At 68.5% G+C, this 115,343-nt stretch carries 94 protein-coding genes and 1 tRNA gene (1 of these 95 cut by a window edge); 49 read left to right on the top strand and 46 right to left on the bottom strand.

All coding sequences use genetic code 11. The features are described 5' to 3' along the window. Window positions 1-518, bottom strand: the beginning of a protein-coding gene (locus tag HQ325_RS02480) for a glycosyltransferase family 4 protein (RefSeq protein WP_222626566.1). 565 nt of this gene lie to the left of the window's left edge; 518 of the gene's 1,083 nt are visible here — the first part of the coding sequence; its start codon is at window positions 516-518; its stop codon lies beyond the left edge, outside the window. A 472-nt stretch (window positions 519-990) separates the two neighbouring features. On the opposite strand from HQ325_RS02480, the gene HQ325_RS02485 reads away from it, so the two are divergent. The 3 genes from HQ325_RS02485 to HQ325_RS02495 all read left to right on the top strand — a co-directional run bounded on the left by HQ325_RS02485 (window position 991) and on the right by HQ325_RS02495 (window position 5,539). After that, window positions 991-2,049: an Hsp70 family protein gene (locus HQ325_RS02485; RefSeq protein ID WP_222626567.1), complete on the top strand. Its 1,059-nt coding sequence runs from the start codon at window positions 991-993 to the stop codon at window positions 2,047-2,049. 80 nt (window positions 2,050-2,129) lie between these two features. Further along, window positions 2,130-3,134: a DUF1839 family protein gene (locus tag HQ325_RS02490; RefSeq protein ID WP_308014226.1), complete on the top strand. Its 1,005-nt coding sequence runs from the start codon at window positions 2,130-2,132 to the stop codon at window positions 3,132-3,134. Then, the gene (locus tag HQ325_RS02495; RefSeq protein ID WP_308014227.1) at window positions 3,131-5,539 is read left to right on the top strand and encodes a beta-mannosidase; all 2,409 of its coding nucleotides are present in this window, start codon (window positions 3,131-3,133) and stop codon (window positions 5,537-5,539) included. Before HQ325_RS02490 ends, HQ325_RS02495 begins: the two co-directional genes overlap by 4 nt. A 1-nt stretch (window position 5,540) precedes the next feature. On the opposite strand, the gene HQ325_RS02500 is transcribed toward HQ325_RS02495, so the two are convergent. From HQ325_RS02500 to HQ325_RS02550, 11 genes are all read right to left on the bottom strand, one after another. Next, window positions 5,541-6,485, bottom strand: a complete 945-nt coding sequence (locus HQ325_RS02500) for an amino acid--[acyl-carrier-protein] ligase (protein WP_222626568.1) — start codon at window positions 6,483-6,485, stop codon at window positions 5,541-5,543. Window positions 6,486-6,487: 2 nt separating this feature from the next. Beyond that, the gene (locus HQ325_RS02505) at window positions 6,488-7,684 is read right to left on the bottom strand and encodes an acyl-CoA dehydrogenase family protein (RefSeq protein WP_222626569.1); all 1,197 of its coding nucleotides are present in this window, start codon (window positions 7,682-7,684) and stop codon (window positions 6,488-6,490) included. A 5-nt stretch (window positions 7,685-7,689) separates the two neighbouring features. After that, complete coding sequence (locus HQ325_RS02510) at window positions 7,690-7,944, bottom strand: acyl carrier protein (RefSeq protein ID WP_027506958.1); 255 nt, start codon at window positions 7,942-7,944, stop codon at window positions 7,690-7,692. 155 nt (window positions 7,945-8,099) lie between these two features. After that, complete coding sequence (locus tag HQ325_RS02515; RefSeq protein WP_222644251.1) at window positions 8,100-9,353, bottom strand: YibE/F family protein; 1,254 nt, start codon at window positions 9,351-9,353, stop codon at window positions 8,100-8,102. A 375-nt stretch (window positions 9,354-9,728) separates the two neighbouring features. Further along, window positions 9,729-10,727 (bottom strand): adenosine deaminase, encoded by a 999-nt coding sequence (add, locus tag HQ325_RS02520; RefSeq protein ID WP_222626571.1) that lies wholly within the window; start codon window positions 10,725-10,727, stop codon window positions 9,729-9,731. Then, a complete protein-coding gene (locus HQ325_RS02525) occupies window positions 10,724-11,995 on the bottom strand; it encodes a pyridoxal phosphate-dependent aminotransferase (protein ID WP_027506955.1) in 1,272 nt (423 codons plus the stop codon). Before HQ325_RS02525 ends, add begins: the two co-directional genes overlap by 4 nt. A gap of 84 nt (window positions 11,996-12,079) precedes the next feature. Further along, complete coding sequence (locus HQ325_RS02530) at window positions 12,080-12,727, bottom strand: hypothetical protein (protein WP_222626572.1); 648 nt, start codon at window positions 12,725-12,727, stop codon at window positions 12,080-12,082. Next, window positions 12,724-13,302, bottom strand: coding sequence for a hypothetical protein (locus HQ325_RS02535; RefSeq protein ID WP_222626573.1), 579 nt, complete (start codon window positions 13,300-13,302; stop codon window positions 12,724-12,726). Before HQ325_RS02535 ends, HQ325_RS02530 begins: the two co-directional genes overlap by 4 nt. A 22-nt stretch (window positions 13,303-13,324) precedes the next feature. Beyond that, the gene (locus HQ325_RS02540; RefSeq protein ID WP_222626574.1) at window positions 13,325-13,597 is read right to left on the bottom strand and encodes a DUF4235 domain-containing protein; all 273 of its coding nucleotides are present in this window, start codon (window positions 13,595-13,597) and stop codon (window positions 13,325-13,327) included. Next, the gene (locus HQ325_RS02545; protein ID WP_222626575.1) at window positions 13,594-13,965 is read right to left on the bottom strand and encodes a DUF3618 domain-containing protein; all 372 of its coding nucleotides are present in this window, start codon (window positions 13,963-13,965) and stop codon (window positions 13,594-13,596) included. The genes HQ325_RS02540 and HQ325_RS02545 overlap by 4 nt, the downstream gene beginning before the upstream one ends. Continuing rightward, on the bottom strand, window positions 13,962-14,402 hold the full coding sequence (locus HQ325_RS02550) for a phage holin family protein (RefSeq protein WP_222626576.1): 441 nt from the start codon (window positions 14,400-14,402) through the stop codon (window positions 13,962-13,964). Before HQ325_RS02550 ends, HQ325_RS02545 begins: the two co-directional genes overlap by 4 nt. A gap of 147 nt (window positions 14,403-14,549) precedes the next feature. Here HQ325_RS02550 and HQ325_RS02555 point away from each other — a divergent pair, with 147 nt between their 5' ends. Together HQ325_RS02555 and HQ325_RS02560 are read left to right on the top strand one after the other, a co-directional pair. Continuing rightward, a complete protein-coding gene (locus tag HQ325_RS02555; RefSeq protein ID WP_222626577.1) occupies window positions 14,550-14,729 on the top strand; it encodes a DUF2613 domain-containing protein in 180 nt (59 codons plus the stop codon). Window positions 14,730-14,734: 5 nt separating this feature from the next. Continuing rightward, window positions 14,735-15,751, top strand: a complete 1,017-nt coding sequence (locus tag HQ325_RS02560) for a DUF3068 domain-containing protein (RefSeq protein ID WP_222626578.1) — start codon at window positions 14,735-14,737, stop codon at window positions 15,749-15,751. Here the strand turns inward: HQ325_RS02560 and galK are convergent. The 4 genes from galK to HQ325_RS02580 are packed head-to-tail and all read right to left on the bottom strand — an operon-like array spanning window position 15,742 to window position 20,405. Beyond that, window positions 15,742-16,899 carry a galactokinase gene (gene galK, locus HQ325_RS02565; protein WP_222626579.1) on the bottom strand — a complete coding sequence of 386 codons (1,158 nt, stop codon included), beginning with the start codon at window positions 16,897-16,899 and terminating at the stop codon, window positions 15,742-15,744. The two genes, HQ325_RS02560 and galK, sit on opposite strands and share 10 nt — an antisense overlap. Further along, window positions 16,896-18,041 (bottom strand): galactose-1-phosphate uridylyltransferase, encoded by a 1,146-nt coding sequence (gene galT / locus HQ325_RS02570; protein ID WP_222626580.1) that lies wholly within the window; start codon window positions 18,039-18,041, stop codon window positions 16,896-16,898. The genes galK and galT overlap by 4 nt, the downstream gene beginning before the upstream one ends. 55 nt (window positions 18,042-18,096) lie before the next feature. Further along, the gene (locus HQ325_RS02575; protein ID WP_222626581.1) at window positions 18,097-19,635 is read right to left on the bottom strand and encodes a hypothetical protein; all 1,539 of its coding nucleotides are present in this window, start codon (window positions 19,633-19,635) and stop codon (window positions 18,097-18,099) included. Continuing rightward, a complete protein-coding gene (locus HQ325_RS02580; protein ID WP_222626582.1) occupies window positions 19,632-20,405 on the bottom strand; it encodes an ABC transporter ATP-binding protein in 774 nt (257 codons plus the stop codon). Before HQ325_RS02580 ends, HQ325_RS02575 begins: the two co-directional genes overlap by 4 nt. An 85-nt stretch (window positions 20,406-20,490) precedes the next feature. On the opposite strand from HQ325_RS02580, the gene HQ325_RS02585 reads away from it, so the two are divergent. From HQ325_RS02585 to HQ325_RS02600, 4 genes are all read left to right on the top strand, one after another. Continuing rightward, a complete protein-coding gene (locus HQ325_RS02585) occupies window positions 20,491-21,177 on the top strand; it encodes an SOS response-associated peptidase (protein ID WP_222626583.1) in 687 nt (228 codons plus the stop codon). Window positions 21,178-21,247: 70 nt separating this feature from the next. Next, window positions 21,248-21,877: a nicotinamide riboside transporter PnuC gene (pnuC, locus tag HQ325_RS02590; protein ID WP_222626584.1), complete on the top strand. Its 630-nt coding sequence runs from the start codon at window positions 21,248-21,250 to the stop codon at window positions 21,875-21,877. Next, window positions 21,874-22,926, top strand: coding sequence for an AAA family ATPase (locus tag HQ325_RS02595; RefSeq protein ID WP_222626585.1), 1,053 nt, complete (start codon window positions 21,874-21,876; stop codon window positions 22,924-22,926). Before pnuC ends, HQ325_RS02595 begins: the two co-directional genes overlap by 4 nt. Further along, entirely contained in the window at window positions 22,923-23,390 is a 468-nt protein-coding gene (locus tag HQ325_RS02600; RefSeq protein WP_222626586.1) for an SRPBCC family protein, read from the top strand. Before HQ325_RS02595 ends, HQ325_RS02600 begins: the two co-directional genes overlap by 4 nt. A 155-nt stretch (window positions 23,391-23,545) precedes the next feature. Here the strand turns inward: HQ325_RS02600 and HQ325_RS02605 are convergent, their stop codons facing one another. Both HQ325_RS02605 and HQ325_RS02610 read right to left on the bottom strand, forming a co-directional pair. Beyond that, a complete protein-coding gene (locus HQ325_RS02605; RefSeq protein ID WP_222626587.1) occupies window positions 23,546-24,466 on the bottom strand; it encodes a type IV toxin-antitoxin system AbiEi family antitoxin domain-containing protein in 921 nt (306 codons plus the stop codon). Between the two features lie 284 nt (window positions 24,467-24,750). Next, entirely contained in the window at window positions 24,751-28,083 is a 3,333-nt protein-coding gene (locus HQ325_RS02610; RefSeq protein ID WP_222626588.1) for a heterodisulfide reductase-related iron-sulfur binding cluster, read from the bottom strand. 494 nt (window positions 28,084-28,577) lie between these two features. On the opposite strand from HQ325_RS02610, the gene HQ325_RS02615 reads away from it, so the two are divergent. Continuing rightward, window positions 28,578-29,288: an ammonium transporter gene (locus HQ325_RS02615; RefSeq protein WP_222626589.1), complete on the top strand. Its 711-nt coding sequence runs from the start codon at window positions 28,578-28,580 to the stop codon at window positions 29,286-29,288. 68 nt (window positions 29,289-29,356) lie between these two features. Here HQ325_RS02615 and HQ325_RS02620 read toward each other — a convergent pair whose 3' ends face one another. From HQ325_RS02620 to HQ325_RS02645, 6 genes are all read right to left on the bottom strand, one after another. After that, window positions 29,357-29,695: a hypothetical protein gene (locus HQ325_RS02620; RefSeq protein WP_308014229.1), complete on the bottom strand. Its 339-nt coding sequence runs from the start codon at window positions 29,693-29,695 to the stop codon at window positions 29,357-29,359. 468 nt (window positions 29,696-30,163) lie between these two features. After that, complete coding sequence (locus HQ325_RS02625) at window positions 30,164-31,435, bottom strand: S1 family peptidase (RefSeq protein ID WP_261777893.1); 1,272 nt, start codon at window positions 31,433-31,435, stop codon at window positions 30,164-30,166. Between the two features lie 199 nt (window positions 31,436-31,634). Further along, entirely contained in the window at window positions 31,635-32,735 is a 1,101-nt protein-coding gene (locus HQ325_RS02630; protein ID WP_222626590.1) for a hypothetical protein, read from the bottom strand. Between the two features lie 126 nt (window positions 32,736-32,861). Continuing rightward, on the bottom strand, window positions 32,862-33,983 hold the full coding sequence (locus HQ325_RS02635; RefSeq protein WP_222626591.1) for a hypothetical protein: 1,122 nt from the start codon (window positions 33,981-33,983) through the stop codon (window positions 32,862-32,864). Next, window positions 33,980-35,923 (bottom strand): LuxR C-terminal-related transcriptional regulator, encoded by a 1,944-nt coding sequence (locus tag HQ325_RS22740; RefSeq protein ID WP_222626592.1) that lies wholly within the window; start codon window positions 35,921-35,923, stop codon window positions 33,980-33,982. Before HQ325_RS22740 ends, HQ325_RS02635 begins: the two co-directional genes overlap by 4 nt. Continuing rightward, a complete protein-coding gene (locus HQ325_RS02645) occupies window positions 35,920-37,788 on the bottom strand; it encodes an Hsp70 family protein (protein ID WP_222626593.1) in 1,869 nt (622 codons plus the stop codon). Before HQ325_RS02645 ends, HQ325_RS22740 begins: the two co-directional genes overlap by 4 nt. A gap of 308 nt (window positions 37,789-38,096) precedes the next feature. Here HQ325_RS02645 and HQ325_RS02650 point away from each other — a divergent pair, with 308 nt between their 5' ends. The 3 genes from HQ325_RS02650 (at window position 38,097) to HQ325_RS02660 (ending at window position 47,275) form a co-directional block, all read left to right on the top strand. After that, a complete protein-coding gene (locus tag HQ325_RS02650) occupies window positions 38,097-43,766 on the top strand; it encodes an IniB N-terminal domain-containing protein (protein WP_222626594.1) in 5,670 nt (1,889 codons plus the stop codon). 147 nt (window positions 43,767-43,913) lie between these two features. Then, window positions 43,914-45,809, top strand: coding sequence for a dynamin family protein (locus HQ325_RS02655; protein WP_222626595.1), 1,896 nt, complete (start codon window positions 43,914-43,916; stop codon window positions 45,807-45,809). Then, window positions 45,806-47,275: a dynamin family protein gene (locus HQ325_RS02660; protein ID WP_222626596.1), complete on the top strand. Its 1,470-nt coding sequence runs from the start codon at window positions 45,806-45,808 to the stop codon at window positions 47,273-47,275. The genes HQ325_RS02655 and HQ325_RS02660 overlap by 4 nt, the downstream gene beginning before the upstream one ends. A gap of 2 nt (window positions 47,276-47,277) precedes the next feature. Here the strand turns inward: HQ325_RS02660 and HQ325_RS02665 are convergent, their stop codons facing one another. Then, complete coding sequence (locus tag HQ325_RS02665) at window positions 47,278-47,763, bottom strand: hypothetical protein (RefSeq protein ID WP_222626597.1); 486 nt, start codon at window positions 47,761-47,763, stop codon at window positions 47,278-47,280. 253 nt (window positions 47,764-48,016) lie between these two features. Here HQ325_RS02665 and HQ325_RS02670 point away from each other — a divergent pair, with 253 nt between their 5' ends. Further along, window positions 48,017-49,312, top strand: a complete 1,296-nt coding sequence (locus HQ325_RS02670; protein ID WP_261777628.1) for a lipase family protein — start codon at window positions 48,017-48,019, stop codon at window positions 49,310-49,312. A 24-nt stretch (window positions 49,313-49,336) separates the two neighbouring features. Here HQ325_RS02670 and HQ325_RS02675 read toward each other — a convergent pair whose 3' ends face one another. Then, window positions 49,337-50,170 carry a hypothetical protein gene (locus HQ325_RS02675; protein ID WP_222626598.1) on the bottom strand — a complete coding sequence of 278 codons (834 nt, stop codon included), beginning with the start codon at window positions 50,168-50,170 and terminating at the stop codon, window positions 49,337-49,339. A gap of 150 nt (window positions 50,171-50,320) precedes the next feature. Here HQ325_RS02675 and HQ325_RS02680 point away from each other — a divergent pair, with 150 nt between their 5' ends. After that, window positions 50,321-51,037 carry an SDR family oxidoreductase gene (locus tag HQ325_RS02680; protein WP_222626599.1) on the top strand — a complete coding sequence of 239 codons (717 nt, stop codon included), beginning with the start codon at window positions 50,321-50,323 and terminating at the stop codon, window positions 51,035-51,037. A 5-nt stretch (window positions 51,038-51,042) separates the two neighbouring features. Here the strand turns inward: HQ325_RS02680 and HQ325_RS02685 are convergent, their stop codons facing one another. Together HQ325_RS02685 and HQ325_RS02690 are read right to left on the bottom strand one after the other, a co-directional pair. Continuing rightward, the gene (locus tag HQ325_RS02685; RefSeq protein WP_308014230.1) at window positions 51,043-52,170 is read right to left on the bottom strand and encodes an ABC transporter permease subunit; all 1,128 of its coding nucleotides are present in this window, start codon (window positions 52,168-52,170) and stop codon (window positions 51,043-51,045) included. A 1-nt stretch (window position 52,171) separates the two neighbouring features. Continuing rightward, entirely contained in the window at window positions 52,172-53,029 is an 858-nt protein-coding gene (locus tag HQ325_RS02690; protein WP_222626600.1) for an ABC transporter ATP-binding protein, read from the bottom strand. Window positions 53,030-53,482: 453 nt separating this feature from the next. On the opposite strand from HQ325_RS02690, the gene dnaK reads away from it, so the two are divergent. Genes dnaK through HQ325_RS02710 form a run of 4 tightly spaced genes read left to right on the top strand, consistent with a single transcriptional unit; the run spans window position 53,483 to window position 57,607 of the window. Then, the gene (dnaK, locus tag HQ325_RS02695) at window positions 53,483-55,327 is read left to right on the top strand and encodes a molecular chaperone DnaK (protein WP_222626601.1); all 1,845 of its coding nucleotides are present in this window, start codon (window positions 53,483-53,485) and stop codon (window positions 55,325-55,327) included. After that, window positions 55,324-55,932: a nucleotide exchange factor GrpE gene (gene grpE / locus HQ325_RS02700; RefSeq protein WP_222626602.1), complete on the top strand. Its 609-nt coding sequence runs from the start codon at window positions 55,324-55,326 to the stop codon at window positions 55,930-55,932. The genes dnaK and grpE overlap by 4 nt, the downstream gene beginning before the upstream one ends. Window positions 55,933-55,975: 43 nt before the next feature. Next, complete coding sequence (gene dnaJ / locus HQ325_RS02705; RefSeq protein ID WP_222626603.1) at window positions 55,976-57,157, top strand: molecular chaperone DnaJ; 1,182 nt, start codon at window positions 55,976-55,978, stop codon at window positions 57,155-57,157. 27 nt (window positions 57,158-57,184) lie between these two features. Continuing rightward, window positions 57,185-57,607 carry a heat shock protein transcriptional repressor HspR gene (locus HQ325_RS02710; protein WP_027506925.1) on the top strand — a complete coding sequence of 141 codons (423 nt, stop codon included), beginning with the start codon at window positions 57,185-57,187 and terminating at the stop codon, window positions 57,605-57,607. Window positions 57,608-57,610: 3 nt separating this feature from the next. Here the strand turns inward: HQ325_RS02710 and HQ325_RS02715 are convergent, their stop codons facing one another. The 3 genes from HQ325_RS02715 to HQ325_RS02725 all read right to left on the bottom strand — a co-directional run bounded on the left by HQ325_RS02715 (window position 57,611) and on the right by HQ325_RS02725 (window position 60,142). Continuing rightward, on the bottom strand, window positions 57,611-58,360 hold the full coding sequence (locus tag HQ325_RS02715; protein ID WP_308014231.1) for an FAD-binding oxidoreductase: 750 nt from the start codon (window positions 58,358-58,360) through the stop codon (window positions 57,611-57,613). A gap of 19 nt (window positions 58,361-58,379) precedes the next feature. Next, the gene (locus tag HQ325_RS02720; RefSeq protein ID WP_027506923.1) at window positions 58,380-59,855 is read right to left on the bottom strand and encodes a trehalose-6-phosphate synthase; all 1,476 of its coding nucleotides are present in this window, start codon (window positions 59,853-59,855) and stop codon (window positions 58,380-58,382) included. A gap of 119 nt (window positions 59,856-59,974) precedes the next feature. Beyond that, complete coding sequence (locus HQ325_RS02725) at window positions 59,975-60,142, bottom strand: hypothetical protein (RefSeq protein WP_200933864.1); 168 nt, start codon at window positions 60,140-60,142, stop codon at window positions 59,975-59,977. A 164-nt stretch (window positions 60,143-60,306) separates the two neighbouring features. Here HQ325_RS02725 and HQ325_RS02730 point away from each other — a divergent pair, with 164 nt between their 5' ends. The 4 genes from HQ325_RS02730 (at window position 60,307) to HQ325_RS02745 (ending at window position 78,962) form a co-directional block, all read left to right on the top strand. Then, window positions 60,307-61,119, top strand: coding sequence for an alpha/beta fold hydrolase (locus tag HQ325_RS02730; protein WP_027506922.1), 813 nt, complete (start codon window positions 60,307-60,309; stop codon window positions 61,117-61,119). A gap of 31 nt (window positions 61,120-61,150) precedes the next feature. Then, window positions 61,151-77,257: a non-ribosomal peptide synthetase gene (locus tag HQ325_RS02735; protein ID WP_222626605.1), complete on the top strand. Its 16,107-nt coding sequence runs from the start codon at window positions 61,151-61,153 to the stop codon at window positions 77,255-77,257. A gap of 86 nt (window positions 77,258-77,343) precedes the next feature. Continuing rightward, on the top strand, window positions 77,344-78,717 hold the full coding sequence (locus tag HQ325_RS02740; protein WP_222626606.1) for a lysine N(6)-hydroxylase/L-ornithine N(5)-oxygenase family protein: 1,374 nt from the start codon (window positions 77,344-77,346) through the stop codon (window positions 78,715-78,717). After that, window positions 78,714-78,962: an MbtH family protein gene (locus HQ325_RS02745; protein ID WP_027506921.1), complete on the top strand. Its 249-nt coding sequence runs from the start codon at window positions 78,714-78,716 to the stop codon at window positions 78,960-78,962. Before HQ325_RS02740 ends, HQ325_RS02745 begins: the two co-directional genes overlap by 4 nt. A gap of 3 nt (window positions 78,963-78,965) precedes the next feature. Here HQ325_RS02745 and HQ325_RS02750 read toward each other — a convergent pair whose 3' ends face one another. Continuing rightward, window positions 78,966-80,435, bottom strand: a complete 1,470-nt coding sequence (locus HQ325_RS02750; RefSeq protein WP_374107205.1) for a threonine/serine exporter ThrE family protein — start codon at window positions 80,433-80,435, stop codon at window positions 78,966-78,968. A 248-nt stretch (window positions 80,436-80,683) separates the two neighbouring features. On the opposite strand from HQ325_RS02750, the gene HQ325_RS02755 reads away from it, so the two are divergent. Together HQ325_RS02755 and HQ325_RS02760 are read left to right on the top strand one after the other, a co-directional pair. Further along, the gene (locus HQ325_RS02755; RefSeq protein ID WP_222626608.1) at window positions 80,684-81,823 is read left to right on the top strand and encodes a diguanylate cyclase; all 1,140 of its coding nucleotides are present in this window, start codon (window positions 80,684-80,686) and stop codon (window positions 81,821-81,823) included. Between the two features lie 25 nt (window positions 81,824-81,848). Beyond that, a tRNA-Thr gene (locus tag HQ325_RS02760) sits at window positions 81,849-81,920 on the top strand. A 141-nt stretch (window positions 81,921-82,061) separates the two neighbouring features. Here HQ325_RS02760 and HQ325_RS22290 read toward each other — a convergent pair. Both HQ325_RS22290 and HQ325_RS02770 read right to left on the bottom strand, forming a co-directional pair. Beyond that, complete coding sequence (locus HQ325_RS22290) at window positions 82,062-82,838, bottom strand: site-specific integrase (RefSeq protein ID WP_261777630.1); 777 nt, start codon at window positions 82,836-82,838, stop codon at window positions 82,062-82,064. Window positions 82,839-83,359: 521 nt separating this feature from the next. After that, window positions 83,360-83,734, bottom strand: a complete 375-nt coding sequence (locus HQ325_RS02770) for a hypothetical protein (protein WP_222626610.1) — start codon at window positions 83,732-83,734, stop codon at window positions 83,360-83,362. Between the two features lie 396 nt (window positions 83,735-84,130). Here HQ325_RS02770 and HQ325_RS02775 point away from each other — a divergent pair, with 396 nt between their 5' ends. Both HQ325_RS02775 and HQ325_RS02780 read left to right on the top strand, forming a co-directional pair. Then, the gene (locus HQ325_RS02775) at window positions 84,131-84,328 is read left to right on the top strand and encodes an excisionase family DNA-binding protein (RefSeq protein WP_027506918.1); all 198 of its coding nucleotides are present in this window, start codon (window positions 84,131-84,133) and stop codon (window positions 84,326-84,328) included. 721 nt (window positions 84,329-85,049) lie between these two features. Next, a complete protein-coding gene (locus HQ325_RS02780) occupies window positions 85,050-85,976 on the top strand; it encodes a ParA family protein (RefSeq protein ID WP_261777631.1) in 927 nt (308 codons plus the stop codon). A gap of 740 nt (window positions 85,977-86,716) precedes the next feature. Here the strand turns inward: HQ325_RS02780 and HQ325_RS02785 are convergent. Continuing rightward, window positions 86,717-87,301, bottom strand: coding sequence for a hypothetical protein (locus HQ325_RS02785; RefSeq protein WP_222626611.1), 585 nt, complete (start codon window positions 87,299-87,301; stop codon window positions 86,717-86,719). A gap of 188 nt (window positions 87,302-87,489) precedes the next feature. On the opposite strand from HQ325_RS02785, the gene HQ325_RS22745 reads away from it, so the two are divergent. From HQ325_RS22745 to HQ325_RS02830, 9 genes are all read left to right on the top strand, one after another. After that, on the top strand, window positions 87,490-88,254 hold the full coding sequence (locus HQ325_RS22745; RefSeq protein ID WP_222626612.1) for a DUF4839 domain-containing protein: 765 nt from the start codon (window positions 87,490-87,492) through the stop codon (window positions 88,252-88,254). Window positions 88,255-88,476: 222 nt separating this feature from the next. Beyond that, window positions 88,477-90,150, top strand: coding sequence for a Mu transposase C-terminal domain-containing protein (locus HQ325_RS02795; RefSeq protein WP_374107179.1), 1,674 nt, complete (start codon window positions 88,477-88,479; stop codon window positions 90,148-90,150). A 4-nt stretch (window positions 90,151-90,154) separates the two neighbouring features. Continuing rightward, window positions 90,155-91,096 (top strand): TniB family NTP-binding protein, encoded by a 942-nt coding sequence (locus HQ325_RS02800; protein ID WP_222626613.1) that lies wholly within the window; start codon window positions 90,155-90,157, stop codon window positions 91,094-91,096. Further along, the gene (locus HQ325_RS02805; protein ID WP_308014232.1) at window positions 91,093-92,298 is read left to right on the top strand and encodes a TniQ family protein; all 1,206 of its coding nucleotides are present in this window, start codon (window positions 91,093-91,095) and stop codon (window positions 92,296-92,298) included. Before HQ325_RS02800 ends, HQ325_RS02805 begins: the two co-directional genes overlap by 4 nt. 214 nt (window positions 92,299-92,512) lie before the next feature. Then, window positions 92,513-93,685, top strand: a complete 1,173-nt coding sequence (locus tag HQ325_RS02810; RefSeq protein WP_032390136.1) for a site-specific integrase — start codon at window positions 92,513-92,515, stop codon at window positions 93,683-93,685. A gap of 107 nt (window positions 93,686-93,792) precedes the next feature. Further along, window positions 93,793-94,776, top strand: coding sequence for a recombinase (locus HQ325_RS02815; RefSeq protein WP_230074816.1), 984 nt, complete (start codon window positions 93,793-93,795; stop codon window positions 94,774-94,776). Between the two features lie 280 nt (window positions 94,777-95,056). Next, on the top strand, window positions 95,057-96,022 hold the full coding sequence (locus HQ325_RS02820; RefSeq protein ID WP_027494237.1) for a DUF302 domain-containing protein: 966 nt from the start codon (window positions 95,057-95,059) through the stop codon (window positions 96,020-96,022). Next, a complete protein-coding gene (locus HQ325_RS02825) occupies window positions 96,023-96,574 on the top strand; it encodes a sigma-70 family RNA polymerase sigma factor (RefSeq protein ID WP_027494238.1) in 552 nt (183 codons plus the stop codon). It abuts the gene before it with no gap. Then, window positions 96,571-97,248 carry a zf-HC2 domain-containing protein gene (locus HQ325_RS02830; RefSeq protein WP_027494239.1) on the top strand — a complete coding sequence of 226 codons (678 nt, stop codon included), beginning with the start codon at window positions 96,571-96,573 and terminating at the stop codon, window positions 97,246-97,248. The genes HQ325_RS02825 and HQ325_RS02830 overlap by 4 nt, the downstream gene beginning before the upstream one ends. 674 nt (window positions 97,249-97,922) lie before the next feature. Here HQ325_RS02830 and HQ325_RS02835 read toward each other — a convergent pair. Further along, window positions 97,923-98,762 (bottom strand): hypothetical protein, encoded by an 840-nt coding sequence (locus HQ325_RS02835; RefSeq protein ID WP_032370115.1) that lies wholly within the window; start codon window positions 98,760-98,762, stop codon window positions 97,923-97,925. A gap of 361 nt (window positions 98,763-99,123) precedes the next feature. Here HQ325_RS02835 and HQ325_RS02840 point away from each other — a divergent pair, with 361 nt between their 5' ends. Then, a complete protein-coding gene (locus HQ325_RS02840; protein WP_222626614.1) occupies window positions 99,124-99,687 on the top strand; it encodes a recombinase family protein in 564 nt (187 codons plus the stop codon). On the opposite strand, the gene HQ325_RS02845 is transcribed toward HQ325_RS02840, so the two are convergent. Further along, window positions 99,684-99,917, bottom strand: a complete 234-nt coding sequence (locus tag HQ325_RS02845; protein ID WP_261777632.1) for a MerR family transcriptional regulator — start codon at window positions 99,915-99,917, stop codon at window positions 99,684-99,686. The two genes, HQ325_RS02840 and HQ325_RS02845, sit on opposite strands and share 4 nt — an antisense overlap. Before the next feature lie 159 nt (window positions 99,918-100,076). Between HQ325_RS02845 and HQ325_RS02850 the strand changes: the two genes are divergently transcribed. The 5 genes from HQ325_RS02850 (at window position 100,077) to HQ325_RS02870 (ending at window position 102,833) form a co-directional block, all read left to right on the top strand. Next, entirely contained in the window at window positions 100,077-101,033 is a 957-nt protein-coding gene (locus HQ325_RS02850; RefSeq protein ID WP_222626615.1) for a hypothetical protein, read from the top strand. A 28-nt stretch (window positions 101,034-101,061) separates the two neighbouring features. Further along, on the top strand, window positions 101,062-101,475 hold the full coding sequence (locus tag HQ325_RS02855) for a hypothetical protein (protein WP_222626616.1): 414 nt from the start codon (window positions 101,062-101,064) through the stop codon (window positions 101,473-101,475). Window positions 101,476-101,539: 64 nt separating this feature from the next. After that, window positions 101,540-102,058 carry a hypothetical protein gene (locus HQ325_RS02860; RefSeq protein ID WP_222626617.1) on the top strand — a complete coding sequence of 173 codons (519 nt, stop codon included), beginning with the start codon at window positions 101,540-101,542 and terminating at the stop codon, window positions 102,056-102,058. A gap of 210 nt (window positions 102,059-102,268) precedes the next feature. After that, the gene (locus HQ325_RS02865; RefSeq protein ID WP_222626618.1) at window positions 102,269-102,667 is read left to right on the top strand and encodes a hypothetical protein; all 399 of its coding nucleotides are present in this window, start codon (window positions 102,269-102,271) and stop codon (window positions 102,665-102,667) included. Further along, window positions 102,660-102,833 (top strand): hypothetical protein, encoded by a 174-nt coding sequence (locus HQ325_RS02870; RefSeq protein WP_222626619.1) that lies wholly within the window; start codon window positions 102,660-102,662, stop codon window positions 102,831-102,833. The genes HQ325_RS02865 and HQ325_RS02870 overlap by 8 nt, the downstream gene beginning before the upstream one ends. A gap of 211 nt (window positions 102,834-103,044) precedes the next feature. On the opposite strand, the gene HQ325_RS02875 is transcribed toward HQ325_RS02870, so the two are convergent. Continuing rightward, entirely contained in the window at window positions 103,045-103,566 is a 522-nt protein-coding gene (locus tag HQ325_RS02875) for a hypothetical protein (RefSeq protein ID WP_222626620.1), read from the bottom strand. Between the two features lie 919 nt (window positions 103,567-104,485). On the opposite strand from HQ325_RS02875, the gene HQ325_RS02880 reads away from it, so the two are divergent. Next, a complete protein-coding gene (locus tag HQ325_RS02880; protein WP_222626621.1) occupies window positions 104,486-104,728 on the top strand; it encodes a hypothetical protein in 243 nt (80 codons plus the stop codon). Here the strand turns inward: HQ325_RS02880 and HQ325_RS02885 are convergent. From HQ325_RS02885 to HQ325_RS02905, 5 genes are all read right to left on the bottom strand, one after another. Next, window positions 104,704-105,978: a hypothetical protein gene (locus HQ325_RS02885; protein ID WP_141215153.1), complete on the bottom strand. Its 1,275-nt coding sequence runs from the start codon at window positions 105,976-105,978 to the stop codon at window positions 104,704-104,706. The genes HQ325_RS02880 and HQ325_RS02885 overlap by 25 nt on opposite strands. 125 nt (window positions 105,979-106,103) lie before the next feature. Further along, window positions 106,104-106,451 carry a helix-turn-helix transcriptional regulator gene (locus tag HQ325_RS02890; protein WP_032400201.1) on the bottom strand — a complete coding sequence of 116 codons (348 nt, stop codon included), beginning with the start codon at window positions 106,449-106,451 and terminating at the stop codon, window positions 106,104-106,106. Next, on the bottom strand, window positions 106,451-107,581 hold the full coding sequence (locus tag HQ325_RS02895) for a tyrosine-type recombinase/integrase (protein ID WP_241258386.1): 1,131 nt from the start codon (window positions 107,579-107,581) through the stop codon (window positions 106,451-106,453). Before HQ325_RS02895 ends, HQ325_RS02890 begins: the two co-directional genes overlap by 1 nt. Window positions 107,582-107,658: 77 nt before the next feature. After that, window positions 107,659-108,123, bottom strand: a complete 465-nt coding sequence (locus HQ325_RS02900) for a VOC family protein (RefSeq protein WP_052047650.1) — start codon at window positions 108,121-108,123, stop codon at window positions 107,659-107,661. 148 nt (window positions 108,124-108,271) lie between these two features. After that, a complete protein-coding gene (locus HQ325_RS02905; RefSeq protein ID WP_037190622.1) occupies window positions 108,272-108,595 on the bottom strand; it encodes a hypothetical protein in 324 nt (107 codons plus the stop codon). A gap of 127 nt (window positions 108,596-108,722) precedes the next feature. On the opposite strand from HQ325_RS02905, the gene HQ325_RS02910 reads away from it, so the two are divergent. Genes HQ325_RS02910 through HQ325_RS02920 form a run of 3 tightly spaced genes read left to right on the top strand, consistent with a single transcriptional unit; the run spans window position 108,723 to window position 110,008 of the window. Further along, the gene (locus HQ325_RS02910) at window positions 108,723-109,481 is read left to right on the top strand and encodes an ArdC-like ssDNA-binding domain-containing protein (protein ID WP_261777634.1); all 759 of its coding nucleotides are present in this window, start codon (window positions 108,723-108,725) and stop codon (window positions 109,479-109,481) included. Window positions 109,482-109,511: 30 nt separating this feature from the next. Beyond that, window positions 109,512-109,841: a hypothetical protein gene (locus tag HQ325_RS02915; protein WP_222626622.1), complete on the top strand. Its 330-nt coding sequence runs from the start codon at window positions 109,512-109,514 to the stop codon at window positions 109,839-109,841. Next, entirely contained in the window at window positions 109,838-110,008 is a 171-nt protein-coding gene (locus tag HQ325_RS02920; RefSeq protein WP_222626623.1) for a hypothetical protein, read from the top strand. Before HQ325_RS02915 ends, HQ325_RS02920 begins: the two co-directional genes overlap by 4 nt. Before the next feature lie 179 nt (window positions 110,009-110,187). Here the strand turns inward: HQ325_RS02920 and HQ325_RS02925 are convergent, their stop codons facing one another. Further along, a complete protein-coding gene (locus tag HQ325_RS02925) occupies window positions 110,188-110,523 on the bottom strand; it encodes a hypothetical protein (protein WP_222629220.1) in 336 nt (111 codons plus the stop codon). Between the two features lie 979 nt (window positions 110,524-111,502). Here HQ325_RS02925 and HQ325_RS02930 point away from each other — a divergent pair. The 3 genes from HQ325_RS02930 to HQ325_RS02940 all read left to right on the top strand — a co-directional run bounded on the left by HQ325_RS02930 (window position 111,503) and on the right by HQ325_RS02940 (window position 114,258). Continuing rightward, complete coding sequence (locus HQ325_RS02930; RefSeq protein ID WP_222626624.1) at window positions 111,503-111,760, top strand: hypothetical protein; 258 nt, start codon at window positions 111,503-111,505, stop codon at window positions 111,758-111,760. A 135-nt stretch (window positions 111,761-111,895) separates the two neighbouring features. Further along, window positions 111,896-113,620, top strand: coding sequence for a ParB/RepB/Spo0J family partition protein (locus HQ325_RS02935; protein ID WP_222626625.1), 1,725 nt, complete (start codon window positions 111,896-111,898; stop codon window positions 113,618-113,620). Window positions 113,621-113,970: 350 nt separating this feature from the next. Further along, window positions 113,971-114,258, top strand: a complete 288-nt coding sequence (locus tag HQ325_RS02940; protein ID WP_222626626.1) for a hypothetical protein — start codon at window positions 113,971-113,973, stop codon at window positions 114,256-114,258. Window positions 114,259-114,268: 10 nt separating this feature from the next. On the opposite strand, the gene HQ325_RS02945 is transcribed toward HQ325_RS02940, so the two are convergent. Both HQ325_RS02945 and HQ325_RS02950 read right to left on the bottom strand, forming a co-directional pair. Further along, complete coding sequence (locus HQ325_RS02945) at window positions 114,269-114,802, bottom strand: hypothetical protein (RefSeq protein ID WP_222626627.1); 534 nt, start codon at window positions 114,800-114,802, stop codon at window positions 114,269-114,271. A gap of 83 nt (window positions 114,803-114,885) precedes the next feature. Further along, the gene (locus HQ325_RS02950) at window positions 114,886-115,263 is read right to left on the bottom strand and encodes a hypothetical protein (RefSeq protein ID WP_222626628.1); all 378 of its coding nucleotides are present in this window, start codon (window positions 115,261-115,263) and stop codon (window positions 114,886-114,888) included. Window positions 115,264-115,343: the final 80 nt, after the last annotated feature.

Genomic DNA, 115,343 nt, shown 5'->3' on the forward strand with positions numbered 1-115,343 from the left:
AAGCGGGCGAGGTCGACGCCGGGCGGGATGATCGTGACGGCGGACGGGTCGACGGCGTAGTCCTCGGTGAGGATGCGTGCGGAGTGCCCCGACAGCACGATGAATCGGCGTACGTCGAGGAAGCGCAGACGTTCGACCCAGTACTTGGCGCGCACGACCAGGTCGCTCTCGCCGGACATGGCGCTCTCGGCGGCCCAGGGTCCGTGGAAGTGCGCCACCGACGGGTGCGCGCCGCGCAGGCCGACGGTGGGACGTCCGAAGAGGCTGAAGTGGCGGTCGATCAGCGTGTTCCTCGGGAGGCCACGATCTGCGGAGAGGGCCGACCAGACGCGTGTGAGCGTGGAGCCCGTCGAGGGTCCCCACGAGGACGTGCCGTGGTGGTCGTCGCCCAGATCGGAGTCGCCGAACGCGGACGCCGAGGCGTCGACACCGTCGAGCGACGAGAGGGCGACGTAGAGGTCGGTGAAGTAGCGGTTGAGGCCACCCGGCGAATCGGCGAACCACTCGGCGCCGGTCATGTGTACCTGCACCGTGGCCGTGCGGTCACGAGTAGCGGGTGCGGGGATCATCGGGGTCGACAGCCTTTCGTCTCGGTCCGGTGTTCGTCGGTGCGTCCACGGCGCCGGGTTTGTGACTCCGAACCAAACTTTCGGATCGGAGCGTCCGGTGCGCCGCGTCTGCGTCGGCGAAACTCGGCCGTGCGTGTCGGCCCCGCTCGACACGCTGCTCGGTGAGGGATTCCTGCGATCGATGTGCCACTGACAGTCGCCCCGCGGGCCTACCTGGCAGTAAGATGTACCCGGTCGCATCCACGACCGGTATCGATCTCGCAGTTCCCTATTTCATCGTTTAACATACCGGAAGATTCTTTTGGGCGCCATACAGCAGAGGCGGCCCGGTTCCAGGTCTCGAAGCGGGCGTGACACGAACAGGGCTGTGACAAGTGACAACGCAGGGGAATCACCACCCATCGAGAGGAAGCGCCGACGGATGACCGACACCGAAGCTGTGACGTCGGTCCCTCGGGATGTGGTCGATTCGGGCGTTCTGTCCGGTCTCGCCACCGTCCTTCTGTACGACCTCGGCCGCGGTGGCGCGACCGCGAGCATCGTGGACGTCGACGGCATGGTGGTTCTGGGCTCCGTCGACTCCCCGGTGGCCGGTGGCGACGTCTTCGACCGCGTGGTCCTCGATCACATCGTCGATCGCGGCATTCTGGAGCGCCCCGTCGCGGGCTCGGACGACACCGACGTCATCGTCTTCTGCCGACGGGTGAAGGAGTCGCTGTCCTCCGCGACCGTCGCGCGCACCCCCGGCGGTGGCACCACACTCATCACGCGGGACGAGTTCGAGGCCGCGGTCCGGCCGTTGATCGATCGGTCACTCGACACCGCGGCGTCGCTCGTCGGTGACCGCCACCTCGACGCGGTGATTCTCGTCGGTGGCGGTTCCCCCATCCCGATCCTGTCGGTCGCCGCCGCGGAACGGTTCGGCGTTCCCGTCCTCACCGCGCTGGATCCGCGCGCCACGCGCGTGCAGGTACCTGCGCCGGCGCCCGAGGCCGCTCCGCCGCGCGAGGAGATCGAGACCTCGTCCACGGATCGGACCGTCGCCTTCGCGGCCGCCCCCGATGCCCTTGCCGAGCCAGATCGCGAGCCGGACCGCGAGCCCCAGGCGTCGGCGCCCGCGGACGCCGTCGACGTGGGCGGGGAACAGGTGCCCGATCCGAAACGCAGCCGGGTCCCGGTCGCTCTCGTCATCGCCTTCTCGGGCGCCATCATGGCGGGCGCCGCGGCGTGGGCCTTCACGTCGATGCCCGAGCCGATGGATCCCGCCACGGTCAGCACCCCGTCCCAGGCCCCCACCAGCTCGGTCGCGCCCGTCGGATCGCGCGGAGTCCCGTCACCCGTGACCACCACCGTCGACCCGTTCGCCGACGAGACCGAGGGCGACACCGGTGGTGGTGGCTTCGATGGTGGTGGCTTCGACGGTGGTGGTGACTTCGGTGGTGGTGACTTCGGTGGCGGCGGTGACGCCGGAGGGTTCTGATCGCCCCTCTCGCGGCTACTGTCGTGAGTGATGCCAACGCGCGTGGCCGACACCTCGTGTCGACGACCAATGGAGGAGCAGTGACGGTGAATCTCTCGGGTACGCCGGTGGGCGGGTCCCCGTTGCCCGCGGACCTCGATCCCGCGACGTACCGACCGCATTCCCTGCATTCGTCGGAGCGCACGTGGTCCGAGACCAACTGCTACGTCGACCTGTGGATCGAACTGCTGCACGCGATGGGCGCCGATCCCACGCCCGCACTGGCGTTCGCCCTCAGCGCGGGGTTCGACGGCCGGCAGTGGGACTTCGTGAAGTTCCAGCCCGAGGATCTCCGCCTCCTCTTCGGAGTGGACGTCTCGGAGATGAACATCTGGAAGCCGTTCGGAGAGCACCTGATCGAGAACATGCACGACGGTGTGCTGAGCACGGTCGAGATCGACGCCTTCTACCTCCCCGACACCGACGGCACCAGCTACGGCCGCGATCACACCAAGACGACGATCGTGCCGACGGCCATCGATGTCGAGGCCCGTCGCCTCGACTACTTCCACAACGCGGGTCTGTTCCGACTCGAGGGCGACGACTTCGACGGCGCACTCGCCCGGTCGCTCACCCCCGGAACGGTGGCCCTGCCGCCCTACGTCGAGCGGGTCGTCGTCGACCGTGATGCTCTGGCCGCCGGTCCGGAGACCGACGATCACGACCTGCAGGTGGTGCGTGCTCATCTCGAGCGCGCCGATGCGGTCAACCCGGTCGAGCGACTCGGTGAGCGTGTCGTCGACGACGTCGCGCTGATCCAGCAGGCGGGCCCCGACTTCTTCCACCTGTGGTCGTTCGGCACCCTCCGTCAGTGCGGCTCCACCGCGGAACTCGCGGCGGATCTGGCCGAGTACCTCGAACGCCGCGGTGTCGCGGGCGCCGACGCTGCCGCGGAACCGTTCCGCGAGGTCGCGTCGGGCGCCAAGTCGGTGCAGTTCCGGATGGCGCGCGCCGCTCGGGGACGCGATGTCGACGTGCGTGACTCGATGGCCGGCATGGCAGCGGCCTGGCAGCGCGGTATGGACGCAGTGCGTTCGGCGCTGTGACCCCGCCGCTCGATCTGCTGGCCGACGCACACTGGACGCTCCGGTCGACGGATGCCGGTGCCGCCGAGAGCCCCGGTGACCTCGTGGACACCGATAGTGCTGTGCCCGCGCACGTTCCGGGTACCGTCGCCGGCGCGCTGACCGCCGCGAGACTACCGCTCCAGGACCTCGACGGGCGCGACTGGTGGTACGACACCGAGGTGTCGGTACCGGAGGGCGTGGAGTCGGTGCGCCTGCACCTCGAGGGCATCGCCACCCTCTCGGAGGTCTGGATCGACGGTCGGCTGGCGACCACCAGCACCTCGATGTTCGTGCCCGTCACCGTCGAGGCCCGGGTCGCCGGCACGATGTCCCTCGCGCTCTGCTGCCGTTCCCTCGACGCCGCGTTGAGGACGAGGCGCCCACGCGGCCGGTGGCGGTCGTCGATGATCTCGTCGCAGGGTCTCCGGTGGATCCGCACCTCGATGCTCGGCCGCGCCCCCGTGTTCACCGGTGCCCCGGCTCCTGTCGGGCCGTGGCGCGCCGTGCGATGTGTCGGCGTGGACGAACCCATCGTGGCGGTGCGCGGACTGGTGCGGGACGGGCGCTGCATCCTACAGGTCGACGGTGTGGTCTCCTCCGTGCGCATCACGCTGGGGGACAGTACGTTCGACCTCGAGGCGGGTGCCGACAGCACGACGACGCAGGAGATCGACGTCGGCGACCGGGCCCTGTGGTGGCCGCACACACACGGTGATCCGGCGCTCCACGACGTCACCGTGACCGTCGGAGAGCGCGTCGTGCGCTCACGAGTGGGCTTCCGGTCGAGCGCACTGCGCGGCACGACGCTGCTCGTGAACGAGGTGCCCGTCTTCTGCCGCGGCGGATGCTGGGTCCCGCTCGACCCGATCACGCTGCAGAACGATCCCGAACGCCTGCGGGACACCCTGACCTCGTACGTCGAGGCCGGGCTGAACATGGTGCGACTCACGGGCACGATGGTCTACGAGTCGACCGAGTTCCACACGCTCTGTTCGGAACTGGGCATCATGGTGTGGCAGGACGTCATGCTGGCGACCATCGACCCACCGGACGATCCTGCCGTCGAGTCCGCCGTCGTCGACGAGGTCCGGGCGATGCTCGCGGCTGCCGGTGGGCCGTCGCTGGTGGTGGTGAGCGGCGGCAGCGAGACGTATCAGCAGCCGACGATGCTCGGTCTCGCGGCGGACGAGTCGCGGATACCACTGCTGGACAGCATCATTCCTGATGTGCTGCGCGACTTCTCCGGTGTCTCGTACGTCCCGTCCACGCCGTCGGGCGGTGACCTCGCCACCCACGTCGGCTCCGGTTTCGCGCACTACTTCGGCATCGGCGGTTACCTACGTCCCCTGTCGGACGTCCGGTACGCCCGCGTGGCGTTCGCGACGGAGTGCCTGGCGTTCTCCGTTCCGCCGGAGCGGCGCGTGGTCGATTCCGTGTTCGGCTCGGCACATCCGGCGGGCCACGATCCGCGCTGGAAGGCGACGGTTCCGCGTGATCGGGGAGCGTCGTGGGACTTCGAGGACGTGCGAGACCACTACGTGCGCACCCTCTTCGACGTGGAGCCGTCCGCGGTGCGCCGTGACGATCCGGAGCGCTACCTCGATCTGGGGCGCGCGGCCGTCTGTGAGGCCGTGACGCACTCGGTCGGGTTCTGGAGGCAGGCGGACTCGGGCTGTGGGGGAGCGCTGGTGCTGACGCTGCGCGACCTCGAGCCGGGTGCGGGGTGGGGCCTCACCGACAGCACCGGCGCGGCCAAGGCGCCCTGGTACGCGTTGGCGCGGGCCAGCGCGCCGACGACCGTCCTCGTGACGGACGAGGGTATGGACGGGCTCCGTCTCGACGTGATGAACGACGGGGCGGATCCCGTCGCCGGGACACTCACCGTGCGGGCACACCAGCGCACGGGAGCCGTTGCTGCCGAGGGTGTTCAGCGGCTCGCTCTCGATGCACACTCGTCCTGGACCGGTACCGCGGACGGCGTCGTCGGCAGGTTCACCGACATGACGCACGCGCACCGATTCGGTTCGCGCACCGTCGACGCGGTGAGTGTCGTGCTGGCCACCGCGGACGGCACCGTGCTCGCCGAGGCGGTACATCTCGTGGAGAACGGGCTGCTCCCACTGCAGAACTCGGTGGGTCTCACCGCCACGGCTGCGCCGGAGGGCGACGGTCGGTGGACACTCACCGTCGGGTGCACGGACGCCGCACAATTCGTCTGCGTGGACGTGGACGGCTATCGGGCGTCCGACTCGTGGTTCCACCTCGCCCCCGGAACGAGCCGCGCCCTGACTCTGCTGCCACGCTCGGGTTCGACCACGCCACGAGGGCATGTCCGAGCGGTGAACAGCACAGCCAGGGCGACGGTGACGGTTCTCGAGAGGTAGATCAGCTCAGGCGGAGCGACGCCGGCCACTGTGAGGTGTCGAGGCCGTGCGTACGCACCATCGCGAGGGCGATGCGCTCCATACCGAAACCGACACAGGCACTGTGGGCCTCGTTGCCGTCCGCGGTACGGATGTCGAAGGTCTGCCCGAAGTGGTCGCGGTGGCAGTTGCACGACACCACCGCGGTGCCCTCGTCCAGGTCGCCGTAGAGACGCACGACCAGCTCGGTCTTGAGGTTCTCGTTGCGCTGGTTCGCGGCCAGCATGCGTCCCGCGCGACCGAAGAACGGGTCGTTGGCGATGACGGGCGAGGCGTCGAGCCCGAGGTCGGACAGCACCGTCATGCCGCGCTCGATCCACGACTCGCGGTGCTCCACTGCCTGGTCGGGCGTGCCGACCTGGACGAACTCGTGCATCCGGAACGCCTGCATGCGAGCAGGGTCCACGGCGGGCTCGTGGCGGAAGCAGTATCCGTAGACGTCGAGCATGGTGCCGCCGTCGGGAAGCTGACCGGTGAGCATGGAGTACGACGGGTGGCACGCGGCCGACACCAGCATGGTGCCGGCGGACTCGAGCCAGTGGTCCCAGTCCTTACCCTCCGACCGCGCCGCGAGCAGCTCGGCGTGGGCCTTGTTGTCACCGGAGAAGGTCGTGATGGCACCGGTGAGGTTGGGGAACGAGGCGATGTAGTCGGTCTTCTCGAACGCATCGCGCGGGAACACCGGCGGGAACCGGAATCGGCGCAGCGCATCTCCGTGTGCGGCAGCGCCTGCGGCCTTCACCGTGGAGTCGATCAGATCGATGATGTCCTCGAACTCGCCCGAGCGGCCGTACAGACCGTCGAGGGAGCTGGGGACGAGGAGACCGGCGCCGACGAGCTGATCGCGGAAATCGGCGCGCGCGAGATCGAGATCGGAGACCACGTCGCGGTCGAGTGTGGAGGTCATGGTCAGATCCCCTTGTAGACGAGCGAGAGCTGCGCGTTGTGCTTGAGGATGCGCTCGTTGCTCACCATGATCGCGGAACCGTGCGAGTCGCGGAGGTGGCGGCTCATGCGCAGTTCACTGTCCTCGCGGTAGCCGGCGATGCCGCAGATGAGCAGCGCGCGGGCGACGATGTCGATCAGCAGATCGGAGGCCGTGACCTTCACGTTGTTGATCTGCAGCGCGAAACCGATGGCGCTGAGCGCAGCCGGATCGTCGGCGATGGAGTCGAACTTCGCGGCGGCCGTGAACACGGTGTCCGAGAGCTGCTGATGGACCACGAGCAGCTCGGCGAGACGCGCCGCGGACGGCGGTGTGACACCGGGCGTCTTGCGGGCCAGCTTCTGGACGGACTTGCGCGCCTTGCGTACCGCGGCGTCGGCGATGCCCAACCAGGCGCCACCCCACAGGACGTGTGCCGAGGGCAGCATCGTCTGAGCCGAGATGTCGCTGTACGTGGCGGGAACGACCCACTCCGCCGAGCCCGATGCGCGGAGCATGAAGCCGGGGCTGCACGTACCGCGGAAGCCCATGGTGTCCCACGTGCCGGTCTTCTGCAGCGTGACGTCCTCGCGCTGACACGCGACGAGCACCTGATCGCTGGGCGCGGCGTCGGGGGACCGACGGGCCGTGGCCAGGATGACGTCGGCGTACTCGCCGTACGAGATGACGGGGGCGTTCTTGGTGAGCGTGTAGCGGTCGCCGTCGTACTCCACCGCGCACCCGCTGGTGCGGACGTCGCCACCGATGTTGATCTCGGTGGTGGCGGAGGCCACGAGGGGCTGCTCCACGACCATGTTCGCCAGGAACTCCCGGATGACCGGGGACTCCATGCCGTGGCGGGTCAGTGACAGCACCTGGGTGTGGTGCATCGCGTAGATCATCGCGGTGGACGCGCACTCGCCGCCGAGAGCGCGGCCGACGGTCGCGAGTTCGGTCAGGGTGAGTCCGGCGCCCCCCAGCGACGTCGGAACCGATGCGGAGAGCAGGCCGGCGGACTTGAGTGCCTGGACCGACTCCGTGGGGAAGCGAGCCTCACGGTCGACCAGTTCGGCGTTGCTGCGCACCACGGCGAGCACGTCGTCGAGCGGGATCTGCGCCAGGCCTGCGGGCACGTCCGGATCGACGGGGGGAAGGGCGGAGGGAGCCTCGAGTGTGGTCATCGCGGTCACGCCAGCTCTGCGACGGCGTCGGCAATGGCCGAGACGCTCGCGAACGTGGCCTTCTGCAACAGGCGATCCGGGAACTCGACATCGAACTCGTCCTCGAGGCCGATCATCACATTGACGCTCGCGTGCGACGTCAGACCTGCGTCGTACAGATCGGCGTCGTTGGCGACTGCGTCGATGGCGACCGGGAGCTTTCCGTACTTGTCGAGTACCCGGCGGATACGGTCGACGTCCTCTGCGGCCAGAGTGTTCATTGTGTGTCCTCACATAGTCGTCGTGCTCTGCGAAGTTGCGTCAAACAAACGCGCAGGTTCCCGAACCCACTGAAACAATACAGGAGAATGTTTTGTAGTGCCAGTGCATACCTCGTGGCCGAACTCTGTGAAGTTTCCCGATGCGCGGTCGAGCGTCAGCGCGCGGAGTGCCGACCGCTCACGGGGGCGCGTCCGCGGGGCGGCCGGGCGAGCATCACGGCGATCGCGGTGGTGAGCGGAACTGAGAGCGCGAGCGCCGTGCCGCCGACGCACGAGCGGACGATCTCGATGGCGACCGCGTCACCGGTGAGCACGTTGCCGAACGAGCGGCCGGCGACACTGAAGAGCAACAGCAGGGGCAGTGCGCCACCCGCGTAGGCCAGGACGAGCGTGTAGACGGTGCTGGCGATGTGGTCCCGTCCGACGCGCATCGCGGACGTGAAGATCGACCGTCGGGTGGCGTCGGGATCGAGCGCCGCGAGCTCGAACGCCGCGGACGCCTGGGTGATCGTCACGTCGTTCAGCACGCCGAGCGATCCGATGATGAACCCGGCGAGCAGGAGCCCGGTGATGCTGACGTGGTCGAGATAGGCCTGCACGTCGGTGTTCTGTTCCTCCGACAGACCGGTCACCCGGGTCAGCCTGATGGCCGCTTCGGACAGGCCGGCGGCGACGCCCATCGACACCACGGTGCCGAGCAGCGCCGAGCTTGTTCGCAGATTGGGCCCGTGCGCCAGATACAGCACGCCGTAGAGGATGACGGTGCCGCCGACGAGGGCGACCAGGAGGGCGGATCTGCCGTCGAGGATGGCGGGGAGCACGAAACCCACCAGCACCGCGAGCGCCAGTCCGAGTCCGAGCAGTGCGCGGAGCCCGCGCCACCGCGCGACCACGCAGATGACGACGGCGAAGACCGCGACCACCAGCAGCAGCGGCGTGGTGCGGGAGTAGTCGTCGAACCCGTAGATCGCGGTGCCGCTGTCGTCGGTGCCGCGGACGAGGCGGATCTCCTCGCCGACGCGCAGATCGGGCGTTCCCGGTCCGGGCGTCACCTCGAGCAGGGTGCGGGTGCCCTCGTTCACGCCGGTGTCGATCGAGACGATGCTGCGGTTGCACTCGAACCCCGAGACGGTCGGTGGAGTGGGGGAGCCGCTGAAGACGCGTCCGTTGGAGGAGCTGCCGCACGGGCCGATGTCCTGGGACACCACGGTGCCGTACTCGGTGGCCACCACGCCGCCGGTCGCACTCTGGAACGGGGCGGGCACCTCGACGGAGCGATCGCTGGGCCACAGCAACACCACGCCCACGGCCGCGGCGATGCCGACGACGGCGAGGATGCCGAGTACCAGTCTGGCGGCGATCTTCCCGATGGGGGCGGGACCGGAGCTGTGTCCGTGGCCGTGTGTCACGACGCCAACACTATCGGTGGCGCGGAGGAGGGGATGGGGGCGCGAGAGGCGCGGGACGAAAGCGGGTGGCGGGGAAGCAGGGGGGGTGTCCCCCGCCACCGACCGAGCGGCCCACCGGGGGGGTGGGGGGCCGTTCGGCGCTTTCGGAACCCCGAAGGGCTCATGTACGAACATACCCGCGAACGATCCGTTCGATCATCACGGGGTTGAAAAATGTGTCCGAGAAGTTGTGTTGTGTCACACAGCGGGATATATGGCACTGCGGGTCACACCAAGTGCAGGTCAGGGAGTGTGCCGACGCTCCCGTGGTGGTTCCAGGTTCTCGTACGTGTTGCAGCGTCCGCGGGAACCTGCAACGTCCGAGGGAACCGGCGCCTACGCCTCCAGCGCCTCGATCTCCGCCCGCAACTGCCGCTTCAGGTCCGCGTCCGCGTACGACGCGTCCACCCCCGCGAGGGCGAGCGAGCGCAGGGCCGACGCGTCCAGCCCCATGCCGTGTGCGGCGAGGTACTCGGTGGTGAGATCGGTGCCGAACATCGACGGGTCGTCGCTGTTGAGCGTCACCGTCAGCCCCGCGTCGATCATGGCCGGCAGCGGGTGCACGTCGAGCGATTCGACCACGCGGGTCCGGATATTGGAGGTGGGGGAGACGTCGAGCGGGATCCGGTGCTCGATCAGGTGCGCGACGAGCTCGGGGTCGCCGAGCGCGGCGATGCCGTGGCCGATGCGTTCGGCCCCCAGATCACGCAGCGCCGACCAGATGCTGTCCGGCCCGCCGGTCTCGCCTGCGTGGGGGAGCGAGTGCAGTCCCGCCGCGCTCGCCCGCGCGAACACGTCGGCGAACTCCGCCCGCGGCACCTCGATGCCCCCGATGCCGAATCCGACGATCGAGTCGACGCGATGCGCCAGCACGGCGTCCAGGGTGCGGTTTGCCGCATCGGTACCGAAGTCACCGGGGAAATCGGGGATCCAGCGCGCGACGATGCCGGTCTCGGCCTCAGCACGCAGCCGGCCCTCCTCGACGCCCTCGAACACCGCCGCCGCGTCCACCCCACGCATGAGGTGCCCGAAGAGACTGATGTGCATCTCGGTGTACCGCACGTCGTGCGCTGCCAGCGCGGTGAGGCTGTCGTACGCGAGCCGCGCGAAGTCCTCGGGATCGCGCAGCACGCCGATCGACGTCAGGTACACCTCGATGAAGTGCGGGAAGTCGCGGAACTCGAACCACTCCCGCAGCGCGTCCTCGGTGCGCGGGATGGCCTCGACCTGATGCTTGTCGGCCAACGCCTTCAGTGTGCTCGGCCACATCGACCCCTCGAGGTGGACGTGCAGCTCGACCTTCGGCAACGCCTCGACGAACGCCCTGACGGTCACTGCCGGTACGACGACAGGAAGTTGCCGAACCGTTCGATCGCCGTGCGCAGATCGCGGGCCCACGGCAGCGTGACGATGCGCAGGTGATCGTGGTCGGGCCAGTTGAAGCCGGTTCCCTGCACCACCAGGATCTTCTCCTGCAGCAGCAGGTCCTGCACCAGCTTCTCGTCGCTGTGGATCTCGTGCACCTCGGGATCGAGGCGCGGGAAGGCGTACAGCGCACCGCGCGGCTTGACGCAGCTCACGCCGGGAATGGCATTGAGTCCCTCCCACGCGACGTCACGCTGTTCGAGCAGTCGCCCGCCCGGCAGGATGAGGTCCCCTATGCTCTGGTGGCCACCGAGTGCGACCTGAATAGCATGCTGCGCAGGCACATTGGGGCACAGCCGGGTGGACGCCAGCAGATTGATGCCCTCCAGGAAGCCTGCGGCGTGGTCCTTGGGTCCGGTGATCGCGAGCCAGCCCGCGCGGTATCCGGCCACCCGGTAGGCCTTGGAGAGACCGTTGAAGGTGAGGCACAGCAGGTCCGGCGCCATCGTCGCCATGGACACGTGCTGGGCGCCGTCGTAGAGGATCTTGTCGTAGATCTCGTCGGCCAGCAGCAACAGGCTGTGCTTGCGTGCCAGCGCCGCGATCCCCCGCAGCACCTCCTTCGAGTACACCGCACCCGTCGGGTTGTTCGGGTTGATGACCAGGAGCGCCTTTGTGCGATCGGTGATCTTCGACTCGATGTCCGCGAGGTCGGGGTTCCAGTCGTTCTCCTCGTCGCAGCGGTAGTGCACCGCCTTGCCACCGGACAGCGTCGTCATCGCCGTCCACAGCGGGTAGTCGGGCGCCGGGATGAGGACCTCGTCGCCGTCGTCGAGCAGCGCCTGCATCGTCATCGTGATCAGCTCGGACACGCCGTTGCCGAGATAGATGTCGTCGACGTCGAGGAACGGGAAGCCGTCGACCAGCTCGTAGCGAGTGACGATGGCGCGGCGGGCCGACATGATGCCCTTGGACTCGGAGTACCCCTGAGCCGTGGGGAGCGCGGCGATCATGTCGCGCACGATCACGTCGGGTGCCTCGAAGCCGAACGGCGCCGGGTTGCCGATGTTGAGCTTCAGAATGCGGTGGCCCTCGGCCTCGAGACGGGCGGCGTGGGCGTGCACGGGTCCACGGATCTCGTAGAGGACGTTCTGCAGCTTGACGGACTGCTCGAGCGGGCGCAGCGTGCGCTGGCCGGCCTGGCGCGGCGTCGTGTCTGATGTGCTCACGTCCGCCATCGTCTCACTGTCGGCCCCGTCGAGTGGTCTGCCCCCGAGCAGTCCAGTGACTGTCGGGGGCAGACGGTGAGTCGACGGGCGGTGTCAGCTGTCCTTCGACGCCTCCGCGACGTCCGCCAGGCGTTCGGCGTCGTCGCGCTTCTCGGCGGCGTCCTCGAGCTTCTCCGCCGCGTCCTCGATCTCCTCGGTGCGCGGAGCCTTGGCCTCGGCCTCGCGGCGTTCGACCTCCGACAGCTTCGCTTCACGCTCGGCCTCGGCCGCCGAGATCCGCTTGTCGGCGATGTCGTCGGCGCGCGACTTGCGGTCCTCGAGTCGTGCGGCGGCCTTCTTGCCCGCGGCCACCTTGTTCTCGATCTCCTGGTCGGCCGCGTCGGTCGCCTTCTCCTCGGCGGTCTCGCGAGCCTTCTTCGCCCGCGTCGTCGCCTCGTCGACCCTGTTCTGCGTCTCGCGCGTCGCCTGTGCACGCTTCTCGCGGGCCTGCGCCTCGAGACGGGTGGCCTTCTCCAGATCCGCGGCCGCGCTGCGCATCTTCTGGCCGCGCCGCGCGAGGTCCTCGTCACCCAGGACGGCACCCGCGGTGGCGTCGATGCTTCCGACGATCTGCTGGTACGTCGCACGGACCGGACCCTCGGCGTCGAGCCGACTGATCACGGTGGACTCGAACGCCTGCAACGGAAGTCGCGCGATCGAGTACTGCAGTCGCAGGATCCGGCGGGGCAGGGACAGGCTCACTTGGTCTCCTCGTTCTCTGTCGACGCGGCCTCGCGCTCGGCCTTCGCGGCGCGCTCGCGTGCTTGCGCCGCCTCCTGCTCCAGTGCGTCGGCCTCGTCGAGCTTCTCGTCGTACTCTGTTCGCGCAGCGGAGATCTCGTCGGCCGCACGAGCCTCTTCCTGCTGCCGCTCGCTCGTCGCCTCGGCGATGCGCCGCTCCGACTGCGCCTCGGCGGCGACGCGACCCTGCTCGGCGTCGCGCATCGCATCGGCCTCTGCCGTCGTGTGCGCGCGGAGCCGATCGTTCTGCGCCGCAGCCTCGGACGCGTCGGTACGGTCCTCGACGGACTGCCGTGCGACGTCCGCCTCGGCCTCCGTCTCGGCGATGTCCTGCTGCGCCTCCTCGATCTCGAGGGCGGCGGCGGTCTCGGTGGCCTCGGCCTCGCGGCGGCGTTCCACCTCCGCCTGCTCGAGCCGCCCGCGATCGGCGAGTTCGTCGTTGTTGGTCACGGCGCCGGCCACTTCCTTGGCACGGCCCTTGATCTTGTCGACGAAGTCGCTGCGCGCCTCGGAGGCTGCACCCTGGTTCTCGGTCACGAAAGGCTCCTTCTGATGATCGTCACTTGGGGTCTTCCTTGGCGAGTGCACGGAATCCCTTGGCGCCGGCGCGGTCGACTCCGGCCTTGACCAGCCCGTAGACGACCCCGTGCAGCGCTGCAGCGATCAGGACCTCACGGTTGGTGCGTGAGAGGTCCTTGGGATCGGGCATCTCGGAGTCGTTCTCGCCGACGCGCTTGTAGATCTGGTTGAAGATCTGCCCGGCGACCAGGCCACCGACGATGCTCGTGGCCAGGGAGAGCGGCTTGTAGAACGCTTTCGACGTGCTGGTCATCGGCCGGCCAGGATGTCGAGGACGCTCTGCCGGCGCAGCGCCTTGCGTGCGCGGCGTCGGCGGACCAGGGCCACGAGCACGACGGCGGCGAGTGCGCCGGCGAGGGAGATACCCGCGACCTGCGGGTTCTCCTCTACCTGCGCGACACCCTCCTGCGCCTTGGCGACGCCCTGCTGGGCGACTTGCTGCGCTTTCTCCGTTGACTCGTGCGCCGCGGCGGAGACGCGCGCGGGCACGTCGACCTTGGCGGCGAGTGCCTCCACGGTCTCGGCCAGCTCCTCGCGCTGCTGCTCGACGGACGGCGGCTCGGCATCGGCCTCGGTGCGCAGGGCGTGACGCGGTTCGGACGCGTCCTTGGGGTCGGTCATGAGTGAGCCTTTCGGGCGTTCTGGACGGTCTCGACGTCGCGCTGGACGCTGGCGACGGTGGCGGCGGGTGCGGGTGGAACCGCCTTCTTGGCCTTGGTCGCGCCGACCTTGGCGAGGATGCCGCCGACGACCAGCAGGACGACGGCGACGATCAGTGCCGCGAGCCACGGGTCGAGTGTCGTCGCCAGGCCGAGGACGGCGGTGGCGACGAGAGTCGCGAGGCCCAGGAACAGCAGCAGGGCGCCGGCGCCGGAGACACCGATGCCGACCCCGAGCTTGGTGCCCTTCGACTTCACCTCGTCGAGTGCGCTGCTCACCTCGGTGCGTACCAGCGTGCTCACCTGCTGGGTCAGACGCTCGACCAGTTGCACGGTGGACAGATCGGCCGCGGCCGGTGCGTGGCCGCCCGTATCGCTCGTGTGCCGGGTTTCGTTCATGAGCCGGGTTGTACCCGCGACACGACCGCGCGAAACGACGGCCTCCAGAGGTCCGCGCCCAGATCGCGGACAGTTCACAACGCCGTGACGGCCTCGAACGGTGTCCGAAATGACACAGTTGGACGTCGGGGATCGGATGTGGGGGACGTGGCTGTGAGAAGTGTCGTGATGCCGGCTGTGGCCAGCCTGCTCGTGGGCGGGGTCCTGTCCGCCGGGGCGGTGGTGGGCCTGACGTGGTCCGCCGAGGAGACCGTGCGACCGGAAACGACGGTCACCGCCGATCCGACCGACTCGGTGCTGGGCGACGTGCAGTACGGGAGCAGGTGACCGAGGTGGCGCGACCGACGATCATGCGCGGCAGTGCGTGTGTCCTGCTCGCGATCGGCAGCGCGGCGGTGGTGGCGGCGATCATGCTGCCCACCTACGTCGAGCACCGGCTCGCGGTGACGCCGCTGGACATCCGTACGACGACCGTCGCGGTCACCGAACCGGGAACCGGCGGCGACGTGCTCGACGCGACGTCCATCACGCGTCCCGGCCCGCTGTCCGTGGCCACCGGGGTTCCGCTGGTGGTGCAGCGCTTCATCACCACCGAGGATCCGAGCGACGCGGATCGCGTGACGTTCCAGTCCGGCGCGACCGTGCGCCGCGCGGACCGGGAGGGCGACGCCGGTCTGCTGACCGCCTCGGTCGACCGGGTCACCGTCGATCGACGCACGTCGCAGCCGGTCGATCCGGTGGCGTCGGTGCAGACCACCGTCGGCAAGCCCGCCGTCCCGGTGCCGCGGACCGGATATCAGCAGCGCTTCCCGTTCGGCACCCAGCCGATCACGTACTCGGTCTACGACGCGACGGCCTGGACGAGCTTCCCTGCCGAGTTCGTCGAGGAGATCTCGATGGACGGGCTCCCGATCTACCACTTCCGCACGCAGGTCACCGGTGCCGATCTCTCCGAGACGACGCAGTCGCCGATCAACTCCGTGACGCTGCCCGCGTCGAAGTGGGGGCTCGAGGGGCTCGGTGAGCAGTCGATCACCATGAAGCGGTACTACTCCACCGTCCGCGACATCTACGTCGAGCCGCGCAGCGGCAGTCTCGTCGGCGGTCGTGAGCAGCCCTACCAGTACTTCGCGCGCGACCCTGCCGTTCCGGAGGTCACCGTGTTCAAGGCGACCCTCGGGCTCGACGAGGACGGGCAGAAGGAGCAGCTCGACCGCGCCCGCGAGTCGGCCACCAAGCTGATGTGGCTCACCGACCGCGGACCTGTGCTGCTGTGGTCCGTCGGGGGTGTCGGTCTGGTTCTGGGTGCGGCGCTACTCGTCGTCTCGGGTCGGCGTTCTCAGCGCTGACGGTGCGCTGCCCCGGACGGGGTGGCGGTGAGGAAGGTGGGCGTGGGCAGCCCGGCTGCCGATGCCGCCTCGGTGACCGCGTCCGCGACCGCCTCGGTGCGCGTCCGGTCGACCAGGGCGATGGCCGAACCGCCGAACCCGCCGCCGGTCATCCGGGCGCCGAACGCGCCGACGTCCAGTGATGCCCGGACGGCGGAGTCCAGTTCGGGCGAGCTCACCTCGTAGTCGTCACGCAGTGATCGGTGCGACGCGGTCAGCAGCGCCCCCAACGCGGTCAGATCGGGTGTGGCGTGCAGAAGTTCGGCCGCCTTCTCCACGCGGACGATCTCGCTGGTGACGTGTCGGACGCGGGCGGCCGACACCGGATCGGTCATCGCGGACGCCGCCGCCTCCGGGTCGAGACCGCGCAGCGTCGACACGCCGAGGTCGGCGCAGGCCTTCTCGATCGACGCGCGCCGCTGTCCGTACTGACCGTCGACCAGCCGATGCGGTGCGTTCGTGTCGATGACGAGGATCTCCGCGTCCGGGAGATCGAGCGGAATCTGCCGGGAGGAGAAGTCGAGACAGTCCAGCAGCAGCGCGTGGCCCGGTTCCGCGAGCATCGCGATCGACTGATCCATCCCGCCCGTCGATGCGCCGGCGATCTCGTTCTCGGCGCGGATGCAGGCGTCGATCAAGGTCCGTCGGTCGGCGTCGAGCTCGAACAGATCCCGGAGCGCCACCGCCACAGCACATTCGAGCGCGGCCGAGCTGGACAACCCCGAACCCACGGGGACGGACGAGTGGACGGCGATGTCGGCCCCCTCCGCCAGTCCCAGCGCCCACGCGACGCCGGCGACGTAGGCGCCCCACCCGTCCGGGCTGCCGGGAGCGATGGCCGACAGTGCGATACCCCAGTGCATGTCGGAGCCTGTCGACGCCGCCCGCAGTACTGCGTCGTCGCGTCGGCGGGCCGCGACCGCGGTGACGTAGGGCAACGCGAAAGGAAGGACGAGCCCGCCCGCGTAGTCCACGTGCTCGCCGATCAGGTTCACCCGTCCCGGCGCGATCCAGACGCCGTCCGGCTCGCCGCCGAAGGTCGTGCGGAACCGTTCGACGGCACCGTCTGCGAGCTCGGCCTCGTCGACGACCGGCACCCACGCGGTCACGCGAGCACCTCCCGGAACCTGTCCGCGATGGCCTCCGGTGTCGTGTCGTTGATCCACGCGCCCATGGCGGACTCGGATCCGGCCAGGAACTTCATCCGCCCCGGCGATCGCATCATCGAGAACAGCTGCAGGTGCAGTCGCCCCAGATCACGGTCCGCACCGACCGGAGCCTGGTGCCACGCGGCGATGTAGGGCACCTCGTCGACGCCCTCGAAGAAGTCGTCGACCGAACGCAGCAGGTCGCGATACACGCCCGCCAGCGCGTCGCGTTCGGCCGTCGTCAGCGCGGCGAGATCGGGAACGGCGCGGCGCGGGGCGAGGTGCACCTCGACGGGCCACCGTGCGGCTGCCGGAACGTACGCCACCCAGTGCTCGGTGTCGACGACGATGCGGCGGCCGGACCGCAGCTCGGCGTCCAGCACGTCGGACAGCAGCGAGCGGCCGGTGCTGTCCCGGTGCAGCCGTGACTGCCGGATCATCGCGTCGGTCCTCTGCGGCAGGTACGGGTACGCGTAGATCTGCCCGTGCGGGTGAGTCAGGGTCACCCCGATCTCCTTGCCGCGGTTCTCGAAACAGACCACCTGACGCACGCCGGGGAGAGCGGACAGGGCCTCGGTGCGGTCGGCCCACACGTCGACGATGGTGCGCACCCGGTGCAGGTCGAGCGAGGCGAAGGAGGCGTCGGGGTCGCTGGCGAAACACACCACCTCGCATCGGCCCGTGCCGGCAGCCAGTGGCCAGAGCTCGTCGCCGTCGACGTGCGACGGAAGGTGCTGCGCCGCTGCCGACTGCGCGAGGGAGGGGAAACGATTCTCGAAGACCACGACGTCGTAGTCGGCAGCGGGGATCTCGGTGGGCGGGTGTCCCGGGCGGCTCGGTGCGAGCGGGGACGCATCGGGCGGTGGGAGGAACGTGCGGTCCATCCGTTGTGCGGCGATGACCACCCAGTCGCCGGTGAGCACGTCGAGTCGCATCTGCGACAACGACTCCGACGCCGGGAGTGGGCGCGTGTCCACCAGGTCCCGCGTCTGCGCCCCGGACACCCAGGGCTCGGAGTCGTCGAAGTACAGCAACTCTCGACCGTCGGCGAGGGTGGTGCTGGTCTTGCGAACGACGTGCGTCGACGGTTCGTGCATGGTCATGCCTGTGTGTTCCTCGCTCTCGGCTCCCCGGACCACATCGTGCACGGAATCGTGGTCAGGCGCTGACGGTTGCGAAGATCTCGGGGCCGCGATCCGCCACCAGCGCTTCGGCGCGACGCCGGGCCACCGCCACGATGCACCCGCCGAGCAGCAGGGCGACGATCGGTCCGAGCCAGACGAAGATGCCCGGAAGAGCCAACGCGACCAACACGCCCGGAACGCACAGCAGCGCGCCCACGGCCATCACGCCGAGCGTCCATCCGATGGCGCGGCCGGTCATCGAGCCTCGGGAGTTCAGCGCGCTCGCCCCGGTCTGTCCTGCGACGACGTAGGGGCTGGCCGCCGACTGCACGGCGCCGGCAGCGGCGGTGGCCAGGGACGCGGCCACGACGACGGCGGCCGCCACGGGGAGCGTACGCGGCGACGGGTCGCCGACGAGGCGACCGAGGACTGTTCCGACGGCGCCGAACGCGACGGCCACCACGGCCGCGATGACGAGGCGCGCGTCGATGACGCGTCGCGCCACACCCGGCACGGACGTGGCGCGCCAGGCGGCTGCACCGTCGAGACCGTACGAGTTGGCGAACATGCTGCTCGTCAACAGGATCACGATCGGCGCGCCGTACTGCAGGCCGTAGATGTCGGTCGAGGTGGCCATGAGTACGACTCCGACGAGCAGGAACACCCCCGGCATCGTCAGCAGTCCCACGCGTCGTGGATCGAGAATCAGCAAGCGTGCCTCGGCGCTGATCGCCGTGACCAGTGGTCCGCGCGCGCGGAACGCGGACGCGCGGCGCGGCGAGTCGGTCCGTACGCGCGGCGGGGTGCTGTCGAGCGCATCGGAGACCGCCGAGGTCCACCACCGCACGACCAGCACGCCGAGTCCGACGAGTGCGAGAACGACGAGAACGGGCAACCACCACCTCCCGTCGTCCACTGCCTCACTCGACACCGCCGCCCATCCCGTCGGCAGGACGCGTACCGCGGTGCGGATGATGCCGTTGCCGGCGATCGCCGTCGACACGTTGCCGAGCAGAAGGAAGGCCGCGTACGCCGCAGCGGCGACGACGGTGCCACCGATCGTCGAGAGGATGCGGCCGCGTGGTGTGCGCGATGCCGCGTCCAGGCGGAGGATGGCGACGCGGGACAGACCGAGCGCGACACCGACGGTGAGCAGAGCGACCACGGCGGCCACTGCTCGTGCGACGGGGGAGGCGCCCGGGAGTGCCAGGGGCGTGAGCGCGAGTCCGCCGATCAGGAAGAGGGCTCCGCCGCTCCGCACACCGATGAGGGCCAGTGCTCGGCGGAGGTCGTCGGCACGCACCGGTAGATGGCGCACGTGCGCCGGGACGAGTCCGCGGTCGCCCACTCCGGTCAGCAGGGGAGCGACGACGGTGAGGACTACCACCACCACGGCGCACAGTGCGGCGAGCGTGGCACGCGCCGAGGGCTGTGCGCTCAGCGTGATCGCGTACATCGCCCCGAGCGACGCGATCGCGGTGATCACGATCGCGATGCGGGCACCCGATCCGGTTGCTGCTCTGCGTATCTCGCGATCCAACGACAACAGTGTGCGGACCGGCGCGCTGATCATGAGCCCAGCCATGGCAACTCGGCCGTTTGGTCACCGCCGCCGACCGCGTCGAACAGCGCGCCCTCGAGGGTGCTGCCGGCACGCACGTCGTCGATCGTGCCGGCGGCCAGCAGAGAGCCGCGGGCGAGAATGGCCACGTGCGAGCACATCTGCTCGATGAGCGGCATGGAGTGACTCGACACCATCGCGGTGCCGCCCCGCGCGACGAAACTCTCGAGAAGGTGCCGAATGGTGCGGGCTGACATGGGGTCCACCGCCTCCAGCGGCTCGTCGAGCACGAGGAGCCGCGGCGAGTGGATCATCGCCGCGGCCAGGCCGATCTTCTTCTTCATTCCGGCGCTGTACGTGGAGACCGCGCGGTCACCGGCCTCGGCGATGTCCAGCACCGCGAGCAGTTCCTCGCAGCGTTCGTGCGCCACCGCCGGATCGAGACCGTGCAGCACTCCGACGTAGTGCAGTGCGCGCCGACCGGGCAGGGCCTCGGGGAGGGACGGCCCGTCGGGAAGCAGTCCGACGCGCCCGCGGGCGGCGACCGGATCGGCCCACACGTCGTGACCGTCGATCCACACCTGCCCGGCGGACGGGCGCACGATGCCCGTCGCCATCGACAGAAACGTGGTCTTGCCTGCCCCGTTGGGTCCGACCAGCCCGTACAGCGTGCCGGGCGGCACGAACAACGACATGTCCTGCACCGCCGGTGCGCTTCCGTCGTACTGCTTGCTCAGTCCCCACGACTGTAGCGCGCCCGGCGTCTCGTCCACTGTCGACATGCACTCCCCCTCGTCGGTTGCGGTACTTACCGACACTAACCAGACCGCGTGGCATGTCGCTACCCCAGCGAGGCAGAATCGAGGAATGTGCGGTCGCTACGCCAGTACCCGGTCCGACGACGATCTGTCGTCCATCTTCGATGCTGCCGTCGCGCTGGGGGAGGCGCCTCCTGCGTCCTACAACGTGGCGCCGACGGATCCGGTGCGCATCGTGCTCGAGCGTGGGGAGGAAGCGCGCCAGCTGCGGACGGTCCGATGGGGGCTGATCCCGTCGTGGGCGAAGGACCGGAAGATCGCGAGCAGGCTGATCAACGCGCGGTCCGAGACCATCACCGAGAAGCCGGCCTTCCGGAAGGCGGCGGCGAAGCGGCGCTGCCTCGTTCCCGCCGACGGGTACTACGAGTGGGAGAAGCGCGAGGGTAAGAAGATCCCGCACTTCCTGCACACGGACGGCGTGCTCGCGATGGCCGGTCTGTACGAGCTGTGGCCGGATCCCGCACTGCCCGATGATGATCCGAGCAAGTGGGTATGGACCACGACGGTGCTCACCACCACCGCGACCGATGCTCTGGGGCACATCCACGATCGGTCGCCCGTCGTCGTACCGGCCGACTTGCGAGACGCGTGGCTCGACCCCGAGCTCACCGATCTCGGCGCGGTGTCGGACCTCGTGCAGTCGATGCCGGAGCCGCACCTCTCGCCGTACGAGGTGAGCACCGCGGTGAACAGCGTGCGCAACAACGGGCCTCAGCTGCTCGAGCCGGTGGCCTGAGCCGGGTCTCGTCTTGCGCTTGGAGTAGTTCTGCGCCATGCTTAGCGCATATTCACGCTAAGGAGGCGTCATGACCCTGATCGAGTGGCTCGGATCCACCGCGTTCGTGTCCCTCGGGGCACCCACGTCGTGGGTGGAGGTCGTCGGATTCGTCACGGGCGCCACCTGTGTCGCGCTCGTCGCACGGCAGTCGGTGTGGAACTGGCCTATCGGCATCACCAACAATGTCGCCTTCGTCCTGCTCTTCTTCGGCGCAGGGTTGTTCGCCGACGCGGCGCTGCAGTTCGTCTACATCGCACTCGCCCTGTCCGGCTGGGTCCTCTGGGTCGGCGGCGGTACGCGGGGGCCGCTGGTGGTCTCGTCCACCAGCCGTCGGGAATGGTGGTGGCTCGGCGCCGTCGGCGTGACGGCCACGGTGGCCATGACGTGGTTTCTCGACACCGCGACGATGTCGGTCGTGCCGTTCTGGGACGCGCTGACCACGGTGCTGTCGCTGCTGGCGACGTGGGGCCAGGTGACGAAGCGTCGTGAGTCGTGGTTCCTGTGGATCGCCGCGGACGTCGTGTACGTGCCGCTCTACCTCTACAAGGACCTCGTTCTGACCGGCGTTCTGTATCTCGGCTTCATCGGACTGTGTATCGCCGGGCTGACGGCGTGGACGCGATCGATGAACGCCGACCGGGACGAGGTGACGGTATGACGCACGCGCTGATCATCGGCAAGTTCTACCCGCCGCACGCCGGCCACCACGCGATGGTCCGCTTCGCCGCCACGGTGGCAGAGCGCGTGACCGTCGTGGTGATGTCCGCGTCGGTGGAGTCGGTGCGTCTGCAGGAGCGCGTGGCGTGGATGACCGAGTCGCACGCCGGCGACGAGACGGTCACCATCACCGGCATCGTGTGCGACGCACCGATCGACCACACGTCCCGCGCCGTGTGGGCGGCCCAGGTGGCGTGCATGCGTGCGGCCGTCGGGAAGGAGCCCGTGGACGTGGTGGTCACCAGCGAGCCGTACGGCGAGGAACTGGCGCGGTGGTTCGACGCTCGACACGTGCCGTTCGACCTGCCGCGCACCAGCTTTCCGGTGTCCGGGACTGCGTGCCGACGCGACCTCGGCGCCTCGTGGCGGTGCCTCGATGCTCCTGCGCGGGCGGGACTGGCGACGCGCATCGTCGTCCTCGGGTCGGAGTCGACGGGCACCACCACTGTCGCCGGCGCGCTGGCTGCACACTTTCGGCAACGGTGGCCGGACACCGAGTGCGTCGACGAGTTCGGGCGCCAGGACACTCTGGACAAGGTCGCCGAGGTCGGATCGGTCGACGACATCGTCTGGACCGGTGACGACTTCGCCCGCATCGCGCGCACCCAGACTGCGCGTGAGGACGCGGCAGCGCGGCGCGGATCGCCTGTGCTGATCTGCGACACCGACGCGTTCGCGACGACGCTGTGGGAGCGGCGTTACCTTGGCCCCGCGTCGCACCACGCCGTCGCCGACGATCGACCCGCGGTGTATCTGGTGACGGATCATCGTGGAGTTCCGTTCGTGCAGGACGGTATTCGTGACGGCGAACAGGTGCGCGCCGAGATGACCGAATGGTTCCTCGAGGCGCTCACCCGCACCGGACGGTCGTGGGTGCTGCTGACGGGGAGCCTCGAGGAGCGTCTCGAGCTGGCCATCCGCACGGCGGAGCAGGAACTTCGGCGGCGCACCACCTTCACGGCGCCGCTCGGCGGCATACTCGAGGCATGACCGCACTCGAGCATTCCGACTCCATCGTGATCGCCGCATCGCCCGACGCCGTGTACGCCCTCGTCTCCGACGTCACCCGGACCGGCGAGTGGAGCCCGATCTGCCAGGAGTGCTGGTGGAACGACGGCGGCAGCGCCGACGTGGTCGGGTCCACCTTCACCGGGCGCAACGTCACCGCCGACCGCACGTGGGAGACGGTCTCCACCGTCGCCGTCGCCATCCCGGGCACCGAGTTCGCCTGGCTCGTCGGCGACTCGTTCGTGCGGTGGGGGTACACGCTCGAGGCGATCGACGACGATTCGACCCAGCTCACCGAATCGTGGCTGTTCACCGAGCAGGGGATCGAGTACTTCCACACGAAGTTCGGCGATCGTGCGCAGGAGGAGATCGAGATCCGCCGCACCGCAGCGCTCGACGGGATCCCGCGCACGCTCGCGGCGATCAAGGCGCTCGTCGAGTCCTGACGGAGCGGTGGGGTCGGCGCGGTTGCAGAGGGTTGCCGGGTCCGCTCCGCGACTGGAGGGGCGCGCCCACGGGTCCGCTCGGCGCCTGGAGGGGATGTGCACACCTGGTGTGGTGAGCGCACACCCTTTGCCGCAGGCTGCTGGGGGTGTGCGGTTCATGCGAGGGGTGTGCGGTCACGGGCGAGCGCTCGCCGTATGCGCTCGATGATGATGCTCGGCGTGGCCAGGTCCTGCCACGTCCAGCGCACCACCGTGTAGCCCGCGTCGCGCAGTGCATCCTCGCGGAGCTTCTCCCGCCAGAGCACGTCGGCCGGAGTCTCACCGGCCGGAACGAGTCGTCCGTACTTCACGCGACCGTCGAACTCGCCGATCACCTTGGAGCCGTCTACCAAGAAGTCGACACGGTAAGATGTGTTGCTGCACTGAATGATTCGCTGAGTGGAGACCGCGAAGCCTGCATCGCGGAGCAATACGCGACTGCGTGATTCGCCGACACTCTCCGACCCGGCGTCCATGAACAGCGCGACGCGGCGGGCTCGCGCATGGCCACTGCGGGTGGGGCGACGATCGAGTATCTCCTCGACCTGCGTACCCGTTAGTCCGAGCCGGCGTGCCGCATCGTCCGCCGCGCAGACTGCTTCCTCGAACGGCAGGCAACAGGCCAGATCGGCAATGGTGCGGCTGACGGTAGTCGAGCGGAACCCCGCCGCGTCGGTGACCTCGTCGGCGTCATAGGGCGACGCGTGCACGCGACGCACACGGCCCGTACGACCACCTGTCCGCCGGTTGCGCGTCACGTGAACGGCCGAAAGCGGCACGTTCCACAGGTCGATACCGTGAGCGATCGCTGCCGACGCATGGCTCAGCACTGCGTCGGGCGCCGGATTGCCGATCGTCAGCATCGCGCGCGCCAGCAGGAGGTGGCGTTCCTGGTCTGACAGGTTCGCGATGTCGTCCGAATCGGCGTAGGCACCACGACGTACACGTGTGAGATCTCCGGTACGGCACATACGCCGTAGTTCAGAGTCCGTGTAGCCCTGAGCCAGTGCCTCCGAGCGGGAGGTGATGCGTGCCATCGGCCGATCGTCGCCGACGTGGACCTACCCGACCGGTGCCCGAGGGCCCGCTGTGGACAGAGAACGCCCTGTGGATGAGCGAGCGCACACCCCTTACGTCAGGCGAACACCTAATGCAGCGTGCTGGAGGCGGTGTTCGGTTGGTGCAGGGGGTGTTCGGTGGGGAGGTCGCTGGTCGCCGCACGCGTCAGCCAGCGGCAGGGTGTGTGCACATCCCGGCTGGAAAGCGAACACCCCCTCCAGCGGGCTGAAGGGGGTGTTCGCTTGACGCAGGGGGTGTTCGGTCAGGACTTCTTGCCCGGTGCCTTCGCCCCCGACTTGAATCCCAGTCCGCCGGCCTTCGGAGCGGGCGTTGCGGGGGTGTCCTTGGGCTCCGCCGCACCGGTGGACTCAGCTGCCCCGTTGGACTCGGCAGCGCCGTTCTCCGCCTCCGGTGCGGCCGTCTCCTCGGCAGGCGCCTGCGGCTCGGGCGCTGCGGCAGATGTCCCGGAACCCGGTGCCTTCGCGCCGGGCTTCTTGAATCCGGACTTCACGGCGAGACCCTTTGCCTTGACAGTCGGCATCGACTCCGACGCCTGAGACGGAGCCTCAGCAGCAGCCGGTGCCTCAGCAGCAGCCGGTGCCTCAGCGGGAGCCGGTGCCTCGGCAGCAGGCGCCTCAGCGGGAGCCGGTGCCGCCGCTGAACCCGGTGCCTTGGCGCCGGGCTTCTTGAACCCGGACTTCACGGCGAGTCCCTTGGCCTTGACGGTCGGCATCGACTCCGACGTTTGAGACGGAGCCTCCGCTGCAGCCGGTGCCTCAGAGGTGGGCGCTCCAGAGGCGGGAGCCGAAGCGCCCGATCCCGGTGCCTTGGCGCCGGGCTTCTTGAACCCGGACTTCACGGCGAGACCCTTGGGCTCGACCGTCGGCAACGACTCCGACGCCTCGCCGGCCGTCCCGGTGGGAGCGTCGGTCGGCTCCGGCTTGTCGGCCGGAGCGGCTGCTGTGGATCCCGGCGCCTTCGCGCCCGGAGGACGACCCTTGAGCTGGAGCCCCTTGCCGCCCGGCGCCTTCGCCTTGCCGGCCATGCCCAGGCCCTTCGGCTTGGACGCGTCGGCGGAGTCGTCTCCGTCGGCGTTGGGCGACTCGGCGGGCTTGGCCGGGGCTCCCGGTGCCTTCGCGCCCGGCGCCTTGGCCAGGCCCTTCATCTTCAGACCCTTGCCGGGCACGGGGGCAGCGGGATCGCCGCCGGCAGCAGCCGTCTCGATCTCCTCGACGCGGCCCTTCTCCTCCTCGGCGGCGACGTCCTCGGTGGCGACGGACTCGGCCTTGGGGGTGTCGACGGGCTCCTCGGCAGGGACGACCACGGGCTTGGCCCGCGGCACCACCTTGATGTTCTCGCCGAGCTGCGCCGAATCGAGGCGCGTGATCGAGCTGAGAAGCATCTGCGAGACGTCGATGACCTCGACGTTGTCGTTGCCGCCGGCCTCCTGACGCGCGGTGACACCGTCGTTGAGCATGACGCGGCAGAAGGGGCAGCCGGTCGCGATCTTCTGCGTCGCGGTGGTGCTGCCACCCAGGGTGTCCAGCGCTTCGTCGACGCGGTCGATGTTGATCCGCTTGCCGATCTTCTCTTCCATCCACATGCGAGCACCACCGGCGCCGCAGCACATGGAGCGCTCGCCGTGGCGCGGCATCTCCTTGAGCGTGGAGCCCGACGCCGCCATCAGCTCGCGCGGTGCGTCGTACACCTTGTTGTGGCGTCCCAGGAAGCACGGGTCGTGGTACGTGACGTCCTCTTGCACCGACGCCACCGGAACCAGCTTCTTGGCCCGCACGAGGCGGTTGAGCAGCTGGGTGTGGTGCACCACCTCGTACTTGCCGCCCACCTGCGGGTACTCGTTGCCGAGTGCGTTGAAGCAGTGCGCGCACGTGACGACGATCTTGCGACGGCTCTCGTCGACACCCTCGAACACGGAGTTCAGGGTCTCGATGTTCTGCATCGCGAGCTGCTGGAACAGGAACTCGTTGCCCGCGCGGCGAGCGGAGTCACCGGTGCAGGTCTCCTCGGCGCCGAGCACCATGAACTTCACGCCGGCGGTGGCAAGGAGTTCCGCGACGGCCTTGGTGGTCTTCTTCGCGCGGTCCTCGTAGGCGCCGGCGCAGCCGACCCAGAAGAGGTACTCGAAGTCCTCGAAGCTGTCGGCGTCCTGGCCGAAGACCGGCACGTCGAAGTCGAGCTCCGAGATCCAGTTGGTCCGGTCCTTGGCGTTCTGGCCCCAGGGGTTGCCCTTGTTCTCCAGGTTCTTGAACAGGCCGGCCAGCTCGGAGGGGAACTCCGACTCGATGAGCACCTGGTAGCGACGCATGTCGAGGATGTGGTCGACGTGCTCGATGTCGACGGGGCACTGCTCGACGCACGCACCGCAGTTGGTGCAGCTCCACAGCACCTCGGGGTCGATGATGCCGCCGAGACCGCCGTCGAGGGTGGTCTCGCCGACCAGCGGGCGCTCGGCCTCGTCACGGGCGGCCTGCGGAATCTTCGCGAGCTTGGCCTCGTCCGGCTTGCCGTCCGCGTCGACCAGGCCGATCTCGTCGCCCGCCATGTCCTTGCGGCCACCGGCGAGCAGGTACGGCGCCTTGGCGTTGCCGTGGTCACGGAGCGAGGTGATGAGCAGCTTGGGGGAGAGCGGCTTGCCGGTGTTCCAGGCGGGGCACTGCGACTGGCAGCGGCCACACTCGGTGCACGTGGTGAAGTCGAGCCACCCCTTCCAGGTGAAGTCCTCGATCTTGCCGGCACCGAACGCGTCGACGTCGGGGTCGGCCTCCTCCATCTCGAGGACCTTGCCGCCGGACATCATCGGCTTGGCCGCGCCGAGCGCGACTCCGCCGTCGTCCTCACGCTTGAAGTAGATGTTGAAGAAGGCGCTGAAGCGGTGCCATGCGACACCCCACGTGATGTTGCGGCCGACGATCAGCAGCCAGACCATGCCGGACATGAGCTTGACGAAGGCGAAGATCGAGACCAGGACCGCACTGGCGGGGAGCAGCTTCGCCAGGTTCATGGTGAAGAAGTCGGTCCACGGGTTGGCGTGGCCGTAGGTGGCGATCTTGCCGGCCTTCACGAAGATCATGCCGAGGCCCTCGAGCAGCACCACGAACTCGACGAAGTAGGCGGCACGGAAGTTGGAACCGGAGAAGCGGGAGAGGCGCTCGGGGGAGCGAGGGTGGTTCCGCTGCCGGATGATCATCAGCGTCACGATGCCGATGACGGTGCCCAGGCCCAGGATCTCGTCCATGAGGTGATAGATCGCGAGGTCACCGATGAGAGGCCAGTGGAACTCCGGGTTGAACGTCTGCCCGTAGGCCTCGAACCACAGGATGGCGCCGAGCATGAAGCCGACCATGACCAGCCAGTGCGCCCAGCCGACCGAGCGGAACTTGTTCATCCGGGTGTGGGCTGCGAACTCGATGCACATCTGCTTGAACCGCGGAACGAACGGTCGCAGACGTGTCCTGTCCGGCTGTCCCAGCGCGATGGATCGCACCATCATCGCGGCACCACGGAAGAAGTAGGCCCAACACACGATGCTGAGCAGGGCACCGACGGTGCCGAGGGTGATCGTCAGGGCATTCATGACGCTGCCTTTCTTCGGCGACGGCCATTCCGTCGCCCTACGCTTCCGGCCGGCCACAGGGGGCGGTCCGACGGTCAGCCCGGGTGCATCTGTTCCACCCGAAGTTACCAGCCGGTAACCATCAAGATTCTACCGGTCGGTAACTTTGCGTGTCGGTCGACATCATCGCAGGTCGGACGGAGGGCTGGTCCGTCCCGCACAGGCGATCGGCCCTACCGTATTACGGCACAGCGACACGCCTTCCGCACAGGTATTCCTAACTTGCCTCACCGGTAACCTCGGGCCGCGGAGGAAGTTGCCCGTCATCGCGACCCTTTTGTTACTCTTCACGAGCCACCACGTCCGTGGGTCATGTCGCATCGTGGCTGTTCACACGGACAATTCTCGAACTCGAGCACCGGAAACGGACCTGATATTCGGTTGTGTCCCTGTCAACCGCTACAGTGCTCTCGTCGGGGTCCGACACCACGAACCTGAACGAACGGAACATCTAGATGAAACTGCGTCGACTCGTCGCAACCTCTGCGATCGCGATCGCCTCCCTGGGCGTGGCATCGGCTACTGCATACGCGCAGCCGGCCACCACCACTCCCTCCGCGACGACCACCGAGAGTGCTCCCGCGGAGAACTCCGAGCTGAACTGGGCATCGCGCGTCGAGGGCGGCAAAGTTGTCACCACCGTCGACGCCGGCATGTTCCGTGCATCGGACAACGGCAAGACCGTCGACCTGATCGACGAGGAGGGCAACACTCTCCTGAGCCTCCCGCTGTCGTTCAACCTCAACGGCGTCGAGTTCCCCTACGGTGTCGAGTACACCGACGAGGGCCGCACCGTGAAGCTCGTCCCGAACCTCGCAGCACCGATGGGCCTCGCCCCGAACGCGCTCGAGAACACGGTGGCATCGCCTGCCGAGAACACCGCTGCCGAGCAGTCCTTCGCCTCGCAGCTCGGTCTCGCCACCTCCATCGGCGGACTGACCGGCACCATCACCGGTGCAGGTATTGGTTGCATCATCGGCGGGGCTCCGATCGCGCTCGCGATCCCGGTTGCTCTCGCGACCTGCCTGGGCGGGGCAGTAGTAGGTGCCGGACTGGGTGGCGTCATCGGCACGATCACTGCGGGTGGACCGACCCTGGTCGTCGCCGGCATCGATCTGCTCAACACGTACAACGCGGCTCCGGGAACCTCGAAGTTCGCTCAGTAGGACTCACGACACGAAAGAAGGCCGCCACCCATCGGGTGGCGGCCTTCTTTCGTTCCAGGCGGAGTGGTTCAGAGCCAGGGAACGGCGGCGGCGAGGAAGATGTTACCCGCGATCACACCGACTGCTCCGGTGAGCAGTCCGATGACGGTGTCTGCGCGATCGGCATCGGGAACGCGGGTCGCCAGGACGCCGGCGACGAGCGCGGCGGTGCCCAACAGAACGCCGAAGCCGAAGCTCCAGAACGCCACCACCGACAGCGCGCCCAACAGCACGGAAGCGTCGGCGAGTCGGGGATCGCGGGCAACGGAACTCAGGGCCGCCCGAGCAGACGACATCTTTGCCGCCGTGTACATCGCGGCCGGGGACTGAGTCTCGCGGGGAAGTGACGAATCGGCGATGTCGGTCACAGCGATACCTCCTTCGGGGATCGGCCGAAGGTCATCGGGTATCGAACGCAGCGCAGCACAGCGGTACACCTCCTCGTGGGATGAACGGAACGGTCGACACTCGGACGTCACCGACGCTGGTGACGGAGTGGACTGCGCGTGTCCCACGATACCACTGTGACCAGAGTGCGTTACGTGACGGAATCCGAAAAGTGATGTGTCCGTGCCTTATTGATGCACCACCGCAATGGCAGCGGCCCCGTCGTCCGAAGACGACGGGGCCGCGACAGTGTGAAGAAGGGGACTGTCAGCTCCCGAAGGCGCCGGCATTCGTGACGATCCCGATGATGTATCCGAAGACGGTGAGAGCGAGCTGGAGGTATTCCATGTCGGGCCTTTCAAGAATGAAACGCACCCACTCGAGGCGCGGAGGCGCCTCGCCTCGACACGTGACATTACCGCATCAAGGAGACCGAACGTTGTGCTATCTCACGACGTGCGGACGGTCGTTCCGGTGGCCGCGGTGACGGCGTCGATGGGAATGCCCAGGCTGGCGGTTCCGCCGTACTGGGCGAGCGCCAGGTTGGCCTCGCCGCAGCTCGGAGCAGCGCCGCTGTTCGATCCGCTGGTGATGCCGAGTGCGAGTGTTCCGGTGACGATGGCTCCGCCGCTGTCACCGGCGAGAGTGCATGCAGTGCTGGCGAATCCGCGCACCGTGCGACTGTCGCCGTTGCCGAGGAAGAGCTGCGTCTCGACGCGGTCTGCAGCGACCAGACCGCAGGTGAAGGATGATGCCTGACCGGACTTGCACACCGGGGCGCCGATGACGGGCGAGGCCGTTCCGGTGATCGTGAGGGCGGTGCCGTTGGCTCCGCGCACGGTGGGCTGATCGAGACCCGCGGCCACGCCGGCACCGTTCAGAGCGATGACGGAGTAGTCGAGACCGTCGCCGCTGCCGACGCTCGACGCGGTGAAATCGCCGACAGGGGTACTGGCACGGATGTCGTCGCGATTCGGCAGGTACACCGAGGCGGAGTTGCCTGGATCACAGTGTCCCGCAGACAGACTGACCGGCGTACCGGCACCGTCGGTGGCGCTGAACCCGAACGAGCAGATCTCGATGTCCTCGAGCGGAGCAGTGGCGATGTCGCCGGCGGACGTGACGTAGTCGTCGCCGCCCATCACGGCAGGCGGAGGCGTCGGACCGGGAGCGGGTGGGGACAGCTGCACCTGGAGGTTGGCGATGGCGGTCGGCAGATTCAGTGCGCGCCCGATCGGACTGTTGGCGATGTCGACGATCACCCGTCCGCCGAGCACGTCGACAGCCGCCGAGTTGATCTGTGACGAGATCTCGCGGGGCAGACCCGACACCCAGCGCCCGACGTCGTCGAGGGACTGCTCGAGCGTGTCCGCCGACACGGGCGACTGGCGGCTGCGGTAGCCGTCCCGAGCCACCTGGCTGGCGGCCTCGGTGGTGGTGACCGCGACGACGGGGACGCCGTCGTCACCGATCCAGGCGCCCGCGAAGTCCGCCGGCCGCTGCTGGCGGAAGTCGTCGGCGTAGGTACGAAGCTTCTGTGCCTCGGCAGCCCGGTCGAGGTACTCCTGCGGCGACATGTGCAGATCGCGCTGCACGGCGTCGACCAACTCGGACGGGAGGCGGTCCGCGGACAGCTGCGTCGGAGTTGTCGTCGCGGGTGCCGCGCTCGCAACGCCGGTGCCGAGGGCCAGGGACAGCAACGACGCGCCCATCACCCCCATCACTCGTGCGCTGCGAGAGGCGCCGCTCGACTCGGAGTGACTCTGGCCCGTGGCCGTGATGGCCGCCGAGTTACGCAAGAAGTTCCCTTCGCAGTGGTGACAGTCCGTGGCCCGTCGGGTCCGCACATGGTTCGCAGAGGTACCGATGCCAGCGCACAGGATAGGGCATCATCCTGAGTGTTTCCGGCGTCGGAAACGGTCAGCGAGGGTTCACGGGCAGCGGGCGCCCGAACCGTGACGCAGCGTCGGATGGCGTCGTGGACGCCGGCGTAACGACGGCGCTGCTGGTCGTGGTCGCCGGGGGGCTGGTTACGACGGTCGGCGGCGTCACCTCGGGGAACGACGGGAATTCGGGGAAGTCGATGTCCGGTGGCGCGAACGGGAACCGGTCCGTCGGGAGCCCGAGACCGGTGCTCGGTCCCGCCGCGGCGGTAGGGGGTGCGGGCGGCACGACGGGGTCGGGCGTGTCGATCTCCGGAGCCGGTATCTCCTCCGCCTGGGCGGGGGCCTGCTCCTCGACGGGCGGCGGCGCGGAAGACGTCGTGGTGCTCTCCAGCGGCGACGTCACCACCGGAGCCGACGGCGTGATCGCCTGCTGCGAGTTCAGCGGGGCGACCGAGCTGGAATCGAGGTCGCGGGTGCCCACGGCGCCGCCGACGGCGAGAAAGGCGAGTGCCACCGCCGCGACCGAGACCGCCGCGCGAGTGGGCGTCCTGCGATGGGTTCGAGTGCGGCCGGTCCTTCCGGTGGCCGAGTCCGACACCATCGCGGCAAATGCCTTGTCCGAGGCCGCCGAGGTGGACGGCGACGATCGATGCGGAGCTGCAGCGCGCACGGCCGTCGCCGGATCCTCGGACGTCGCGGGGGACACCGAACAGTGGTCGAGTCCCACGTAGTCGAGAGCGTCGCGCAGTGCGGCGATCGAGTCGGCCGACAACCCCGCGGGGTGGAGCAGCGTGCACCGCGCGTCGGCGGGCAGGGAGTAGAGCTCCGACACCATGGCCGTCAGGGCGTGGACGAACCCGGCGACGAGATCCTCGGCGCGCACCACGCGCCCGTCGGCCATGCCGAGACCGCGAGGGTCGCCCACCGCGTACAGAAACCCGCGAACACCCTGGTGGGAGTCGTCGAGGCGAACGCGCCCATCGGGGTCCAGACGCACCGCCGTCGCGCACTCGAACAGCTCGGTACCACCGTCGATGTCGACCGACACGGCAGTCTCGGCATCGGTCAGCGCCATCACGAGGTGGATCGTCGTGTCGAACTGTGGGCTGTCGAACCCCTGGCTGCGCGCGCTCATTCGGACTCGACCCCCTCGGCGAGTTGCGGACACGGTGCCACGTCGACCGCAGGCACCCGTCCGATCACCGTACCGGTCGTCACGGTCATGGGGTACCTGTTGAGCTCCGCCCCTGAGCAGGGGGACCTACGTCGCGGGCGTGGCCGCGGGGGAGGCCCCGGCCGACTCGCCCGGTACCGCGGGCGTGCCGGGAGTGTCCGGAGTGTCCGGAATGTCGCGGTCCGGATCCGTTCCCTCCGCGGAGTCGGCAGGCTCCTCGACGACGACGACGGGCGGGTCGCTGGGCACGGGCTCGGGTGCCGGTTCGGGTGCCGGCGCCGGGGCAGGAGCGGGCGCGGGTGCGGGCTCGGGGTCCGGTGCGCGCGGGGGCAATGTCGTGGTGATCCGAGCAGGTGCACGTGTGGCCTCGACGGGCGCGGGCGCGCCGGGGACGACGGTGGGGAAGCCGATGCTGGTCGACGGAGTGGAACGCACCGCCGTCGTCGTGCGGGCTGTCGCACCGGCGGCGTCCTCGACGGCCGGCACCGCCGTGTGGACCGTCCGATCGGACGCCAGGTAGGCGATGCCGCCGCCGACGACCAGGAGAGTCGCGACGGCGGCCGCCACGAGCAGGGCGAGGGGTCCGCCCGGCCTCGATGTCGATGCGTTCCCGTTTCCGGCCCTCGATGCGGTGGCCGTCGCGAGCAGCGGCGCGCCCGAGGTCGGCGCGAGCCCGGCGGCGGCACGTGCGGCGGCCGCGGCGGCTGCCAGCCGTTCCTCCGATGCTCCGAGAGTGGCGTGGGCGTCGTCCGACTCGGGATGCAGCGTCAGCGCGGTGAGCCCGACGAAGTCGAGCGCGTCTCGCAGCGCGGCGATGCGATCGGGTGACCAGTCGGCCGGGTGGGCAGCGCCGGCGGTGAGGGTGCGGACGTCCTCGTCGGCGTCGACGGCCTCGCTCAGCAGCAGGAACATCATGGTCGCGACGAGGTCCTCGGCGCGCATGGGCACGCCGTGCGAGGAGACCACACCGGACGGTTCGGCGACGCGGGCCATGAAGCGATCGACGACGTCGATGTCCGCCGTCAGGGCGTCGGGGCGGTGCAGGGTCGTCGTGCCGTCGGGCAGGAGATAGAGGACCGTCTCGGCCGTCGCCGGCACGCGGACCAGTTCACCCGAGGTCGTCGACACCACGACGGCCGTCGACGTCAGATCGGTGATGTGGATCCCGGCGGCTCGGGTGATCGATGCGGCGTCGTGCCCGGTGTTCATGCGTGTACCCGTCGTTCCTTGTTCTGTGCGTAGCCGGCCGCGCGGAGCATCGACAGCATCTGCGAGCGCGACTGCGCTCCCAGACGTCGGCGGATCCGTGCGACATGGTGCTCGACCGTCTTGGCCGAGATGTACATCTGGGCGCCGATCTCGCGATAGGTCAGGCCCAGTACGAGATGATGCGCCACCTCCGCCTCGCGCTCGGTCAGCGACCCCAGCGATGCGGAACCGGGCTCGGTGGGCTCGGCCGTCGCCGCGACGGCACCGATGTCGCGGGCGATCTGCAGAAGGGCGGTGGCATCGCGGGTGTCGGCAACGCGCAGGGCGGCATCGCTGGCGAGTCGTGCTGCGTCCCAAGCGTGCCCGAACTTCTCGAGGGTGCGCGCGGAGGTCTCGACCTCGGCGACATCGGGCTCACCCTGCAGGACGCGGAGCCATGCCTTGCCCGCGGACGCGAGCGCTGCGGCATGGGGGCTGCGGTCCGCGAACGAGCCGAGTGCGCGAGCGTGGGGCAGCAGATCGGCCGGCGCTCCGCCGAGGATCGCGGCCTGCACGCCGTACCAGTGCCAGGTGGCCGCCCAGGTCGGTGGTTCGCCGAGCGAGGCGACCAGCGCGGTGGCGGCGGAGACGGAGTGCGCGATGCGGGCCGTGTCCCCGAGACGCACTGCCGCGAGCCACAGTTCGCCGAGCGGGACGAGCGAGAAGAGATCGGGCTCGGCCTCCGCGACCGTGCGCCGGGCCTCCTGCCACGCGGACATGAGGGCACCGGTGTCGCCGCGTCGGCGGGCGCTGGCCACTCGAAGAGCGAAGTAGGACAGGGCGTCTCGTTGGGGGAGCGTGGCCGGGTCGACGCCCGAGGTGGGATCGGCACCCGTGTCGCCGGCCACGAGTGCCGACCAGGCGAGCAGCAGACGGCACCGCGTGGACACCGCGCACCCCGGATCCGCGGCGATGGTCTCGGTCAGCACCGCTCGGGCAGTGGCCGGGTCGCCGGTGTGCAGAGCGATCAGTGCCACGATCACCGCGGGATGCTCCGGTTCGGCCCTGGCGCCCACCGCGGTGTCGGCCATCGATGCAGCGCGCAGCAGGGAACCCGTTGCGACGGTAGCGGGTTCGGTCAGCGAGTCGAGGAGTCCGCGGGCCACGAGCGTCGAGCGGGCGTTCGCCGACGTGGGAGGGACGGGGCGGAGGCCGCCGTGCGCGCGGACGAACGTCGCGGCACACGCGGCGTCCCCCACGGCGAGAAGAGCCGTCACCGCGTATGCGGAGTCCGGTCCGATGCGTTCCGGCCCGAGCCACCGGTAGAGGTCGGCAGCGTGTGACGCGGTGCCGCGCATCAGTGCGATCGTCGACGCGACGCGAACGGCTCCGCGTACTCCGTCGGGTGACGGCGCCTCGGCAGACAGCACCGCGTCCACCGTGAGCGCCGCGGTGTCCAGGTCGCCGCTCGCGAGCAGGGCATCGGCGTGGGGCACGGAGATGTCCGTGCCCTGCGCGCCCGCGGCTGCGGCCGCATCCCAGAGTCGGCGGGCGGCCAGACGGTCTGCGGTGGAGGCCAAGTGGACGAGGTGCTCCGCGAGATCCGGATCGCGCAGACCCGCGTCCGCGAGCGACACGGCGAGATCCCCACCGAGGCCGCCTCGGTCGAGGTGCACCCGTGCGAGTCTGCGCAGGACGCCGAGCATCCCGTGCTCGCCCATCACCACGCGCAGCGCATCGCGTGCGGAGTCCGACAGCAGACCCTCGTCGGACAGGACACCGCACTCCCGCGTGCGCTCCACGGCGGCGACGGCCTCGGGCATCGCGACGTCGGCGACATCGGCGACGAGGTACGGATCCGGAGCCAGACCGACCGACGCGAGCGTCACCACCACCAGGGCGGCGTGATCGTGCGCGGACAGCAGAGCGTCGAGAGCCGACCGCTCGTCGGGCGAAGTCACTTGCCTGTCAAGCCACTCGTCAGACCGCCGACGGTGTTGCCGAGCCCGTTGACGACGCCGCCCGTGGCGTTGCCGAGACCGCCCACGGCTCCGCCGACCACGTTGCCGAGGCCATCTGTGACTCCGCCGACGATGCCCGACCCCGGGAGCGGGTTGGACGGCAGCGACGGGGCCGGCAGGGCCGGCGCCTGCGGCACCTGGGCCGACGGCACACTGGGAGCGGTGAACTGCGGACCCTGCACATTAGGTACCGCAGCATTCGGCGCGGTGGCGCCCGGTACTGCGGCCGATCCGGTCGTGCCGGGCGAGGTCGCCCCGGGAGTTGCAGCACCCGGCGCGGCGGCACCGCTGGTCGGCGCTCCCGCGGATCCGGTGGTGCGCGGCTGACCGGTCACGGGGTCGACGCCGGCCACGGCGGTGGTCGGGGTCGCGCTCACGGAACCGTCCGCGGCGGCCGGGGCCACCGCGCTGCTGGTGGAGGGGCCGGTGTTCTCCGACGATCCGCCGACGAGGCCGGTGCCGACGGAGAGACCACCCGCGGCCAGCAGGATCACGGCAGCAGCGACGCCGCCGATGACGGCCGTGCGCTTGCCGCGCGACGGGGCCTCCTTGGCGTGTGCCGAGCGGGACACCGGTGCGGGCGTGGAGGTTCGAGCCGAGGCGGGGCGCTCGGTGACCGGTGGGAGGAGATCGGTCTCGTCGTCGTCGAGGGTGGAGCCGACGCCGGCGAGTGCAGCGGCGCCCGGACGGTTCAGTTCCGCTCCGGCCGACGCGATGTCGGCGGCCAGCAGTGCGGCTCCGGTCGCGGCGGTGGCCGCGGGCTGCTCGCCGACGGTCACCGGCTTGCGCAGCGCGGACGACACGGTCTCGGTGAGCATGGGGATCGAGGCGCCGCCGCCGACCAGGAGCACACGATCCACCGCGTCGCCGTCGACACCTGCGGTGCGCAGCGCCTCACCGAGCACGCGGGTGACGTCGTCGAACGTCTCGCGCAGCAGTTCCTCGATCTCCGAGCGCACCAGTCGCACGTCGGTGTCGATGCCGGGCAGGTGTACCGGGACGACCGTCTCGGTGTCGGAGGACAGTGCTTCCTTGGCCGTCGCGCAGTGCGCGCGCAGCGTGGTGAGGGCCTCGACCGTCGCGGGATCGAAGGGATCGAGCGACGAGGAGTCGACGTTGTCGAGCACGTACGCCAACACGACCTGGTCGATGTGAGCGCCGCTGACGTCCTCGCTGCGCGCGCCGCGTCCGAGGATCGCCGAGTCGGCTCCCGTGCGTACGACCGACACGGTCAGAGCGCTCGCACCCAGGTCCGCGACCAGCACGACGCCGTCCGCCACCGCGTCCGGCGACTGTTGCATCCATGCCGTCGCGGCGAGAGCGTCGGGAACGAAGGTGACGTCGGTGAGGCCGTGGCGGGCAGCCGCGTTGCGGAGCCGGTCCACCGTGTACTCGGGCCACGACGTCGGGTAGGTCACCACGATCGCGGCGTCGTCCTCGGCGCCGGCCGTGCGTGCCTCGCGAACGAGGCAGTCCAGCGTCGTCGCGTAGAGCTCGTCGCCGGTGTAGCTGCGTCCGTCCTCGGTGACCAGCGCGACCGGGTCACCGACGCGACCGGCGAAACCGGTCAGCGCGGTGGTGTCGACGACGCCCGGCGCGGCCAGGGCCGGTTCGCGATCGGGTGTGACCGACAGTGCGGTGGACCGCACGACGGTGACGGCGTCGCCGACGTGTCCCGGACCGTCCACGGCGACCGCCGTCGAGGTGCTCGAGCCGACGTCCAGTCCCAGACCTGATGACCGTCCCTGATCCGTTGCCATGGCGCCGACTCCGTTTCCGTGCTCGTCGATATCCGTGCTCGTCAATGCTGTGTCGGACCTGCTGTCGGGCACGTCGCCGTGACGCCGTAGCTGTCCACCGGCACTGTCGTCCCGATGGTCTGTTTCGTTACAGATCACAAGACTAGAGCGGTCCCATCCCCTATGCCCCCTAGTCGCCCCGATCTGCCCCGGGGCGACCCCCGGGGTGCAGGAAGGGGGATGCGCCCCGTTGGGACACGTCACTACTCGACCTAGTTTTGATCTCAACGTGCCGAGACAGTCGGCCCGACCACCTCGACGCCTGCACACACACCGTCTGCCGACACCGGTTCACACACACCCAGGAGATCCCGATGGCCACGAACGCCGTACTCGACTTCATCCTCAGCCTTCTTCGCGACGACAAGGCCGCTGCTGCCTACTGCGCGAACCCCCAGGCCTCGCTGGACGCTGCCGGCCTGCCCGACGTGTGCCACGCCGACATCGTGGCCGTGGCGCCCATGGTCGCCGAGTCCGGACTGTTCGCCGGCGGATCGCGCCTCGCCTCCATCGTGAACGCGGGCAGCTCCTCGAACGTCGTGAATGCGGGCAGCGTGAACAACAGCACCGTCTTCGGCGGCAACACCGTCACCGTCGGTGGCCCCACGTTCGGCAGCAACGCGGTGAACTTCGGAAACAACAACAACAACGGGAATTTCAGCAACAACAACTTCGGTGGCAACAACTTCGGGGGCTTCGACCTCGGCGGCATCAACTTCAGCCCGACCCTCATCGGTGGCGGCCTGGCGATCGGCAGCATCGGCAACATCGGCAACCTGAATCTCGGTGATCTGGATCTGAGCGGCCTCAACCTGGCCTCGCTCGACCTCAGCGGCCTGAACCTGGCCTCGCTCGACCTCGGCGGAATCGGCGACATCGACCTGCTCGGCGGACTCGACCTCAGCCTCATCGACCTGGGCGACCTCGACATCGCGGGCCAGTTCACCACCGTCCTCGCCCTCGTCCTCGCCAACGGACTCTCCCTCGGTGGCGACCTCGCCGCCGAGTTCGGCGCCGCACTGGGCGCGGCGTTCGACGCCTTCCTCGCCCTCGGCGGCGTCCTCGACCTCGACACGCTGGTCGACCTCAGCGCCACCCTGGCCGGTGCGCTCACCGCAGCGCTCGGCCTCGGCGTGGGTGCCGGAGCCCAGCTCACAGCCGCTCTCGACGCCGTCGCCGGTCTCGACCTCGACGCCGTCGTCGGTCTGTCCGGCGTTCTCTCGAACGCACTCTCGGTGGGCGGTGTGCTCGGCGCGAACGTCGGCGCCGCACTCGGTGGCGTGCTCGGCGCAGCGGTCACCGCCGGTGGCTCGCTCGGCGCCGATCTGGCCGCCGCCCTCACCGCCGGACTCGATGTCGCCGGATCGCTCGGTGTCGTCCTCGGTGGCGCACTCGGCGTCACCACCGACATCACCGCCGCTCTCTCGGGTGCTCTCGCCGCAGCCGTCGACGTCGCCGGCGACCTCGGCGCGACGCTGACCGCCATCCTCGACCCCACCATCGTCGCTGCCCTCGCCGGCACGTTGACCACCGAGCTCTCCGCAGCTCTCGGTGCGGCACTGGCAGCGGGCGGCGACGTCGCCGGTGAGTTCGGTGCCTCCCTCGGCGCGCTCCTCGGAGCCGTCACCGGCCTGTCCGGCGCTCTCGATCTCGACGCACTCCTCGGCGTCGGCGGCACCCTCGGCGCGACCCTGGCGGGTGTCCTCGGCCTCGGCGGCGGTATCGGTGCACAGCTCGGCGCCGCGCTCGACGGTGTCCTGGGACTGGCCGGCGACCTGGATCTGGCCGCAGCCCTGGCCGGCGGAGCCGACATCGCTGCCACGCTCGGTGCCACTCTCTCCACTGCCCTCAGCGGCGTGCTCGTCGCCGGTGGCACCGTCGCCGGAACGCTCGGCGCAGCCTTCGGTGCCGCGCTCGGCGGCATCCTGGGCGCCGATCTCGGTGCGCAGCTGGTCGGCCTGCTGGCCGGTGAGCTGGACCTCGGTGCGGCACTGGCCACCATCGTCGACGGCGCTCTCGGCCTCGGCGGCCTGCTGGACATCGGCGCTCTCGCCGATCTCGGTGCCCTGCTCGACGTCGACGGCGCACTCGGCCTCGGTGCCGGTGTCCTGGCCACGCTCGGCGGTTCCCTCGAGGCTCTTCTCGGCGCGGGCGGCCTGCTCGGTGGCGATCTGACCGCACTGCTCGGTGCCGATCTCGGTGCCCAGCTCGCTGCCGCGCTGGCCGGTGCGCTCGCGGTCGGCGGCGACCTGGGCGGCGACTTCGGACTCGCACTCGGCGGCGTGCTCGCCGGACTCGTGGACGTCGCGGGCGGTCTCGACATCGACGCGGTGGGCGGACTCGGTGCCACGCTCGCCGCAGCTCTGACCGGCGCCCTCGGTGTCGGCGCAGGGCTCACCGGTGGACTCGCAGCGGGCCTGACCGCGCAGCTCGGTGCCGCTCTCGAGGGCGTCCTCGGCCTGGCCGGCGATCTGGACCTGCTCGGCGGGCTCGGTGCGCTGGGCGACCTGAACGTCCTGGGCGACCTGAACGTCCTGGGCGACCTGAACGTGCTGAACGACCTCAGCGTCCTCGGCGACCTGGACCTCGCGGCCACCCTCGGTACCGCACTCTCCGGAGCTCTCGCTGCCGGCGGCGTGGTGGCGGCCAACCTCGGTGCCACGCTCGGCGCGGCCCTCGGCGGTGTCCTCTCCGGTGACCTCGGCGCCGAGCTCGTCGGCCTGCTCGCCGGTGGCCTGGACCTCGGAGCCGGCCTCACGACGGTGCTGGGCGGTGTCCTCGATCCCTCCGGCGCCCTCGGCCTCGGCGGCGACCTCGTCGCCACGCTCGGCACCTCGCTCGCGGCCGTGCTCGGTGCGGGCGGTCTGCTCGACGCCGATCTCGCCGGCCTGCTGACCGGCGGCCTCGCCGCGCAGCTCTCCGCCGCACTCGCGACGGCTCTCGCGGCCGGCGGCGACGTGGCGGCGAACGTGGGCCTGGCCCTGGGCGACGTGCTCGGCACGGTCACCGCGGGTCTGGACCTGGACGGCGTCCTCGGCGCCGATCTGGCGGCGGCGCTCACCGCAGCCCTCGGCCTCGACGGCGACCTGACCGGTGGACTCACCGCGCAGCTCGCCGGCGCTCTCGACGCCGCACTCGGTGTCGTCGGCGGCGCCGACATCACCGCTGCACTCGCGGGCGCACTCGCCGCGGGTGGCGACGTCGCCGCAGGACTGGGCGCGACACTCGGCACCACCCTCGCTGCCGTGCTCGGCGCCGACCTCGGCGCCCAGCTCACCGGACTGCTGGCAGGCGGCGCCGATCTCGGCACCGCACTGACCGCCGTCCTGGGCGGCGCACTCGACCTCGACGGCGTCTTCGGCATCGGTGCCGACGCGGCCGCCGGTCTGGTCGGCACGCTCGGCACCACGCTCGCTGCCGCACTGAACGTCGGCGGCCTGACCGACGTCGACCTCACGGCACTGCTCGGCGGCGACCTCACCGCCGTCCTGGGTGCCGCACTCTCCGGCGCCCTGGGTGCCGGCGGCGTGCTGGGTGGCGACCTCGGCCTCGCACTCGGCGGGCTCGTAGGAGCAGCCACCGACCTCACGGCAGGCGCCGATCTCGGACTGGTTCTCGCCGGCGCCCTGGGTGTCACCGGTGACGCCGCCGCCACGCTCTCGGGCGCACTCGACGCGATGCTGGGAGCTGCGGGCGGTCTCGACCTCACCGCGATCCTCGGTGCCGACGCGGACGTCGCCGCCACCGTCGGAGCCGCGCTCAGCGCAGCACTGGCGGCCGGTGGCCCGCTGGCCGCGAATGTGGGCGCCGCCCTCGGCGGCGTGCTCGGGACCGCCCTGTCGGGCGACCTCGGCGCACAGCTCGCAGGTCTGCTGGGCGGCGGCGTCGATCTGGACGCCGCACTCGGCACGGTCCTCGGCGGTGCACTCGGACTCGGCGGGCTGGTCGATCTCGACGGGCTCGCGAATCTGGACGGGCTCGGAGCCGTCGGCGGCCTGCTCGACGCAGACCTGCTGGGTGGCCTGACCGGAGCACTGGACACCGACATCCTCGGTGCGCTCGCCGGCTCGCTCGGTGCCGCCCTCGGCGCCGGCGGCCTGCTGACCGGTGACCTGCAGGCACTGCTCGGCGGCGATGTGGCAGCGCAGCTGTCCACCGCCCTCGGCGTGGCTCTCGGCCTCGGCGGCAGCGCTGCCGGTGACCTCGGACTCGCCCTCGGCGGCGTGCTCTCCGGCGTCACCGACCTGACTTCGGGTGCCGATCTGGGCGCCGCCGTCACCGCTGCTCTCGGCATCACCGGTGAAGGTGCGGCCACCCTGGCCGGCGCCCTGAACGCGGCGCTCGGACTCGGCGGGGCGCTCGATCTCGACGGCTTGGTCGGCGGGGATCTCGCCACGACGGTCGGCGCTGCACTCGGCGGTGCTCTGGCCGCCGGCGGCGACGTCGCCGCCACGGTCGGCGCCACCCTCGGTGCCGCTCTCGGCGGCTCCCTGACCGGCGATCTGCAGGCCCAGCTCGGTGCACTGCTGGCCGGTGGGCTCGACCTCGACGCCGCGCTCGGCACGGTGCTCGGTGCGGCTCCGGATCTCGATCTGGACGCCGACCTCGCCGGGATGCTCGGCGGCGCTGTCTCGACCGGCCTCGGCCTGGTCGCGGGGGTCGGCCTGCCCGACACGGACCTGCCGGATCTGACGGGCAGCCTGGCCGCGGCTCTGGGACTGGGCGGCGCAGCCGCAGCAGGACTGGGAACCGCACTGGGCACGGTGCTCGGCGGCACGGTGCTCGCCGATCTGGACGCGAACGGACTGCTCGAGGGCGACCTGGGCGGCATCGTCTCCGCCGCACTTGGTGACGCATTGAACGTCGGCGGTGTCCTCGACCTGGAGACCGACCCGGTCGGTCAGTTCGGCGCCGCGCTCAACGGAGCACTCGGCCTCGTCGGCGGCGTGGACACCGGCGCACTGGGCGATCTGCCCGCGACCCTGACCGCAGCATTCGGTGTCGGTGGCACGGCAGGTGCCGAGCTCGGGGGCACCCTCGGAGCACTGCTGGACATCGCCGGCGGTGGCGATCCGGTGGAGTCCATCGGTGCGGCTCTCGGAGCCACGGGCGATCTCACGACGATGCTCGACGCCGCTCTCGACACGGCGGTCTCCGCCGGCGGTGCGCTCGGCGGCGAGGGTCTGCCGATCAGCGGACTGCTCGACGCGAACACCGGCCTCGACGGCAGCCTCAGCGCGCTGACCACCCTCACCGGTGGCCTCGGCGCGGTGGGTGCGGTCGCCGGTGGACTGGACGGCACCCTCACCGGCGTCGGCGGCGCGATCACCGACCCCGACGCGGTCACCGGTGCGGTGGCGAGCCTGGGCGGCGGTCTCGCCAACGGACTCGGACTCGGCCTCTCCAGCGTCACGCAGGGCGGGCTCGACCTGGGCTCCGAGCTGCAGGGTGGCCTGACCGGCGCGGCGACCGGAACGGGCGGTGTCTTCGGCGGCTTCGAGATCTCGCCCGACGGCGAGGTCACCGGCGGACTGGACAACACGTCCCAGTTCACCGGCGCACTCGACGGCGGACTCGACGCCACCGCGAACGCGGTGGGCCAGTTCCAGAACTCCACCGACGCGGTGCTCGGCGGCGTCACCGGAGCGACCGACGGTCTCGGCCTGAGCGCCGTCACCGACGTGACCGGCGACGCACTCGGTGCCGTGACGACGGACGGCGGCATCGGTGGCGACATCGCCGGCGAGGCGACCTCCTGGCAGGACGTCGACGCCGAGGGTGCCTTCGACGGCCCCGCGGCGGCCCTCGGCGGTGTCGGTGACGGCCTCACCGACACGGTCTCCGGACTCGGCGGCGGACTCACGGGCGGTCTGACCGACGGCCTGTCGAACACCCTCGGCGGCGGACTGGGCTCCGCGGACGACGGCCTCGACACCGGCGCTGTGGACGATGACAACGCGGCCGACGCGGGGGACGTCAACTGATCACCCGCACGCTGTAACACCGACGACCCCGTACGCGCTTATGCGTACGGGGTCGTCGGCGCTTACCGTGAGGGTCACACCTGTTCGATTTGGTGACCACTCACAGACGCGCTCGACCCGTTGCCACCGCAGACAGATCGGGACCACATGCAGAACGACGCTTCACCCGCCGTGCAGACCGGTGCCGGGAAGACCCCCGCACCGACGCAGGCGACGCAGCTGGCCGAACTCTTGTCCCGGATGGGCGAGGTGGCGTCCGGCGCCGGACGCCGCGACCTTCTCGACAGGCTGACGGCGGCGCGTGAGCGCGTGCTCGATCCACGCCTGCGCATCGTCGTGGTCGGACCGCTCAAGCAGGGCAAGAGTCAGTTCGTGAACTCGCTGCTGGGCCTCGACGTGTGCTCGGTCGGTGACGACGAGACCACCGCGGTGCCCACGATGGTCGCGTACTCGGAAACCGAGCGAGCGGAACTGGTGGTCGGCGAGATCGGGGCCGACCCGGTGCGCATCGACATCCCCATGGCGGACATCCACGCCGTCACACCGACCGATCCGCGTGCGGAGGGTCGCGAGATCCTGCGTCTGGAGATCTCGGTGCCCAGCCCGCTGCTGAAGGACGGCCTCGTCGTCATCGACACCCCGGGCGTGGGCGGCCACGGCAACCCGCACGCCAACAGCACCCTGGGTCTGGTCACGTCGGCGGATGCCGTTCTGGTGCTGTCCGATTCGAGCCAGGAATTCACCGAGCCCGAGGTCGCCTTCCTGCGCCAGGTGGTGACGCTCAGTCCAGCGGTCGCCTGCCTGGTGACCAAGACCGACCTGTACCCGCACTGGCGCCGCATCGTCGAGGCCGATCGCGGGCACCTCGCGCGGCAGGGCATCGACGTCCCGCTGATGCCGATCTCGTCGATGCTCCGCTCGCACGCGCTGCGGCTGAAGGACGACTCGCTCGACAAGGAGGCCGGCTTTCCGGCGCTCTACGACTTCCTCCGTGGTGTGGTGCAGCGTGCGGACACCACCACCCGCAAGGCCGTCGCACTCGACGTCCGATCGGTGTCCGAGCACCTCGCCCTCGCCCTGGGCAGTGAACTGGCGGCACTCCGTGATCCGGAGACCGCCGCCGCAGCGGTGGCCGGTCTGCAGCAGGCGCGAGCCAATGCCGAGGACATGCAGAAACGCAGTAGCCGGTGGCAGCAGACGCTCAACGACGGCATCACCGACCTCGCCGCCGACATCGACCACGACCTGCGAGACCGGCTGCGCGTCATCACCCGTGAGGCGGAGGAGGCGGTCGACGGGGGAGACCCCGGCAAGGACTGGCCGCGCATCGGCGAGTGGCTCGAGGACCAGATCGCGTCTGCGGTGGGGGACAACTTCGTCTGGGCACACGAGCGCTCCCTGTGGCTCGCCGAGACGGTCGCCCGGCACTTCGCCGAGACGGCCGACGCGCACATCCCGGCGATGAACATCGCGAACGTCGACGGCGTCATGGATCCGGTGACGTCACTGGGGGACCTCGAGTCCGGACGAATGGGCATCACCTCGAAGGTGCTCGTCGGCATGCGCGGCTCCTACGGCGGCGTGCTCATGTTCGGTCTCATCACCACGATGATGGGTCTGGCGCTGCTGAATCCGATCTCGCTCGGCGCCGGAGTCCTGTTGGGCAGCAAGGCATACAAGGACGACAAGGAGGCCCGCGTGCTCAAGCGGCGGGCCGACGCGAAGGTCGCCATCCGCAAGTTCACCGACGACGTCAGCTTCCAGGTGGGCAAGGAGTCCAAGGACCGCCTGCGGCTCGTCCAGCGCCAGCTCCGTGACCACTTCACCGACATGGCCGATCAGACGGTGCGCTCGGTGAGCGACTCGCTGCGGGCCGCGCAGGAAGCGGCGACCGGCGCCTCGTCCGAGCGTGCCGCGCGCACAGCCGAACTGGAGCAGTCACTGAAGAAGATCTCCGCACTGCGCAGCATCGCCCAGAAGCTCGACCCCGAGGCTGTCGAGGCCGCTCGCGCGGACCGCACGGAGATCGGCACCGGCTCGTGAGCGTCACTCTCGACCGGGCGCGCGAACTCGTCGCGGCGGCGCAGGCGGAGTACGTGCGTGAGCCGGATGTCCGGGATGCACTGCGGGTCTGCGCGGACCGGCTCGACGAGCCCCTGCGCGTCGCGCTCGCCGGATCGCTCAAGGCCGGCAAGTCGACGCTCCTGAACGCGCTCGTCGGACAGGACATCGCCCCCACCGACGCGACCGAGTGCACCCGCGTCGTCACGTGGTACCGACGCGGGACGTCTCCGTCCGTGACGGCCCGGTACGACGGCGATCGCTCGATGAGCATCCCGGTGTTGCGTCGCGGGGGTCGACTCTCGTTCGATTTCGGCGATCTCACGGCCGACCGCGTCGATCGCCTCGATGTGGAGTGGCCGGCCCGAACTCTGGCGCGCAACACCATCATCGACACCCCCGGAACGTCGTCGCTGTCTCTGGACGTCTCCGAGCGGACGCTGTCGATGTTGACGCCCGAGGACTCCGCGTCCGGCGCCGATGCCGTCGTCTATCTCCTGCGCACCCTGAGCGCGTCCGACACGTCGTTCCTCACCCGCATCAACGACGCGGTCGGCGGCGACTCCGGCCCCCTCGGTGTGGTCGGTGTGGTCTCGCGCGCCGACGAGGTGGGCGCGGGTCGCATGGACGCGATGATGTCGGCGAAGGAAGTGGCGTCGCGCTTCGCGGTGGAGCTCGAGAAGACCGGTCTGTGCCAGGCCGTCGTGCCCGTCGCCGGTCTGCTGGCCCTCGGGGCACGGACGTTGCGGCAGAGCGAGTTCGGAGCGCTCGTCGCGTTGGCCGACGCGCCGCCCGACGACCTCCAATTGGCGATGCTGTCCGCGGACCGCTTCTCCCGGCCGGACATGCCCCTGCCCGTCGATGCGGAGACCCGCGCCGGACTCGTGGATCGGTTCGGGCTCTTCGGTATCAGAATGGCGGTGACGCTGGTGCGCATGGGTACGCGTGACTCTCCCTCGCTCGCCAAGGAACTCGTCGAGCGCAGTGGGCTCGAGGAGCTACGGCACATCATCGACGTGCAGTTCGGTGAGCGAGCCGACCAGCTCAAGGCGCACTCGGCCCTCGTCGCTCTCGACCGAGTGCTGCGTGCGTCCCCGGCCGCAGGCTCGCGCGCCATCATCGACGAGGTGGGATCGACCCTCGCCGACGTCCACGGTTTCAAGGAACTGCGCCTGCTCGGCCAGCTACGAGCTCGGGAGGTACGCCTGCCCGAGCCGGAGAAGGCAGAGCTCAGCCGTCTCGTGGGAGCGCAGGGCATCGAGACGACCACGCGGTTGGGGCTCGATCCCGACGACTCGGTGGAACTGCAGCGCAAGACGGCCTTCGATGCGATCCGGCGATGGCGTTCGCGTGCGTCCCATCCGTTGCTCGACCGTTTCACGGCGAGGGCGTGCGACATCGCCGCGCGCAGTGCCGAGGGCATCCTCGCGGAGCTCGACCGCCGCTGAGGTCAGCGCCGGACGGGAGCGGCCGCGAGCCACCGCCCGACCGACGGCAGGAACAGCGGAGCGGTGCCCAGCAGAGCCAGGGCCGTGACCACGAACGGCGCGTACGTCGTGGGTTGCGTCAACGCGTCGGAGGTCGCGATCCAGAACGCGACCGACCCCGCGGCCGCGACGATGCCGACCACGGTCAGAGTGGACCGGCCGGTGGTGCGTCGGCCGCGGACCTGCAGGATGCCGGCCAGGCCGACCAGCAGAACCACGGCGCCGACGGCGGCACCGGCGACGAGCGTGATGAGGACCGTCGAGTCGATGTCCTCCGCCGAGGTGCCGGGCGCGTCGGCGGAGAGGACGTCGGCGAGGCGCGTCCGCAGTCCCCGATGGTCGAGCCCCAGCACCGCGCCGGTGGCCGCCAGGACGACGAGGCACAGGCCCCACAGGACGACGGCGACATCCACGACGCGGGGGCGCTCGTCGGGAACCGGCTCTCGCATGGGCGTCACATTCACCGACGGGCGGGGCGGCTTCGGGGGTTGCGAGCCTTCGACACTGTCCGACGCGTTCATGGCTTCAGGCTAGAGGGTCCGATTCGACCGGGAATGGTTGTGGCCGCGCCCGGGGGTGTGTCCGTGCGGGCATGACCGTGCACGAAGTCCGCGCACGGGGTCACACCGGCTTCTCCGAAGTGGGCCGCATCACTTACGGTCAGGGCGGTAGTGGGCCCGCCAGGGCCCCGTTGTCGATGGGATGAATGTGCGAAAACTGCGGTCTGCCGGCGTCGGTCTGGTGATGTGTCTCGGTCTGTTCGGCGCGGTGGTGCCCACGGCGACCGCCGAACCTCCCGGCCCTGCCTCGAGCTTCTACACCCCGCCCTCGCCTCTCCCCGCCGGCGCCGACGGCGATCTCATCCGCACCGGACCGTCGAATCTCGCTCTGTCGCTTCCGTTGCCTCAGGGCCCGATCCCCGGTACCGCGACGCGTCTGATGTATCGGTCGCAGGACGCGAACGACGCACCGGTCGCCGTCACGGGCACCTACATCGACCCGTCGGCCGAGTGGACCGGCCCCGGTCCGCGCCCGCTCGTGGTCATCGCCCCGGGCACGCACGGTCAGGGTGATCAGTGCGCTCCGTCGCACCAGCTCAACAACGTCCTCACTTACACCCCCGTGCTGGGTCTCATGGTCGAGTACGAACTGCTCTCCACCTACGCACTGCTCTCCCGCGGCTACGGCGTCGTCATCACCGACTACGACGGACTCGGCACACCGGGGGCGCACACCTACGTCAACCGCGCCGCCGAGGCGCACGCTGTTCTCGACGCGGCGCGCGCCGCTCAGCAGCTCGGCAACACCAAGATCAGTGGCGACGGACCCGTCGGACTGTGGGGCTACTCGCAGGGCGGCGGCGCTGTCGCCGCGGCCGTCGAGCTGGCACCCGAGTACGCACCGGAGCTCGACCTGAAGGGCACCTACGCCGGTGCCCCCGTCGCCGATCTCGCCGCGACGCTGGCCCAGGTCGACGGCACCATCCTCACCGGTGTCATCGGCTACACCCTGAACGGTCTGCGTCGGTCGGACCCCGAGTTGGGTCCGATCATCGACGCGTCGACCAACCCGGCCGGCAAGGCCGCGCTGGCGGCACTCGAGAATCAGTGCGTCGTGGAGAGTGCACTCACCGTGGGCTTCCACCGCACCAACGAGTGGATCACCACCGGCGAATCGCTGTCGGACTACCTGAAGCGCATTCCCGAGGCGCAAGCGGTGCTCGCCGAGAACAAGATCGGTAACCGGACGCCCACGTCGCCCGTCTACATCGACACCGGCACCGGTGACGACATCGTGCCGCACGGCCAGGCGGTCGATCTCGCCGCGACCTGGTGCGGGAAGGGCTCGAACGTCCAGCTGAACACACAGCAGCTGCCGTTCTTCCTCCCCGGACTCGCGCTCGGCCACGTCCTGCCCGACTTCATCGGACTCGGGGCCGGCACCAACTGGCTCGACGCCCGGTTCCGCGACGTCCCCACAGCGGGCAACTGCGCCTGACCCGTCACCGCCGAAGCGCCTCGATCACAGTCGATCGAGGCGCTTCGTCGCGTTCCGGACCCTCGAGGTCGACGCGTCCTTCTCCGACGCTGCCGCGGACCGTGCATCCTGGGCCGCGTCCAGGTCCTGGCGTGCCTTCTCGAGTTGCTCGGTGAGGGCGTCGACCGACTTCTGCAGCTCGTCGACGCGATGGTCGGTCTTCTCCAGCGACTCGGTCGCTTCCTGGAGCACCGCCTCGGCGTCGTCGAGTTCGGCCTGTGCGCGGGCTCGCCGCTCTTCCATCTCCCGTTCGGCCGTGTCGTCGGGTGCGGGTTCCGGTTCTTTCGCGGGTTCGGGATCGACGGACACCAGCCCCATCGGGCCGAACCCGCTGTACTCGGCGGCCCCCAGCATCCGGCCGCGCCGCACCTCGTCGGCGATGTCCGCATCGGACAGCGCCGCATTCAGGCTCTGCGTCACCTCGCGCCCGACGTCCTCGCCGATCGGGTGACCGCGATCCTCCGCGATCTCCGCAGCCCGGCTCGCCAGCGCGCGCACCGCGCGTTGCCGCTGCTTCGTCAACGTGCGGAGGGTGGCACCCGACGGTCGACCGGCCGGCCTCCGGCCTTCCCGCAGATGTTGCTGCGCCTCACGAAGTGCTTCGCCGAGGTCGAGCAGGTCTGTGACGTCGTCCTCCGCGTCGCGCACCGTCACGTTCAGCACCCACCCGACGATCGTCGGTTTGCGCAGCGCACCGATCTGCTTGGCCAGGTCCTTGTCGCCGTCGGAACGCGCCTGCTTCTGCCGGGCGGTGCGCGCGGCGACGAAGTCGGACGGGTCCAGCCCGTACAGCTCGTCGGCCACCTCGTCGAACGTCATGCCGGTCGATTATGCCGCGTCCTCCTGCCATAAAAGTTGCAGATGGTAAGTCTCCGAACTATCGATGGCGCGACGGGATGAAGCCGACCGGGCTCGGCGCTGCACCTGTCGTGGCCGCGAGAGGCGCGGCCGCAGAAGGGACACACCGTCATGAGCACCCTGCAGAACGCCCGCATCCTTCTCGTCGGCGGCTCGTCGGGCATCGCGCGGCGCATCGCCGAGGACGCCCTCGCGGCCGGCGCCGAGGTCGTGCTCGGGGGACGGCGGCCCGACACGCTCGCCGACACAGTCGCCGAACTCGGCTCGGGCGCCTCGGCGGTCCACCTCGACCTCGACGACGAGTCCTCCATCGCCGACGCCGTCACCACGCTCGGACCTCTCGATCACGTCGTGTCGCTCGCGGCGAACCACGCCAACGGTCCGGTCGCAGACCTCGACCGCGCCGCCGTCGAGGGCGCGTTCGCAGCCAAGGTCGTCGGACCCATCCTGCTGGCCAAGCACTTCGCGCCCGTCTTGCGTGACGGCGGCTCGTTCGTCTTCTTCTCCGGTGTCGCCGCGTGGAAGCCGGCGCCCGGCCTCGCGGTGATGGCCACGGCCAACGGTGCCGTCGCGTTTCTCGCCGAGGCGTTGGCCGTCGAACTGGCTCCGCTGCGGGTCAACGCGGTCTCACCCGGCATCGTCGACTCGGGTGCGTGGGACGGTATGGGAGACGGGAAGAGGGCGATGTTCGACGCGACGGCTGCCTCCAATCCCGCACGGCGCGTGGGCCGCCCGGAGGACGTGTCGGCAGCGGTGCTGCTCGCCCTGACCAACACCTTCGTCACCGGAACCACCCTCCACGTCGACGGGGGTGGACGGCTGAGCTGAGCGCCTCAGGCGATCCGCACGCCCCTCGGCAAGGTGCGGGCCGGAACGCGGAGTCGCCGCGCGGCGACCGTGAGTCCGAGAGCTCCCAGGATGACATTGACGGCCAGCCCGAGGTACCAACTGTCGCCGACCTTTCCGGATTCGAACGCGACCTGCTCGTCGTAGAAGCTGCGGTTCGAGGCGCTCACGCGGTAGGTCGACACGGTGTCCGCGCAGGTCGGCTCCGTCAGGTACGGGCCCGTGCGCGCCGTCGAGAGCGTCTCGGCTATCGGGCGCGCCACGCTGGGATCGGGTGGCCGCTCGTCCGACATCCAGACACGTACGCTCGGATTGTCATGTGCGGCCACCACATCCGGGAGAATGAGAAACGGGTTGGGCGCCAACAGCCACCAGATACGCTCGGTGTGCTCGTAGGAGCGCACCGTGGCCACGTCGCGACAGTCCGGAACGGTGTCGAACGAATCGTCCACGTACGTGTACTCGGCGCCCACCACCTCGTGGTCCTCCGCCGTGGTCGAGTAGAGCAGGCCGAACAGTGCCGGGAGGCCCAACACCAGGAAGAACACGGTGGCCTGCGTCAGGACGGCCGAACCTGCCGGCCGAGCGGTCAGGGCGGAGTACCCCAGCCCGATCCCGCAGTAGCACAGGAAGATCAGGCAGAGAACGATCACGCCCAGCACCGAGGTGCCGATGCCGTAGGGCGCGGCGACGATGCCCCACACCAGGTACGGCGACGCCACGGCGACGAGGGCAAGGCAGGACACCCACGACCCGAGAAGTTTGCCGACGGCCAACTGCCAGTGGCTGATCGGCGTCGCCTGCACCACGGCGAGCGTCGCGTCTTTGCGGTCACCGTTGATCGACGTCGCCGTGAGGGTGGGGGCGAGGACCACGCCGAGGAACAGCTCGACTCCCAGTACGACCGCGTAGAGATTGCGCGCCCAGCCGTCGTAGTTCGCATCGGCCTCGTCCACCGACAGTGCCAGATACATCGACCCGAACACGGCCAGCGACATGACTGTGAACGTGACGGCCAGGGTGATGCGCCACCGGGTGGTGCGCAGTCGCTGCCGGAGTTCGAGGCCGATCAGTACGCCGACCACCGACCACCAGCTGCTCATCCGTGCCGCCACGTCAGGTCCTGTCCGCGTCGAGTGCGAGGTACGCGTCCTCGAGTTCCGAGTCCACCCGGGCGAACTCGGCGACGAGCACTCCCGAGTCGACGACAGTGCGCAGGTGTCGCGCCGCGGCTTCCTCGTCGGGGAAGCGCAGGACGTCGGCCGACGTCGCGGGCCTGCCCACCTCGCGCAGCCGCCACGATCGTTCGGTCGCGGGCGCCGACTCCCGCGTGCGCCCGTCCGTCATGACGAGCACGTCGTCCACCATCTCCGACAGTTCGGTGAGGATGTGGCTCGACACCAACACTGCGCATCCGCTCGCAGCGAGGCGGCGGACCTCGTCGCGCAGTTCCACCCGCGATCGTGGGTCCATGCCGGACGCCGGTTCGTCGAGCAGCAGGATGCGCGGTCGGTGGACCAGAGCGCGGGCGAACCCGAGCCGCTGCTTCTGTCCGCGGGACAACTCGTGCGCGGGTCGGTCGGCGCGATCGTCGAGGTGGACCTGCTGCAGCAGTTCGGCGGCGCGGGCACGGGCGTCCTGCGACGACAGTCCGTGCAACCGCCCGAATGTCGAGAGGATCTCGGTCGCGGTGAGGCTGTCCCAGGTGCCGAACACGTCGGGCATCCAGCCGACGGCCCGGCGAAGAGCGACCGTGTCGACGGGAGCCCCGTCGAGTTCGAGCGTGCCCGAATCTGGTGCCAGCAGCCCGGCGAGCATGAGCAGCAGGGTCGTCTTTCCCGCGCCGTTCGGCCCGACCAGGCCGGTGACCGTGCCGGGAGCGAGCGTCACGTCGGCGTGCGCGACGGCAGTGTGTCCGCCGAAGGTTCGGGTGAGGCCGCGTGCCGTCAGGGTCGTGCCGGGAACCGGTGACATGCCGTGGACCTTAACCGTCGGACGCGCGTGTTCCGCCACACTCTCGCGTCGAATTCCGCGGATCCGCAGAAATCCTCGCGATCCGGTGGGTTCACACGCACCGACCGTGCGCGAGAGCCCCCAACGCGCTGTCGGAGGCGGGATCCCGTCGATCCGGTCGACCTGTGGACGCTGAGGCACGGCCGAGTGCAGGTTGTGCCACATTTTCGCGTCGAATCCCGCGGATCCGCAGAAAGCCTCGCGATCGGGTGGGTCCAGACGCGCGGACCACAGCCGGCCGACCACTCCGGGAACAAACGCGCACACCCCTCCGTTGAGCCGTACGACTGCCATTGAGCGTGGGTCACTCAAGTACGACTTGACGGGTGCGGAATCCGACAGGCAGACTTGAGCGCAGTTCGCTCAGGCAGACGCTCGAACGATCACAGCAGCATCTATCAGGAGGTTCTTCACATGGCTCGTGCGGTCGGAATCGACCTCGGGACCACCAACTCGGTCGTGTCCGTCCTGGAGGGCGGCGAACCGGTCGTGGTGGCCAACTCCGAGGGTGCACGCACCACCCCGTCCATTGTCGCGTTCGCCAAGAACGGAGAGGTTCTCGTCGGCCAGTCCGCGAAGAACCAGGCCGTCACGAACGTCGACCGGACCATTCGCTCCGTCAAGCGCCACATCGGCACGGACTGGACCGTCGGCATCGACGACAAGAAGTACACGTCGCAGGAGATCAGCGCGCGCACGCTCATGAAGCTCAAGCGTGACGCCGAGGCGTACCTGGGCGAAGAGATCACCGACGCGGTCATCACGGTGCCCGCGTACTTCGAGGACGCACAGCGTCAGGCCACGAAGGAAGCCGGCCAGATCGCCGGCCTCAACGTCCTGCGCATCGTCAACGAGCCCACCGCCGCCGCTCTGGCGTACGGCCTGGACAAGGGCGAGAAGGAACAGACCATCCTCGTGTTCGACCTCGGTGGCGGCACGTTCGACGTGTCCCTGCTCGAGATCGGCGACGGTGTCGTCGAGGTCCGCGCCACGTCCGGCGACAACCACCTCGGTGGCGACGACTGGGACGAGCGCATCGTCACCTGGCTCGTCGACAAGTTCAAGGCTCAGAACGGCATCGATCTGACCAAGGACAAGATGGCACTCCAGCGCCTGCGTGAGGCTGCGGAGAAGGCCAAGATCGAACTGTCCTCGAGCCAGAGCACGTCCATCAACCTGCCGTACATCACGGTGGACTCGGACAAGAACCCGCTCTTCCTCGACGAGCAGCTCAGCCGTTCCGAGTTCCAGAAGATCACCGCCGACCTGCTCGACCGCACCCGCGCGCCGTTCCAGGCCGTGGTCAAGGACTCGGGCATCGCGGTCAAGGACATCGACCACGTCGTGCTCGTCGGTGGCTCCACCCGTATGCCGGCAGTCTCCGAGCTGGTCAAGGAGCTCTCCGGTGGGCGCGAGCCCAACAAGGGCGTCAACCCGGACGAGGTCGTGGCCGTCGGCGCCGCACTGCAGGCCGGTGTGCTCAAGGGTGAGGTCAAGGACGTTCTGCTCCTCGACGTCACGCCGCTGTCCCTCGGTATCGAGACCAAGGGTGGCGTGATGACCAAGCTCATCGAGCGCAACACCACCATCCCCACCAAGCGGTCCGAGACCTTCACCACGGCGGACGACAATCAGCCGTCGGTGCAGATCCAGGTCTTCCAGGGTGAGCGTGAGATCGCGTCGCACAACAAGCTTCTCGGCTCGTTCGAGCTGACAGAGCTGCCGCCCGCACCGCGCGGTGTTCCCCAGATCGAGGTCACGTTCGACATCGACGCCAACGGCATCGTGCACGTGACGGCGAAGGACAAGGGCACCGGCAAGGAGAACACGATCAAGATCCAGGAGGGCTCCGGCCTCTCCAAGGAGGAGATCGAGCGCATGGTCAAGGACGCCGAGGCTCACGCCGAGGAGGACAAGACCCGTCGCGAGGAGGCCGAGACCCGCAACCAGGCCGAGTCGCTCGTCTACCAGACGGAGAAGTTCGTCAAGGACAACGAGGACAAGGTTCCTGCGGATACCAAGGAGAAGGTCGAGTCGGCCATCGCCGAGGCTCGTACCGCTCTGAACGGCACCGACATCGCCGCCATCAAGGCAGCGGTGGAGAAGCTGAGCACGGAGTCGCAGGCTCTGGGTCAGGCACTGTACGAGTCGGCAGCAGCCGACGGAGCAGGTGCCGACGGCTCCGCCCCGACCGACGGTAGCGACGATGTCGTCGACGCCGAGGTCGTGGACGAGCCGGTCGACACGGACAAGAAGTGAGTGCTGAGGACACCGGGAAGGTAGACGCACCCGACGTCGACCCCGCCGTGGAGGAGTCCCTCGCGGGCTCCGCCACGGCGCCCCAGCCCGGTGACGTGGAGGACGAACCAGAGGTTCTCGAGGCAGCGATGTCCGAGGGCGCCGAGGATTCCGAGGCCGCACCCGAGAAGGACGAGAAGGCTGAGCTCACGGCCGACCTGCAGCGTCTGAGCGCGGAGTTCGCCAATTATCGGCGACGCGTCGCTCGGGACAAGCAGGTGGACATCGACAACGCCAAGGCATCGGTCTTGGCCGAGTTGCTCGGTGTGCTCGACGATCTGGACCGGGCGCGTCAGCACGGCGACCTCGAGAAGGGGCCGCTGAAGTCGGTGGCGGACAAGCTCGAATCCGTCATCACCGCACAGGGCGTCGTCGGTTTCGGCGCCGAGGGCGACGCGTTCGACCCCGCTTTGCACGAGGCTGTGCAGCACGAGGGCGACGGTTCGAATCCTGTGGTCGGCAGTGTCTTCCGCAGGGGTTACACAGCGCGCGATCGAGTGTTGCGCACCGCCATGGTCGCCGTCGTCGACGGTTCAGGCGCCGACGCGGCGTCCGACCAGGCATAGTTCGACCACAACAAAGATGTGATGTGAGAGGAGGAGGCGACCGGTGAGCCAACGGGAGTGGATAGAGAAGGACTTCTACAAGGAGCTGGGCGTCTCCTCCTCCGCGTCGCAGGACGAGATCAAGAAGGCGTACCGCAAGCTCGCGCGCGACAACCATCCGGACTCCAATCCGGGCGACGCGAAGGCGGAGGAGCGTTTCAAGGCGGTCAGCGAGGCCAATGCGGTGCTCGCCGACCCCGCGAAGCGCAAGGAGTACGACGAGGCCCGGTCCCTGTTCGCCAGTGGTGGTTTCGGACGCGGCGGCTTCTCGCCGGGTGGCGGATCCAACTTCGGTGGCGGTGGGACGGCCGGTGGATTCGACGTCGGTGACCTCTTCGGAGGTGCCGGTGGCGGAGCCGATCTCGGTGACCTGTTCGGCGGGCTGTTCAACCGCGGCGCGGCCGGTGGACGTACGCAGGCTGCGTCGTCGCGCCCTCGGCGCGGGAGTGATCTCGCGGCCGAGGTGACACTCGACTTCCGTGATGCGGCGGTGGGAACGTCTGTCCCGCTGTCCATCACGAGCCCGTCATCGTGCACCACCTGCCACGGCAGCGGCGCGAAGCCCGGCACGAGCCCGCGGGTCTGCCCGCGGTGCAACGGGGCCGGTGTGGTCAGCCGCAACCAGGGCGCGTTCGGCTTCAGCGAGCCGTGTGACGACTGCCGGGGTACCGGGTCGATCATCGACGATCCGTGCACCGACTGCCGCGGCACCGGCGTGCAGAACCGCACCCGGTCGGTGACCGTGCGTGTTCCTGCCGGTGTCAGTGACGGGCAACGTGTCCGGGTGGCCGGACGAGGCGAGGCCGGCCTGCGCGGCGCTGCTGCGGGCGATCTGCTGGTGACGGTGCACGTGAAGAGCGATGCCGTGTTCGGCCGCACGGGTGACGATCTCACCCTCACGGTTCCCGTCGCGTACAGCGAGTTGGTACTGGGCACCACGCTGTCGGTGCCGACGCTCGACGGCCGAGTCGGGCTGAAGGTTCCGGCGGGCACGGTCGACGGCCGCACCTTCCGGGTGAAGGGCCGCGGCATTCCCAAGAAGTCGAAGATCGGTGACCTGTTGGTCACGGTGAAAGTGGCCGTGCCGTCCGAGTTGGACGACGCGGCACGCGATGCCCTCGAGGCCTACGCTGCGGCGGAGAAGGCGAGTGGTTTCGATCCCCGCTCCGGGTGGCCCGGAGCCTGACAGTTCTGATGCGAGAGGAGAGATGAGATGACTCGGACGCCGAGCGATCCGCAGGACGCGCGCGACGCGGGCGCGGACCCCGATGCCCGGATCTTCGTCATCTCCGTCGCCGCCGAGCTCGCCGGCATGCACGCCCAGACACTGCGCACCTACGACCGTCTCGGACTGGTGACGCCGTTCCGCACCACCGGCGGTGGGCGACGGTATTCTCCGCGCGACGTCGCGCTGCTCCGCGAGGTGCAGCGTCTCTCGCAGGACGAGGGCGTCAATCTGGCGGGTATCAAGCGCATCATCGAACTCACCAATCAGGTGGAGGCGCTGCAGGCCCGCGTCACCGAGATGGCGACCGAGCTGGCCAAGGTTCACGCCGGGTATCGACGCGATCTCGTTCCGGTGCAACGCAGTAACGCGCTGGTCGTGTGGACGCCGCGCAACCCGAAGCAGACCTGACCCTCACCCCGTGCGGATGTTCTCCGCCGGGGTTCCCGTCGTCACCAGGGCACGCGTCGTGAAGCTCGACATCGCCGGTGATCCGCACACCAGCACGCGCTGCGACAGGTACGGTCCGCGCCGCGCCACCACCTCGCCGACGCGGCCGACGAGGTACTCGTGAGGTGCGAAGCCGGAGTCGGGTGCCGTCTGCAGCCGCACGGCCTCGGCGGCGTCGAAGAACTCGTCGCGGTACGGCGGGTCCACCGGCTCGTCCACCACCGGGATCACCGTGAGCCACGGGGCCGATCGTGCCATCAGGGACAGCATGTCGGCGGCGTAGAGATCGCGGGGGTGTCTGCCTCCCACGTAGAGCCGCACTCGCGGGGGTCGTGGTCGACGTGCCAGGCCCAGCAGCAGGGCGCGCATCGGTGCGAGACCCGTTCCGCCCGACACCATCACGACGTCGTCGTCGGTGTCGTCGACACGGAGGTCGCCCGCCGGGTCGTCGAGAGTCCAGATGTCGCCCTCACGGGTCTCGCGGACGATGCTGCGACTGACCCAGCCTGCCGGTACCTCGCGAATGTGGAACTCGTACTTGCCGTCTCGCGACGGCGGCAGGGCGGGGGAGTACCGACGAGGCAGGTGCGGCGAGGTGGGCACCGTCACGGCGACGGACTGCCCTGCGGCGAACGGAACCAGCTCGCCGACGAGGCGGACGATCAGGAGATCACGGCGCAGCCGATGGCACTGCACCACTTGCGCTTCGACCACGGTCACCGGTCTTCGCGCATCACATCGTCGCCTGACCGATGTCCCGGTTGGAGATCATCTGGTTGGGCTCCTCGTCGCCGGTGCGTCCCAGCGCGGCGAGGAACGACCGCGCCCAGCGATCAACGTCGTGCGCGAGGACCTGGCGCCGCATCGCCCGGATGTGGCGTCGGCCCGATTCCGGCGTCTGCTCGATCGCGGCCATCATCGCGTCCTTGACGCTGTTCAGATCGTGCGGGTTGCACTGGTACGCCTGCCGCAATTCGGCTGCGGCGCCCGTGAACTCGCTGAGCACGAGGGAACCGCCCAGGTCGCTGCGGCACGCCACGTACTCCTTGGCGACGAGGTTCATGCCGTCGCGGATGGGCGTCACCAGCATGACGTCGGCAGCCACGTAGTAGGCGATGAGCTCCTCGCGCGGAATGGGGCGGTGCAGGTAGTGCACCACCGGATGCCCGACGCGGCTGAACTCGCCGTTGATGCGCCCGACCATGCCCTCGATCTCGCCGCGCATCTGCTTGTAGCTCTCGACGCGCTCGCGGCTCGGCGTGGCCAGCTGGATCATCACGACGTCCTCGGGATCCACCCGGCCCTCGGTCAGCAGTTCCAGGAACGCCTCGAGACGGACGTCGATGCCCTTGGTGTAGTCGAGGCGGTCGACGCCCAGCATGATCGTCTTCGGATTGCCCAGCTCTTCGCGCATCTCTCGTGCACGATCGCGCACCGGCTTGCGCCGCGACTTCTCGTCGAGATCGCCCGAGTCGATGGAGATGGGGAAGGCGCCCACGCGCACGGACCGGAAACCCACCTGCACCACACCGAGTTTGGAGCGGACTCCGATGTTGCCGCGCGAGGTCGGCTGGCCGGCGAGACGCCGTGCGAGGTAGAGGAAGTTCTGCGCGCCGCCCGGCAGATGGAAGCCGATGAGATCCGCGCCCAGCAGGCCCTCGACGATCTCGGTGCGCCACGGCATCTGCATGAACAGCTCGACAGGCGGGAACGGGATGTGCAGGAAGAAGCCGATCGTCAGATCGGGGCGCAGCATGCGCAGCATCTTCGGGACCAGCTGGAGTTGGTAGTCCTGGATCCACACGGTGGCGTTCTCGGCGGCCGCCTTGGACGTGGCCTCGGCGAAGCGTCGGTTGACCTCGACGTAGGCGTCCCACCAGCTCCGGTCGTAGACGGGCCGGACGATGACGTCGTGATAGAGCGGCCACAGGGTGGCGTTGGAGAAGCCCTCGTAGTAGTCGGCGACCTCCTGCTGCGAGAGCGGGACGGGCACCAACTCGAGGCCGTCGTCCTCGAACGGGTCGACGTCGACGTCGGGGACACCGGCCCATCCGACCCAGGCGCCGTTGTTGCTCCGCAGGATCGGCTCGAGCGCGGTGACGAGACCACCGGGGCTGCGCTTCCAGACTCGGGAACCGTCGGGCGCCGTGTCGAGGTCGACAGGCAACCTGTTGGCGACGACGACGAAGTCCGAACCTGATGCGGTCACTGCTGATCCTCTGTCTCGACGTCGGGGCGCGCGGTGAGGCCGGCAGCCTGCCGCGACGGTGTCAGCACGTGCTTACCCCACTCGCCGAACGCCAATCGGAGTGCAGGAGCGAGCGGCACTCAGGCGCGGACGGGCGGGTTGATCCCCAGCATGGACAGCAGCATGCGGCACTCGTCGGCGTCCGTCGCGTAGGCGGCGACGACGCGACGCGCCATGCGGGCGGTCTCGTCGGACAGGGTCTCGATCTCTTCGTCGGCGATGTCGGTCTCGGCGGGCTCGGTGGCCATGCGGGTCTCCCTGGGGTCGAACGATGTGGTGGTGCAGCCCGGTGGGGCGCACTCGCGTACCTGAACTCTACGAGTTCGCGCTCGTTCCCGGCAAAACCGGACGCGCACCGTGACCGGTAGCGTCTGCCCCGAACAGCTGTCGTATCGGAAGAAGGACACCCGCCATGCCCATCGGCACCATCAACGGCATCCGCCTCAACTACACCGTGACGGGCAAGGGTCCGCTCGTCGTCATGGTCATGGGGACGGGCAGCCCCGGCCGGGTGTGGCAGCTGCATCAGGTGCCGGCGCTCACGGCCGCGGGATTCCGGGTGTGCACGTTCGACAACCGCGGCATCGCCCCGACCGACGAGTGCGCGGGCGGCATGACGATGGACGATCTGGTCGCCGACACCGCGGCGCTCATCGAGTACCTGCGGTCCGGCCCAGACGAGAAGGCAGCCGTCGTGGGCACGTCGATGGGTGCGCGCGTGGCGCAGGAACTGGCTCTGACCAGGCCCGACCTGGTCTCGCGAGCGATCTTCGCGGCCGGTCACGCCCGGCTCGACGAGTTCCAGAAGGTGCTCGGCGCCGGCGAGCGCGAGCTGGCGGACAGTTCGGCGACGCTGCCGCCTAAGTACGCGGCAGCGGTGACGGCGGCCCTGAACCTCTCTCCCGCGTCGCTCGCCGACCCCGCGAAGGCGCGGGACTGGCTCGACCTGTTCGAGTTCTCCGTGCAGCCGCTGACACCGGGCCAGCGTGCCCAGCTCTCTCTGGACGAGTCGTTCGACCGCCGGTCCGCCTACCGGGACATCACGGTGCCGTGCCTGGCGATGGGCTTCGCCGACGACCGGATGATTCCCGCCTACCTCTCGCGCGAGGTGGCCGACCTGGTTCCGGGCGGTCGCTACGTCGAGATCGCCGACGCGGGGCACTACGGATACCTGGAGAAGCCCGACGAGGTCAATCAGGCGATTCTCACGTTCCTCCGCGAGTAACGCCGGAGGAGCGTTAGGTTAGCCTACGTTCATGTCTCGGGGATCTGTCGTCACCACCGCTGTGCTGCCGTTGACCGCTGCCCAGACGGAGGTCTGGACCGCGCAGCACCTGCTGGGTGACCGCACCGACTTCGTCATCTCGCTGCTCGTCGAGATCACCGGCCCGCTCGACCTCGACCGCGCGTGTGACGTCATCCGGTCGGTCATCGCCGACGCGGACGCGCTGCACGTGAGGTTCGACTTCTCCGGCCCCGAGCCCGTGCAGTACCGCAGTGACGACGAGTGGTCGGTCGGGGTCGTCGACCTACGCGCGGCTGCCGACCCGATGGCCGAGGCGAAGGCCTGGATCGCGGCCGACATCGCGTCGGCGGACACCAGCGGCGCCCGCGACCTGTTCGCGACGGCGCTCCTCCGTCTCGGGGACGAGCACGTGCTCTGGCATCAGCGCTATCACCACGGCATCGTCGACGGCTTCGGCATGTCGATCATCTTCAACGAGGTCCGCGCGCGCTATGCGGATCCCGAGCGGGGAGTCGCACCCGCGGGCAGGCCGGAGTCCGGTCGTCCGACCGTGTCCGCGTGGGCTCTCGAGCCGCTGGTGGTGGCCGATGCGGAGTACCGCGCGTCCGAGGGGTTCCGCCGAGACCGGGACTACTGGCTCGAGCAGATGGCCGACGCCCCCGAGCCGCCGGTGCTGCTGCCCGACGTGCCGGACACCGGATCCGCGGTCACCGAGCGGGTCTCGGCGCCGATCGACCGCCTCGCTTCGCTGTACGCCTTCGCCGAGAGCGAGGACGTCCGACGCACCCGCCTCGCGCCGGCGGTGTGGATCGCGTACCTGTCCGCGGTCACCGGCCGTCACGATCTCGTCGTCTCACTGCCCTCGACCGCCCGCGTGGGCCGTCGTGCGCGGACGACGCCGTTCATGGCGTCGACCATCCTTCCTGTGCGGGTGCGCCTCTCGCCGTCGATGACGGTGGCCGACGTCGCGCGGGAACTGCAGCGGGCGTCGATCGGCGCGGTCCGGCACGGGCGCTTCCGCGGGGAGGACATCGCCCGGGAGCTGCGGGACTCCGGTGACCGCATGGTGCACGGGCCGGGCATCAACGTCCTCATGGTGGAGCACGGAATCGACATCGGCGGCTCGCCGGCGCACATGCACAGCCTCGAGACCGGTCCGGTGCGTGATCTCGACGTCACCGTCACCGGCGGCCGGGACGACGAGCCGCTGGTCTTCGACCTGCGCTCGCGGCCCGGTGCCCACGACGCGCTGATCGGCCACCGGGACCGCTTCGAGTGGGTGCTCGATCAGGTTCTCGCGCAGCCGGATCGGGCGCTGTCCTCCCTGTCGACGATGTCGGAGCCCGATCTCGATCGCCTGCTGCACACCTTCAACGACACTGCGGAACCGTCCGTGTCGACGTCGGTGCCCGCTCTGTTCGCGGCGCAGGTCGCCGCCACCCCCGATGCGGTTGCCGTGGTGCTGGGCGAGCGGACGCTCACGTTCGCCGAGCTCTCGCAGCGGGTGCACCAGCTGGCTCATGCTCTTCTCGACGCGGGCCTGCCCCGTGAGGGTGTCGTGGCCGTGTCGATGCCGCGCTCGATCGAGATGGTCGTGGGAGTGCTGGCCGCGATGGTGGCGGGCGGTGCGTTCGTCCCGCTCGATCCGGACTGGCCGGCGGATCGCCGCGAGCGGGTACAGCGTGATGCGGACACCCGCGTCGTTCTCACCGGTGCGGGCGGCGAGAAGGGCCGGTGGACGGTCGATCTCGACGACTGGCAGTTCGGCGACCTGCCGACGTCCGCGCCGGACGTCGTGGTGCACGGATCGCAGCTCGCCTACGTCATCTTCACCTCCGGCAGTACCGGGACGCCCAAGGGTGCCATGATCCGCCACGAGGCCATCTGTGCCCGCATGGTGTGGCAACGCGATCGGCTGCTCGGTTTCGGACCGGGCGACGCCTCGTTGTTCAAGGCGCCGTTGTCCTTCGACATCTCGGTGAACGAGATCCTGCTCCCGTTGCTGTCGGGTGGCACCCTCGTGATCGCCGAACCGGGGGGCGAGCGGGACGGTCTGTATCTCCTGGATGTCATCTCGCGGCGCCACGTCACCTTCGTCTACCTGGTGTCGTCCATGCTCGACGCGCTGCTGGCCCTCGACACGGACGGATCGTTGTCCGGCCTGCGGCACGTGTGGTGCGGCGGTGAGGTGCTCACTCCGGAGCTGTTCGCGCGCTTCCGCTCTCGACTCGGCACCACGCTGTATCACGGGTACGGGCCCGCGGAGGCCACCATCGGTGTGTCCCATGTGATCTACACGGGCGACGCTCCTCGCATCGCCACGTCGATCGGCCGCCCCAACCCGAACACCCGGCTCTACGTGCTGGATCCGCTGCTGCGCCCGGTGCCGGTCGGCGTCGGCGGAGAGCTCTACGCGGGCGGGTTCCTCCTCGGTCGTGGCTACGTCGGCGCACCGGACATGACCGCGTCGCGTTTCGTGGCCGACCCGTTCGGCCCCGCCGGCGCCCGGCTGTACCGCACCGGCGACCGCGCCCGCTGGGCTGAGGACGGCACCCTCGACTTCCTCGGCCGGGTGGACAACCAGGTCAAGATCCGCGGCATGCGTCTCGAGCTCGAGGAGGTGGAAGCCGCGCTCGGCTCGTGCCCCGGTGTGCGACGCGCCGCCGTCGACGTGCGCCGAACCGGCGCCGGCGCGGCGTTTCTCGCCGCCTGGGTCGTGCCGGACAGTGCGACGCTGACACCCGACGTGCTGCGCACGCACTGTGCTCGTGTCCTCCCCGAGTACATGGTGCCGTCCACCTACGTCGTGGTCGATGCCTTCCCCACCACCGCGAACGGCAAGGTCGACCGGCGCGCTCTGCCCGATCCGGAGCGGGTGCGCGGCGACGCCGTGGCCCCGCGGACCGAGCGGGAGCGCGTGCTGTGCGAGGTGATGGCGTCGGCGCTCGGTGTGAAGAGTGTGGGCGTCACGGACGACTTCTTCGCCCTGGGCGGCGACAGCATCGTAGCGATCACGGTGGTCGCGCAGGCCCGCGAACGGGGGCTGGCGATCGGCCCGCGCGACGTCTTCACCCTGCGTACCGCCGAGGCGATCGCCGGTGCGGCTCCGGCGGAGCTGGTGACCGTCGACGACGATCCCGTCGGCGAGGTGGTGGCCACGCCCATCGTCGCGCGGACACTCGAGCAGGGCGGCATCGGCTCCGCGTTCCACCAGACCGCCTCCGTGGCACTGCCTCCGGGCACCGACCCTGTACTCGTGCGTGCGGCCGTCGAGCTCGTCGTCGCCCACCACCCGGCGCTGCGTGCCGTGTGGAGCGAGGGTCTGAGCGTGCCGGCCGACACCGTGTCCCCCGAGTTCGGCACCGGTTCCGTCGCGGACACCGTGGCTCGTCTCGACCCGACCCGACCGGGTGGCATGGTGGCCGTGTCTCTCGAGGCCGACACGCTCATTCTGTCGGTGCACCATCTCGTCGTCGACGGGGTGTCGTGGCGCATCCTGCTCGGGGATCTACTGACTGCACTGGGTGCGCTGAGCGAGGGCCGCACGCCCACGCTGCCACCGGTCACCACGTCGATCCGCCGCTGGGCCGACCTGGTCGCCGATGCCGCGGACGCCGGCCACTTCGATCACGAACTACCCTGGTGGCGTGAGGTTCTGACGACCTCGAGCGACACTGTCGGTGCTCGCACACTCACCGCGGCCGATCGACTGTCGGCGACGCACACCGTCACCACCCCCGCCGACGTCACGGCGGCTCTGCTGACCGACGTCGCCACCGCCTACCGCACCGGGCCCACCGAGGTGCTCCTCGCAGCACTCGCCCGCACCCTCGCGTCGTGGGACGGGTACTCGCTGCCGTCGGTCGTCGTGGACGTGGAGGGACACGGCCGTGACGTCGAGGTCGTCGAGGCCCCCGCTGTCGATCTGACGCGCACCGTCGGGTGGTTCACGACCGTCCGTCCCGTCGCGCTGCCGACCGGTCCGGGCTCGGACGCCGATGTCCTGCTGCAGATCCGCGACTCGCTGCGCTCGGCACCCGCGTCGGGCGTCGGATACGGCGCATTGCGGTACCTGCGCCTCGAGCCCGCCCTGGCGGAGGCCGCGGCGCCGAGCGTCCTGTTCAACTACCTCGGCCGTAGTGCAGAGGCTGGGGTGTCCGTCATCGGCGGCTCCGATCCTGATCAGCCTGCGGCGCACGCGCTGACGATCGACGTGATCGAGACCGGGGGAGAGCTCGTCTCGACCTTGCGCTGGGTGCCCGGTGTGGTGGACGACAGCATCGTGGATGCGTGGACCGCCGCACTCGACCGCGTCGCCGGATCTGCGTCGAGCGCTCGCCGCACCCTCGCCGACTTCCCGCTCGCTGCTCTCGGCGCGGACGACGTCGCGGCGCTCCCGGACGACGTCGAGGACGTCCTGCCCCTCACCGCGGTGCAGGACGGCATCTACTTCCACAGCACCTTCGGGGACGCGGACCCGTACGTCGTGGGGCAGGTGGTCGAGATCAGTGGCCCGGTCGACAGTGCCGTGCTCCGCACCGCGCTCGAGCACGTGGTGGCTCGACACGCGTCGCTGCGCACCAGCTTCCGACCCCTCGCCGACGGGCGCGTGGTCCAGGTGGTGCACCGCACCGTCGATGTCCCGTTCACCGTGTCCGACGGCACCGTCGACGAGGTGCTGGCCGAGCACGCCGGTGCCGGCATGGATCTGGGCACCGCGCCGCTGGTGCGCTACACCCTCGTCCGCCACGACGAGACCCGCTCGTCCCTCGTGCAGTCGATCCACCACATCGTCGCGGACGGATGGTCGATCCCGATCATGCTGCGCGAGATGCTCGCTCACTACGGGGACACTCCGGCTCTTCCCGCGGTCACCGCGCCCGCGGCGTGGGTCCGCCACCTCGCCGAGCGCGACATCGACGCGTCGGCGCGGGTCTGGGGAGCGGCACTCGAGGGTGTCCGCGAGTCGGTACCGGTCCCGGCGTTCGGCGCCGCCGGCAGTGGTACCGCATCCGTGCGGGTCGACCTCTCCTCCGACGTCACCGCCGTGGTGTCGGGACGTGCGCGCGATGCCGCGGTGACGCAGGGTTCCCTGCTGCACGGAGCCTGGGGTCTCGCGCTCGCACGCGCCACCGGTCGACGCGACGTCGTGTTCGGGTCGACGGTGTCCGGACGGTCGGCACCGGTCGCCGGTATCGAGTCCATGGTGGGGCTCTTCATCGACACCATCCCGGCACGATGGAGACTGCGAGCGGACGACACCGTCGCCTCCGCGGTACAGCGCTGGCAGCAGGAACAGGCCGATCTGCTCGATCACCACCATGTAGGCGTGCCGACACTGCGTCGTGTCGCGGGCGTGGACTCGTTGTTCGACTCGCTGGTCGTGGTCGAGAACTACCCGTTGGGCGACACCGCCATCGCCGATCCGTCCGGCACCATCGCGTTGACGGGTATTCGGGTCGAGGAGAACTCGCCGTACCCGTTGACGCTCATGGTGATTCCCGGCGATCGGTTGACTCTGGAGCTGAAGTACGACGCGGCGCTGGTCTCGGCAGCGACGGCGCAGTCGATGCTGGACACCGTCGTCGCCGTCGCGACCGCACCGGCCGACACCCTGGTGTCCGCCGTGATGCCGACGGACCGTCCGGCGGTCGTCGACGCGCCCTCGTCCGACAGTTCGACCACCCTGGTGGATCTCCTCGAGGTGCAGCGCCGGACCACCCCGAACGGCGTCGCCCTCGTCCACGGCGAGGAGTCCCTCACCTACGCCGAGCTGCACTTGCGCGCCGAGCGGGTCGCCGCCGGTCTTCGCGAGCGTGGCGCCGGTCCGGGATCGGTGGTGGCGGTGGCACTTCCGCGCTCGATCGATCTGGTGGTCGCACTGCTCGCGGTCGTCCGGTCGGGCGCGGCGTACCTGCCGCTCGATCCGGGGTACCCGGCCGAGCGTCTGGCCTTCATGATCGAGGACGCGCATCCCGCCGCGGTGATCGACGGCGATCTCGCACCGTTCGAGGCCGAGCCGACGGCAGCACCCGGGCCCGCCCCAGCCGACGCCGCGTACGTCATCTACACCTCGGGATCGACCGGCCGTCCCAAGGGAGTGGTGGTGCCGCACAGCGCCATCGTGCCCCGCCTCGAGTGGATGCGCGATCACACTCCGCTCGCCGTGGGCACCCGAGTGCTGCAGAAGACGCCCTCCAGTTTCGACGTCTCGGTCAGCGAGTTCTTCGGACCGCTGGTGTCCGGAGCGACGCTCGTGCTCGCGGACCCGGATGCGCACCGCGACACCGCCCGTCTCGTCGAGGTGATCCGCGCGCAGCAGATCACCTGGGTGCACTTCGTCCCCTCGATGCTCGACGCGTTCCTCACCGATCCGGACGTCGCGACGTGCACGTCGCTGCGCGTGATCGTCTGCAGCGGTGAGGCACTGTCCGCAGAGTCCGCGCGCCGCGTCGGCGAGCTGCTTCCACACGTGCGCCTGGACAACCTCTACGGCCCGACCGAGGCGGCCGTCGACGTCACCGCCGCGCAGGGCGTGCAGAACCACCCCGGCGACGCGGTGCCCATCGGATCTGCGCTGCCCGCCGTCGGGTTCCGCGTACTCGACGGGTGGCTGTCGCCGGTGGGACCGGACGTGCCGGGCGAGCTGTACCTGGCGGGTCCGCAGCTGGCGCGCGGGTATCTTCGCCGCCCCGGTCTCACCTCCACCAGGTTCGTCGCCGCGCCGGACGGGGAGAGGCTCTACCGCACCGGCGACATCGTGCGGTGGCGCGACGGGGCGCTGGACTACCTCGGTCGCGCCGACACCCAGGTCAAAGTGCGGGGCTTCCGTATCGAGCTCGGTGAGATCGACGCGGCGCTGCGCTCGCATCCGTCCGTCGACCGGGCCGCCACGGTGGTGCGCACCGACCGCGGGACCGCGCAGATCGCCGCGTTCGTGGTGGGGTCGGTGGACGGGGCCGCACTCCGGTCGTACCTGGCCGACCGTCTGCCCGGGCACATGGTGCCGACGACGCTGTCCGTGGTGGCTGATCTGCCGACCGGCCCCAGCGGCAAGCTCGACCGGGCAGCGCTGCTGGCCGCCGTTCGCGCGGACACTCCCACCACCACGGAGACGGGGTCGGGTCCGGTCGCGCTGCTGTGCACCCACTTCCACACCGTTCTCGGTGGAGCGGCGGTCGGTGAGGACGACGACTTCTTCGCCCGCGGCGGCGACAGCATCCTGGCCATCCGGCTCGTGAACCTGGCGCGGGGCAGCGGTCTCGAGATCAGCGCCCGCGACGTCTTCGAGAAGCGCACTCCGCGTGCGCTCGCGGAGGTCGCACGGGTCGAGACTCCGCAGGCCGCCACGGTCGCGGAGTCCGGTGTCGGGGAGGTGCGCCCGCTCCCCGTGGTGCACCGACTGTCCGAGTGGTCCGGTAGCACCGATCGCTTCAACCAGTCACTGCTGCTGGTGGTTCCGGCTCCGGTCGAGGAGACCACGCCGCAGCGCGCCGTCGATGCGCTGGTCCAACATCACGACAGCCTGCGCCTCGTCCTGACCCGTCACCTCCGCGGTGTCTGGACCACCGCGGTGCGCCCCGAGGCCCCGGTCACCGTGCACCGCGTCCACGCGGTCGATCTCGACGAGTCTGCGTTCGCCGACCTCGTCGCGCGCGAATCCGATGCCGCCACCGACCGTCTGGCTCCCGAGGCCGGCGCCGTGCTCGAGGTCGTGTGGTTCGACCGTGGCTCCGAGCCCGGCCGGCTGCTGCTCGTCGCGCATCACCTCGTCGTCGACGGGGTCTCGTGGGGCATCCTCGTCGAGGACCTCGCACTGGCGTGGATCGCCCACGACAGCGGCCAGACCCCGACGTTGGACCGCGTGCGGACCTCACTGCGGGAGTACGGGCGCCTGCTCGACGAGAGTGCCCACAGCCCCGCTCGTCTCGCGGAACTGGACCACTGGACCGCCGTCACCGCGCCGGGCGGCGCGCTCATCACCGGCCGACCTCCGGTCTCCCCGCAGACACCGAGAGACACCGACCACGCCGTGGTCGGTCAGGGCGACGTCCGCACCGTCGACGTGTCGTCCGAGGTCACCGCCGAGGTGCTCGGCAGTGTGCCCTCTCTCGTGCGCGGCGATGTCACCGACGTCGTCGCGGCAGCGCTCCGGCTCGCCCTCACCCGGTGGTCCGTCGACCACGATGTCCTCGTCGACCTCGAGCGCCACGGTCGGTCGGATGCGGCGGATCTCTCGCGCACCACGGGGTGGTTCACGTCCATCGCTCCGGTCCGGCTGCGGCCGGGAACCGATCCCGTCACGGTGCTCGCGGAGACGAAGGAGGCGCTGCGTGCGGCGCCCGACGGTGGTCTCGGATACGGGCTCCTGCGCTACGGGAACGCTCGCACCGCAGCCCTTCTCGCACGCGGTGAGCAGTCGCAGATCCTGCTGAACTACCTGGGCCGCGTGCCGGCCGCCGGGTCGGCCCCGTTCGACAGGGCTCCGGAGACCGTGCGTACGGATCCCGATGCCGACATGGGCGGTCCCTACCGTCTGGTGATCAACGCGCACGTGACGGACGGTGCACAGCCGACTCTCTCGGCCCAGTTCGCCTGGTCGTCCGCGCACCTGTCGCCCGAGGCGGTCACCTCGCTCACCGACGAGTTCCGCACGGCGCTCGGAGATCTCGCGGAGGCCGCCCGCACACACGATGGACCGCCGATCCTCACGCCGTCGGACGTCCCCCTCGTCGACGTCACTGCCGACGAGCTGACGGCGTTGACCGCACAGGGATCCGTCGAGACCGTGTGGCCGTTGACTCCTCTGCAGGAGGGGCTGGTCTTCGAGAGCCTGTCCGCGGGGGAGCGTGACAACTACACGGCGCAGTTCGCGCTGGACTTCGATCACCGCCTCGATCTCGAGCGGCTGCGCATCGCCCTCGCCGGGCTGCAGCGCCGCCACCCACAGCTGCGCGCAGGGTTCACGCAAACGGCCGCCGGTGTGCCGGTGCAGGTCGTGTCGTCGTCGTGCGAGGTGCCCGTGCGCGAGGCACACGCCGGAGACGACGACGAGGCCGAGCGGTGGATGCAGGAGGACCGCGACACCCCGTTCGACCTGTCGACGCCGCCGCTGTGGCGGGTGCTCGTCCTGCACCTCGACGGTGGGCGCGACCGACTGGTGATCAACCGACAGTTCCTCGTCTGGGACGGCTGGTCCAACGGTGTGATGGTGGCAGAGTTGCTCGCCCGCTACGAGAATCCGGGGCTGCCCGCGCCGGCGGACACCGCGTTCGAGCGGTACCTGACGTGGCTCGCGGAACGCGACCGCGTCGCGGCCCGCACCGCGTGGGCGACGGCGATGGCCGGTCTCGACGAGCCGACGCTGGTGGCGCACCGCGCCGCGCCGCCGGTCGGTGTCCCGTTGCGTCGACGCGACGAGCTCGATGCGTCGACGACGGCCGCGCTCGGCGCCGCGACCCGTCAGCGCGGTGTCACGCTCAACGCCGTGGTCACGGCCGCTCTGGCACTGGCGATCTCGTCGGCCACCGGCCGCACCGACGTGGTCTTCGGCATCACGGTCGCGGGCCGACCGCCCGAGGTCGAGGCACTCGACACCGCACCAGGGATGTTCCTGTCGACGGTGCCCGTCCGTACCGTGCTCGATCCCCGCGAGAACGTCGACGCCCTGGTCCGCCGTGTCCAGGGCGACCGCGTGGAGGCGATGGAGTTCGATCACCTCGGTCTCGCCGAGATCATCGAGGTGTCGCCGCACCGCACTCTGTTCGACACGCTATGCGTGGTGCAGAACTTCGTCTCCGAGGACTCGGCGGCGTCCCTGAACGAGGCGCACGGTGTCGCCGGCACCGACAGCATCGACCACACGAACTATCCGCTCACCGTGGTCGTCACGCCCGGTGCTCGGATCGCCGTGACGGTCGAGTACCGGCCGGAGGCGATCGACGTCGAGCGGGTCGACCTGATCGCGGACGAGTTCACCCGCCTGGTGGGGGCATTCGCGACCGAGGGGTCGCGCTCGGTTCTGCCGGCGCTGCCACGCCTCGACCGACACGTCGACGAGGTTCCCGATCTCACCGTGACCGAGATGCTGCTCCGCACAGCGCAGAAGAATCCCGACGCGATCGCACTCGTCGCCGGGTCCGAGCACCTCACCTACGCCGGGTTGGCCGGCCGGGTGGAAGGTCTGGCGCGCGTCCTGCTGGGCCGCGGTGCGGGACCGGAGACCGTGGTCGCTCTCGCGTTGCCTCGCAGTCTCGACATGGTGGTCGCGCTGTTCGCCGTGTTGCGCACCGGCGCGGCCTATCTGCCCCTCGAACTCGATCATCCCGATGCCCGCATCCACGCACTGCTCGACGACGCTCGTCCGCTGTGCACCCTCACCACGGAGGCGGTCGTTCGCCGACTGAGCGGACGCGACGGCATCGTCGTGCTCGAACCACTCGACGACGAGTCACCGCTCACCGCAGCCGAACTGGGGGCGTTCGCGCCCGGAACGCCGCACCGGCTCGATCACCCGGCCTACGTCATCTACACGTCCGGGTCGACCGGGACGCCCAAGGGCGTCGTCACGCCGTACCGCGGACTGACGAACATGCAGCTGAACCACCAGGCTGCGATCTTCGACCCGGTCGTGGCTTCTGCAGGACGCGCGCTCCGTATCGCGCACACGGTGTCGTTCGCGTTCGACATGTCCTGGGAGGAGCTGTTGTGGCTCGTCGAGGGTCACGAGGTGCACGTCGCCGACGAGGTGCTGCGCCGCGACGCCGATGCCCTGGTCCGCTACATCGACGAGGAGCGCATCGACGTCATCAACGTGACCCCCACGTACGCTTCCCTTCTCCTCGAGACTGGTCTGCTCGACGGGCATCGACCGTCGCTCGTCCTGCTGGGCGGTGAAGCCGTCGGCGACGACGTGTGGTCCGCACTGCGATCCACCGACGGCGTGCTCGGCTACAACCTGTACGGCCCCACCGAGTACACGATCAACACCCTCGGCGCGGGTACCGACGAGAGCGAGACGCCGACGGTCGGGTTGCCGATCCGCGCCACCGAGGCGCACGTGTTGGACGGCTGGCTGCGGCCCGTACCGGACGGCGTGGCCGGCGAGTTGTACATCGCCGGAGCCGGACTCGCCCGTGGCTACGCGGGACGGTTCGGCCTCACGGCGGACCGCTTCGTCGCCGACCCCTTCGGGACGGGGGAGCGCGCGTACCGCACGGGTGACCTCGTGCGTCGCCGCGTCGGAACGGGACTGATCGACTACCTCGGCCGCACCGACGATCAGGTCAAGATCCGCGGTCACCGGGTGGAACTCGGTGAGGTCGCCTCGGTCGTGTCGTCGGTGGCCGGCGTCCGCCGCGCCGCGGTCGTCACCTCGACGGGGCCGGGCGGGCTGGCCCGGTTGATCGCCTACGTCGACACCGACGCGGATGCCGAATCGGTACGGGCGGCCTGTGCCGTGGTTCTGCCGGACTACATGGTGCCTACCGTCGTGCTCGTGTCCACCTTCCCGATGACCGTCAACGGCAAGCTCGACGTCGCCGCACTGCCGGCGCCGGACGACAGCGTCGTCGACGCCGTGCCGCCGCGGACCGAGGTCGAACGTGTGCTGTGCAGCGTGTTCGACGACGTGCTCGGCCGCAGCGGCACCGGGATTCACGACGACTTCTTCGATCTCGGTGGGCATTCACTGCTGGCCACTCGCGTCGTCGGCCGTGCACGGACGGCGCTCGACACCGAGCTGAGTGTGCGTGATCTGTTCGCCGCGCCGACCGTGGCGGGTCTCGCTGCACTCGTCGGAGCGCGAGGTGACGACGCGCGGCCGGCTCTGCATCGGTACGACCGACCGGATGTCGTGCCCATGTCGGCTGCGCAGCAACGGCTCTGGCTGCTGCACCAGCTGGATCCGGACTCGGCCGCCTACAACTTCCCGATCGTGCTGCCGCTCCCCGAGCAGCTGGACGAGGATGCGTTCCGGCTCGCTCTCGCCGACGTCGTCGAACGGCACGAGTCGCTCCGCACCGTCTTCGGCGAAGCGGACGGCGTTCTGGCGCAGCATGTCCTGGCGACAGCGTCACCGGAGTTGCTCGTTCACGAATCCGATGCCGCCGCCGTGGTCGCCGAGATGACGGCGCGGCCGTTCGATCTGCGCCGGGAGATCCCGATCCGTGCGGCGCTGATCCGGAACGAGGACACCTCGTGCGTCGTCGTGCTCGTCCTGCACCACATCACGACCGACGAGTGGTCGGACCGGCCACTGTTGGCCGACCTGATGGCGGCCTACGCCGCGCGACTGTCCGGTGACACGGATGCCCGTCCTCCGCTGCCCGTGCAGTACGCGGACTACACGCTGTGGCAGGCCGACCTGCTCGGCGATGCCGCAGATCCGGAGTCGCTCGCGGGGCGTCAGCTCGCCTACTGGCAGTCCGCCCTGGCCGGCGCTCCCGACGAGATCGAACTCGCGACCGACCGGCCGCGTCCGCCGCGGCCGAGTCATCGCGGATCGGTGGTGCGTCGCACCGTCGATCCCGAGACCGTGCGAGCCCTGCGGACACTCGCGCGGAGTCTCGACGCGAGTGTCTTCATGACCCTGCACGCGGCGTCTGCGGTGCTGCTGCACCGGATCACCGGGTCCGACGACATCGTGCTCGGCGCCCCGGTGGCCGGGCGCGGTGAGGAGGGGCTCGACCAGCTCGTCGGCTTCTTCGTCAACACGCTGGTTCTGCGCACCACGGTCGACGGCCGCTCCACGCTGCAGCGGGCGGTGGAGGAGGCGCGCAACGTCGACCTCGAGGCCTTCGCGTATGCGGATGTGCCGTTCGACGCGGTGGTCGCGCGGGTCGCTCCTGAGCGCAGCATGTCGCGGAACCCGTTGTTCCAGGTCATGATCAGCCATCACACCGGTCCGCTCGGCGACGGTGACGCGGCGCTGATGACGCCGGCGAAGTTCGACTTGGTGTTCAATTACACCGAGGATCTCACCTCCGACCGCCTGGTGCTCGAGCTCGAGTACGCCGAGGATCTGTTCGACGCGTCGACTGCCGAGGCCATCACGGCACGTCAGCTCGCGGTGCTCGACGCACTGGCGACCGATGCCGGGGCGGTGGTCGACGACGTCGACATCTTCCTGCCCACCGAGCGCGACGACGTCGTCCGGCGCTTCAACGACACCGCGCGTGCGGTGCCCGAGGAGTCGCTGTTCGAGTCGTATCTGCGGTGGGTCGAGACCACTCCGAAGGCGATCGCGGTGGTGGACGAGACCACGACGTGGACCTACGCGGATCTGCACGAGCACGTCCTCGACATCGCCGCGGAGTTGCAGCGTCGCGGCGTCGGCCCCGAGGGAGTCGTTGCCGTCGCGGTGCCCCGGTCGGTGTGGACCATCGCGGCGACCATGGCGGTGCTCGCGGTGGGCGCGGCGTACCTCCCGCTCGACCTGAAGCATCCTGCGGACCGGCTCGAGTACATGGTCACCGATTCGGGTGCGACCCTCGCGCTGACGTCGGCTGCGGCTACCGCGCAGGTGCCGTCCGCGGCCGAACACGTCCTCGTGGAGGACATCCCGCTGTCGATCGGTGTCGAGCTCGCGCGACCGGCCTCGCTCGAACTCGCGGCGTACGTCATCTATACGTCCGGTTCGACCGGCCGCCCCAAGGGTGTCGTGGTGCCGCACGAGGGCATCTCGTCACTCGTGGCCACGGCGGAGGACCGCATGCGGCTCACCACCGGATCGGTGGTCCTGCAGTTCGCGTCCGTCGGCTTCGACGTCGCGGTCTTCGAACTCGCCATGGCCCTGTGCACGGGATCGCGACTGGTGATCGTGCCCGACGACGCGCGTGTGGCCGGTCCCGAGCTCACCGACTTCTGCGCCGAGCACGGGGTGACCCACGCGATCATCCCGCCGTCGCTCATGGCGGCGCTTCCGCCGGGATGCGCACTACCCGAGGGGTGCACCGTGCTCGTCGGTACCGAGACGGTGCCGCCCGCGGTGATCTCCGCCTGGTCCGAGCATCTGAACCTGCTCGCGGCGTACGGACTGACCGAGGCGACGGTCAACAACACTCTGTGGCAGGCCCGTCCGGGCTGGACGTCGTCCGTGCCCATCGGCGTGCCCGACCCCAACGAGCGCGCGTACGTGCTCGACGATCGGCTGCGGCCCGTCCCCGTCGGGGTGTCGGGGGAGCTGTACATCGCCGGCCGCGGGTTGGCACGCGGCTACCTCGGGCAGCCGGGGCTCAGTGCCCACCGCTTCGTGCCCGATGTCGCCGCTCCCGGCGGCAGGATGTACCGCACCGGCGACCGGGCACGCTGGCGTGCCGACGGCAATCTCGACTTCCTCGGCCGCGTCGACGATCAGATCAAGGTGCGGGGGTTCCGGATCGAGCCGGGCGAGATCATGGCCGCGATGGCGTCGTTCGACGGTGTCGACCAGACCGCCGTCGTCGTGCACGAGTCGTCCGGGGTGAGCCGACTCGTCGGATACGTCACCGGGCGTGACGATCTCACGGGCGACGCGGTGCGGACGCACGCGGCGACGGTGCTGCCGGACTACATGGTGCCCACTCTCGTCGTGGTGGTCGACGGGACGTTGCCGTTGACACCCAACGGCAAGTTGGACCGAGCGGCGTTGCCGCGGCCGAAGTGGTCGTCGGTGGTCGGGGGTCGCGCTCCCACCACGGACGTCGAGCGTGCACTGGTGCGCAGTGCCGCAGCGGTTCTGGGCCTGGACGAGCTGGGAACGGACGACGACTTCTTCGCTCTAGGCGGTCATTCGATGGCCGCGATGCAGTGGGTGTCGGCCGTCCGCGCCGAACTCGACGTCGACATCTCGGTGCGCGACGTGTTCGAGGCGTCGACCGTCCGCGCCTTGGCGGAGCGACTCGCCGATCGCGGTGGACACGAGGGACCGCACCTGACCGCGCACGCGGACAGGCCGGATGTCGTGCCGCTGAGTCCGATGCAGCAGACCAGGCTGCAGAACGGGCACGTGGTGCAGGCCGACCACGCACTGGTTCTCGAACTGCCCGACGTGGACACCGCGGTGCTCGCCGCCGCGGTCGGCGATGTCGCAGAGCGGCACGAACCGCTGCACTCGGTTCTGGTGCCGGGCGAGGGGTCCGCCCTCGGCGACCCGGTGGCGCTCGAGACCGTCGACGTCGGGGCGGACGACATCCGCCGCCGCGCCTACGAGATCGCACAGGAACCCCTGGATCTCACGCAGCGACCGGGTCTGCGAATCATGCTGCTACAGAACGATTCCAGGGAAAGAATAGTTCTCCTGGTCATGCACTACTGGGCCGTCGACGAGTGGTCGGTGGTCCCGTTGCTCACCGATCTGATGCACGCTGCGCAGGCGCGTTCCGGGGCCGAGGCGCCGGAGTTCACGCCGCTGCCGCTGCGGTACAGCGACGTCGCTCGCTGGTCCGTCGCCCGACGGGACGCCGACGACTCGGCGATCACGTCGTGGCGCGAGACCCTGGACGGTGTGCCGAGTCGAGTGAGTCTTCCGATCGCACTGGGTGAGTGCGGATCCGACGCCGTCGCGATCGAGATCGGTGTCGACGTGGTGCGAGCACTACGCAGCATCGAGGGTGCGGGTCTCGTGTCGGTTCTGCACGCCGCCTTCGCGCTCGCTCTCACCGACCTCGGTGCGGGTGAGGACCTGGCGCTCGCCACGATGGTCGCCGGCCGCGACGACGAGAGCACGCACGCCATGGTGGGTGCGTTCGCCGACGTCGTGCCGATCCGCACGCGAACAGGATCCGATCTGGCGACGGTGGCTCGTCGGGTGCAGGCGGAGACCGTCGCGGCGCTGAGCCGTTCCGGTCCTTCCTATGTCGACATCGTCGAGGGCGCCGGCGTGCCAGAGATGCACCGTCCGCAGTTCCTGGTGGTGCACCACCACGTCGCAGACCTCGGCGACGCGGGTGCGGCACTCCTGCCGGTGCCCGTCGGGCGACCGTGGGCCGACCTGACGCTGAGTGTGCACGAGAGCGAATCGGACCACGACGCTGCACTTTTCGCGCAGCTGCAGTTCGCTGCGGGTGCCGATCGCGGGGCGATCGGTCGGTTCGTGGAACGGCTCACTCTGCACCTGCGATCGGTCGTCGAGGGCTAGTGGACCAGCAAAGGCTAGGCTAAGCTGACCTACGGTCCCGACGTCCACGCGACGATCCGATCCGGGACGGAACGGGTGGGAGAAGCATGAGCAGTCCAGAAGTACTCGACGTCGTGGGTGTCGGTTTCGGACCTGCGAATCTCGCGCTGGCGATCGCGATCGAGGAACACAACGAGACGTGCGCGGAGCACGAGCGCGTCCGGGCGGTGTTCGTGGAACGTCAGGAGAGCTTCGGGTGGCATCCCGGCATGCTGCTCGACGGCGCGACCATGCAGATCGCGTTCCCGAAGGATCTGGTCACGTTCCGCAATCCGCGGAGCGGTTTCACCTTCTTCAACTACCTGTACGAGCGCGACCGGCTCGTGGACTTCGTCAATCACCAGACGTTCTTCCCGACGCGGCACGAGTTCCACGACTACCTGTCCTGGGCTGCCGACCGGGTCGACGCCGACGTCCGCTTCGGCACGTCCGTCGCGGACATCACGCAGGACGGCGACGTCCTGACCGTCCGGTGCGACGACGGCACAGTCGTGCGCACCCGCAACGTCTCCGTCGGCGCCGGGTTGACCCAGCGGGTCCCCGAGTGGGCATCGCTGTCCGCACGGTGCTTCCACAACCACGACTTCCTGCCACGTATGGCCGAGCTGCCGAAGCCGACCCACGGACGGTTCGTGGTGCTGGGCGCAGGCCAGTCAGCGGCCGAGGTGGTGCAGTACCTGCACGGTCACTACCCGCACGCCGAGGTGCACAGTGTCTTCGCGCGATACGGCTACAGCCCCGCCGACGACAGTCCCTACGCCAACCGCATCTTCGATCCGTCCGCGGTCGACGAACTGCACCGGGCACCGGCCCTCGAGCGGGAGCGGCTCATCGCGCTGCACCGCAGCACCAACTACTCGGTCGTCGACATCGAACTGATCGAGGAGCTCTACCGCGCGGAGTACGCGGAGCGTGTCAGCGGGCACCGCCGGCTGTTCATGCGCCGCGCGTCCACCATCGACGGCGTGGTCGAGACGGCCGACGGCATCGAGGTGACCATTCGGGACAGCATCGACGGCATTGCCGACACCCTCGACTGCGACGCTCTCGTGCTCGCGACCGGCTTCCGGCCTGCGCCCCTGCGCCCGCTCCTCGGCGAGCTGGCGCCCGAGGACGGCGGCCCCCGCGTCGTGACACGCGACTATCGCCTGCTGGCGACGTCGGAGGCCGACACCGCCGATGCACCCGGTGTCTACCTGCAGGGCGGCACCGAGACCACGCACGGCATCACGTCGTCGTTGCTCTCGAATGTGGCGATCAGATCCGGAGAAATCCTGAACTCGATCGTTGCGAGGCGTGCCGGTGCCGCGGTCCTTGCTAGGGTCGACACCGGTTCCACAGGCGCGACGACCCGCGCCGAGACCGACAAGGCCCGCCGGGAACGCCCGGCATCGACGTTTGCAGTGAGCGAGGCAAGATGAGCACCAACCCGTTCGACGACGAAGACGGACGCTTCTACGTGTTGGTCAACGACGAGGATCAGCACTCGTTGTGGCCCACCTTCGCCGAGGTGCCCCAGGGATGGCGCGTCGTGTTCGGCGAGGAGAGCCGGGCAGCGTGCCTGGAGTACGTCGAGAAGAACTGGACCGACATGCGTCCCCGCAGTCTCCGCGAGGCCATGGAAGAGGACGCCGCCGGTCGTCACCGCGTCGAGAACCCCTCCTGATCTCTACTTCCAGCGCGCCGCGGACCGTCTCCGCGACCTGACCGGAAGCTTCGAACGCACCGAGTCCGCGCGGCCCAGTCTCATGATGGGTCGGCGCAGGGACTCGGTGCGTTCGACTATGCGGGGGCGGCGCAGTGTGCGCGCACCCCATTCGCCCAGCGTGACGCCGCCGGCCAGTGCGCCGCCCGTGCCCACCGCCGCCAGGAGCGCGCTGAGGCCCAGCAACGTCTGATCGTTGAGCAGGGCGAAGAGGCCGCGATAGACCGACAGACCCGGCAGCAGCGGGGTGATACCGGCGACGGCGACGATCAGCGGCGGGATGAGGGCGCGGCGCGCCATGAGACCACCGGCGAAGCCGACCACCGTCGCGGCGATCGCGGACGAGAGCACCGGCCCGAAGCCGACCTGCTGCGCGATGAGGAACACCAGCGCACCGGCGAAACCGCCGGCGAACGCCGCCGTGAGACCTCGGCGCTCCGCGTAGCAGGCCAGCGCGTAGAAGAGGGCCGCGAACGCGCCGGCCAGCACCTTGGTGGGCACCTGGGCGAGGTCAGGTGGCGCGACGTTGCTCATGACCGGCAGCTCGGCGCCCAGCAGCGCCGCCAGTCGAAGGGTCGTCGCGACACCCGCGATGATGCCGCCCGTCATCATCAACAGCTCGAAGAAGCGGGCCGCGGCGGTGATCGGGGCCCCCGTGATGGCGTCCTGCACCGAGCCGACCAGCGACAGCCCCGACAACAGCACTGTCACTCCGGCCGCGATGACCTGGGACGGCAGGATCGAGATGCCCAGTTGTTCCTGGAAGTTGTACAGCGTGATGGCGGGCGCCGACGCGATGAAACCGCCGACCACCTGCTGGAAGAAGAAGGGCAGACCGGCACGGTTCAGCACTCGGCCGACGCGGTCGATCACCATCGTCGACAGGAAGCTCACCGCGGCCACCAGCACACCGCCGCCGAGCAGCACCGAGATCGCCGCGGCCATGCCCGCCCACGCCAGGGTGGCGATCCACCGGTTGTAGGGGTGCGGCGCGTGAGTGACCTCTTTGAGTTCCGCGAGAGCGACCGCCGGTGTCGGAACCTCCAGGCGGATCTTGCGGGCGAGAGCGTCCACGTCGGCCAGGCGCGTGAAGTCCATGGACCGGTAGTGCACGATGCGCATCGTGCTGGCCGGGGGGAGTGTCGGTCCGCGGTAGGCGCTGATGACGATCGAGTTGTAGGTGACGTCCACGTCGCACCGGGCGAGGCCGTACGTCGAGGCGATGAATTGCACCTGATTGGCGGTGTCGATGGCACCGGTCCCGGCGGCCAGGGTCACCTCGCCGACACGCACCGCGAGGTCGAGCACCTCCGACACACTGGCGTCGTCGGTGAGGTCGATGGGCTGCAGCGGACTGGGTGCACCCGCCGGGGTGTCGACGATGGCGCGTCGCTCGCCTGTCATGCGTCGTAACGTCGACGCTAAGCCCTGCAGGTAGGTCATTCCTTCTCTCGGTCCGCTCTCGTGTCCGGTGGTTCGAGGACGAAGGTACCGGGTGAACCCGGGTGTTTCCCGGCCGAGGTACCCGGTATGGAAACCGTCCCAAAGACCGTAAAAATGCCTCTAACGGTATTGATTCCGGCAATGGTGCAGTGTTCCGGGTTCGAGAGCCATATCATCGGCGGAAGCGAAGGAGCGGGGCCTTCGTCTCAGTTGACCGTGACGATGCAAGGCTGGTTCGAGTGCGCGTTCTCCGCGAGTGGTGGTCGTCCGACATCGACTACGCGTGGGTGGCAAATTATCACCGAACCCACGCGTACCTCAGGACTGCGCCCTACCTCATCGCCGCAGCGTGTTTCCTGCTCGCGGGGAAGACTGCCGCGGATCTGGTGACCTCGCTGTCGTCGCGCGAGAACGACGGACCGTGGTGGGTGTTCGTCGTCGGCACGGTCGTGTCGGTGTCGCTCGGTCTGGCATGGGCGCGCGGCGGATTCCTCACCGAGAGGTGGTCCTTACGATTCGTCGTGATCGCCGATGTGACCATCGCGTCGGTGCTCCTCGCGCTGCCGCCCTCCCAGATCGTCGTGATGTCGGCCGCTCTGCTGGTCACCATCGGGAACTATGCCAACGCGTTCCACGGTGTGCGCGTCTTCCTCTCTCACGAGCTGTTGGCTCTCGGTCTGGCGCTGTGCCTGTTCACCCGGCTCGTGACGGACACTCCGGTGGCGCTGTCCGCGGCGGTGTCCACGCTCTTCACGGTTCTCGTCATCCTGTTCGCCGCCTCCTCCCTGAACCACTTCTTCTTCACCGCGCTCCGTGACGACGCTGCTCGCGCCTTCTACGACCAGTTGACCGGACTGCGAAACCGGCGCGGACTGCTCGTGGACGTCGGGTCCATGGTGCGGAGTGCGCGGCTCGCCCCAGTCGACGACGTGACCGTCGTGTCTGCGATCTGTCTCGACCTCGATGCGTTCAAGTCGGTCAACGATCGCTACGGCCACACCATCGGCGACGACGTCCTCCGCCGAGCTGCTGCGCGCATCGGGCGGGTGTCCTTCGACGCCGTCTCGGCCCGCATCGGCGGCGAGGAGTTCCTCGTGGTCGTCGCCGGCGACGAGTCGAGGGGACCGGCCGTCGCCCGCGCGCTGCTGCACGCCATTCATCGAGACGACGACGCCACCCCGATCTCGGCATCCATCGGGGTGGCCTCCATGCCCCTGACGCACGCTCGCGACGACACCGCCGTGATGCTCAACAGCCTTCTCGATCGTGCCGACGCCGCCATGTACGAGGCGAAGCGGCAGGGCGGGAACAGGGTCAGCGTCGCCGCCACCGGGACCGACGGGGTGGGCGGGCGTCGGCAGGAGGGTCTCTCGTTATGATGGTGCCGCTCGGTTCGCCGGGCACGCCTCCTTAGCTCAGTGGTAGAGCACTCGCCTTGTAAGCGAAAGGTCGTCAGTTCAATCCTGACAGGAGGCTCAAGCTTTAGATGCCGTGAACTGCGGTTTTGCGATTAGGACCGCTTCACGTAAATGGGCCGCAGGGCGCCGATGTCACGAGTTGTCACAAGTCAATCGGAACTGCTCCACAGAGGGTCGAAATCGGGGCGTACGGACGTGGTCAGTTCCCGTGAAGGTCTGACATCGTCTGGAGGCTCTGGGCCGCGATCTTGAGAGCGTCGTTCGGGGCGTGAGCGTACGTGCGCATCGTGAAGGCAGAATCCGCGTGGCCCAGCCACGCCGAGATAACGGCTATGGGAACGTTCTGCAGGTGCATCAACGTCGCGCAGGTGTGGCGCGCATCGTGCAACCTGATCTGCGGCACCCCGGCGCGCTTACACGCCGTCTGCCAGAAGTTGGACAATGTGTCGGGGTGGTAGGCGTGGCCAAGTACGTCGCAGACGATATGGGTGCCCGGCCCGTAGTTCGCGCCGGCAGCGGCGCTCTCGAGGTCCTGACGCTCACGGGCGGCGATCAGAGCGGCGGTCAGCACCGGGGTCAGCGGAAGATCGCGGTTCGACCGTTCGGTCTTGGTCAGTCCGTCCACGGCCTGACCCGCGACAGACACTCGGTTGTTGCGGATCGACATGACGCCTGCGTCCAGGTCGACGTCGGACCACCGAAGACCGCAAATTTCACCGCGGCGCAGGCCGGACAAGGCCAGGTTCCACGCGTGTCCCACTCGATCGGTCTGCGCGAAAGCCAACATCTGGCGCATCTCCTCGACAGAGAACGTTCGCATCTGCGGCTGGGTGCGCGGCAGTCGATCCACCAACAAGGCGACGTTCCGCACCAGCAGTCCCTGTTTGACGAGGTCGGTCAGCACCGCCGAGACGATGTTGAGCATGGGATTGATGGACTGCGGGCTCCACGGTCGACGCACCGAATGGGCTGTCATCGGTGTTCCGCCGGCGGCGAGTGCGGTCACAAGCGAGTCGAGGTGGCCCTTGGTCAATCTCTGTACCGGCATAGATCCATGGAATTGCCTTAGCGGTTCGAGCGCGTGCCGATAGGCGTTCTTCGTCGTGGGTCTCACCCGCCGGCCCGCGAGCCATGCCTCGCAGACTTCGTCGACGGACAGAGCGCTACCCGAGACGTGAACACCACGGTTGACCTCGTCGGTCACGCGGGCCAGATACGCGCGAGCGTCCTTTTCTGTGTCGAATCGCCGTCGGGACTGTGATCGCGTCGTGTGCAGATACGTGGATCCGTCAGGTCGCAGGCGCGGTACCTCTCGCGTCCCCGCATCGACAGTGACCTGGTATCGAACAACGTCTTTCCCTGTACGGCGATCGATGACCGAGATCTTGCGGATCTGCGGAGGTAGTTGGTTTCTAGCCATCGACCGACTGAGCCGAACTGGCAGCGAATCTTCTCAGTGCCCCCGGAATCCGCGCCGCTCGCCTACTCGATGAGCGATCAGCCACGGGGGAGTCCATCTCCGACGGTCATGCCGAGTCCGGCCATGGTGTCCCGATGCGCTGCCGTCTGCTTGAGCGCGTTCTCGTAGATGATCTCCAGGGCTTCGATCTGGTCGGGCGATTCGTTGTTCTCGAGTGCCCTTTGCAGCTGCTTGCGTGCGCTACGCATCGCGGTGATCGAGCGGTGCCATTCGTGAGTCAGCGTCGTACGGTCCCTGCGGACGTCGAACTGGCGGCGCACGAACACCGGAACCGGCTGCCCGGTTGCTTCGTCGGACCATCCCGAATCCTCGAGCATCAACAGGCCGCTTTCCCCTCCCACCCACCTGACGGCGTCGTGGGATTCCTGGGAAACCCCGGGGAGCACGTCCACAGTTCCGCGGGGAAGATCAGGAAACAGCAGCTGGGCCGGTGCGACGTCGAGCGCTGCGGCCAGTGTGAGGAGATCAGCGACGTCGAGCCCCCTCCGCCGCCCTGTCTCCAGGTCGGAGATCACCGCCCTCGATATGTGGTGGCCGAGCTCGGCAGTGCGGTCGGAGAGTGCCTGCCCAGACATCGGCGGGGTCGCCGACGTCCGGAGTCGGCGGACCTCGGCCCCCGTTCGATCCACGATCGCTTGGGCCCAGCTTTGCGTCATGAACACGCACTCTACCGCCTTCTGCAGGTTCTCTTGCGGTGATTACACGCGTCCGCTAGTTTGTGGTGGAACCACGTGGACGCACCGTATTAAGCGGAACGGATGTGGTGAATTAACGCAGCGGAGGGTGTCATGACGAGACAGCTGTTCAGCGTGCAAGAGGGTATGGACCGCACCGGCTTGGGCCGGTCCAACTTCTTCAACAAGCTCGCATCCGGTGAGATAAAGAGCATCAAGGTGGGCAAGCGCCGCCTCATACCGGATACCGCGATCGACGAGTACATCGAACGCCTCGAGGCGCAGGCTTCTTTGTCGACGGATGTCGCATGAGCTGAGGTACGCCCCGAACAAAACGACGCCCCCGGCGCATCTCGGTGTTACCAGCACCGAGGCCGAGGGCGTCCAAACCGCCTCACATCAGATCGGAGGTTCTGCTATTCAACCTTAGGTTATTCCTGCTCGTCCTTCAATGGTAAATATTGACGGGCCGAGTCGCACATCAGCTATTCGGCTGATGGTGCTGAACGCTGGGCCCCTTTTGGTGTCCGCGTCCGTCGTTCTCTAGCAGAGCCCGACGATAACCAGCCTGCCGCCGTTGCCTGTGCACCCTGTAGCGATCCCCGGAGACCGGCCCCGGGGCACCATGCCGTCGACTGATCATTGATGACGTGGCGATACCGAAAGCCACGCGCCCATCCGGGTGCGGGGCCAGAGGGCGTGGAGCGGACAACGTGGGTGCGGACATCGGGGGTCACCCCTGGGGGGTCCGGGTATAGCAGCACGTAGTCCGATGAAGTAGACGGGACCACCCTCCATACCAACAGTTTTCAGGTTCACTGCTCGGAGAACGAATCTGTGGATCCTGCCAACGGTCGACTCCGGTGCGGGTTCGTTGACAACAGCGAGAGTTACCAGTGATTGCAGTATCGGCGGTGTTGTCACCATCGACCGCTACCCCAGTGATGGTGGCATTGCTGGTATTACGTCCCGTGCGGGTGTCACGTCCCAGTCAGTCATTACCGGTATCGGACTCTTCACTGGGGTGGCATGTATGGAGGTACGCACCGCCACTTCTCCGATACAGCCATCACTTACTTTTCTTCCTTCACCCGTATTGCAGGTACTGCGGGTACGGGAAATCTCTTTCTTCGAACTTCCGACACATGAGAGGACACACATGCCACACAACGTGATCGCCTTCTGCAACCAAAAGGGTGGCGTAGGCAAGACGACTACCACCTTCCACATCGTGGATGCCGCTCGTCGAGCCGGCCACCGAGTCCTGGCACTGGATATGGACCCCCAGGGAAACCTGAGCACCGTGCTTAGTGCCGGTGAGCCGGCACCTGGCGACGCAGGGATGGCGGACGCGTTGTCGGACCGGTCGGCCGCCACCCTCGCAGACGTCGTGGCGCCGTCCATCTGGGATGGAGTGGACCTGGTCGCCACCGACCCGAACTCGGAATCCCTCGCCTTCGTGCGGGATGAGCTGATTCTCGGCGGCGCAGGACGCGAACGGCGACTTCGCGATGCGCTGGAGTCACTCGCTCCGCAGTATGGACTGGTGGTGATCGACTGCCCGCCGAGTCTGGACCTGTTAACAATCAACGCTCTGGTGGCAGCCCGGCGAACGCTCGTGGTCAGTCAGTCCGCGCTCTTCTCCGCGAACGGTCTGGCACGGCTACGACGCACCATCGACGTGGTGCGCCGCAGCTACAACCCGACGCTGGAGCTGGTGGGAGCGATCATCAACCTTCACGAACGCAACACCATCGCTGGTCGCGAACAACTGGCGGAGATCGCCGACTGCATCACGATCGTCGGCGACCCGGTACCCAAGCGGGTTGTGTTGAAGGATTCCTCCGAGGCTCAGACCAGTTTGCTCGACTGGGGGACGACGGACGCCCGCAATCTGGCGAGCATCTACCGCCGCACGTCGGAGTTGCTCATGGAAGGTGTCGGCCATGGTGCGTCCTGAGCGTCTGAAGAGCAGCTTGGGCAACTCGAGCCCACTCGATCGGATGAACGAGGTGATGTCGAGTGCGGCCGTCCCTACACCCGCGCCACCGGCGGGGGACAAGCCCGCCAAGACCAAGCGCACGTTCTACTTCTACGTTGAGACCAGTGAGCGGCTCTTGAACGCGGCCGAGGCGCTGATGGCTACACCGGGAGCACCGCGCGGCCCATCCGACCTTGCTGCAGAGGCGGTGGAGCGGTACGTCGACTATCTAGAGGCCACCCACAACGATGGGCGCCCGTTCGCGCAGAGAAGTGGCCCGCTGCAGAGAGGGCCACGCATTCGCTAGCTCGTCGCCGGAGCAGCGGCAGTTGGGTCATCTCGCTGCCGCGTTGATGGCGGCCGGTGAAGCAGCCGGTCGCACGGTCGCGGTTTGCGTCCCGATCATCGACGCCGTGCAGTCCGTCCGGCCGCGGCACCTGCTCTTTGGGGTGACGAAGGCGCGGTCGGGCCAGGGCCTCCGGACCTCGTAGACCGCCACCCGAGCGAGGATGAGATGAAGGATGCTCTGACCGCGTGGGGAGAGGCGTGGGAGGCCTGAATGGGTTGTCCTCGATCCCCACCCCGGTGCCAGTCCCCCCTTGCCGCCACCCGAACGAACCGTCATGACCGGCGTCGATAACACTCGTCTGCTGGCCTGAAAGAGATCGACGAGGACGGCAATCTGCGTGTCCCTCGATCAGCGGGTCAGCCTGCCCAAGTCAACCGAGATAGTGCTGCACGGCCTCGGCCAGCAGCCTGGCATTGACGCGGAAGTACGGAGCATTCTGCCCACTTAACTCTCCGTCATTCACGTAGAGGTATTTGTAGTGTTTTGAGCGGTCCCGCCACACCATTCGCGCATGCGTTTCACAGGTGAAAAGCGAGGCTACTCCGTAGTCGGGGCCTTCGTTCAGGTTCCTTCCGCGGCTCGGCTCGGCGGAGCATTGACCCCAGGTAGCGTTAACGAGGCGGCCGTCCGTGGTCACGACCGGCGTATCTAAGTATCCATCCGGTTGGCTGGAGTCGTTGTCAAACCGACCTACCGGCCATGCCTCGGCCACTACCCGGAAACTTGTGTGCCATATGCGCGGTTTCTCGCTTTGTAGGAAGGACTTCCTACGGCCAGGTGTAATGGTCTGTTCGGTCATATAGACCGGTACCGTCGGCACGTGCCTGGCTAACATCATCTGGCTGAACTCGTTGACAAGGGTCGACGCATCTGAGATGGCGCTGTTCTGGTTCAACTGAGCTTGAGCTTGCTCGTGTCGCAGCGCGGCCAACGCCTTATCAATTTCCGACGACATGCCAGTATTGTGACACGCTCCGCGGCCACGTTCATTGCTATGAAACGTGAATCCCTGCCTCGCAGGTTCATCGGCGAGCGACGAACTCGTTGCCTGTAGGCGATGAGGCGGCCGCCACAGATGCCCCGTTGGACGCGCAAGTAGGCTCAGAGCGCCCGGTTGCGTGCCGGCACAAACCTGGGAGCTACGTGAACACCAACGCCGACGGCGACGTCACTTACGAGAGCAAGACAGTCCGCGTCGTACGCGGAACGGAGTCGCGAACCGTTTCGAAATGGAACAAAGACGGTTGGGAAATTGCCTCTCAGTCGCCCGGGACGCTGCGAACCGAGATCACCTTCCGCCGACCCGCACCCAAGTCTCACCGAACCCTCTTGATCATTGGCGGCGGCGTAGCAGCGATCGCGATCGCGACCGTCATCGTCATCGGGGTAGTCACGGAGAACCGCGGCAACCAGAACGGGTCCGACGGCTCCCAGAGTTCCGCTGTAAGTGAGCCATCGGCAACGAACGAACAAGCCCCGAGCGGAACGGTCGAGACGGTGCCGCTGCCGAAGCCCGCTGACGCTGTGTTGACTGCAGAGAACACTCCGGAGTTTGCGGCACTACTCGCAACGACCGACTACTGCTCACCGGACGTCGCCGCGTTCGCCGATGCAAATCGCGGTCGGACAATCTCGTTCCCAGGAAGCGTCGGCGCGATCAACCCTTACGAAGGCGCGAGCACCAGATACCTCATCCTCATCAACGCAGGTGACTACAGCGAAACCTCCGCGCCAGGGCCGGCGTTCCAGTTCCGCGACGTCAACACGTCCAATGACCTCCGGTGGGCCGACCCCGCACCAGACACCATCAACGTAGGAAACAATCTGGATGTCACGGCGAAAGTCGACCGTTACGAGGAGAGCAGTTGCCTCTTTCTCCTCGACCCAGTAGCGACCGCTGTCCGCTAGCTCCAGCGCAACAGTTCGTGTCGCAACCATCCGAGGGGACATGTGACCGCGGTGTCACAAACGATCGTTTCTGGCGCAGGTGTGCAGCTGGGTTATGCCTGTCAGTTTCAGAAGAGAACAACGCCTTTTCGTCGCGTTTTCTGGGTGTGTGCAGTCGCGTTCTGACATCCTGGCGTCAGAAGAGCGCAGCACTGTCGCGAACTCGGGTGGCCTGGGGACGAGGTGGACGTAGACAAGCTGGACGTGACCGAGAGCGGGGTTCTGACCGCGTCACCGCAGAGGTGGGGGCAGGCGGAATCCCGTTTCGCGGTGCTCGCTCCACTGCTCGAGACGCACCCGGTGGGCTTGTCGGTCGTCGACGACGCAGCCGAACGTCTGGGCCTGTCCCGCCGGCAGGTGTACGTCCTGCTCGACAAGCTCGAGAACGGGACAGGAACTGTCGCCGATCTGTTGGTGCGCCGGCCGTCGGGTGGTCGAGGTCGAAGCCGTGTTGCTGATGCTGTCGAAGAGATCATCGCGGAGCAGGTGGGACGACACTTCCTCCGCCGCCAGAAGTTGAGTGTCGCTGCGGTGCATCGTCGTATCGCTGTTGTCTGTCACCGTGCGGGTCTGCCGCCGCCGTCTCGAAACACGGTCGCTGCACGGATCGCGGCCCTGAATCCCGCAGCGGTGGCCCGAGCACGAGGGGGAGCGGACGCGGCACGTCCACGCCAGGCGGCCGGCGATATTCCACCGCCGATTCGGGGGATCCTCGAACTGGTTCAGGTCGATCACACCGTTGTCGACGTCATGGTCGTCGACGAGTACGAGCGCAGACCGATCGGCCGGCCCTACCTGACGGTTGCCATCGACGTCTTCAGTCGAGCCATACTCGGTTTCGTGGTGACACTGGAACCGCCCTCCGCAGTCTCGGTGGGCCTGTGCCTGGGACGGGTGTGCAGCGAGAAACAGACATGGTTGCAGGCCCACGACCTGGCGGCCGAGGTTCGGTGGCCGATGGCGGGCAAGCCAGAGCGGTTGTACCTGGACAACGCCGCCGAGTTCAAGAGCGAGGCGCTGCGTCGGGGCTGCGCTCAACACGCCATCACACTCAACTACCGGCCACCGGGGCGACCCCACTACGGCGGGATAGTCGAACGCGTCATCGGAACAGCGATGACCGCAGTGCACGAGCTCCCCGGAACCACGTTCTCGAACCCGAGCCAGCGAGGCAGCTACGACTCGGATGTACACGCCGCATTGACGCTGCGCGAGCTCGAACGATGGCTGGTGCTCTCGATCGCGACCTACCACGAGAGCGTGCACACCGGCCTCCGGCAGTCTCCGGCGGCAAAATGGGGCACCGGAGTCGACGCCGCGACAAGCCCGCCGAGAGTGGTGGTCGATGAAACCGCGTTCCTGATCGACTTCCTGCCCGTGATCCGCCGCCGGCTCACTCGCACCGGATTCGTCATCGACCATGTGCGCTACTTCTCCAACGCACTCAAGCCGTGGGTCGCGCGCCGAGAGCGCCTGGGCGCATTCGTCATCCGACGTGACCCCCGAGATCTGAGCCGCATCTGGGTGCTCGAACCCGACGGCGCCGGATACATCGAGGTCCCGTACCGGATGATGGCGCACCCTGCGGTGACACTGTGGGAGCACCGCGCGGCGACCGCCCGCCTGCGAGAGCAGGGACGGTCGAGCATCGACGAGAGTGCCCTGTTCTCGATGATCGAGCAGATGCGCGACCTCACCGACCGTGCACAGAAGGACACCCGTAGAGCTCGCCGCAACCGCCAACGCCGGAACCACCTCGCCGACAGGACATCCACGACCACAGCGATGTCGGCGCCGCCGCACCAGAGCGAACCGGACACGGACGTGTCGGTCTTCGACGACATCGAGCAGTGGTGAGCAGATGACACCGACCTCGCGGCGCAGCGCCCGGGATTCGACTACGTTGCCCAGCATCGACTTCGGGCACCTGACGGAGTCCGCGCGGCCGCTCGCCGAACTCGACGATGCCGCCCGCATTCGGTCGATCCGCTCCGAGCGCTGGATCGGCTACCCGCAGGCCCGGGCCGTCCTCGAGCACCTCGAGACACTGCTGTCGTGGCCGGACCGTCAACGCATGCCGAACCTGCTGCTGCTCGGCTCGACGAACAACGGCAAGTCGATGATCATCGAGAAGTTCCGACGCACGCACCCCCCGACCAGCCTCAGTGACCGCGAACAGATCCCGGTGTTGTGCGTCCAGATGCCCCCGGACCCCTCACCGAGCCGGTTCTACCTCGCCGTGCTCGCCGCCCTGGGAACACCGATCAAGCCGCACAGTCGCGTTCCGGACCTGGAACGACAAGCACTGACGCTGCTGCGAGCCACCGAGGTCCGGATGCTCATCGTCGACGAGCTCCACAACGTTCTCGCCGGCCGCGACAACGTCCGACGGGAATTTTTGAACATGCTGCGGTTCCTGGGCAACGAACTACGCATCCCCCTCGTCGGCGTCGGCACCCGCGACGCCTACCTCGCTGTCCGAACCGACCCGCAGCTCGAGAACCGGTTCGCCCCGATGACCCTGCCGACGTGGACCAACACCCCCGAGACACGCTCGCTGCTAGCCAGTTTCGCCGCCAGCTACCCCCTGCGACAACCATCGCACCTCACATCACCGGAGATGACCGACTACCTCCTCACCCGCTGCGAGGGCACCATCGGCGAACTGTCGACCCTGCTGACCTCGGCAGCCGTGCTGGCGGTCGACACCGGCGACGAAGCGATCACCCCCGGCGTGCTCGAACGCACCGAGTACCTTGGTCCGACCGAGCGACGACGACAGTTCGAACGCCACCTCACGTGAGCACTCTCCACCCTGCGGGGGAGCGGGACATCCCTCCGTGGCCGCTGCATCCGCCGCCTCGCCCACATGAAGCACTGACGTCGTGGCTGCGGCGTATCTGTGCGTACTACGGTCTCGCCAGACCGGCGGACCTGCTGCCCGGCTTCGACATCGCCGACCACGACGTGGACCGGTGCGTCCCCGTACCGGTACTGGCGTATCTCGCTACTCGCAGTACCGTTCCGGTGTCGAGGTTGCGGTTGACGACGCTGTCGGGGTGGACGCCGTGGCTGCTCGACGACACCGACCCGGTGCGGTGCGACTTCGACACCTACGTCCACCAGTTCTCGGTCCTGCTGCCGGCCGAGCTGGCGGTTCAGGATCGCCGTTGCCGCACACCAGCGGGCGGCACGTGGCTTCCGTGGGTCAGCGCGCTGCGCACCAGGGCGTGCCCAGTGTGCATCGCCGACATCGAAAGCAGCGCCGACATCAGTGTGGCGTGGCTGCACCAACTGTCGTTGCTGACCAGCTGTCCCGCGCACGGCTGCCGACTCGAATTCTGCTCCGTCCTGCCCGGTCGGGCCGTTCTCTGGGACCGCACCGCGTCGGCGGAGCGGCTGCAGCCGGTCTCGCCACCGCCGGAAATCGTCGCACTCGACCGGCGCACCGCCCGAGCTCTGACGTCCGGGTGGGTGCAGCTCGACCGCGACCGGGTCCACGCCGCGGTGTGGTTCCGCATGCTGCGCAGCGTCGTCGACGACGTCTGCACCCCGTTCTGCCGGGCAGGGCGGTGGTCGAAGGTGCTGTCCGCCATCTGGAAATCCACCGGGCATCCGCGGCCGCCACAGGCGTCGCGAGTGGTGTTCGAGCATCTGCGATGGACCGAGCAGGAACGCGTCCTCGCTGCCGCCGCGGCGGCCATCTCCGCGATCGAGAGCGGCGACATCGCGGCCGGAGGCGCTCACGCCGGCCTGCTCGCCCCGATCCCGGACGAAACAGTCGACCCGGGAACAGCTCCCACCCGCTCGTCCTTCCCGGCTCGTGAACGCAGCGCATGGGACGGTGTGCAAAGCGCCATCGACGCCGCCATCGAGTTCGCCCGCGGCAACAGCGCTGCAGCCGCGTCGCTGTTCGCGTTCCTGCACACCGGATGCCACACCCCCGACGACACGGCCCGACTCGAGAAGGTGTTCGCCGACTTGGACATTCGTCTCCCGCCGTGACCGATGAGGGTGTGGCGGCACGATAGCGATAGAGCCCAGTCGTGGCTGTGAGCAGTGTCCGGAGCACCGCTCGGCATCGATTGCGCGTAGTCACTTACCGGAATTGGGCGGTGACCAACGAGAATTTCCTTTCCCGCACCGTCTCCGCGGAAACGCCTGCTCAGCGTGCTTTCGGCCTGAGAAGTCTGTCGGGAGGGCCCGCTACAGTCCAGCCATGACAGATCGCCAGCTCGTAGACGGCCCGACCACGATCCCGGCTGTCGTGCCGGGTGGCGCGGCGTTGTTTCCCGATCTACCGCCCGAGGTTGCGGCTCGGATCGAGCGTTCCATGGCCGCGTCCCGCTCGACCGGTACCCGCCGGGCCTACACCTCGGCGTGGCGACGCTTCGAGACCTGGGGCACTCTCCACGGGCACTACGCGTTGCCGGCGCATCCCGCAACGGTGGCGGCCTATCTCGTCGCCGCGGCCGACACGCTCACCGTCGACGGGACGCGAGCGTACGCACCGGCGACGCTGAGCAAATGGATCGCGGCGATCGCCGACCGCCACCGCGCTACCGGACACGACAACCCGTGCGGGCACGAGATGGTGCGCGCCACCCTCGCCGGTATCCGGCGGGACTACGCGTCGGCGGGGGAGCGGCCCCGCAACCCGCGCGCACCGCTGCTGACCTCCGACATCACCACGATCGTCGACCACGCCCGACGCACTACAGCGGGGTGGGCGTCGGAGGTGCTCGAACGCCGCGACACCGCGCTGCTGCTGATGGGATACACCGGCGCATTTCGACGCAGCGAACTCGTAGCGCTGGAATGCCGCGATGTGCGCCGCGACCGTCTCGACGGTGCGCACGTACGGATCCGAAGATCGAAGACCGACCAGGACGGAACCGGCATCGGAACGGTGAAAGCGCTTCCGTTCACCGACTGCCACGAATCCTGCCCGGTCTGCGCGTGGGTGCGATGGCTGCAGATCGTCGCCGCGTTCGACACCGGGGGCAGAGCCGCCGTCATTCGACTGCTTTCTCGCGCAGCACAATTCGACTCCCATCTCTGCCGCGGCACCCTGCCGACCGCCGAGAAACGGTCGCCGCTGTTCCGGTCTGTCCGCAAGAACGGCAACCTCTCCGACACTGTGTTGTCCGGGGCAGCGGTCCATGCGGCGATCCGCCGCCGCGCAGCTCACGCCGGGTACGACCCCGAGACTGTCATGCAGCTCGGCGGCCATTCCCTGCGGGCAGGATTCGTCACCCAAGCCTTCCGTAACGGTGCCGATGCACATGCGATCATGCGCCAGACCGGGCACACCACACCCGCAATGGTCGAGACATATGCCCGCGAGCACGCCCCTCTGGTCGGCAACGCGGTCACCGAACTCGGTCTATGACCGGGCGTGTGACTTCACCCGTGAACGCCGATAGGGCGACCGGGGTAGATGCTGACCACGACGACTGCACCGGTTCGATTCGACCAGCGGATATCACGAACGTGGCGGTGCCGAAGCGGGATCGGCACACGTGGTCACTGTTCGAGGACTGGTGCACCGCCCATGACGAAACACCACTGGCGGCCTCCCCGGATTCACTTGCTCGGTTCCTCTCGGCGCACCCCGCGGCGTCCACGACCCAGCGCCGCCGGATCGCGGTGATCGACGCCGCCCATTCCCGGCACCTGTTACCCCAGCCGGGCCGTGCGGAGGTCGTCCGGGCTGCGCTGGACGTGGCGCGTACGGCGCGCCTGCACGAGCTGGCAGCCGTGATCGGCGGCGTCATCGCGCGCCTCCCCGAATCCGGTTGGCCGTCCGAACTGTTCGCGCGGCGAGACGCCCTCGTCCTGGTCTTTGCCTCGACCGGTCTGCCGTACACCCAGATCGCGGCCCTGCGGCCCTGCGACGTCACCGCCGATCCGAGGATCGATGCCCTTCGTATCGACACAGGCCGCGGCGTTCGCACCGTCACTCCTCTCGCACTGATGGAGACGGGTATCTCGCCGCGGACGGTGTTCCAGCGCTGGTTGGAGGTGCTGGGCCATCACACGCGGTACCCGAACACTCGAATGCTCGCCGACGCTCTCGATGCCGTGGGCGGTACCGGGCTCAGCGGATTCGACCGGTACGTCGATCCGGCCGGTCGACAGCCGCTGTCGACCGCAATCGACCGGTGGGGTCACACCCCGCTGACTGCGACTGCACTTACCGCCCATGCGGTCGCCGACATCGTTCGAGCGCACCTGGACGGACGAGCACCTGTGCACCGACACCATTCGGTGCAGGCACGGCAGCCGAGCACAGATCTCGTACCCAAGCCCGCCTCGGCTTCGCTACTCGACCCCGGCTACTACGAACACGGGACTCGGGCACGCCGAGACGCACACCAGCTACTCGGTGGCGTCGATTCGACGCTCGACGACGTCGAAGAGCGTGCGGATTCACTGTTGAAGCGGCTTCTCGAATTCGTCGAGGCAGAAGTGCCGCCGTGAGGTCGGCCGTTCGTGCCGCGAAGATGGTCCCTGCACCCGTTCAGGCCGCTTCTGTGGCGTGGAGACGCTCGACGAGACCGGGGTGAACCGATCGATCAGATCTCCGCTTGCGTGAACTCGACTGTGTCGCCCTCCGGTGCACCGACATTCCGGGAGCAATCGCCGGAGGGAACTTCGGTTCGGGTGAACCCCTCAGGCTCGGTGTGCGTACACCACAGTGAAGCCCACCGCTGGCGTGGGCACGAGGACAGGACACGTGATGAGCACTTCAAGGTTCCGTATGGCAACGTCGCTGCTCGCGTCGGCGGCGGTGATCGCCCTCGCCGGGTGCGGTTCCACCGAACCCACCGGTTCGGTGGCGGTGTCGAGCACTCCGGTGTCCACGTCGGCGGACGCGAAGGCTGCGACACCCGATGTGGCACCGTCCGAACCCGGACTGGTGGTGTACGCCAGTAACTACTCTGTGAGTGACACGGTCTCTCGGGTACAGCGCGCGCTGGAGACGGCGGGAGCTGTGGCAGCCACTGTGGATTTCGAGAAGTTGGCACAGGGAGCAGGTGAGACGATCCGCCCGACCACCGTGGTGATCGGGGGGAATCCGAAAGCGGCGTCGCCGTTGATCGCCGCGGACCAACGGGCCGCGATCGACCTTCCACAGAAGTACCTGGTCTGGCAGGCCGCCAACGGAACGGTGTTTCTGGCATACAACTCCGCCGAGTACATCGCGACGCTCGCAGGCATCCCGGTCTCGTCCGACGCCCTCGACGGACTCCGGGCCGGCTCGGCATCGACCGCGTCCGATGCGACGGGATCCTCGGCGGCCGCCGCAGAGGGCACCGATGTGTCCGCAGCGCCGGGATACCTGGTCGAGAAGACCAGTGATGCATCGGTTGCAGCGTCCATTGCCCGATACGAGGCAGCGTTCGCGGCCAAGAATCAGCCCACAGTCGCAACCGTCGATCTCGCGTCCGCCGCTGCCGAGACACCTCTGAGGCCCACCATGGTCACCTACGTCGGTAATCCTGCGGTCTCGACTGCGCTGGTCGGAGCGCAGCAGACCATGGGGATCGACCTCCCCGCCCGATACGTGGCGTGGCAGGATGCCGAAGGGATCGTTCACGTGGCTCACCCCGATATCCGTGTACTCGCCGCTCGGCATTCGATCTCGCCGACCAATCCTGTTCTCGACATGGTCGCCGCCGCCACGACCGGTTTCACCGATGCCGCTTCCGGCTCGGGCAGTTAGGTGGACGGTGTCGAATCCGGCTCACAGCACAACCACCAGCTCGTCGATGCGTCCGAAGTCGCCATGTCGGCGCTCTTCCGCGAGCACCAGCACGCAGTGACTCGATTCGTCAGCCGCTACACCCAGACCCGCGAGCAGTGTGAGGACATCGTCCAGGAGACGATGTTGCGCGCGTGGCGCGGGATCGACCGCATCGATGTGACGGCAGCATCGACGCGGTCCTATCTCATGACCATCGCGCGAAACGTACTCACCGATCAGTGGCGGGCGAGCACGAGCAGGCCGACTCTCGTCCACGATCAGATCGCACTCGCCGCCGAGTGCATCGACGACGAATTGGGCGGGGTCCTCGACGGGTGGCTCATAGACGAGTCGCTGCGTCGGTTGTCCGAGGAGCATCGAGCAGTCATCGTGCTCATCTACTACGAGGGTCGAACCGTCTCCGAAGTGGCCGCGCACCTCGATATCGCGGTCGGCACGGTCAAGTCCCGCTCCTATTACGCTGTGCGTGCCCTACGCCGGATCTTCGACGAGTTGGGATTGATTCCATGAGCTCAGCGCACGACGAGATCCGACCACTGCTCGGGGCGTACGTACTCGACGGACTCGAGCGCGACGACCGAGCAGCGGTACGACGACACCTCGACGACTGCCTTGCCTGCCGAACCGAAATCGACGTCCTGGCACCCGTCGCAGGAGTGCTTCGACGTCGCAGGCAGCCAGCAGATCTCTCACCGGTGCACTCGACGGCCGGTGCAGACCAGCGACTCGACCACCTGCTGAGCGCGATGAGGCATCAACGGACCTCCGAGAAGAGGCGGCGGCGAGTGTGGACTGCGGTGTCGGCGACCCTCGTTCTGGGAGTCGCTGCGGCGATCGTCCCGCTCAGTACCCTCGCCCGCTCCGACGATTCGACAACGGTGAACGATGCGGGTGCCCGCCCGCTCGTTCTGTCGAGCACCGTCGGGGCCACAGGTGACCTCGAGCTCACCACGAAAGCCTGGGGCACATCGATCGACGTCGACGTTCAACAACTCCCCGGCGCAGGCATCCTCACTCTGCAAGTGGTCGGCAACGACGGGACTCGACAACAAGCAGCTCAATGGTCGGTCACCGCGAGCCGAGCAGCAGCGGTGACCGGCGCAACGTCCCTTTCTGTCGAGGACATCCACTCGATCGTGATCGACGATCCGGCGGGCAACACGATCGCGCGGGCCTCTCGCTGAGACCGAGTCGTCACGGACACGGGCAGGTTTCGATGCGGTGCCTCGGACAGCGTGTCGGTCGCGTGGCCGCCCGAACGGCTGGACCGCGGTCGAGTGAGATCGGGACGCTGACGACGTACCCCGGATCGACATCCGAGTCCGAACGCGCTGGCTCTGCGTTCGCCGCACCGCATCGGTCCGTCGCTCGTTTTCCGGCGATCACCACCGCGGTGTACAGACTCGCTCTACGGAACTCCCGAGGGTCGTGCCACCGTTTTTCGGTGTCAACACTCACAGCGGCTCCCTTCCTCCTGGCTCGACAACGGCCCACAGAAGTCATAGCCGTATCCGATACACCCAAACCTCGCGCAGCGCAGACGGAAAAGTCAGCAGAGACCACCACGGGTCGGCATGCCAGTAATCGATCCCCAGGCTGCCCGACAGGCCAGAACGGCAGCCGTAGACCGAGACATACTGCGTATCGCAAACAGCGCCGGCGAAGCAAAGATGGCGACGGCTCGGCGGACACACGTCAAGTGCACGAGACATGACGATGTTGGACGTGCAGACAGAAGAAAGTCCGCGCGCGAACATTTTCACCGTTTGTCGAATTCAGAAGTGGACTGCATTTCTGGGTCATCCAGATTCGAGTGTGCGGCTGTTGCGATGACGCGGGACAGCGAAGTTGAACCTGGTCAGCCTGCGGGATCGAACTGCGGCACGTCGAAAACCTGAAGAGAACTAGCTACATCAGTGGGAAGGTCAGCCGCGATCACTTCTAGCAACCGCTTAGTACGAAGCAGTTGGTTCACAGCCAGCTCGGCTAGACTCTGTGTATCGAAGTGCGCCACCAAGGTCGGACTGAGTTCTGCGGTTCTCGCCGCATCGATAATCTGCGGGTACCCGATTTTTCGCTCTAGAACGGCCCGACCGTCTTCTCGATGATGGTGCACGATTGTCACGCCAGCGGATTCGGCCCAGGCCTCGGCGAAAGTTGCGACTTGAGATGAAGCAGATACTGGGACAAGCGAACTCGCCTCTCGCAACATCTGTGCAACCAACCCGAAGTGTGTGAGGGTGAGATCGTCTTGCGTCAACCGGATGGAATCAGGGATCGGCTGGGAGTTCGACAATGTTTGCCAGAACAATTCGGGATAGGACGAGGCCACCGACAAGAGAGCCGCAACGTCGCACTTGTTCGGTGTCGGCGGCAACTCATGTTCGACGCCTGCAGCCGCCAGAACCTGTCGGCATGTGTCGAAGGACTGAGCGAGCAGGGCGCAGATCGAGACAAGCCATGGAAGTGCCTGCCTCTCGACTCGGCGGTTCTGCCACCGCGCTATAAGCAAATTCGAGAACACCAGGCCAGGACCGACAAGGAAGAGAGCAGCGCACACGCTGATCCAGAAACTTGCGCTGTTGGGCAGGGTCAGACCAGCGACCAGTGCGGCCAGGCTGAGAAGTATCCCGCCTACAGCAACCGTACGCGGAACCGCCTCTTGGCGCGGACCGTCCCACCAATCCTTCACACCCATCTACCGATTTTGTCATTGATTCACACCACTGATTCAAGAGGGCACGCCGAATCGTTTCAGTTTGCAGGACAACTGCATCTTGAGGCAGTCGGCCTGACCGGCTTGCTGCGGTTTGGGTGCGCGTTTGACCAGGATTGAAACGATCCGCCCTCTACAGCAACCTCACCCTGGCGCGGGAAGAACGAGACGCTCTCGCGGTCGCGAGAAGTGATTAGTGCAGTCCACTTCTGAAACAGTGCAGTCGTCTTCTGAAACTGACAGGCCGATCGGTCGACCAGCCCCGGCCGCGTGCCAAAAACGTAGGCGGAACCGATCGTGTCAAAACAGTCCGTGTCGGTGAGTTGTGGCAGCCTTCTGGCCTGTGGGACACAAATACGGCTACGCCAGGGTCTCGACGACCGAACAGAACCCCGCTCTACAGAGCGACGCTCTGACGGCCTTCGGGTGCGAACGACTCTTCATCGACACTGTCAGCGGATCCACCACGACGCGGCCGGCGCTCACCGAACTCCTCGCCACGCTTCTGCCCGGCGACACCCTCTGCGTCTGGCGACTCGACAGACTCGGCCGCAATCTCCCACACCTGATCGAGCTCGTCGACGGACTCAAAGCCAGGGGAGTGGCGTTCGCATCCGTCACCGAACAGATCGACACCAGCACCGCAAACGGCGAGCTCATATTCCACATCTTCGGTGCCCTCGCCGCCTTCGAGCGCCAACTGCTCCGCGAGCGCACCAACGCCGGCCTCGCCGCAGCCCGCGAGCGCGGCAAGATCGGTGGCCGCCCACCCGCACTCTCACCGGCCAGAAAGCGCGAAGCCACCCGAATGCGCAACCAGGGCAGCACAGTCGGAGACATCGCCGACGTGCTCGGCGTCAGCAAACGAACCCTGTACCGGCACTTTGAGCGGACCGGCCGCACTTAGTTTTCGATCGTCGGCTCCGTAGTGCCGTCCTTGGCGCGTTCGCGGCGACGCCCGCGGCCGGGGCGCTCAAGCATCCACTGGTCGACCGTGGCCGGGAACCATCCCTCGGTCGTTCCGACCGTCACGTCCGGAGTCGGCAGCATCCCCTTGGAGCGGTAACTCTTCACCGTGTTCACGGACACGCCCACGCGATCGGCGAACTCGCTGATCGACAGACCATGGACAGGCACAGCGCCGAGAATACACCCGAACAGGTGCGTATAGGCCCGAACGGGTGTATTATTGGACTTGCCGGAGATGCGAAAGCGCCCGCCGACCGCCTATGCCATGTCGTACCGGCACGGCACAATCCGAACCGCTCACGTTCCACGACGCCGCCGGGAGACACGATGACCGCACTGCTCGCGATCGACAACCCACCGCCGACGCTCGACACGAGCGCGACCGTGGACTTCCTCGAGGGCGCTGTGTGGGTGTGCCTCATTGGAGCGGTTGTCTACACCCTCTGGGCCGCAGCGGCGTACGTGCTGGCTCAGTCCAAAGGCTCCGTCACCATCTCGGATGGGGGCAGAGTTCTCACCGGCCTGGCGGCGATCCTCGGCTGCGGATTGGCTGCTGCTGCTCCAAAATTGGTGAGGTCCCTGATCATCGAGGGTGACGCGGCCGAGCCCGCTGTGGACGCTGCGCCCGCACCCGAACAAGCCCCCGACACCAGCGTCGACATCCCCTGGGACATCATCGGCCTCATCCTTCTCCTCGCGGCAGGCGTCACCGCGCTTGGATTCGCAGTCGCGAGGTTCCGCCGAAACTCCTCGGCGCGCAAACGTATCGCCCAGCAGAACGCGGCAGATCACGCCGCTGCACTCAAGGTGTACGACACCGTCGCCGCCGCCTACGCCGAACACCTCGCAGATCCGCACTCGTTCTTCGAACGCCCACTGCTCGACGACATCACCGACGACCGCACCGCAGCCTTCATCGACGCATTCGCGAACGCCGGTCACCTGCGCACCGACACGGTCCCGGTCGACCCCGACCGAACCCGCCGATTCGTCGACGCGACCTCCCTGGCCCACAGAACTTGGATCGCCGCTCACGCGCACGCGACGAAGATCGGATTCACACACCCGACATTCGACAAGCGCACTGTCGAGCGCATCACGGCCTCGATCACTGTCGCTCAGAACGACTCAGCCACACCGGATGAGCGACGAGCCGCACTCGACGCAGTCGCACGACTGACCGACGGTGCGCTACGAGTACCCGACCGAGTCACCACCGGAATACGAGCCGCAATCGACACCGCAGCACGCAAGCAGCTCACCACCGGCCGCGCCGCGCACTGACCGACGACCCGACCCGGAGGACACGCACATGAACGCCACCCAACGCGCCGTCAAGCAACGCTTCGACGCCCTCTACGACAACCGCACCGAGGACACCGAACGGGCCTACCTCGACGCCGTCGACGCCGATGCCGTCCGCCGAGTCGAACAACGCACCAGGTGGGGCACCAAACTCATCGCGCTGTCCGCCGTCATCGCATTCTTCATCTTGATCCTGTGGCAGTTCATCGAGATAACCGATGTCGCAGTGACAGTTGTCGGCATCGTCATCGCGGAACTGGTCATTGCGAGCACCGTTCTCAACATCACGGCCTACTCGCTGCGACACCGCGCACTGCGCAATGCCCTCGTCGATATCGAGATGATCGAACACGCACACAGGCTCGGAATCCGCAGACCCCACGACCCCAGCGGACCGCCGTCCATCGAGAACATCCCCTGAGCAGCCCACGACGCTATCGTCTGGGCCACCAGAGCCCCCGGCGAACTGAGAAGGAGATCCTGCCGTGAACGCTCCCACCAGATCGCCGTCGCCGGCCGAACTGAAGACCGCACTCTTCACCAGGTTCGACCACAACACCGCGGCCGCATACCTTCACGCAGTCGCCGCCGAATCCGACCGCACACGACGTCGCGCGAACATCATCAGCGTCGCCATCGCTGTCGTCGCGGCTGCAGCCGGACTCGTGTCGGTCTCCTGGTTCTTTCTCGGAAACCCCGAGCCGGGCGCACTCGCCGCACTGACCGCCGTCGCCGTGTTCGCCTTCATCGCGAACGCCCTGGTTCTCATCTGGTCGCGCAACGCGCCCGTCACAACGATGATCAACGCCCAACGTGATGTGGCGATCGCCCGAAACGGTGGTCGGCCGATCTGGTCGCGGGGGATGTACGCCGCTCCACCGGCACGTCGACGCTTCTCACACGACGGAGGCGGAGGCGGGTACTTCGCGGGTGGCTACAGCGGAGACGGCGGGTCGAACTGCGGCGACGGCGGAAGCTCAGGCGGGGGAGACGGCGGCTGCTGAACGCCACTGCCCATGACCTGAACACGAGAGGCCCCATCCGTACGCCGGATGGGGCCTCTTTCGCGCTCCGACCGCTTCGGCGCTTCCGTAGGTCATTCGTCCGAACGATGCCGCACCTACCTCTCGCAGGTGGCAGAGGGTGTGGCGATCCAAGTAGAGGGCATGACACCATGACCGGCGAACGACGACACCGAACGGGGGGATGGTGACATGCCGATAGGTGACGCAGCACTGATGTACTGGGGTCTCATCCTCCTCGGGCTCTCGATTCCGGTACTGGCTGGACTGTCGTTCCTCCCCGCTCGACCGCTGGTCAAAGCGCTCTCCTACGCCGCCACGACCGTCATGCTCGTCGGATTCGGCCTCGAAATCCTCTACCTCTGGCAAGCCATCACCATCGTGTTCGAGGACCCCACCACCAGCTCCGAGATGCGCCGAGACTCCGCCGTCACCACAGCCGTCTGCATGATCGGCTACCTCGTCCTCGCCGTCGTCACCACGCGATACTTCGCCCCAACCCGTCGGCACAGCACACCATCGGCTCTCGCATGGAACGAAGATCACCCGGAACCGGAGAACGCTGCGGGACGTCCAACCTCACATGGATGACCACCTCGACGACGACCACCAGGACGACACCGCCGACCTGGCGACCGAGCACTTCGGGGTCGTCGCACTCTTTCGCGCACACCGGCACCTCCTGCACGAACCCGGTAGCCGGCTACACGAGTGGTACCTCACCACACCACTGACCGCAGAAGACGCCGGCGACTGACAGACTGCTGGGCCGCACCCGTCGGTACGACCCAGCAGTTTCATCCAAAGGCTATGCAGCCAACGGGGCGTCCGGGTGAGCATCCACCCGGCCGGTGGTCCGGCAGCAAGAATGCTTCACCACCAGACGCTCGCGAGTTTTCCAACCGCAATCAGTCGTGCAACTGACAGACCGTGCCGATGACGGCAGGCCCGTGCTCAGTCGCGGGAGATCACCAGTTGCGAAGCGCGTCATCCCAGTCGATCGGGTCCGACGAGACGCGCCGGGCAACCTTGTCATCCGTCGCGTAGGCCGTTCTCAACTCGGTGTAGGAGTGACCACGGTGCGGGTCCGACGGATCACGCCGCAGCGCAGGCGCGGTGTCGAGGAGGCGCAGCAGACGAGCGTCCGAGCGTTCGTCCGTCTGATAGGTCCCGTCACGGTCGACGATGTGCTCCGATTCTCGAACCCTGCAATCGGGGTTCTCGCAGTACATCTGAACGCGTCCGGTGTCTTCGGGTCTGTCCGTGAGCGATTGCCTCGAGGATTCCTCGCCGCACCAGAGGCACTGCACATGCTTGACGCCACTGTGCCGGATCCATGGCACCGCGCCGGGGATCCAGTCGTCGTACGGCGTTATCACAGCAGGGGGATGGCTCGGGCCTCCGCCGAAACGTTCGAGCGCACGGACGTCCGCACGGTCACGCGTCGACTTGGTGTTGTCCCGCACGATCACCGCTTCCACCGTCCTCACATCGCATCGCTCGTTGTCGCAGTAGACAGCCACCCTTCCTGCGTCGGACGGAGCGTTGGTGTACGACAGAATCGTCTCGGGCACACCGCAGAACAGACACGTGGTGTGTCTCCCCGCGGCCCCCTGGATCCACGGAACGGGTGGCGTGTTCCTCGTGGACGCTCCGGGCCGCCGCCTGGTATCCACAGCACGCATGGCTTCGGGGAACGAGGTGCCGGGATGCGCGATCTGGTACGCATGAGCTGCGTTCTTCTGCGCTGCATTTTTGACCATCTATGGGTCCTCCACTCGATCATGCGACAGCGTCCCGTGTCCGACCGTCGATGAACGGTGAACAGAAAGTCACGGATCCAAAGGACCTTGCCCTCGAACGCAGGACGCGACACGGGCGCGTCGTATTGCTCGGGTGCAGCCACGTGACGTGGCTCTGAGAGAAGAATACCTCGCCGAGTAGGCACGCGCACGTACATCCCGTGATCGTCCTGGAATGGGCTACCGCGACCCGCGGGACATGGCTCAGACCCGTCGCTCCCGCACAATCAACACCCAGCCGAACTGGTGGGAGGTGGCAGCCGCTGGGGGAGTGGCCGGCGGTCCCCGGTCGCAGGCCGGCCGCGCGCGGCCGGGCGTGGGCCACCCTGCGGGCGTCCACTGGTCGGAACTCCGCTGCGCTCCGTTCTGTCGAAAAGCGTTGTTCTTTCGACTATCTGGCTTCTCCGATCGTGCGTCACCCGTGCCCGTCTTACCAACACCCGACCTCCGCTGCGCTCCGGCCCCGACGGGGTCCGAAAACTTCTCCGAATGCGCCTCCGGCTGAGAACTTTTCGACTCGGGTGCTGGACACCGTTCCCGTGCACCGCCCTTCTCTCCCCACGCCAGATGACGGCGAAAGAACACTGGGAGAGAGGGACCGATCACCATGACCACACGCCGCGCCGCCCGCACCAGCACCAACTCCGCCGAGGACAAGGCCCAAGCCCGCCGCGAGCTGGCCGAACGCCTGCACAACTCGATCACCGACCAGGTTGCCGCACTGGTAGATTCGGCATCCTGGCGCGCCTACCTCGACCACATGGCCGCGTTCCATTCGTACTCCACTGGCAGGGTTGCCGTATTCGACCCTGCGAATAGCGAGACTCAGGAGTGGCGGTCGGCGGCGTAGTTCGCCCATTGGCCGCTGGCTCGGAGCGTGTGCTGCGCGACGGTGTGTGCGTTCAGACCCAGCATCGCGGCGAGTGCGCTCGGTGGGAGCTCTCGGGTGAGGTGGGCGATGGCGGACAGTCTCAGGGCCTGCGGACTGATACCGATGCGACGCAACCGGTTACCGAGCGCCGTCGCCGTGAGTGGTATGTCAGCACGGTGACCGGGGAAGAGCCATGTCTGAGGTATCTGCTCGGCGGTTCCTGCGCGTCGTGGTCGGGGTAGTTGCAGTGCGATCTGGGCGAACGGATCCGGTAGCAGAAGCGTGTCGGCGCTGCCGAGCCGCAGTTCCACCCCGGCGTCGGTTTCGGTGACGTGGGCAGTGGTGAGTCCGGCGATACGGGTCAGTGGTTGGGCGAACAGCGCGATCAAGGCGCCGGCGAGCCGGTCGGCGGGGTCCAGAGACTCGTCGTGGACGAGGCGTCGGCAGATCTGCCACCTCTCGTCGTCGTCGGTGGGGACTTCCGCTCGGCCTCGGTAGCTCGAGGGGAGGGTGAGTGTGCGGGGTAGGTGCCGGTTGCGTCGTGCCCACGTCAGGAAGGACCGCACGCGCCAGTGGGCGGCTCCAGGCGCGCTGAACCAGGTGTCGATGTCGTGTTGTGTGCACTCGCCGAGCTCTGTCGAGCGCTGCTGCAGCAAGTCGAGGAACAGTGCCGATTGGCGAATCTGTGAGCGAGCGTTCTGGGCGCCGACATGGCCTTCCCGCTTCTCGGTCGCCGCGCGCAATCTGGGGAGTACGGCCCACTGTGTCCACCGGGTCAGGAGTGCGCGGTGGTTCGGGGTCAGGCTGCTCAGTAGTTGGGGGAGTTGGGCTTCGAGGCGGCGCAGGCTGCGGTCGAGGTCCGGGCCGAGGATGCCGGTGGCGACGAGGAGTGAGCGCAGGTGCTCGACCGACTTCGGGTGCGGGAGGGTGTCGAACGAGGTGTGTGTGAGGGCTGTGCTGCCGTCCTGGATGGAGAGCAGCAGGGGTGTGGTGCGGATCAGCCACCGGCGGGTGGTGACGGGTTCGGCGTGCAGGAGCGGCTGCCGCAGCGGTGCGAGGGGGCCGTCGGCATGAGGAGGGATTATCGCGTCGAGGCGGCGGGTCAGTGTGCACCGGTGACAGAGGGTGTCGCCTTCGGCGCCGGTGAGAGCTGATCCTGTTGCATCGCAACAGGTGCAGGTGCGACGCGCCTTCTGGCGGCACCACCGGCAGGTGTCGGCGTCGTCCAACAGTTTGTCCGGCTTTCTGCAGCCGGCGCACGTACCGCGGTGCTGCGTGGCTCGTTTTCTGCAGCGGTCGCACACCGTCATGCCGCGAACCTCGGCGGTGGTGCAGATGCGACACCGTCCTGCGATCACTGTCGCCGGATGTCGGCGCGTCGTGGTGTGCGGGTCTTGGCGCGGGTGGTCGCGGCAGCGGTGTCGGGGCGGTGTGTCGATGTTCCGGTCGCGGTCCCTGTGGCGGGTTCGGCGATCGGTTCGATGAGGTCGTTGGGTGTGCAGGTGAGGATGTCGCACAGTGCCATCAGCGTGCGCAGGCTCAGACGTTCGGGTGTCCCGGTGACCAGGCGATACACCTGTGCTTCGGAGAGTGTGATGCCCCGTTCGGCGAGGAGGGGTCCGAGTCCGGTGGTCGCGAAGATGCCCTGGTCGGCCAGGAGGCGGCGCAGATGCCACTGGTAGTTCAGCTGCGGGTGCGGCATCAGTTCTCCTCGTCGGTGCTCGCGGTGGTGAACGCCCGACTCAGTGCTCGTCGGAGGGCGTTGTTCTTGTAATCGGTGCCGACGCTGGTGTAGATCGCGGTGGTCGATCCCCAGGAGTGTCCGAGTTGTTGTTGGACGAAGAGGTGATCGAACCCGTCCTCGAGCAGATGTGTCGCATACGAGTGGCGCAGACAGTGCGGGCCGAGGTGCTTCTCGAGCCCGACGGCGTCGCGGTACTCGGCGAACCGTTGGGAGATCGACACCGCTCCCACCCGTGCGCTGCGCTCGGTGGGCCAGAGGGCGAGTTGGTCGGAGTCGTAGAGGGGCCGGATCTCGGTGACCCACTCGTCGACGGCCTCGGCGGCCCATTCCATGGTGGTCAGGACCGTGCGGCGCCGCGGCGGTCCGCCGGAGAGGGCTTTGCCGTGGCGCACCGACAGCGCCCCGTAGCGGCCGAACTCGGTGGCCGCGGGGTTGGCGGTCCAGTCGACGGTGTCGAGCATCGAGGCCTCCCGGCGGCGTAGGCCCCAGGCGTAGATCACCTTGAACAGCGTGGCGTCGCGATAGCTCGCCAGCCATCCTTTGCGGCCGGAGGCGCCGACCCGGTTCACCCGGGTGTCGCAGTAGTCGAAGAACGCCTGCAGCTCGTCGCGGGTCAGCGGCCGATTGCCGGGTCGCCCTTCATAGTCGCTGCGGTGCACGACCATGTTCCACTCGTGGAAGATCTGCACCGGGTGCACCCCGAAGTGCCGCTCACAGACCTCGTGCCACCGGTAGCGGACGTCGGAGATGTAGCTGCAGAAAAGCGATGCCGCCATCTGATACAGCCGCACCGTCGAATGCGCGGCTCCCGACTCCACCAGATGCGTCGTCCACTCCTCGACGTCCGCCGACGACCACTGCCACGGGTAGTCGTTGGTGAAGACCACCAACCGGCGCACGATCTGTGTCCGCCGCTCGATGGTCAGGTTCGCGAGCATCCGCGAGCGCTGCTGTTGCTCCCACCCTTCGATCATCGCCGCGAGCACGGTCTCCTCGGGCGCGAGCAGCGACAGACCGTCTCGCATCAGGTGATCTGCCGACCCCCCGGCGCGAGAAGCGCCGGACCCGACGGTATCCATGGCCGACATCGCATGAACGTATCATGCATCCAATGCAAGTTTCGTGATGACGCCGATGGATGCGTGGTGATCAACGGCTCCGCCGGTCAGGAAGTGGTGACAGCGTCACCGTCACCGTCGACGACCGGGCTTTCGGTCCGAATAGTGTTCGTGGAGAACGTGAGCAGGTTCCCATCGCCGTCGACGGTCGCGAATTCCGTCGTCCCCCAGTCCGTCGCGACGGGGTGGCCGGCGTCTGCCGGGTGCAGAACGCCCGCGCGCGAGAGTTCGTCGTACAGTTCCGTGATCTCGTCGACGGTGATGCGGCAACTGGCCGTTCCGGCGAGGAAGGTCTCCGCTCCGCTGCACACCGGCCACGGCGCAGGGTCGGTGCGGGTGGTCCAGCTGTCGTCGTCGGAGGCCCACAGGTGGATCTCGACGTCGTCTCGAGTGAGCTTGGCGAAGGTGGGATCGGAGTACTGCGCCGTGAAGCCGAAGGCGCGGGTGTAGACGGCGATCGCGGTCTCGATGTGCCGTACCGGCAGCGCGGGGACCGCTCTGGACATAGCCATGGGCAACACTAACGCCGGCGAACGCCACGAGGGAGTGAACGCTGCCGTGCCTTAGGGGAGTGCGTGCAGGTCGAGGTTCACTGGTCGCCGCGCGGGCGCTACCGCTCAGTGTTCGACCGGGGCGGCGGGACGCGACCCTTCGCTGCGTTCATCGTTGCAGCGCTTCGCCTTTCGATTGCAGCGACGCGGCGAGTTGGTCGACGGTCGGCAGACCCGCCAGGCCGCGGTCGGTCGAGTAGACGCGGCAGGCGAGTTCGGTCAGTTGCACGGCATCGTCGAAGGCATCGACGCCGTCGACAAGGATGGTCGGTGAGCCGGCGAAGGCCGACGCCGCTGCCTCGGCGTCGGACGAGATCAGCCGGTGACCGATCTCGATGTCCGACTGTCCGATCAGGCTGGCCGCAGCGCGAACCCGGTCCGCAGCTTCCTGCCAGTTCGGGCACCCGTCGAAGTACAAGATTTCCACCTTCATACGAGCGAGTCTGCCCTCGAATCGGATGGCGTGCCGGTGCGGCCACAACGGGCGTCGGTTCATGGTGAGATCGTGTCGGCTGCAACGGGCGGGGCGGCGATCGTGCATCTGATGCTATTCCGCATCCTTGTTCAACAACGTCATGCTGATCCTGGCTCAGCGCCCGACGGCGACGCAGGTCGCCGGATTCCGGGCGTGGCAGGCCCAGGGACGGCAAGTCCGCAAGGGTGAGAAAGCGATCCGCATCTACGGCTACAGCAGCCGCACCGTCACCGAGACCGACCAGGCCACCGGCGACGAGACCACCCGCAAGGTCCCCACCTTCCCGATTCTCTCCGTCTTCGCCCACGACCAGACCGACCCCATCGACGGCCACCCCCAGGCCGAGCAGATCGCCCACCGCCTCACCGGCGACGACCCCGCCGCCATCTACGACCGTGTTCACGCCCTCATGACCGCGCGCGGCTGGACCGTCACCCGCGACCTCATCGACGGGGAAACCAACGGGTACACCACCGTCGACGGGACCCGCCGTATCGTCGTCGACGCCCGCCTCGCACCCGCGCAGGCAGCGAAGACGATGATCCACGAAGCAGCCCACGCCCTCATGCACACCGCCGACACCGTCACCGCAGACGACCGCCGCGACCTGCACCGAGGCCGGATGGAGGTCGAAGCCGAATCCGTCGCCTACGTCCTCGCCGGAATCCTCGGACTCGACACCGCCGCCTACAGCGTCGGCTACGTCGCCGGATGGGCCGACGGCAACCTCGACACCGTCACCGACACCGCCCGCGCCGTCCTCGCCACCGTCCACGAACTCGCCGACGCCCTCGACCCGCAGGCCGACAGCGACACCGGCAGCAGTGACACCGCCGCCGCCTGACCAGCACCACCCAGCACCGGAAGGACCGTCATGCCCGCTCAATCGTGGGTGACCCTGATCGTCGGCACGCTCGCCGTCGTCGGGGTCGCCTTCACCGTCCGTCAACGCACCCGCGCCGACAACCGCGCCCAGTCCTGGCAACGCATCACCTGGTGCCTGGAACGCACCGTCAGCAAGGACGACGACGAAGCCGCCCTCGGATGGAAAGTGTTCGGCACCGTCGCGACGACACCGTTCATCGCTGCCACCGACCGCGACACCTTGCAGGCGATCTCGCAACACACCGCCGGTGACGACCTGGCGGAACCGGACGACACAGGGGACAATGGACCCGACACCGAGACGGAGGATCCGCGATGACCACCACCGAACGCCGCAGCGTAAGCGGTGGCCGCTCGATGAAAGTCCGATCCGCAGCCGCCGAAGCGTCGATCAAACTGCTCGAGTACGACAACAAGCCCGTCCCGCAGTGGCTCCGCGACGTCGCCGCAGGCAAACCGACTACGGCGCCCCCCGAACAGCCCTGACCAACACACACGACAAGAGAGGCCCGTATCCCCACGAGGGGGTGCGGGCCTCTCGTCATGATCGGGCTCTGACTGAGGAACGCCCCTGCGGGCCGCCGAAACGGAGCTCCGCTGCGCTCCGCCGGCCACCCTGACACCAGCGATGGCCCGTGCCCTGACGGGCACGGGCCACCAATGACCTACCGCAGATCAGCTTCCGAAGATATTTCCGAAACCACCGGCAGGCCCGGCAGGCCCGGCAGGCCCCGCGGGTCCCGCGGGTCCGGTAGCACCGGGAATGCCCGGTGTGCCGGCGGGCCCGGCAGGTCCGGCAGGTCCGGGTGCGCCATCAGATCCGGGAGGTCCGGCAGGTCCGGCAGGTCCGGCAGGTCCGGCAGGTCCGGCAGGTCCGGGTGCGCCATCAGATCCGGGAGGTCCGGCAGATCCGGCAGGCCCGGCAGGCCCGGTAGATCCGGGAGGTCCGGCAGGCCCGGCAGGCCCGGCAGGCCCGGCAGGCCCGGTGGCGCCCCCGTCACCGAACGCCCCCACGATCACCGGCAGATTCGTCACCGAGTACACCTCACTGATGCCCTGGCATGACACGTCCACCGCATACAACCCATCGACCAACGGCACCACCAGGGCCGAGGCGCTCTGCCCTGTGAACAGTCTGAACTGATTGCGGATAACGCCGGTGCGCGAGAACGGAGTCGACACCCCGTCGACCACGTAATCGCAAGTAGAGGTCCTGAACTCTACGGGCACGTTGGCGGTCACCTTGATCTCGATCGCCCCGTCTTCGTTCCCGAGGTCTATTTGCGTTGCCGTGAACGTCACATCGTTCGGGGCAGCCGACGCCGACCCCGCACCCACCAGACACAACGGGACCACAGCAGCAGCCCCCACAACAGCACGAACAACACTCCTACGCACCACACGACTCCCAACGATCACGGCCCCGAGCCTGCCGAGGAAGTCCCGGCCACCACCGCGAAGTACACCAGTGAAGTGCACAAATAATGCAATAACGCCTGATGACACCTCACAGCCGTTACAACGGCACAACGCTGCCGCGACCCACGGAACGTGGTCGGCCTCCGTCGCTCCCGCACAGTCGGTTACCGGCGTGTCCGGGTGGAAGGCGGCGGCTCGGGGGAGTGGCCGGGGGTTTCCTGGTCGCAGGCCGGCCGTGACCGGCCGGGCGTGGGCCACCCTGCGGGCGTCCACCTGAATGGAGCTCCGCTGCGCTCCGCACCCTGGAAGAGCATTCGTTCTTTCGACACATCTGGCTACTCCGATGCTGCGTCACCCGTGCCCGTCTTACCCACACCCGACCTCCGCTGCGCTCCGGCCCCTCGGGGTCCGAAAACTTCTCAGAACGCCTCCGGCTGAGAACTTTTCGTATCGGGTGCAGGACGCCGTTCCCGTGCGCCGCCTCCTCTGCGCCACGCCAGATGACGGCGAAAGAACGTGGCAGGGCAGATAGCCAGGTCACCGGACACGAGGAGAGTCCCAGTGGAGAGCACCAGCAGTTTCACCACCGCCACCATGAGCGCCGTCGGATCGGCAGTCCGCACCATCCGCACCCACGCGCTCACCCAGATCACCGCCTACACCGCCAGGGCGCAGAAGGCAGCGGTCGACCCCGAGGCATCCACCGAGGCCGCGCACCGCGAGCGCGTCGCCTACTGGGCGTGCACCGCCCGCGAAGCCGGAGCGACCGAGCAGGAAATCGCCGCCGCCGAGAACGCCGCACCCCGGGTGAACCGATGACCGCCGCCGCGAGCAGTCGGGGACCACCGAGCCGGGGGCAGCACCACCCGACCAGCACCACCAGACAGAAAAACACCGGACAGCTGCTATCTGCCCGGTGTCTCACCGAAAACCATATCAGGGAGAGACACCATCATGACCGCAACCATCGACAACCTCACCGCCGCAACCGAATCCGGTACCGAGAGCGCCACCGTCGACACCGCGGCGGGGGAGGAGTTCGCCCGCCTCGCACCGACCGCGCTGGTGCTCGGCCCGAACGTCCGCGACGACGTCGACACCGACTCCGACGAGTTCCGGAACGTGGTCGACTCGATCCGCGAACACGGTGTGCTGCTGCCGATCCTGGCCCGACGCGACGGCGATCAGGTGATCGTCATCGACGGGCAGGTCCGCACCCTCGCCGCGATCGACGCCGAAGCCGACACCGTCCCGGTGATGATCACCACCACCGCCGACGGGGTCACGGCGAAGCAGGCCGAGATCGCCCGACTGTCGCGGCAGGTCGTCGCCAACGACCGCCGCATCGGACTGACGGTGTCCCAGCGGGTGAAGGCCGTCGCGGACATGCTCGATCTGGGAGTGTCCGCGACGAAGGTCGGCAAGGCCGTGCAGATGCCCCGCGAGCAGGTCAAGACCGCCGCCGCCGCAGGGCGGTCGGACACCGCACGCGCCGCCGTCGAGGCCGGACAACTCACCCTCGAGCAGGCCGCGATCCTCGCGGAGTTCGACGCCGACGGCGACACCGACGCCGTCGAGGAACTGCTCGAGCGTGGCCGCTACGGGTTCTCCTACACCGCCGCCCGGCTGACACGGGAGAAGGCCGAGCGCATCGCCCGCGCAGAGGCCGGTGCCCCCTACGCCGCACGAGGGTTCACCGTCCTGACCGCCGAGCCGCTGTTCGGCAGCGACCTGATCCGCGCCGAGGACCTGGTGACCGTCGACGGCGGCGAAGAGATCACCGCCGAGCACATCGACACCGCGCCGCAGCACTGGTCGGTGTGGCTGACCGCCGCCGAGCAGTTCACCATCGCCGAGACCGGCGAAGTGATCGACGCGGAGCGGATCGACTGGGCCACCGAGGGCGACCCCGACGCCGTCCCCGCCGACGGATTCGTGCACCACGGAACCCTCACCGAAGGCACGGTGTGGGTGCCGGAGTACTTCACCGCCGACCCCACCGCCGCAGGGGTACAGCCGAACGCGGTGCTCGCCGCCGCGCAGTCCGCACCCGCCGAGGCCGGTGACCCCGACGCCCAGGCACAGGCCAGGGCGCAGGCGGCAGCCGCCGCCGAACTCGCCATGAAGGAGCAGGCTCGGGCAGAGCGTCGACGGACAATCGACCTGAACAAGGCGTCCGCCGCCGCCACGACCGCCCGGGTGGAGTGGCTGGTCAAGTTCCTCGCACGCAAGACCCTGCCGAAGGGTGCCGGGAAGTGGATCGCCGAGACGCTGGTCGACGAGCCGACACTGCTGACGGAGAACAAGGCCCCGCAGTACCTCGCGCAGGTGCTCGGCATCGCCGTGCCGAAGCCGACCGGCCCCGAGGCCGGATACCCCGGCTCCGACGACAAGGCAGCCAGAGCCGCGATCGCCCCAGTGGTCGACAAGGCCAGTGACGCCCGCGCCCAGGTGCTCACCCTCGCCCAGGTGCTCGCCGCCTACGAGGCCCGAATGAGCGGCAAGGGACACGACTCCTGGCGACGCACCCACTACGGGAACCTCGACAACTACCTCGGATTCCTCGACTCCCACGGTCACGACCTGACCCCCGTCGAGCAGGCCGCAGCCGCGACCATCACCGCCGAACAGGCCCACCAGGCGCTCACCGACGACACCGCAGACGCCACCGCCGAGTGACGAGACGGTGCGGGTGCCCCCACAACCAGGGGCACCCGCACCGCCCACGGCACGGGCCGTTCCTGCGGACGCTGACGCGGCAGACCCATCAGGTCCGCGAAACCCACGCGGACCTCGAGGTCCAGCTCGTGACCGAACTGGACCGCCCGCCCCCGGTACGGCCGAACATGCGGAGTTGCCTCGACCAGACCATCAGGCGACCAGTGGACCTACCCGCAACCCCGCATAGAACACACGTTCGATCATTGCTAACCTGGTGCGGCGGGGCTGAGTGGCGGCCGAGCCGACGGTTCGACCCGGGAAGCACTCGGCCCCGCATCACCACCACAGAACAACACCGGGGGAGCGCCATGACCCGCGTCGACTGGGCAGAACACGCCCGCCGCCTACGTGAACACGCCGCCGCCGACGCCGAACGGCGCACCGCAGACACCGGCGAAGCCCACAAACCTGACCCCGCCGTCATGCGCATCGCCAGCTCCTGCGACGCCGCCACCTACTGCCCCGACCGACCCAACCCCCGCCTCGAAAAGCAGGTCGCGGCCGCGCTCGCCACCCGGCCGGCGGCCAGTTCCCACACCGGAAACTTCGACCTCAGCAGCAGCCCCGGTCACCGACCGGACACCCGCCGGCGCTGACCGGGCGCGATCAGTCGGAAAGTGCCGCGACCAGATCAGACAACGCGGCCCCCGCCCGCGTCAGATGCGCGATCGTCGCCGCATCCGGCCCCACCTCCCACGGCACCGGCGGACCGGACTTGGTGTCCACGAACTCCGCCAACGCCTCCGCCGCGTCCGACACCGCAGCACGCAGCACCCGGCGATCCAAGTCGGTGCTGCCCCCGCAGGTGCAGCCGGCCAGGCTCAGCACGTCCCGCACGTCATCGAGCGCGCCCTGTGCCTCCATCGCCGCCGCGTCCGGATGCCGGTCCATGTGGCTGTACCAACAGCCGGCGGCCCGCTCTAGGGAATCGTCCGCGACGTCCAACGCATCGGTCAGCGGCGAGACGACCGTCATAGTGCTGCGCACCAGGCGCAGTGCGAACGCGAACGTGTGCAGATCCACAGGCATCAGATTCGTCCACGGCAGCGCCAACATCGCCGCCGTCGCAGCTGACACCGGAGCGGTGGTGCAATCGTCATCAGTGACGTGCCCGGATCGGTGGCCGGCCATCGTGAACACTCCTCTACCCGGTCGGCTGGAACAAAGACGCTGGCCACAGGCTACTTTTAAAGAACCTTGGCTCGGCGTGTGTGCGGAACGACTCACGCACGGAGCTTCTTACGAAGCAGAAAGAGGACCGCCACTGCTGCGATGACGCCGGCAATTAGTGTCGCGCGATCTGCCGCTGTGTCTGCTTGCGAATCGGTGGACCAGAGCGGATCAACCACTAGCCGCTGCGCCACCCAAGCGAGCGTAACGGTACCGGCCGAAATGTATGTCATTACGATCGCGACGCGACGTGACGGTGATGCGGTCGACAACGATTCCAACGTGTAAGCCACAACTATGACGCCGACGACCAGGCCAATGGTCGTGTCCGTTAGCTGCCACCTGCCGCTCTCGTTGACGAGCGGAACAGCTAGAGCTACGACGGCCAAGAGAAGTGCAGAGGCGTCGCCCGATTCGAGTCTGTCGGCCATATCTACTCACCATCCGTGTTCCGCCCCGCTTGCCGCGCACAACGGTTTCACACTTGTATGGCCAGAAGACCGACCACCCA

Source organism: Rhodococcus sp. BP-349 (genome assembly GCF_019835845.1).
In the GTDB taxonomy this organism is placed as follows: Bacteria; Actinomycetota; Actinomycetes; order Mycobacteriales; family Mycobacteriaceae; genus Rhodococcoides.

What these genes read in the sequence shown, in the direction of transcription:
- HQ325_RS02485 (WP_222626567.1), top strand. Translation starts at nt 991, where the DNA reads ATGACCGACACCGAAGCTGTGACGTCGGTCCCTCGGGATGTGGTCGAT.
- HQ325_RS02500 (WP_222626568.1), bottom strand. Translation starts at nt 6,485, where the DNA reads ATGACCTCCACACTCGACCGCGACGTGGTCTCCGATCTCGATCTCGCG.
- HQ325_RS02505 (WP_222626569.1), bottom strand. Translation starts at nt 7,684, where the DNA reads ATGACCACACTCGAGGCTCCCTCCGCCCTTCCCCCCGTCGATCCGGAC.
- HQ325_RS02510 (WP_027506958.1), bottom strand. Translation starts at nt 7,944, where the DNA reads ATGAACACTCTGGCCGCAGAGGACGTCGACCGTATCCGCCGGGTACTC.
- HQ325_RS02525 (WP_027506955.1), bottom strand. Translation starts at nt 11,995, where the DNA reads ATGGCGGACGTGAGCACATCAGACACGACGCCGCGCCAGGCCGGCCAG.
- HQ325_RS02540 (WP_222626574.1), bottom strand. Translation starts at nt 13,597, where the DNA reads ATGACCAGCACGTCGAAAGCGTTCTACAAGCCGCTCTCCCTGGCCACG.
- HQ325_RS02545 (WP_222626575.1), bottom strand. Translation starts at nt 13,965, where the DNA reads ATGACCGACCCCAAGGACGCGTCCGAACCGCGTCACGCCCTGCGCACC.
- HQ325_RS02550 (WP_222626576.1), bottom strand. Translation starts at nt 14,402, where the DNA reads ATGAACGAAACCCGGCACACGAGCGATACGGGCGGCCACGCACCGGCC.
- galT (WP_222626580.1), bottom strand. Translation starts at nt 18,041, where the DNA reads ATGACCATGCACGAACCGTCGACGCACGTCGTTCGCAAGACCAGCACC.
- HQ325_RS02575 (WP_222626581.1), bottom strand. Translation starts at nt 19,635, where the DNA reads ATGATCAGCGCGCCGGTCCGCACACTGTTGTCGTTGGATCGCGAGATA.
- HQ325_RS02580 (WP_222626582.1), bottom strand. Translation starts at nt 20,405, where the DNA reads ATGTCGACAGTGGACGAGACGCCGGGCGCGCTACAGTCGTGGGGACTG.
- HQ325_RS02585 (WP_222626583.1), top strand. Translation starts at nt 20,491, where the DNA reads ATGTGCGGTCGCTACGCCAGTACCCGGTCCGACGACGATCTGTCGTCC.
- pnuC (WP_222626584.1), top strand. Translation starts at nt 21,248, where the DNA reads ATGACCCTGATCGAGTGGCTCGGATCCACCGCGTTCGTGTCCCTCGGG.
- HQ325_RS02595 (WP_222626585.1), top strand. Translation starts at nt 21,874, where the DNA reads ATGACGCACGCGCTGATCATCGGCAAGTTCTACCCGCCGCACGCCGGC.
- HQ325_RS02600 (WP_222626586.1), top strand. Translation starts at nt 22,923, where the DNA reads ATGACCGCACTCGAGCATTCCGACTCCATCGTGATCGCCGCATCGCCC.
- HQ325_RS02605 (WP_222626587.1), bottom strand. Translation starts at nt 24,466, where the DNA reads ATGGCACGCATCACCTCCCGCTCGGAGGCACTGGCTCAGGGCTACACG.
- HQ325_RS02610 (WP_222626588.1), bottom strand. Translation starts at nt 28,083, where the DNA reads ATGAATGCCCTGACGATCACCCTCGGCACCGTCGGTGCCCTGCTCAGC.
- HQ325_RS02615 (WP_222626589.1), top strand. Translation starts at nt 28,578, where the DNA reads ATGAAACTGCGTCGACTCGTCGCAACCTCTGCGATCGCGATCGCCTCC.
- HQ325_RS02625 (WP_261777893.1), bottom strand. Translation starts at nt 31,435, where the DNA reads ATGGGGGTGATGGGCGCGTCGTTGCTGTCCCTGGCCCTCGGCACCGGC.
- HQ325_RS02630 (WP_222626590.1), bottom strand. Translation starts at nt 32,735, where the DNA reads ATGAGCGCGCGCAGCCAGGGGTTCGACAGCCCACAGTTCGACACGACG.
- HQ325_RS02635 (WP_222626591.1), bottom strand. Translation starts at nt 33,983, where the DNA reads ATGAACACCGGGCACGACGCCGCATCGATCACCCGAGCCGCCGGGATC.
- HQ325_RS02650 (WP_222626594.1), top strand. Translation starts at nt 38,097, where the DNA reads ATGGCCACGAACGCCGTACTCGACTTCATCCTCAGCCTTCTTCGCGAC.
- HQ325_RS02655 (WP_222626595.1), top strand. Translation starts at nt 43,914, where the DNA reads ATGCAGAACGACGCTTCACCCGCCGTGCAGACCGGTGCCGGGAAGACC.
- HQ325_RS02665 (WP_222626597.1), bottom strand. Translation starts at nt 47,763, where the DNA reads ATGCGAGAGCCGGTTCCCGACGAGCGCCCCCGCGTCGTGGATGTCGCC.
- HQ325_RS02670 (WP_261777628.1), top strand. Translation starts at nt 48,017, where the DNA reads ATGAATGTGCGAAAACTGCGGTCTGCCGGCGTCGGTCTGGTGATGTGT.
- HQ325_RS02675 (WP_222626598.1), bottom strand. Translation starts at nt 50,170, where the DNA reads ATGACGTTCGACGAGGTGGCCGACGAGCTGTACGGGCTGGACCCGTCC.
- HQ325_RS02680 (WP_222626599.1), top strand. Translation starts at nt 50,321, where the DNA reads ATGAGCACCCTGCAGAACGCCCGCATCCTTCTCGTCGGCGGCTCGTCG.
- HQ325_RS02690 (WP_222626600.1), bottom strand. Translation starts at nt 53,029, where the DNA reads ATGTCACCGGTTCCCGGCACGACCCTGACGGCACGCGGCCTCACCCGA.
- dnaK (WP_222626601.1), top strand. Translation starts at nt 53,483, where the DNA reads ATGGCTCGTGCGGTCGGAATCGACCTCGGGACCACCAACTCGGTCGTG.
- HQ325_RS02710 (WP_027506925.1), top strand. Translation starts at nt 57,185, where the DNA reads ATGACTCGGACGCCGAGCGATCCGCAGGACGCGCGCGACGCGGGCGCG.
- HQ325_RS02725 (WP_200933864.1), bottom strand. Translation starts at nt 60,142, where the DNA reads ATGGCCACCGAGCCCGCCGAGACCGACATCGCCGACGAAGAGATCGAG.
- HQ325_RS02730 (WP_027506922.1), top strand. Translation starts at nt 60,307, where the DNA reads ATGCCCATCGGCACCATCAACGGCATCCGCCTCAACTACACCGTGACG.
- HQ325_RS02735 (WP_222626605.1), top strand. Translation starts at nt 61,151, where the DNA reads ATGTCTCGGGGATCTGTCGTCACCACCGCTGTGCTGCCGTTGACCGCT.
- HQ325_RS02740 (WP_222626606.1), top strand. Translation starts at nt 77,344, where the DNA reads ATGAGCAGTCCAGAAGTACTCGACGTCGTGGGTGTCGGTTTCGGACCT.
- HQ325_RS02745 (WP_027506921.1), top strand. Translation starts at nt 78,714, where the DNA reads ATGAGCACCAACCCGTTCGACGACGAAGACGGACGCTTCTACGTGTTG.
- HQ325_RS22290 (WP_261777630.1), bottom strand. Translation starts at nt 82,838, where the DNA reads ATGACAGCCCATTCGGTGCGTCGACCGTGGAGCCCGCAGTCCATCAAT.
- HQ325_RS02775 (WP_027506918.1), top strand. Translation starts at nt 84,131, where the DNA reads ATGACGAGACAGCTGTTCAGCGTGCAAGAGGGTATGGACCGCACCGGC.
- HQ325_RS02780 (WP_261777631.1), top strand. Translation starts at nt 85,050, where the DNA reads ATGGAGGTACGCACCGCCACTTCTCCGATACAGCCATCACTTACTTTT.
- HQ325_RS02785 (WP_222626611.1), bottom strand. Translation starts at nt 87,301, where the DNA reads ATGTCGTCGGAAATTGATAAGGCGTTGGCCGCGCTGCGACACGAGCAA.
- HQ325_RS02800 (WP_222626613.1), top strand. Translation starts at nt 90,155, where the DNA reads ATGACACCGACCTCGCGGCGCAGCGCCCGGGATTCGACTACGTTGCCC.
- HQ325_RS02810 (WP_032390136.1), top strand. Translation starts at nt 92,513, where the DNA reads ATGACAGATCGCCAGCTCGTAGACGGCCCGACCACGATCCCGGCTGTC.
- HQ325_RS02820 (WP_027494237.1), top strand. Translation starts at nt 95,057, where the DNA reads ATGGCAACGTCGCTGCTCGCGTCGGCGGCGGTGATCGCCCTCGCCGGG.
- HQ325_RS02830 (WP_027494239.1), top strand. Translation starts at nt 96,571, where the DNA reads ATGAGCTCAGCGCACGACGAGATCCGACCACTGCTCGGGGCGTACGTA.
- HQ325_RS02835 (WP_032370115.1), bottom strand. Translation starts at nt 98,762, where the DNA reads ATGGGTGTGAAGGATTGGTGGGACGGTCCGCGCCAAGAGGCGGTTCCG.
- HQ325_RS02850 (WP_222626615.1), top strand. Translation starts at nt 100,077, where the DNA reads ATGACCGCACTGCTCGCGATCGACAACCCACCGCCGACGCTCGACACG.
- HQ325_RS02855 (WP_222626616.1), top strand. Translation starts at nt 101,062, where the DNA reads ATGAACGCCACCCAACGCGCCGTCAAGCAACGCTTCGACGCCCTCTAC.
- HQ325_RS02865 (WP_222626618.1), top strand. Translation starts at nt 102,269, where the DNA reads ATGCCGATAGGTGACGCAGCACTGATGTACTGGGGTCTCATCCTCCTC.
- HQ325_RS02870 (WP_222626619.1), top strand. Translation starts at nt 102,660, where the DNA reads ATGGATGACCACCTCGACGACGACCACCAGGACGACACCGCCGACCTG.
- HQ325_RS02880 (WP_222626621.1), top strand. Translation starts at nt 104,486, where the DNA reads ATGACCACACGCCGCGCCGCCCGCACCAGCACCAACTCCGCCGAGGAC.
- HQ325_RS02890 (WP_032400201.1), bottom strand. Translation starts at nt 106,451, where the DNA reads ATGCCGCACCCGCAGCTGAACTACCAGTGGCATCTGCGCCGCCTCCTG.
- HQ325_RS02895 (WP_241258386.1), bottom strand. Translation starts at nt 107,581, where the DNA reads ATGTCGGCCATGGATACCGTCGGGTCCGGCGCTTCTCGCGCCGGGGGG.
- HQ325_RS02900 (WP_052047650.1), bottom strand. Translation starts at nt 108,123, where the DNA reads ATGGCTATGTCCAGAGCGGTCCCCGCGCTGCCGGTACGGCACATCGAG.
- HQ325_RS02905 (WP_037190622.1), bottom strand. Translation starts at nt 108,595, where the DNA reads ATGAAGGTGGAAATCTTGTACTTCGACGGGTGCCCGAACTGGCAGGAA.
- HQ325_RS02915 (WP_222626622.1), top strand. Translation starts at nt 109,512, where the DNA reads ATGCCCGCTCAATCGTGGGTGACCCTGATCGTCGGCACGCTCGCCGTC.
- HQ325_RS02920 (WP_222626623.1), top strand. Translation starts at nt 109,838, where the DNA reads ATGACCACCACCGAACGCCGCAGCGTAAGCGGTGGCCGCTCGATGAAA.
- HQ325_RS02935 (WP_222626625.1), top strand. Translation starts at nt 111,896, where the DNA reads ATGACCGCAACCATCGACAACCTCACCGCCGCAACCGAATCCGGTACC.
- HQ325_RS02940 (WP_222626626.1), top strand. Translation starts at nt 113,971, where the DNA reads ATGACCCGCGTCGACTGGGCAGAACACGCCCGCCGCCTACGTGAACAC.
- HQ325_RS02950 (WP_222626628.1), bottom strand. Translation starts at nt 115,263, where the DNA reads ATGGCCGACAGACTCGAATCGGGCGACGCCTCTGCACTTCTCTTGGCC.